Below are 89,278 nucleotides of genomic sequence, written 5' to 3'. Positions count from 1 at the left end.
ACCTGTTCCCATGCCGAACACAGAAGTTAAGCTCTTTAGCGCCGATGGTAGTCGGACTTACGTTCCGCAAGAGTAGGACGTTGCCAGGCAACTTATATGGAGGATTAGCTCAGCTGGGAGAGCATCTGCCTTACAAGCAGAGGGTCGGCGGTTCGAACCCGTCATCCTCCACCATTTATTACTTTTAATAGCCGGCCTAGCTCAACTGGTAGAGCAACTGACTTGTAATCAGTAGGTTGGGGGTTCAAGTCCTCTGGCCGGCACCATTTTAAAGAGCCATTAGCTCAGTTGGTAGAGCATCTGACTTTTAATCAGAGGGTCAGTGGTTCGAGCCCACTATGGCTCACCATTATTTTAATATCGCGGGTGTGGCGGAATTGGCAGACGCACTAGACTTAGGATCTAGCGCCTTACGGCGTGGGGGTTCGACTCCCTTCACCCGCATATGCAGAAGTAGTTCAGCGGTAGAATACGACCTTGCCAAGGTCGGGGTCGCGGGTTCGAATCCCGTCTTCTGCTCCATTATTTTTGCCGGGGTGGCGGAACTGGCAGACGCACAGGACTTAAAATCCTGCGGTGAGAGATCACCGTACCGGTTCGATTCCGGTCCTCGGCATAATCCTATAAAATTATGCGCCCATAGCTCAACTGGATAGAGTACTTGACTACGAATCAAGAGGTTATAGGTTCGACCCCTATTGGGCGCATTAATTTACGGGAAGTAGCTCAGCTTGGTAGAGCACTTGGTTTGGGACCAAGGGGTCGCAGGTTCGAATCCTGTCTTCCCGATAAACCTAAAATATATATGGGGGCTTAGCTCAGATGGGAGAGCGCCTGCTTTGCACGCAGGAGGTCAGCGGTTCGATCCCGCTAGTCTCCACCATATTTAATAATACAACATAAATACAACGGCGGTGTAGCTCAGCTGGCTAGAGCGCACGGTTCATACCCGTGAGGTCGGGGGTTCGATCCCCTCCACCGCCACTAATTATTAGTTGTAAATTATATTTAGGACCTTTAGCTCAGTTGGTCAGAGCTAACGGCTCATAACCGTTCGGTCGCAGGTTCGAATCCTGCAAGGTCCATATAATTTTGGAGGAATACCCAAGTCCGGCTGAAGGGATCGGTCTTGAAAACCGACAGGGGCTTAACGGCCCGCGGGGGTTCGAATCCCTCTTCCTCCGCCATTTTTATCATAATTGAATATAATTTAATTTTAGCTAATATTTGTGGAGGAATACCCAAGTCCGGCTGAAGGGATCGGTCTTGAAAACCGACAGGAGCTTAACGGCTCGCGGGGGTTCGAATCCCTCTTCCTCCGCCATTAATATTATTATCGCGGGATGGAGCAGTTCGGTAGCTCGTCGGGCTCATAACCCGAAGGTCGGTGGTTCAAATCCGCCTCCCGCAATTTTTAAAGGTCCCGTAGTGTAGCGGTTAACACGCCTGCCTGTCACGCAGGAGATCGTGGGTTCGAATCCCATCGGGACCGCCATTTTAATTATGGTTCAGTAGCTCAGTTGGTAGAGCAATGGATTGAAGCTCCATGTGTCGGCAGTTCGATTCTGTCCTGAACCATTTTATGCAAGCCGGCCTAGCTCAACTGGTAGAGCAACTGACTTGTAATCAGTAGGTTGGGGGTTCAAGTCCTCTGGCCGGCACCATTCTTAGGAGGGGTAGCGAAGTGGCTAAACGCGGCGGACTGTAAATCCGCTCCTTCGGGTTCGGCAGTTCGAATCTGCCCCCCTCCACCATTTATTTTTAATTTAATAGGGGCATATTTCAACGGTAGAATAAAGGTCTCCAAAACCTTTGATGTGGGTTCGATTCCTACTGCCCCTGCCATGGCGGTTGTGGCGAAGTGGTTAACGCATCGGATTGTGGTTCCGACACTCGTGGGTTCGATTCCCATCATCCGCCCTTTATATTAATGGGCTATAGCCAAGCGGTAAGGCAATGGACTTTGACTCCATCACGCGCTGGTTCGAATCCAGCTAGCCCAGTTTTTTATTGGCGGCATAGCCAAGTGGTAAGGCAGAGGTCTGCAAAACCTTTATCACCGGTTCAAATCCGGTTGCCGCCTTCATCAAAATGCGGGAGTAGTTCAACTTTCAGAATACGTTCCTTCCCGGAACGTGGTATAGGTGTAAGTCCTATCTTCCGCTCCATAATTTAATAATTAAGCGGGAGTAGTTCAACTTTCAGAATACGTTCCTTCCCGGAACGTGGTATAGGTGTAAGTCCTATCTTCCGCTCCATAATTTAGTAATTAAGCGGGGGTATTTCAACTTTCAGAATACGTTCCTTCCCGGAACGAGGTATAGGTGTAAGTCCTATCCTCCGCTCCATAATTTAATAATTAAGCGGGAGTAGTTCAACTCTCAGAACACATTCCTTCCCGGAATGAGGTATAGGTGTAAGTCCTATCTTCCGCTCCATTTATTCTTCCTTATGGGAAGTTTTTTTTTATATCTTTTTTTGTCTTAACATGTATCCCTATTTTAAATTCCAATATTTGTAGCAATTTCTATATAATATGGTAATATGAATAATCATAATAGTGTTTTGTACTATTAATTTAAGCAACATACATTATTATAAATATTTTGTGGTAGGAGACTGTATATAATGATTAGAACAATGATGAATGGAAAAATTCATAGAGCGAGAGTTACGGAATCAAATTTAAACTATGTAGGTAGTATTACTATAGATAAAGATTTATTAGAAGCAGTTGATATATTACCTAATGAAAAAGTAGCTATTGTAAATAATAATAATGGGGCAAGGTTTGAAACATATGTGATTGAAGGTGAACGAGGTAGTGGTAAGGTTTGTTTGAATGGTGCGGCCTCTAGATTAGTTGAAGTGGATGATGTGGTAATCATTATGACTTATGTTCAGCTGAAGGAAGAGGAGCTTTCTACACATGCTCCAAAAGTTGCTGTTTTGAATGAATATAATCAAATTACACAAATGATTCATGAAGTTGAGAGTGAAGCCATAACTGATTAGCATTAATATTTTACTTTGACGTTTTTAATTCCTCTATATAATTATATATAAGAAATTCATGTTTTATAGATTTTAACTTTTACTTAATTTTTAGCATTTATCTAAGTTATTATGCTTAAAGCTCTGAAGTTGAATAGTGACAAAATTTACAATTTACATTTTAAATAATTGTACTTAAACCTAGCAATTATAGGTTTATTTAATAAATCTATTGACGACAAATGTAGTTAGTAATATAATATATTTATGCCATTTAGAAGTTGTATAATATTTACAGATATAAATGATGATTAATAAATAGTCTCTTATGAGCTATTGAGCCGGCGTGGCGGAATTGGCAGACGCGCGGGACTCAAAATCCCGTTCCTTTTTGGAGTGTCGGTTCGATCCCGACCGCCGGTACTAATAAAATAACTAACACTTTAGAAACATCATTTAATGATGTTTCTTTTTTTTACTTTTTTAAGTTTAAATAGAAGTTTCTTTTGTAAATCTCTATATTTATAGAACCTTAAAAATTAATTATTACTATGCTTAAGTTAATATTGTAGTTTAATACAATGTGTAATATTATTAGTCTAATGTTATATTTGGAGGACATAATTTGATGGTTAAATATAAGAGTTCAGAATCAAGCGGAAAACAATTTTTTAGTAATATTTTACAAGCCGTTGGTGCAGGAGTAGTAATTGCTTTATTACCTAATGCATTATTAGGGGAGTTATTAAAGTTTTTTAAAGATGGTAATCAATTACTGGAATCAATATATCAACTTGTAGTATTAATTCAGTCATTTATGGCATTTATAATTGGAGTTTTAGCAGCACATCAATTTAAGTTTAATGGTGCAGGAGCTGCAATGGTTGGTGTCTCTGCTATGTTAGGTAGTGGCGCTGTGAAGATTACAGCCGGAGGATTTGTGTTAAATGGTATCGGTGATATTATAAACACCATTCTCGTCGTTATTGTTGCATGTTTTTTATATTTATTATTACGCGATAAACTAGGGTCATTAGAAATGATTATTTTACCAGTGTTAATACCTGTAATAAGTGGCGTTATTGGATTATATACGTTAAGTTACGTATCAAACGTAACTAAAGGTTTAGGACATGTTGTTAGTTCGTTTACAGAACTTAATCCAATGTTAATGTCGATATTAATTTGTATTACTTATTCATTATTAATGGTAACGCCAATATCTGTTGTAGCTATTGCAACTGCCATAGGTTTATCAGGATTAGGAAGTGGTGCAGCAAATATGGGTATAGTTGCTGCATGTGTAACATTTTTATTTGGTTCAATTAGAGTTAATAGTACAGGGGTGAATTTAGTCCTAATAATCGGTGCTGCAAAAATGATGATACCGGTTTATTTTAAACATTTAATTATTGCAATTCCATTAACTATAAACGGTATAATCGGCGGTTTAATTGCTTATTTCATCGGTATACATGGCACACCTATGTCTGCAGGATTTGGATACACAGGCCTTGTAGGGCCAATAAACGCATTTAATCGTATGGATGGAGATCCAATGACCAACATTATTCTACTTGTTTTTGCTTACTTTATCATACCTTTTGTATCAGCGTTTTTTGTACATGAATTATGTAAAAAATTCATTGGTAAATATTCTGATGAAATTTATAGATTCGAAATTCCGAGACAATAGGCGTAACAAACGTTACAAACTAAAACCAACAAACAATTTAAATTTTGCATATATCAAAATAAAGATAAGTATATGCTATATCACTTTTTGAAGTGCTTAATAGGGCGGTTTTAGAAATCATTACTAAAATTTTGATTTCTAGCCGCTTTTTTATTCATAATTTTTGCATAATAATTTATTTTTATTAAGGGAAATGCGATAAAACAATAAATTTAAATTTCTTCATTGAATAATATTACGGTATTGTGTATAATGATTGATATTATAGAGAGGGGATACGAAAATGAAACACATATTAAAAAGCTTTATGGCATTTATAATTATTTTTAGTGCCATAATAAGTTACATAAACCCTACAGCTCATGCACAAGCACAAGATGATCAATGGGAAAAAATAAAAGAGCGGGGTGAGTTAAGAGTCGGTTTGTCCGCGGATTATGCACCTTATGAATTCGAACATAATGTTAATGGTAAAACCGAATACGCGGGAATAGATATTGAATTAGCTAAAAAAGTGGCAAAGGACAATGATTTAAAACTAAAGATTGTAAATATGCAATTTGATAGTTTATTGGGAGCTATTAAAACCGGGAAAGTAGATTTGATTATTTCTGGTATGACACCTACACCAGAACGTAAAAAGGAAGTAGACTTTTCTAATCCTTATATGACGGTTCAGCAAAAAATGATTATAAAAAAATCTGATGCTGATAAATTAAAATCTATTGATGATTTTACTAATAAAAAAATAGGGGTTCAAAAACAAACGCAACAGGAAAAAATCGCCCAATCAGATATTGAAAATGCTCAAATTCAATCACTGACTAGAGTTCCAGAAGTAATCATGTCATTAAAAAGTGGAAAAGTTAGTGGCATGGTCATTGAAGGCCCAGTGGCAGAAGCCTATTTAAAACAAAATAAAGATTTAACTTTTGCTGATGGAGTGAAATTTAATGAAGGAACTAAAAGTACTGCAATTGCTGCACCAAAAAACGCCCCTAAATTAATGGAAAAATTAAATTCTAGTATTAAAGAAGTTAAGGATAAAAACTTAATTGCAGATTATAAAGATTCAGCTGCAGAAGCAATGAAGAAAGATGATGGTAACTTCTTTAGCAAGTATGGTAACTTTTTCTTAAAAGGTATTCAAAACACTATTTTAATTTCAATTGTGGGAGTGTTATTAGGGACTGTTTTTGGAGCTATTATAGCATTAATAAAACTTAGTAAGATAAAAGTACTTAGATGGATAGCTTCAGCTTATATTGAATTTTTAAGAGGTACTCCATTGTTAGTACAAGTATTTTTAGTTTATTTTGGTACCACAGCGATGCTTGGTTTAGATATTTCAGCTTTAATTTGCGGTATGATTGCGCTTGTAATTAACTGTTCTGCTTATATTGCTGAAATAATAAGAGCAGGAATTAACGCGGTAGATAAAGGACAAACGGAAGCTGCACGTAGTTTAGGGCTTACTTACGGCCAAACTATGAAAACAGTTATATTACCTCAAGCGATTAAAAAGATATTACCAGCGTTAGGTAATGAATTTGTAACTGTAATTAAAGAATCATCAATTGTTTCTGTAATAGGTGTAAGTGAAATCATGTTTAACGCTCAAGTAGTACAAGGTGCTTCATTTGATCCATTCACACCATTATTAGTGGCAGCAGTCTTATACTTTATACTTACATTCACACTATCTAGAGTGATGTATTTCTTTGAAGGGAGAATGAAAGTTAGTGATTAATATTAAAAATTTATATAAAACTTTTGGTAAAAATGAAGTTTTAAAAGGTATTGATATGTCAGTGAATCAGGGAGAAGTTGTAGCTATCATTGGACCTTCAGGTAGTGGAAAAAGTACATTGCTGCGTTGCATGAATTTATTAGAAACACCTACAAGTGGTGAGGTTATATTTAAAGATCATAGCTTAACGAGTAAAAATACAGAGTTAGAAAAATTACGTCAACAAATGGGGATGGTATTTCAAAACTTCAACTTATTCCCACATAAAAAAGTAATAGATAATATAATTTTAGCCCCAAGTTTATTAAAAAAAGACAAGCAAAGTAATTTAATGGAACAAGCTCAGGAATTACTAGATAAAGTAGGATTAAGTGATAAAGCTGATGCATATCCTTCACAATTGTCAGGTGGACAAAAACAGAGGGTTGCTATTGCTAGAGCATTAGCTATGAATCCAGAAGTTTTACTTTTTGACGAACCTACTTCAGCATTAGACCCAGAAGTGGTTGGTGATGTTTTGAAAGTTATGAAAGATCTTGCAAAAGAAGGTATGACAATGGTTGTTGTAACTCATGAAATGAATTTTGCTAGAGATGTGAGTGATAAAGTAGTATTTATGGCAGATGGTGTTATCGTTGAATCAGGTACTCCGGAAGAAATATTTGACCAGCAACAACATGAAAGAACTAAAAACTTCTTAAGTAGAGTATTATAAATTTTTGTTAAAGCCAGGTAGATTAAGTAATTATGACAATACAATTACTTATTTGCTTGGTTTTTATTTTTGATAATAAAAATTGAATTTGCGCATACTCTTAACACGAAATAATGTGTTAAACTGTAGGATGTATGTTTTTAATGTGGGGTGTAAGAATAAATGGATTTAAATCAATTAAAACAAGATGTAATTGACTATGCACATACGATAGGTATTGATAGTATCGGTTTTACCACTGCTGATCCATTTGATGAAATGAAAAAAAAATTAGTTGACTATCATGCTAAAGGTTATGCATCAGGTTTTGAAGAATCAGATATAGAGTTGAGGACTGAACCGAAATTAACATTACCAACTGCACGTTCCATTATAGCGATTGCGGTAGGTTATCCCAATAAATTAAAGGGCGCACCTAAAAGTACTAGAGGAGATAGAAGAGGTATGTTTGCTCGTGCTTCATGGGGGCAAGATTATCACTCTATTATGAGAAAACGCTTGGATAAACTAGCCGACTACTTGAGAGATAGAGTAGATGGTGTTGAAATCCAGTCAATGGTAGATACAGGAGCATTGTCAGATAGAGCTGTGGCAGAGCGTGCTGGTTTAGGCTATGTTGGTAGAAATGGCTTTGTAATCAACCCTGAGCTAGGAACTTGGACATATTTAGGAGAAATGCTTGTAAGTGTGCCTTTTCCACCAGATGACCCATTACTGGATAGTTGTGGAGATTGTACCATTTGTGTTGACCGTTGTCCGACTGGTGCACTAGTTGGAGATGGCCAGTTAAATAGTCAAAAATGTATTAGCTTTTTAACTCAAACAAAAGGATATTTAGCAGATGAATATCGTTATAAAATAGGTAATAGGCTATACGGATGTGATACTTGTCAGCAAGTGTGTCCAAGAAATAAAGGTATTAACACCCAGCATGAAGATATTGTCTTAGAACCTGAAATTTTAAAACCAAGATTAGTACCATTACTAAAAATGAGTAATAAAGAATTTAAAAATACGTATGGTCATTTAGCAGGTGCTTGGAGAGGTAAAAAGCCAATCCAACGTAATGCGATAGTAGCATTAGCACATTTTAAAGAAGAGAGTGCTATTCCAGACTTACAATATGTAGCATTAAATGATCCTCGTCCAATGATTAGAGGTACTGCGTATTGGGCAATTGGACAAATACAGGGCGAAGATGCTAGAAGTTTTATTGAACAACAATACCAAAATGAACTAGAAGAAGTTCAACAAGAAATGTTAAAAGGATTAGAAACGAGGAGAGAACAATAGCATGACAAACCATATCGTATTATTTCAACCGCAAATACCAGGCAACACCGGTAGTATTGCAAGAACTTGTGCAGGAACATATACCAATTTACATTTAATTAAACCATTAGGATTTAGTACAGATGATAAAATGTTAAAACGTGCAGGACTAGATTATTGGGAAACTGTAAACATCATGTATCATGAAAGTATAGAAGAATTTTTTGAAGCCACTGAAGGAACATATTATTTGTTAACAAAATTTGGAGAAAAAACATATTCGGACTTTGATTTTACAAATACTGAGCATGACCACTTTTTCATATTTGGTCGAGAAACAACAGGCTTACCCGACTGGGTAAAAGAGAAATATGCAGATACTGCACTTCGTATACCTATGAATGATAATATTAGATCTCTGAACCTTTCAAACACTGCTTCTTTACTAATTTATGAAGCCTTGAGACAACAGAATTTTCCAGAGTTGCATTAATACTTACCTAAATGAATGAAAATATACTAAAAGCTTTGTATAATGATAATAAGTCTTATAATGGCTATTTGGACGAATCATCACTTAGTTTAATAAAGTACTGGTTTATAGAAACATTATATAGGGTATTAATAAAAATAATGCTAGAACCGTCTTAATAGAAAAAGAGGAGTGTAATTACTATGGCAATGAACTTTAAAGTTTTAGAAAACGAAAAAGTTGTAGCTGAATATGCTGCAGATATTTTAAGAAAACAATTTAACAATAATCCAACAACTATCGCAGGTGTACATCTTGCTAGTGACAATGCTCCTGTATTGGATGAATTAAAGAAAAATGTAGATAAAAATGCAGTAGATTTCAGTCAAATAAATATATTAGATTATGATGATAAGAAATCTTATTTTGAAGCGTTAGGAGTACCAGAAGGTCAAATATATAATGTATCATTTAGTGAAGATACTGAGTCATTTATTAAAGATAAGATTAAAACTAAAGAAAACAAAGGCAAATTAGTGACACAAGTACTTTCTATTGATACAAAAGGTAATTTGGACGTAAGTATCAATCAAGGCCTTTTCTCAGCACGTGAAGTAATTTTAATCATTACTGGTAGTGAGAAAAAAGAAGTAGTTCATAAACTTTATGAAGAAAATGGTAAAACAAGTTTTGAACCTTCAGATTTAAAAGCTCACCGTATGGTTAATGTAATTTTAGATGAAGCGGCTGCAGAAGGTTTACCTGAGGATGTTAGACATTATTTCACAGCACGTTTTGCATAAACAAATGTGAGGTGATTCAAATGACAAAAAATAAGAATTCAAATGAACAACAAAACGAATTTTTAGTACCTGAGAATGAAATGGTCGACGATTACGATGATGTTGTTGAATTAGGCAAAGAGATGGAACAAATTTCAGAAGAAAATGATGAAGATAAATTAGATAAATCACATGATGCTGAAGTACGTTCTGATCTTAATGATTAATAAATAGCTGAGCCTGGGACATAAATAGATGTCTCAGGCTCTTTTTCAATTTGGCAGTAGGTGACTGAATTGAAAATACGATTATATTAAGTTTTTTTCAATTCTAGTCACCCTTGCCGGGTTGGACTACGAAATCTATATTAGAAAATTTGATTTCTGTCCCACTCCCTTTTATATGTCACATATTATTTTACAATTAAAAAATTTATAACATGTTTTAGCTAATAATAGCAATCGTACGATAATATATGTATTTATAGATGAAGAAATAGAATGAGGATGGTCAGTTCTATATTGTTGTGGACTTATTGCAAATTAGATTATAGTGCGAGTTACAAAAAGAAATGCCATGTTAAAAGTTAATATGGTATGATTAAATCATTATTGATTTAAGGAGATTTATATATGTTAAGTAAGCAATGGAAATATATCATGATAGTTGCAGTAATTGTTAACTTAGTATCAATTAAAGGTTTCCCAATGGCAATTGGTGCTATCTATTTACCTGTATTATTTAAAATTATTAAATTGCAGATAAATCTGTCACGTGGTCTTGTAGATCAGGTTAATGCTTCAACATTTGTTAAAGGTAATCAAACAGGTATTATTATCAGCGTTTTATGTTGTATGATCGTAACAGTTTTATTGTTTAAGCCGTTAGGAAATTTTTATAGTAATTTAGACGGCTTTTTAGGTTTTCTAATAACTATAAGTCCAGTAACGATGGCAATCGGGGCTATACTGTTAATTTTAACTGCTATTGGTATTATTCAAGCTGCTAAAGAACAGTTTAAAAACGTAAATATTACAAAATAACTATAATGACTAATAATTTTTAAGTAGAAAATCTCGGGAATATTCGAGGTTTTCTTTTTTATATAAAAAGAAACAATTTATTGAAGTGATAGAAAAAAGAGTCAATAAACGTTATGCTTTGGAGAAAAATAGATTTATTATGAAAACGCTATATAATACGATTGCCCGTTTAAAATGATTAATGCTATACTTAAAACGAACTAAGATTAATGAAGGGGAGATTTATAAATGTCAGTTAGAATTGAACATGATACATTCGGTGAAATAGAAGTACCATCAGACAAATACTGGGGTGCACAAACAGAAAGAAGTAAACGTAACTTCCCTGTTGGTAAAGAACGTATGCCAATTGAAGTTGTTTATGGATTTGCTCAATTAAAAAGAGGTGCCGCTTTAGCTAACCATGAATTAGGGAAATTATCGGATGCTAAGAAAGATGCAATTGTTTATGCATGTGACCGTGTATTAAATAAAGAATTAGATGATCATTTTCCTTTAGTAGTTTGGCAAACAGGTAGTGGTACGCAAAGTAATATGAATGTTAATGAAGTTGTCAGCTTTGTGGCAAATACTTACTTAAAAGAGCAAGGTAGCGATGAGTCTATTCATCCTAATGATGATGTTAATAAATCACAAAGTTCTAATGATACGTTCCCTACAGCAATGCATGTTGCATTATACAATGAAGTAGAAACGAAACTAGAGCCTGCATTAAAATCTTTAAGAGACACATTTAAACAAAAAGAAGAACAATACAACGATATTATTAAAATAGGGCGCACACATTTACAAGATGCTACCCCAATCCGTTTAGGCCAAGAAATTAGTGGTTGGCGCTATATGTTAGATAAATGTGAAACATTATTAACTGAATCAAAAGCACATATTTTAAATTTAGCAATAGGTGGAACTGCCGTTGGTACAGGTATTAATGCCCATCCTGAATTTGGTGACAAAGTCGCTAAATTCATCGCAGAAAATACAGGTTATCCATTTGTATCTTCTGAAAATAAATTCCATGCATTAACTGCACATGATGAGGTAGTACAATTACATGGTTCTTTAAAAGCGCTTGCGACAGACTTAATGAAAATTGCTAACGATGTTAGATGGTTAGCATCAGGCCCACGTGCAGGATTGGCAGAGATCTCAATACCTGAAAATGAACCAGGTTCATCGATTATGCCAGGTAAAGTAAATCCCACACAATGTGAAATGTTAACAATGGTTGCTGTCCAAGTTATGGGGAATGATACAGCAGTAGGAATTGGTAGTTCACAAGGTAACTTTGAATTAAATGTATACAAACCTGTTATATTACTAAATACACTACAATCTATTTATTTATTAGCAGATGGTATGGACACATTTAATAGTAACTGTGCTGTCGGAATAGAACCAATTCCTGAAAATATCGATAATTACTTAAATCAATCGCTTATGTTAGTTACTGCTTTAAACCCACACATTGGTTATGAGAAAGCAGCAAGTATTGCTAAAAAAGCACACAAAGAAGGCCTAACTTTAAAAGAATCTGCAATTCAATCAGGCTATGTAACAGAAGAACAGTTTGAGCAATGGATTAAACCAGAAGATATGGTTGAACCGAAGTAAATATACCGTAAAAAAAGCAACTGTTGTTATCAATTAAATAATGTCTTGTCATACATCACAAGGTATGTTCTCTACTAATAAACACACTGTCAATTTAAATGGCAGTGTGTTTTCTTTTTATGATATTAAGAATTTTGAATTTATACGTAATATAACCTATAAGAAAAATAAGTGGTGAAATAATAGTTATAACTTTGAGTAAATAGTATAAATATAGACTATAAAAAAGACACCTCAATATAAGTATAGTCTCTGTGACTTTTTATTGAAGTGTCTATATAATTTGCAGAATAGACATTAAGGTATCTTTTACACTTGTTATAGTATGAAAGCTACCATTAAGACTGTGACATGAATATTACTTAAAATTATTTCTTTGAGTAAATAGCGAAACTATGCTAATAAATTAGATTTTATCATCTAGACTGACAGAAATTTGTTCTTGTGTCAGTGGATGGATGAATTCAATTTTGTAACTATTTAATTGAAGTTGCCTCAATGTAGAGTTTCCATATAATGGGTCACCTATAACTGGATGTCCAATTTCAGCTAAATGAACACGAATTTGGTGAGTACGACCTGTATCTAACTTCAATTCTAATTCACAGACATCTTCTTTAACCATTTTTGAGTCAAGAATATGTGTGGTTGCTGATTGACCAGTTGGTGATACCCTACGCTTGTTAGAATGGAATTTATCTTTACCAATCGGCATATCAATAGTTTGGGGTTTGATTGGTAATAAACTATGAACATTAGCTTTATAGATACGATCAATTTCATTTTCTTCTAACATACGATCTAATATTTTCTTCATCAATGGATTTTTCGCTACGATTAATAAACCAACAGTTTCTTGGTCTAGGCGGTGAATTGGTTCAACGTAGTCACTTTTAACTGTATAAATAACATGATTCATTAAAGTATTGCTTTCTTTTAAATCATTTGGATGTGTTTTAACGCCTTTTGGCTTCATGACTATAGCGATATCATCATCTTCATAGTAAACTTGTGCAAAACGATAACTAGGTAAATAGTTACTTACTTCATCTGGAGTAGGAATAAAGACTTTATCACCTGTGTTAACCCTTGTCATTAATGAAGCGGTTGCGCCGTTAATTGTAATTGCTTTGGACATGTTTAAATTATGCAAATCTTTTTTAGGTAAATGCAATTGTTGGAAAATTTCTCTTAACGTTAAATTATTGTATTTAATAGGGATTTCAAATTTCATAATATCCTCCTTGATAATCAACTATTATCATACCACAAACATAGATTTAAAAATATTAGATAAATACTTTCAGTAGATTAAAAATTACATTTGTAATTAAAACATACATTCAAACAAAAAATCAGGATTTTTAAATTATTACCTGAGAAGGTATAATAAATATAAAGTTGTAAAGAAATGGACTGGTTAAATGGAAAAACCAACGAGACTTGCATTGTTAAAAGAAATAGCTGAATTTTTAAATGAAGAGACAGAAACATATAATATGATTCAAGGTGCACTGGAATATTTAATTGAGGGCACTACATTTACTACGGGTTGGATATTTTTTATAGATGATGCAGGACAACATGAATTAGTTGCACATTATGATTTACCTGGTGCATTATCAAAGCAAAATTGTAAATATATGTGTGAAGGTACCTGCTGGTGTGTGCAAGCATATCAAAATAAAAAACTGACAAAAGCATCAAATATTATAAATTGTTCGCGTATTAATCTTGCAAATCGTGCATTTCAAGAGGAAACAGAAGGCATTACACATCATGCCACGGTGCCGCTGCGCTCAGGAGATGAGTTGTTTGGTCTTTTAAATGTAGCAACGCCATACAAGACAAGTTATAGTGAAGAGGATTTAGAATTATTAGAGTCTGTTGCTTTTCAGATAGGGTCTGCAATAAAACGAATTGTATTAACAGATCAAGAAAAAGAAGCAGCACGTATAAGTGAAAGGAATCGGCTTGCGCGTGATTTACATGATTCAGTAAATCAATTACTTTTTTCTGTAAAATTAACCGCGCATGCTGCACAAGGCATTTCTAACGAAGAAGTATCACGTAAAGCCTTTAATATAATTGAAGAAACGAGTCAACAAGCAGTAAATGAAATGCGTGCATTAATTTGGCAACTAAAACCAGTTGGATTAGAACGAGGTTTAGTTAAGGCTATTCAAAATTATAGCGACGTATTACAATTAAATTTATCAGTTAGTGTAGAAGGTTTAATTAGTTTACCAAGTATTATTGAAGAAAATATCTATAGAATTATTCAGGAAGCTATGAATAATACTAAAAAACATGCTCAAGATACAGAAACTACTTTAAAATTAGCGCAAAATCAAAACTATTTTTATGTAGAAATTAAAGATTACGGTATTGGTTTTAATATGCGACAATCAAACTATAATAATTCTCATGGCATTAATAATATGAAACAACGAGCAAAAACGATTAATGCTAATATAGACATAACATCTGAAGAAAATAAAGGAACTCAAATTTATATAAAAGTGCCGTTATAATATGATGGAAGGAAGGTTAAAATGAATCGAATTGTGCTTGTTGATGATCATCACATTGTAAGGCAAGGATTAGAATTTTTATTGTCTACAGTAGATGATTTAGAAGTCATTGGAGGATTTTCAGATGGTAAATCATTTTTAGCATACTTAACAACTAATGATTTACCAGATATTGTATTACTAGACTTAGTAATGCCAGAAATGAACGGCATTGAAATTACAAAGATATTAAAAAATAATTATCCTCAAATAAAAATATTGGTCTTAACGAGTTATGTTGATGATGAACACGTGATATCTGCTATTGACCAAGGGGCAGATGGATATGAAATGAAAGATGTTGAACCAGAGCAATTAATTAAAACAATAAAAAACGTGTTAAATGGGGAAAAAATTATTCATCCACAGGCTCAAAGTGTTATGGAAGCTGTTAGTAAAAAGCCACATTTTACAAATAAATTATCTAAACGTGAGGCAGAGGTTTTAGCTGAAATGGCCAAAGGTAAGACTAATAAAGAAATTGCAGAAACATTGTTTGTGTCTGAAAAGACGATTAAAACACACGTGAGCCACATTTTTAATAAATTGCAAGTAACGGATCGTACACAAGCAGCTATCTACGCGATGCAGAACAACTTAATATAAAATCTGAATTTTATTTAAATATATACTATGAAGTGGCAATTTTTTCAGTATTTTGAAAAATTACTTTAAAATATATAAAAATACTATATAATATAAGATAATAATCAAAAGGGGATGTTGCTATGAAAACAAAAAATCTTTCGTTGAAGATTGTCATAGCATTAATACTAGGTATTGCAATCGGTTCTATATTTAATATTTTTGCGGGCTCAGCTTTTGTCGAGAACGTTGATAAATACCTATTTAATGTTATCGGACAAATTTTCTTGAATTTAATCTTTATGCTTGTAGTACCTGTAGTATTTGTATCCATTGTTTTAGGAGTAGTCGGTGTAGGGGATCCGAAATTATTGGGAGGAATTGGACTAAAGACGATTTCTTTCTTTTTAACTACGACAGCAATTGCAATTATTATTGGAATTACTTTGGCATTAGTATTACAACCTGGGGCAGGTAAATCAGAACTTTTAAATAGTGATGATGTATCAAGTTATCAGCAAACACTAAACAAAGAAAATAGTGCTCAAGATTCGGCAGCAAAACAAACTTTTGATCAGACGCTTATTAATTTGTTTCCTAAAAATCCATTACAAGCTATGACTGAAGAAAATATGTTGCAAATCATTACATTTGCGATATTTATTGGCGTTGGTATTATTATGGTCGGTTCAAAAGCACAGATGGTACATAAATTTTTAGAACAAACCAATGAAGTATTAATGTATATCGTGACTATGATAATGAGCGTGTTCGCTCCAATAGGAACATTTGGATTGGTGGCACATGCATTTACAGGAGCAGGATTTGGGGCAATCCAGCAACTGGGGATGTACTTCTTTATTGTATTGTTAGCCTTGGCAATCCATTTCTTTGTAGTTTATGGTACTGCTGTCAAGGTTATGGGAAGAACGAGTCCATTGAAATTCTTTAAAGACTTTATTCCTGCTATTACATTAGGTTTTAGTGCCTCAAGCTCGACAGCCACTTTACCAGTTTCTTTGGAATGTACGAAAAAAATGGGAGTTAGACGTGAAATTGCTTCATTCGTACAACCACTAGGGGCGACTATTAATATGGATGGTACGGCAATAATGCAAGGTGTTGCGACTATATTTATTGCACAAATTTCAGGTGTTACGCTATCTTTTGCCCAAATTATAACGGTAGTGGTAATTGCCGTAGTAGCTTCAATTGGTACTGCTGGTGTTCCAGGAGTCGGTTTAATTATGTTAGCCATGGTGTTAAACGCGGTAGGCTTAGATCCAGCTGCAATCGGTATAATCTTAGGTATAGATAGATTGCTAGATATGACAAGAACTTCAGTGAATATAACTGGTGATGCAGCATGTGCATTAATTATTTCTAGAGCTGAAGAGAGAAAATTAGCCGCAAAGAATGAATAATTTTAAATAGTTTAGAATGATAATTTAAGAGGACGAAACATTATTATAATGTTCTGTCCTCTTTTTTTAATTAAAATCAATAGTTGTAAAAGTAAATATGTTATTGGTTAACTGTTTTTATAAATTATTCTATAAAAACAAATTATATGTTTTAAGTTGTCGTTAAAAATATTTTTAAAATTAAAAATAAGACTTTAGGACTACCTAAAAAATATTGCCATAACAGTACCTTTGTGCAACAATTGTAAACATAGTATTAAGAAAGGGTAAAGGTAATGTTAAATATATTGAGAAGCTTTAAAAAGCGATTAAAACATTTAGATATTGGTATTATAATTAGTTTTATAATTCTAAGCGTCATCGGTGTCATAATGGTATACAGCGCAAGTATGGTTCCGGCTTCTAAAGGGAGTTTAACAAATGGAACCCCCATAGAAGCTAATTATTTCATGAAAAGACAATTTATCTTTTTCATTTTAAGCGTTTGTATAATCTTATTTATTAGTATGTACTTTAATATTAAAATTCTAAGAAATGTCAGCACTCAAAAATTTCTAATAGTAGGGACATTTGCATTATTAATCCTGACATTACTGATTGGTAAAGATGTAAATGGTTCTAGAAACTGGATTAATCTTGGATTGTTTAGTTTACAATCCTCTGAGTTTTTAAAATTAGTTGCTATTTTTTATCTTTCATTTATTTTAGATAAAAAATTAACTAACAATAAAGATTATAAGTTGAAGAATATTGTTCCACCATTAGGCATATTAGGTGTGGGATTAGTTCTAGTTCTAATGCAAGGAGATCTCGGAGGCACATTATTAACAGTTGCAATTATTGTAGCTATCTTAATGTATTCGGATATCAAAAATAAAATAAAAATCCAAATTTTAACAATTACTTCAATTCCTGTAGTACTATATATCTTTTATACTTTAGTTTTTGATTCGAAAAATCTATACAGAATGAAGCGAATTAAAGTAGTATTGAATCCATTTAAATATGAAAATAGTGATGGATATCAACTGACAAATGCATTAGTTTCAATAAGTAACGGTGGGGTGTTCGGTCGTGGTCTAGGTAATGGTATCTTGAAATTAGGCTATTTACCAGAACCACATACAGACTTTATATTTACTGTTATTTCAGAAGAATTAGGACTCATAGGTGTATTACTTATACTACTAATGTATGGCTTTATTATTTTAAAAGGATTTATTTATGCAAACAAAACTCGTAACCACTTTTATAAATTAATTTGCGTAGGTGTAGTGAGCTATTTATTTATGCAAGTATTTGTAAATATAGGCGGTGTATCTGGCTTGATACCATTAACTGGTGTAACACTTCCATTGTTAAGCTATGGTGGGTCATCCATGTTAAGTATCAGCATAGCATTGGGTATTTTATTGGCAGTTATCCGAGAAATTAAAAAAGAGACAAAAGTATATGAATAATACATAAAAAAACAATTGAATAACAAGTGGAAAGGAAAAAGTAATTTGAAATTATCGAAAAGAGGCAAAATTGTAGCGATTATTTTACTGTTAATACTTATAATAATCGGATTTTTTGCATATAAGTTATTTCATTTGAATCAAGCAATACATGATTCAAACGGAACAGATGAAGCAACGAAAGCAACACAAGAAAAAATAAAAAACAATAAACCAATATCTATCGCAATATTTGGGGTGGATTCAGATGTGAAACGCGCTGAGGAAAATATGGGACAACGTACAGATACACTATTAATTGCATCAATAAATCCCGAAAAGAATAAAACAAAACTCATTTCTATACCTCGTGATATGAATAGTAATATCCCTGATGTCGCTGGCAATCAAAAGATTGCACATGCTTACGCATATGGTGGTCCAAAGACAGCAATGGAGACACTTAGACAAAATTTAGATGTACCGGTAGATGCTTATGTTACTTTAGACATGGATGGTTTCAAAAAGATGATCGACATTTTTGATGGTGTAACTGTAACAAGCAATGCTACATTTAGTTATAATGGTTCTAATTTTAAAGAAGGACAAAAAGTAAAATTAGATGGTGATAAAGCACTAAATTATGTGCGTAGTCGTAAAGAAGAAGGTGCAGGTGGTGACGAAGGTCGTACTGAAAGACAACGTCAAGTAATTGATGCACTATCTAAAAAAGCAAATGGATCTTCCAATTTATTTAAGTTAAACAAAATACTTAAAGTTAGTGAAGAAAATGTTAAAACTGACCTGAATGTTGGAGATTTAAAATCTTTATATTCAAATTATAAGGATGCTACAGAATCTATTGATAAAGAATCTATCGATGGTGAAAATTTAATAGAATCTGATGGAGTTTGGTATTTTGAACCAAATGAAGAAGATAAAAATGTTAAAATAAACGAATATAAGAATAATTTAAAATAGAATATAGGGTTTGAATGTTGAGAGGTGTAAAGCAATGACAATTATTATATTGCTTATAATAGGACTCGTTTCTTCTATTATAGGTTCTTTGATCGGTGTTGGTGGGGGTATTATTATTGTACCAACGCTGGTTTTTATAGGTGCAAATTTTGATTTATTAAGTGGTATTACAACGCAAACTGCAATTGGTATTTCATCTGTGACGCTTGTTTTTACAGGTTTATTTTCAATAATTGCTTACCGAGGTAAAGGTAAAGATACAATTGATTTTAGAAATGGTATTTTATTTTCTATTGGTATTATTCCGGGATCGTTATTAGGTGCTTACCTAAGTCAATTTCTGAATGATATATACTTTAATATTATATTTGGTATATTTTTATTTTTAATTTCAATTTTACTTTTTGTAAAAGACTACTTAGCATCTAAAAAGGACAGTACTACAGAAAAAAATGTGAATTTAACATTAGGAATTATTTTTGCATTTTTTGTAGGTATCAGTGCTGGTTTGTTTGGAATTGGTGGCGGTGTGTTAATGACACCATTAATGATTATTGTTTTCAACTTTACGCCGCATGTAGCTGTGGCAACAAGTATGATTATTATTTTTACTTCAAGTTTAGCAAGTTCAGTAGGACATGTGATTCAGGGACATGTTATTTGGGGTTATGGATTGATATTAATCATTGCCAGTTATGTAGGCACAAAATGTGGTGTGAAAATAAATAGATCAATTAATTCTGCAAAGTTATCAAACTTACTTAAATTCGTTTTGATTTGTTTGAGTATATATTTGATTATCAAAGGATTTATTGAATTATAAATTTAAAAGTATGAGTAAAAAAATGTGGATAATTAAGAATTATCGCTTGCTTATTACATAGTTGACTAGAATTGAAAAAGTATTTTTTAAGCGCTTTTTGAATTCTAGCCAGCTTTTAACAACTTAATAGAAAAGAAAAAATTGGTAAGTGTATTTTTAATATGCTTAAAACACTATTATAATTTTTACAGAATATAAGCCTAAGACATGTTAATGTTTTAGGCTTGTTTTTTAAACAGTAAACATTAGTAAAATGATTAATTCATATTGGCTCTTTGCGCTAAATTTTTAAACTATTGAACTTCATTATAAAGTTCTATAAATTGTTTGCCTTTTTTACGATTTATAGAATTAAAAATCCATAGTTCGCCGTCTGTGTCAATAATAACTATCCTATAACCGGTTAATGTTAAACCCATTTTTATGTTTTTAATGTCTGAAAATAGTAATTCATCTTTAAAATTTGGTGGTTTTGCACCATCACTAGTTCTAAAATATATGCGATCGCTGAGCAAAATCAAATCTCCAGCAATTGATTGTGAAAGTGAATATTTCAATGTAGCTTGAATAGTACATACCGAATTATTAATATCTATATTTATAACTTATTCCTCCAAGTATTAATTACTGAGTTAAAAATAATGAGAGTTTCACATAAGATCTAACCATTTATTTAATATTACCATTAATATTGAGCGCTATAAAATATTTATAGAACTAACAACCCGCTTTATTGCATCATGAATGATATAAAGTGGGTTTAGTATATATTCAAATTTGATGAAAGTGATTTTACATAAAATCAGCAAAATGGTCTCTATAACGCATATGCAATATAGAACCAACAATAAATAAAATAACTAGTAGTGCAAGGTTATATAGCGTTAAGTGCCAGTGTTCAATAAAATACCATTCATGGTGAAGAACAGATGCTCTATAGCCCTCCGCTAGGAAATAGATTGGATTTAATTTCATCACTGTCATTACAATTTCATTTTTAGGAGTATACAAAATAGAAGATACAAAAAATATGATTCTCATCAGCGATTGAACTACCATCTGTGTATCACGGATGAGTACACCTAATGTTGAAGTTAATAGTGAAATAACTATAGTAAGTATAAGTGCATAAGGCACATAAATTAATAATTGTAATGAGTATATGGAAGGATAATAACCTCCAAAGAAACATAATATTAACACAATCATAAGTAAACCAAGATGACCGTAAAACCTACTAAAAACAATATAACTAGGTATGATAGATAATGGGAACTTCATTTTAGCTACTTGATTATACTTTGAAGTGATTGATTTTGTACCTTCTAATACACCTTGGTTAACGAAAAACCACATACTAATACCGACAATTAACCAATAAATAAATGGAATACCATCATGCGATGTATTATTTCGTAACCCTAAACCAAAGACAAACCAGTAAACTGCAATTTGCATGGCTGGGTTTATAATCTCCCAAGCGATTCCTAAATAGTTATTGTGATTTGAAATACGTAGTTGAAAGTCTGCTAATCTTTTAATTAAATATAAATTTTTTAATTGCTCTTTCAAAACAAAATATATCGCATTCATTTAAATATATCACTCTTTCATGCTGACTTTTAAAAACTGACAAATAAAATTATACATTATTTTTTAAAATATAAGCAAATATAAATATAATACTGTTACACTTTAAAGTATAACTATAAAAAGATGGGATTCATCATCATTAAATACTTTATTTAATTTAAAACGAACCTCCCAAATTAGCGAAACGGGAGGCTCGTTAAAACATTATATAGAATGGTTATATTTTCAAAGGGATGTTGCCTTTAAAATCTACAAATTGATAAGCTAATTTAACGTCGTTATCTGTAGGTGGTTGAACATCGTTTAACGGATAGCTCAAGTTCATTGCTTCCCATTTGTGAACACCAAGTTGATGATAGGGTAATAGTTCAAATCTTTCCACATTATCCAATGTATTTATAAATGCTCCTAATTGTATTAAATCTTCTTTGGAATCAGTATATCCGGGAACTAGCACGTGCCTAATCCAAACAGGATGTTTAAGACCTGATAACTTTTTAGCAATGTTTAATATTTGTGTGTTAGGTTTTTTAGTTAATGCTATGTGTTTTTCGTTATCAATATGTTTAATATCTAATAGTATTAAATCTGTATATTTTAATAATTCATCGAAGTGACGTTGAAATGCTACTGTATCATTTGCACAGCCTGCAGAAGTATCGATGCATGTGTGAATTCCATTTTCCTTTAATGCTTTAAATAAAGCTATGATAAAGGGCATTTGTAATAACGGTTCACCACCACTTATAGTTACTCCTCCTCCAGATGCTTCAAAATAAGATTTGAAAGATGTGATTTCATCAATCATTTCATCAACTGTTACTTCTCTAGAAAATGAATTGACTTTCCATGTATCTGGATTATGACAATATAAACATCTCAATAAACAGCCTTGCATAAAAAGTATATATCTAATACCTGGACCGTCGACAGTGCCCATACTTTCGACAGAGTGCAAGTGTCCTTTAAGCATTTTGCTCCCACCTTTTATTTACATTCTTTCATGGAACGTACGAGAAATAACATCTAATTGTTGTTCTCGTGTTAATTTAATGAAATTAACTGCATAGCCAGAAACACGTATAGTTAGTTGTGGATATTCTTCGGGATGATCCATTGCATCTAACAATGTGTCTCGATTAAAGACGTTTATGTTTAAATGATGGCCGTGTTGCATAGCATATCCATCAAGCATACTTGTAAGATTTCTATTTTGTTCCTCTGGTAATTTTCCTAATGATTTAGGAATGATACTGAATGTATTTGAAATACCGTCCTTACAACAATCATATGGAATTTTTGCAACAGAGCTGAGTGATGATAATGCTCCTTTTTGATCTCGTCCGTGCATTGGATTGGCACCCGGGGCAAACGGTTCACCAGCTTTTCGTCCATCAGGTGTATTACCGGTCTTTTTACCATAAACGACATTTGAAGTGATTGTAAGTACACTCATTGTATGTTCAGAATTACGATATGTTTTATGACTTCTTAATTTAGCCATAAAGCGTTCTACTAAATCTACGGCAATATCATCTACACGAGTATCATTGTTACCATATTTAGGGAAATCTCCATTTATTTCAAAATCAATTACTAAACCATTGTCATCACGTATTGGTGTAACTTGAGCATATTTAATTGCTGACAATGAATCCGCAGCAACTGATAATCCTGCAATACCTGTTGCCATTGTACGTATAATATTAGTATCATGTAACGCCATCTCGATACGCTCGTAACTGTATTTATCATGCATATAATGAATAACATTTAAAGAATTGATGTAAATGCCTGCTAGCCAATCCATCATCTTATCAAATTTTTCAAACACTTCATCGTAATTTAATACTTGTGAATTGATAGCTTCATATGACGGTCCCACTTGCATACCAGATTTTTCATCTTTTCCACCATTAATTGCGTATAATAAAGTTTTAGCTAAGTTTGCACGAGCACCAAAGAATTGCATTTGTTTACCAATTTTCATTGCAGATACACAACACGCAATACCATAGTCATCACCGTACGATTCACGCATTAAATCATCATTTTCATATTGTATTGAACTTGTTTTTATACTCATTTTTGCACAGTAGTTTTTAAAGTGGGATGGCAATTGTACCGACCAAAGTACAGTTAAATTTGGTTCTGGTGCAGGTCCTAAGTTGTCTAATGAGTGCAAGAAACGGAATGAGTTTTTAGTTACAAGTGGTTTACCATTAATCCCTATACCACCAATTGATTCAGTAACCCAAGTAGGGTCCCCAGAGAATAATTCATTATAATCTGGTGTACGGGCGAATTTCACAATACGTAATTTCATAATAAAATGGTCAATTATTTCTTGAATTTCACGTTCTGTTATCGTGCCGTTTTTTAAATCTCGTTCAGCATAAATATCTAAGAATGTAGACGTGCGTCCTAAACTCATAGCAGCACCATTTTGTTCTTTAATAGCAGCTAAATATGCTAAATAAAGCCATTGTACAGCTTCTTTAAAATTATTAGCGGGACGACCAAGGTCAAAACCGTATGTTTTACCTAATATTTTCAATTCTTTAAGTGAGCGATATTGTTCTGATAATTCTTCGCGCAAGCGAATAACATCTTCTGACATTTCAGTAGACATAGTATTAAAGTCATGCATTTTTTCTGCCATCAAAAAGTCAATGCCATATAGCGCAACACGGCGATAGTCACCAATGATTCTCCCACGACCGTAAGCGTCAGGAAGACCTGTTATAATACCAGCTTTTCTACAATTAAGCATTTCCTTAGAGTAGGCATCAAACACGCCTTGATTATGTGTTTTACGATAATCTGTAAATATTTTTTCAGTTTCTGAATCTAACTCATAACCATATGCTTCGCAGGCAGCTTTAGCCATACGAATGCCTCCAAATGGTTGCATAGATCGTTTAAATGGTTTCTCAGTTTGGACACCGACAATAGTTTCTAAATCTTGATTTAAATAACCAGCTTCATGTGAAGTGATTGTAGAAGGCACTTTTGTATCCATATCCCACATGCCACCACGTTCACGTTCTTCTTTGGATAAAGCCATCACTTGATCCCACAGCTTCGTTGTTGCCTCAGTCGGTCCTTCTAAAAATTGATCATCACCTTCATATAGTGAGTAGTTTAGTTGGATAAACTCACGAACATCAACATGGCGATTCCAACGTCCACTTTTGAATCCTTGCCAAGCAGTTTCGTGTAATTTTTCTTTTTCTAACATTTTTACTCCTCCATTCATTTTGTTAATAATTTCACAAATATTGTAACATTATCATTGTTAATTTTTTCACAATATTTGTGAAAGTTTTTAATACAAACTGTGAACGATTTGAGAAACTGTAAGAAGTTATATGACAGTTTTATAATATTGTGTATCTGTTATATAACAGGAGATTATTGGAGTATTATTAATAAGCAAAGATAAGAATTGGGCGAAGAAGAGTATAAAAAATAAGAAACACAAAGCAGGCCACTTTTATCCTTATTAATTAGAGGATAAAAGTGGCCTAATAAATCGTGCATATATAATAGAAGGTTTTAGAAATTAAATTGTGTATAAATTTATATTAATAACTATGATAACAGTAATTAGTACACTTATTATACACAATATTAATTAAAAACAATTGTTTTATTGCCATCATTTACGATGACTTTATGTTGAACATGATATTCAACTGCTTGAGCTAAAACAGAAGATTCAACATGACGTCCAATTTTACGTAAATCTTGTACGTTATAACGATGATTAATACGTGTGACATCTTGGTCTATAATCGGTCCTTCATCTAAATCAGAAGTTACGTAATGACTTGTTGCACCGACTAATTTAACGCCGCGCTCCCAAGCTTGTTTGTATGGATTCGCTCCAATGAATGAAGGTAAGAAAGAATGGTGGATATTAATAATTTGATTTGGATAATGACTTACAAAATTATCAGTAAGTATTTGCATATACTTAGCTAAAACTATTAATTCTACTTCGTGTTTTGCGCAAATATCTAATATGTTTTGTTCAGCAACAGCCTTATCATTGTTACTTGGTACATAGTAAAAAGGGATATTAAAAGATTCAGCAAAATGCCTATTGTTTTCATGATTACTGACAACACAAGTGATTTCAGCTGGGATTTCTTTACGCTGAACTCTTAATAATACTTCATTAAAAGCATGGTCTTCTTTTGATACAAATAATGCGATTTTTGTTTTATCACTTGTATCAAAAATATCAAAATTAATATCATTTTGACTTAAAGTGTTTTCTAGAGCTTCTTTCAATTGTGTTACTTTTTCAAACTCAAATCTTAAAAATAATTTTCCTTCGGTATCTTGTGCATGATCGTATTCAGTAAAGTGATCAAGATGTAAAATATTAGAGCCGTATTCTGCAATAATATTTGTAATTAATGACGTTATACCAACTTTGTCATTGCATGTTGCGAGTAATATGTATTTATCTTCCATTTAAGCACCTCAAAATTTAAAAAGTACTTAAAATTATAGGGAATATTCTGAACAATGTAAATAAATAAAATGTTTTTCAATAAAAATAGAACAATTTATACTTTTAACTATACTATTATAGTAGAAATAGGCTATAATAATGAATAGTGTTTTTATCTTTTATGAGTAATAAGTAATGATAGATAATGACACTTTTTACGAAAATAATACGCTTACAAACAAAGTGATTTTTGTTTTTAACTAAATTATAAGATATAAGATTGATTATTTTGATAATTGCGCCAATGATAAAAAACGATGAAAATTTGATTTCACTCTTTTATTTTCTTAAAAATTGTATTAAGATGTAATTTGTGTTTCAAGAAGCGTGTATTATTGCAATTTCTTGTGTCCGGATAAAATATTCTTTAGATGAAAGGTAGATTAAAGTAATGGATAGACAGAATTTCACAGATTTAATTCAAACAAAATTTAAAATGGTACGTATTGAAGCAGGTTATACGCAAGATACGATGGCCCAAACTATTGGTCTTTCAAAAAAGACTTTAGTACAAATAGAAAAAGAAAGAGTACTACCTAACTGGACAACATGTGTCTCAATTTGTGCATTATTTAGAGATTCAGATGTTTTAAATAGTACATTTGGTTGTGATCCTCTAGAAATGGTACAAACTATTTCTCGTAACCACTGTGCATATCCTAACCATTCAACAACAAGTGACATCTACTGGAACACTGTTGATAGCCGTAATGGTTTCATCTTACAAAGCAATAAAGTAAGTGATATTTATCGCGTACTTAACCAAGAAACACAACCAATATTTGGTACTTCTAAATTAAGAGAAGCAGAAACGTATTTTGGTAGAATTTCTAAAGAAGAGTTAATGCACGTATAATATTAATTCAATTTGTGATAGAAGAATCATTATTTATATAATTTGGTGACATAGGACTTTAAATTGTATATGAATGATTTAGTCACTATACACTACTTGACCTAAACAAAAGATTTAGGTCTTTTTTTATTTTTAATTGTTTTTTAAAATGAATAAGTGTATTCTTCTACACAATTAAACTATATGTATTGTACAATGTTTAAGAATGAATTTTTATATAGTAGTACGTTACCAAGTAAAATAAAAAGGAGAAACTTTTATGCATGCATTTTTAATAATTATATTTATGATGATAATTGGTGCATTAATTGGTGGAATTACGAACGTTATTGCGGTGAAAATGCTATTCCATCCATTCAAAACATATTATATTTTTAACAAACGCGTGCCATTCACGCCAGGTTTAATACCCAAACGAAGAGCAGAAATTGCTGATAAAATTGGGCAAGTTATTGAAGAACATTTACTTACTGAAAGTATGATTCAGTCCAAATTAAATGCAACAGCGACGAGGACTGCAATTGAAGAAGTAGTACAAAAACAAATTGAGAAGTTAAAGGAAGATCGTACATCTTTTGATTATTTAGCAAATAAAATGGATATAGATATTGGCCAATTAGCAAATGGGAAATTAGAAACGGTCATGTCAGAAAAATTAGAACTGTTTTATTATGATCATAGGAATACTTCAATTGCACAATTAATTCCTGAAGATATTGAAAAAAGTTTAGATAGTAAGGTTGAAGCAGTACCAGAACTATTATTTGATAGAGCACGTGTCTATTTGAAATCTGAAAAAGGCGCATCAGACATCGCATCAATGTTAGACACATTCTTCAATGAAAAAGGGAAAATTGTTGGGTTATTACAAATGTTTATGACGAAAGAAAGTATTGCTGATCGTATCCAACATGAATTAATCAGATTGACTAATCATCCCAAGGCGAAAGTTATCGCAAATCAAATTATCGAGAATGAGTACACAACCTTTAAATCCAAACAGTTAAGTGAAGTGCTAAATGAACAACAATTTCAATCTTTTAAAACATCAGTAACTGATTTAGCAATAGGTTATATGGATATTAATAATATGGCAACGAAGCCACTAAATACCCTTATGCCAAACTTTATACAATTTTTAGAAAATAAAGTGTCGCAAAAGCTAACAAATGTGATTATTGAAAATGCATCAAAACATATCTCGCCAATTATGAAGAAAGTTAATTTACGTCAAATGGTCGAACAGCAGATTAATACGTTTGATTTAGCATATATTGAAAAACTTATTATAGATATAGCGAATAAAGAGTTAAAATTAATTATGTTATTAGGTTTCTTATTAGGTGGTATTATTGGTTTATTACAAGGGGTAATTGCAATTTTTGTATAACATATTAAATTATGTTATTGTAATATCGATGTGGTTTTCACACATATACAAAAAAGGAGTGAAGCATAGTGGCAGTAAATTTATACGATCATGCAAATCAATTAGAACAAGCATTAAGAGAAAGTGATGAATATCAAGCTATTCAAAATGCTTATGCAAAAGTTAAAGAAAATCAAGAATCAAAAGATTTATTTGATGAATTCCGTGAAACACAATTAAATTTCCAACAAAAACAAATGCAAGGTGAAGAAATCGGTGAAGAAGAGCTACAAAAAGCACAAGAACAAGCTCAAAAAATCGAAAATGATTCTAACATTTCTGAATTAATGGCTGCTGAACAAAATATGAGCCAAGTATTCCAAGAAATTAACCAAATCATTGTAAAACCTTTAGATGAAATTTACGCTGACTAATTTTTGTTAGTGTAACGTGTGAAGACTATGATACAAACAAATATTGTGTTGTAGTTTAAATGGAGTGCACAGAAAACTAATTATTTTATAACTAAGATTTTGTCATCCATCATGGTAGTAGAGACTATAATTGCAATAGCTTAATTTAAACGCAATTCCAATTAGTAGTAACTACCAATACAATATTTGAGGCTGAGACATATAATTATGTGTCAGCCTCATTTTTTTGTGAGTCTTTTTAAAGATTCTGTTTTAATTAAAAAGCGGTAGAAATGGATAAACGCTAAGTCATTTAATAATAATTTGAAATGATATCGTCTTAAATTGAGCATCTTTTGTTTTATCGACTGTCTAATAGGCAATGTGGTAAAATATACTAATACAAGGTATTTGTATGCATAAATTTTAGTGTTAGTTGAAGCGTGTAATCTGTTACTGAAATATTAAATATGCATCAGTTTAAATAAACCTTTCAATAAAGGAGAAAGATACTGTATGGTGAAATTTATTCATTGTGCTGATTTACACTTAGATAGTCCTTTTAAGTCAAGAGATTATCTCAGTCAGCCTATTTTCGAAGATATTCAAAAAAGTGCTTATGAAAGTTTTAAAAAAATAGTGGATTTAGCATTAGCCGAAGAAATCGATTTTATGATTATTTCAGGTGATTTATTTGATCAACAAAACCGCACATTACGTGCAGAAGTGTTTTTAAAGGAACAATTCGAACGTTTAGAAAGAGAACAGATTTTTATCTATTTATGTCACGGTAACCATGATCCTTTATCATCGAATATTGGTACTGTATGGCCAGATAATGTATCAGTTTTCTCTGAAAATGTAGAAACATATCAAACAATAACTAAAAACGGTGAAGAAATTTATCTTCATGGTTTTAGCTACCAAAATGATGCGAGTTATGAGAATAAGCTTGATGCATATCCAACTAGCCAAGGTTATAAAGGTATTCATATAGGCATTTTGCATGGCACATATAGTAAAACTAGTACAAATGACCGTTACACAGAGTTTAGATTAGAAGACTTAAATAATAAATTGTATCATTATTGGGCCTTAGGACATATACACGAACGTCAACAATTGAGCGATATGCCACAGATACATTATCCTGGCAATATACAAGGAAGACATTTTAAAGAGCTTGGTGAAAAAGGATGTTTACTCGTTGAAGGTGACAACTTAAATCTCGATGCTAAATTTGTGCCAACGCAATTTATACGATTTGAGAAAGCTGTTCTGGAAACAAAACAAACGTCTAAACAAGGTCTTTTTGATGATATACAAGCATTTAAAACTCAAATTAGAAAAAACGGTAAAGCAATCTATCAGCTCAAAGTAATAGTAGATTCGGATCATTGGATACCGGAACAAGACATTTTACAAATTCATGAAATGATAAGTGATTATGAGACTAATGAACATAACTTTGTATTTATTGAAGATTTAACAATCAAGAATAAGTATGATGATCAAAATACATTAGTTAAAGAATTTTCTCCTGAGTTAATCGAGGACAATACCGTATATGATCAAGCGATGAATGACTTATATTTAAATCCTAAAGCATCTAAGTATTTAGAAAAGTATAGCGATTTTGATAGACGAGAACTTATTGAACATGCTGAAGAACTCTTGAAGTCAGATATGAGGGGAGAATAAAATGAAAATTAAATCATTAGAGATTTATGGATACGGTAAATTTATACAAAGAAAGATTGAATTTGATGAATCATTTACTGAAATATATGGAGAAAATGAATCAGGTAAATCAACTATCCAAGCATTTATTCATTCCATACTTTTCGGCTTCCCAACTAAGAAAGAAAATGAGCCACGTTTAGAGCCTCGATTAGGAAACCAATACGGTGGAAAATTAACTTTAATTCAAGATGATGGGTCGTTAGTAGAGGTTGAACGTATTAAAGGCAGTGCAACAGGTGACTTAAAAGTATACTTACCTAACGGAACTATTAAAGATGAAACTTGGTTGAATAAAGAACTGAATTTTATTTCTAAGCGTACATATCAAGGTATTTTTTCTTTTGACGTACTTGGGCTTCAAGATATTCATAAAAAAATGGATGAAACGCAATTACAAAATTATCTGTTACAAGCAGGTGCATTAGGTTCAACAGAATTTACAAGTATGCGCGAAATATTAAGCAATAAAAAAGAAATGTTATATAAGAAAAATGGTCGTAATCCTATCATAAATCAACAATTAGAACAGTTGAAAGAACTTGAAGGACAAATTAGAGAAGAAGAAGCAAAGTTAACTTCATATAAAAGGTTAGTTGATGATAAAGATAAAGCTGAACGTAGGTTAAGTAATTTAAAGCAAAATTTAACACAACTATCTAAAATGCATGAGCAAAAACAAAAAGAGATTGCATTACATGAACAGACTCAAGAATGGAAACAACTAGAAACCCAATTAAATATTGAACCAATAGTGTTTCCAGAACAAGGTATTGATCGTTATGAATCTGCAAAAATACAAACACAAAATTTAAAACGAGATATTGGTTTACGTGAGGAACGATTAGCACATCTAAAAGCAGAAAATGAAAAAGTAAATGTACCAAAACAAAGTGACATAGATGCGTTTAATCATTTACATCAACAAGAAAACGAAATTAAACAAAAAGAATATGAACTAAAGGCTGTAGAAAAAGAAATTCAAGATAAAACACGTGAAAAATCAGGGCTAAGTTCAAATATTGGTTGGCAAGATGTTCATCATCAAGTAGACGATTCTGAAGCAATGAAAAGTCACGTAAGTAATCAAATTAAAAACAAGCAAGAACAAACTGCATATATACAACAACTTGAACGTAACATTGAAGAAAATAAAATTGATAAAGACACAAACAACGTAGAAATAAAATCATTAGAAGCGGACATTGTTCCAGAAGAAAATTTTGAAAAGAAAAAGCAATATAATAAAAGAGTATTTGAATTACAAGAAAAAAATAACCTCTATCAAAAAATGAAAGAGGCATTTGATACTGAGCAACGTGAAAATGAGAAAAAACAAAATTTATTACGTATAGGTCTAATGATATTAGCAGTAATAGGAATTGGGTTAACAATCTTCTCATTTGTATCTGCAAATATTATTTTCGGTGTCGTATTCACAATTTTATCTCTTATCTTTATCGTAGGTATATTCTTTGTAAAATCAAAAGAAATTGGACATAGCGAAACATTTTCAAAAGAGATTGATGATTTGCAGCATCAAGTGAATCATTTAGAGGAAAATTATGACCTTGATTTTGATTTGGATGATCAGTATAGAGTGCGTGAACAGTATCAAACTGCAATTAAAACAAAAGAAGCAATCGATAAAAAAGCAGCTTATTTAGAAGACACATTAGAGAAAGCCAAACAATATTATCAAACTGCTCAGAACAATATTAATGACGTTAAATCAGATTTATTCTTATCGAACAAAATGTCTGACGAATTAATTATTGATAGCATTAATACAATGAATAAAATTAAAGAACATGATGTTCATATTACTGAACTTCATAAAAAAGCACATGAATTACAACAACAATTAGATGAATTTTATGCTCATGCGCAAGAAATCACAAAAAAGCAATTTTCATATTTTAATGAATTGTCATTATTCCACGATATAAGACAATGGCTAAAAGAAGAAACAAGTAATTTAGATAAGTGGAATAGAAACAATGAACAAATTAAGTTGATTGAAAGTGAGGTTTCACAACTTCATAATAGATTAAACGAAAATAGTAATGTAATTTCACAATTATTTAATTTTGTTAATGTTAATGATGAAGAGTCTTATTACCAACATCATGTTCAACATCAAAATTACCATCAACAGATGGCACGTTTTAATGATTTATCAAAATACCTAGAAAATCAAAATTACAATTATGATACTAGTTCTAGATTGAGTGAGAAAACTGCTGCGCAATTAACTAATGAAGATGAAGTACTCGCACGACAAGTAGATGATTATAATGACCAATATTTAGAACTACAGTCACAAGTAAGTGATTTAAATGCTAAAATTACAGATATGGAAACAGATAAAACTTTAGCTGATTTAAGACATAGATTCCATATACTTAAAAACAAAGTAAATGATGAAGCTAAAGATTGGGCTAGTCTTAGTTATCTACAAGCTTTAGTAGAAGGGCATATTAAGCAAATTAAAGATAAACGTTTGCCACAAGTAATAAACGAAGCAACAAATATCTTTTCGCATTTAACAAATGGTCATTATGTGCAAGTCACATATGCTAATGACGATTTAATGGTAAAACAAGCAAATGGACAGATGTATGAGCCTGTAGAGTTAAGTCAGTCTACGAAAGAAATTTTATATATTGCATTACGTTTGAGTTTAATTCAAACTTTAAAACCGTATTATCCATTCCCAATTATTATTGATGACGCTTTTGTGCATTTTGATAAATATAGAAAAGATATCATGATGAATTATTTAAGACAAATGCCAAGCAGTTATCAAATTTTGTATTTTACATGTGTGAAAGATACGAGTGTGCCTTCAAAACAAATTATTACTTTAAATAAAATCGAGGAAGGCGGTAAATAATGAGAAATGTTGAAAATTTAAATCCTGGAGATTCAGTGGATCATTTTTTCTTGATTCATAAAGCTACACAAGGTGTAACTGCTCAAGGTAAAGATTATATGACGCTTCATTTACAAGATAAAAGTGGTGATATTGAAGCGAAACTTTGGACTGTAAGTAAAGAAGATATGAAAGTATTAGAGCCTGAAAAGATTGTACACGTTACAGGTGATATCATAAATTATCGTGGCCGTAAACAAATGAAAATTAATAAGATAAAATTGGCTACACCTGAAGATAATATGAAAACGCAAGATTTTGTAGATGGTGCACCTATGACACCTGATGAAATTCAAGAAGAGATTTCACATTATATGTTAGAAATTGAAAATGCGACTTTACAACGTATTACGCGTCATTTAATACGTAAACATCAAGAAGCGTTCTTTACATTTCCGGCTGCAAGTACGCACCATCACAACTTCTCAAGTGGTTTAAGTTACCATGTGTTAACAATGTTGCAAGTAGCTAAATCAATATGCGATATTTATCCATTATTGAATCGCAGCTTATTATATAGTGCCATTATTTTACATGATTTAGGTAAAGTAAGAGAATTAAGTGGACCAGTAGCTACATCTTATACGGTTGAAGGAAACTTATTGGGGCACATTTCGATTGCAAGTGATGAAGTAGCTGAAGCTGCTAGAGAATTAAGCATTGATGGTGAAGAGGTATTGTTATTACGTCATATGATTTTAGCACATCATGGTAAAATGGAATTTGGATCACCTAAATTACCACACATGAAAGAAGCTGAAATATTGTTCTTTATTGATAATATAGATGCGAAAATGAATATGTTTGAAAAAGCATTTAAGAAAACAAATAAAGGACAATTTACGGAACGTATCTTTGGGTTAGATGGTAGACAATTTTACAATCCGACATCTTTAGATTAATAGTTAAAGCTAGAATATTTCTTGAAATAGCTTGATAAAAGAAGTTTTTAAATTAAATATTGAGAGTGGGGCTGCAATTACATTTAAAAATGGGTGCGTCGTCCTACTCTCATTTTTATGTATTGCTTTTATTTATAATATATAAAAAGAGGTTAGGAATTTTCCTAACCTCTTTTTAAAATTACTATTGTCCTGTAGACATGCCAGCACCACTTTGTTGCATCATTTGTTGCTGTTGTTGTTGTTGCTGTTGTTGTTTAATTTTCTCAGGATCCAAGATTGAATCTTCGATTGCTTTTTTGATATCTCTATCTTTGTAATCTACTTTGTATTCATCCAATAGTTCTTTATATGCATCTGTTAATAATTTAGGTTCTTTTTGAACTTTAGATTGAATTAATTGTGCTTTAAGTTTACCTTTTTCTTTATCAAAATCATCTTGCTTATCTGCTTTAATGATGTGATAGCCGTAATCAGTTTTGACTACATCAGAAATGTCACCTTCTTTAAGCTTGAAGAGTGCCTTTTCAAATTTATCTTCCATTTGACCTTTGGTAACATAACCTAAGCTTCCATCTTTTTTAGCTGAGGATTTATCCATTGATTCTTTTTTAGCAATTTCGCCAAATTTATCTGGATTTTTCTCAACTTGTTTTTGAATTTTTTCTGCTTTAGCTTTAGCATCTTTATCCGATAAGCCTTCTTTATCATCTTTGTTTTCTTTAACTTTAATTAAGATGTGAGAGCCTTTTTTAGTATCTTCTTTTATTTCTTTATCTGAGATATCTACTTTGTCATTAAGCAATTCTTTTTGATAAGCTTGTAATTTTTTCTGTTCTTTGTAATCGCCTAGAGACATTTTTTGTTGTTTTAACATACTTTCAAATTGGTCTTTACCACCATATTGTTTTTGCTCTTTTTCAACTTCTTTATCAATATCTTTAGTGTTAACTTCATCTTTATATTTATCAGCCAGTAGTTTATTTAATAAAATAGAGAAAGAACTGTTAGCAATTTGTTCATCGCCAATTTTATTCATAACATCTTCTACTTTAACGTCACCAGCTTTGGAAGAAATGATTGTATCTTCTTTTGAGTCTGTTGCACTGTTACCACACGCACCCAATAATAAAGCACTTGCAGTAACAGGAAGTATAACTTTTTTCAATGTTTTCATGGTTGGAAACTCCTTTTGTAAGAATAACAACGTAAATATAACATATTATTGTGTAATCACCAATTAGAAACACAATTTCTAAGACTATAGTATTAGGCTGTTAATAAAAAAGACAACAAAATCAAATTCCAAAAATAAGATTTTGTTGTCCCATTAGACAAAAATAATTTAAATTGTAAAAACTCGTTAAAAAAAGCTTTTGAAATAACAAGTTATTATTGTGATAGCAATTATTTTGAAACATTAATATTATATGTTTCAAAATAATAGTTATATATGACGTTCATGTTTTGATTCAACTTTATTTAATATATTGATGCCTGTTTGATGTTCTTCAATGTAAGTTCCTTCGTTTGAAAATATAATAATCTTTAAATATAGAAAATCCATTACTGAATAGCCCATGTTTAAGGCAATAAGAAACATTAGATAATGTCCATACTGCGGGAATAAAGTACTTAAATAAGCGCAAACACAAGTGATTATAATAACTGGTGTTATCAAATCAAAACAAAAATAATACTTGTTTACAGGCGTGTTAACGTACGTGTTATAAAATGGGATGTTTTTTTGTTTTAATAACTTATACTTTTTAAATGATTTATAGTACGGAAACAAAAAGAATAAATGAATTGCTTTATGAATAGGGTATAAAACTAATACGAGTAACAAAAAAACTAAAAAATATTTATCTGTTAACTTTGTATTTGAAAAGAAGTATAAAATTTCATAAGCAATGAGAAATGTAATGATTGTTGTGACTAAACTAAGAAAAGCAATCCTAGGTAAACCAAAACGCGCATTAATATCTATTTGCCGTGTACAAAGATACATTATTTGGTCATACTCCTTTATATTATAATTCGCATGCTATATACTTTCGTATTATCTATCTTAATAGAAAAAACGTCAAGATAAATTTGTTTCTAGTAATACACTTAAATTTAAGTACTATATTACGCTTTAAGTCTGAATAGCTAAAAATTAAAAAAGAACTGCAACTCACACAAATAAAGGGTGAATTGCAGTTCAGAAATGTTAGTAACAGAGTTTAAACCGAGTCATGATAAACTTAATTATCTTTTTCGAACGCTTTAGTAATTTCTTCTCCGCGGTTTTGAAGGTTTTCTATATGAGATTGTAGTTTTTCGATATTAGGGTCTATATCTGATTTGAAATCACCAATCATTGTTTTAACTTCATCACCTATTGAACTACCAAATTCAGTACCTTCAGACTTTATTTGAGCAATATAGTTAGTGATGTCGTTTATACTTTGTTTAATTGTATTGATTTCTCTATCAAACTCAGACTCAGCACCCACCGGTTTTTTTGCGTGTTCAATATATTCATTAGAATCTTTTTTATCACGATTCATCAACGCTACGCCTAGACCAGTAGCAACTCCAGCACCTAGACCTAATAATATTTGAGCTGTTTTCATAAAAATTCTCCTCATTTCTAAATAATATCTCAACGGTTAATAATTTTTATATACCCCATATGTTATAAGGTAAGCATTTTTAATCGAAGTGAGCAGTTATCTCTTCTGCGATTTTTGCCTTTTGTTCATCATCGATACTTTCTGCATGTGTTTCCCATTTATAACCGAATCCATCCACATCGTTTTCATATCTTGGTAATAAATGGAAATGAAGATGGAAAACAGATTGATCGGCAAATTCGCCATTATTTTGTATAATATTTAATCCATCAGGGTTAAAAGCTGATTTAATAGCATTTGCTACTTTTGGTAAAGCAACACCGATATGTGTCATAGTTTCACTATCAGTTTCAAAAATATTTGCAGATGCTTTCTTTGGTACTAATAATGTGTGACCTTTTGTAACTTGTGAAATGTCTAAGAATGCATATACGTATTCATCTTCATATACTTTATAACTCGGAATTTCACCATCAATAATTTTACTGAACACTGTTTCTGACATAAAAGCTTCACTCCTTGTAAGATTGTTACTGCCTATTATAGCATTACTATATTATTCACGTCAGTTTTCGCAATAAATTTATACCTAAAGCTTAATTTTTGATACAATATAAATTGTGGAGGTGCCATATGACAGTAAAAGTAGAACATTTAACAGGTGGATATGGTAAACGACCTGTAATTAAAAATATAAATTTTGAACTCAATCAAGGAGAAATTGTTGGTCTTATTGGGTTGAACGGTGCAGGAAAGAGTACAACAATTAAACATATGTTAGGATTACTGACCCCAATGGAAGGTAGTCTAACTATTTCAGATATCAACATTAATCAAGATGTCGAGACTTATAGAAGGAAATTATCATATATTCCTGAATCGCCAGTCATATACGAAGAACTAACATTACAAGAACACATTTATATGACGGCTATGGCTTACAATATTAGTAGGGAAGAAGCAATGGAACGAGCACGCCCATTACTTAAGACTTTTAGATTAGAAGATGAGTTAGATATCTTCCCAAGTCATTTTTCTAAAGGAATGAAACAAAAAGTAATGATAATATGTGCTTTTATAGTAGATCCTGAACTATACATTATTGATGAACCATTTTTAGGTTTAGATCCTTTAGGAATTCAATCAATGTTAGATTTAATGGTTGAGAAAAAGAATGAAAATCGAACAGTTTTAATGAGCACACACATTTTAGCAACTGCGGAAAGATATTGTGATCGATTTTTAATCATGGATGAAGGAGAAATAGTTGCTTTCGGAAATTTGGAAGAACTTCGAAAGCAGACAGGCTTAGAAGGTAAAACACTAGATGAGATATACATCCATGTAACACAAGGTGGCAATAATTCATGACGCAGGATGCTAAGCAATTATTTTCTAGTAGAAAAAAAGAAATCAGTAAAGAAAAGCAATTTTATAATAAATTTATTTTCAATGGCCATTTTTCAGTATTCCTTGTAATTTTATTAGGTGCATTTATATTAGGGTATGGTGATTGGTTAAAGTCTATTCCGAAACATATTAATTATGCTTTGATTGCGAGTGTTATTGTGGCTATTACCTCAATGTTTCCATTAAGGACTTTACTGAAAGATGCGGATAGGTTGTTTTTATTACCCTTCGAAAAAAATATGGAAATATACATGACACAATCGCTAGTTTATAGTTATTTTTCCCGAATAGGACTTCAGCTTGTAATTTTAATCGTACTTTTTCCACTGTTTTTCGTAATAAATAACCGATCATTTGAATTTTATATACTGTTTGCTGTGTTAATGCTAGTTATGCCTTATTTAGGATTATTAGTGAAATGGCAATGGTACAAGTATAAATTAGAAAGTTGGTCTCTCCATCTTGTATTGTTTATCGTTTATGCTTCGGGATACTATGTTGCGTTAGATGCAAAAAATTTATCTAGCTTAACCTCTATGTTCGTATTAATTGGATTAGCCATTTTGCTTAAATATCAAAATAAAAATCAATTATTCCCTTGGGAAAGAATGATTAAATCAGAACAACAACATCATATGAATTATTATAAATTTGTGAATATGTTTACCGATGTTAAGCATTTAAAGGAAACGGCAGTACGTAGGAGTTATCTTGATCCATTGTTAATTACGCCGAAAAATAAGAAATTTAATGAAAACTATATGTATCTTTATTTATTTATTAGAAGTTTTGCAAGAGGAAAAGATGCGTTTAACATAATATTAAGATTAGTTGTATTAGCGATGATTTTAATGTTTTGGTTAGCTCAACCGTTAATTACTCTAATCATAGGTAGTCTTTTTATGTATATAGTTTTATTACAAATGGCTCAGTTTTATACGCAGCAAGCTTATGGATTGTGGCCACAAGTTTGGCCGAGTCCGGATACTAAAGTAATAAAAGGTTATGAACAATTTCTATATAGACTCATGTTTATTGTTGGGGTATTGTTTGTAATCGTTTATGCAATCACATTACCGATGTATAGCTATTATGGCTTGTTATTCTTTTTAGTAGGGTGGTTAACCATCAGAAATGTAGTCAAAAAACTTAAATATCAAGAATCATTATTAAAAGATTAAAAAAGTGGTCGTTACTCAATACATCATTAAATGAAATGAGCAACGACCATTTTATTTTGATTATTATCTTTACGAAAAATTAGTTATCATCGATTGGGAAGAGATATCTTTCGAAATAACTTGAATGTTGACCACTAGAGCCAAAGAATTGACTAAGCGCAAGTTTATCAAAATTATCTTTGAAAACAGAGGAAGCTTTAAAGTCTTCATAAGCTGTCCTGCTTTCAAAACCAAAGTAAATTTTATAAGTTAACCCATTCTCTGGTTTTAAGAAACGGTAGCATCTATAACCTGCAAATTGTTTGAAATCAGTAGTTAAATTTTCTAATCTTTTTTCTAGTTGATAGGCATGATCTTCTGATGTCGGTACAAAGATTACAGAATAAAAATGGTTTGCGTTTAAGTCTCCCTCAGACTCAAGGATGTCATAAATTAAAGGCTGTTTTAATACTGATTTTTCATCTGTTTCTTCCAAAATCACTGAAGAATCTGATGCAGAAAATTGTAATAAGTTATGGTCAGGATTATTTAGTCTAATTTGATTTAAATAACCAAACGTCCCATAAGATGCAAAAATTTTCATAAAGATTTTCCCCCTTGCTTTGTTTATGAAAGTATAGTTAACTACTATACCTTACTATAGATATATCTAATTTTTCAAATAGATATAAAATAAGCTTTGATAACATTATAATTGATTTCTATTATAAAACAATAGTCAAATGATTAAATCGTGAAAAGCTAACAGTTTGTCTTTTTTATGACATTTAAGCACAATGAAATACGAGTAATAATGCAGTATGGTATTATAGATAAGAATGATTACAATGTAGGAGGATTACAAGGTGCATAATAAAAATAATACAATCCTAAATATGATTAATGGTGAAGCTGTGTCGCACACTCCAGTATGGTTTATGCGACAAGCAGGGAGGTCACAACCTGAATATAGAAAATTAAAAGAAAAGTATTCATTATTTGAAATTACGCACCAACCAGAATTGTGTGCATATGTAACACATTTACCTGTAGATAATTATAATACAGATGCAGCAGTACTTTATAAAGATATTATGACGCCACTACAACCAATTGGTGTAGACGTTGAAATAAAATCAGGCATTGGTCCTGTTATTCATAATCCAATAAAAAATATTCAAGATGTTGAGAAACTAGGCACTATAAATCCAAAACGAGACGTACCTTATGTTTTAGATACAATAAAATTATTAACTGAAGAAAAGTTAAATGTACCTTTAATAGGTTTTACTGGCGCACCATTCACTTTAGCAAGTTATATGATTGAAGGCGGACCTTCAAAAAATTATAATTTTACAAAGGCAATGATGTATAGTGACGAAGCAACATGGTTCGCTTTAATGGATCATCTTGTTGACATGTCTATCACTTATACTGCCGCTCAAGTAGAAGCGGGTGCCCAAATCATTCAAGTATTTGATTCTTGGGTGGGAGCACTAAATGTTCAAGATTATTGTTATTATATAAAACCAGCTATGAATAAGTTGATTAGTGGTATAAAAGCAAAATATAATGTGCCAGTTATTTTGTTTGGAGTTGGCGCGAGTCATTTAGCCGATGAATGGAATTCTTTACCAATCGATGTTCTAGGTTTAGATTGGCGTTTATCTATTAAAGAGGCAAATGAGATGAATATTAATAAAACGTTACAGGGTAATTTAGATCCATCTCTGTTATTAGCACCTTGGGACGTTATAGAAGAAAGACTAAAAGTGATTTTAGATCAAGGTATGGAGCACGGGAAACATATTTTCAATTTAGGCCATGGTGTCTTTCCAGAGGTGAAACCTGAAACTTTAAAACGAGTGACTACGTTTGTACATGAATATACACAAAGATAGTACGACATAAACATTGGCTACCAAGATTTACAAATACTTATGTCATATACATCTAAAATTTATTATACAAGAGGATGATTTTAAAATGACAAAAACGATAGGCTTATTAGTAATGGCTTACGGTACACCATATAAAGAGAGTGATATTGAACCATATTACACTGATATTAGACATGGTAAAAAGCCGACTGATGCAGAATTACAAGATTTAAAAGATAGATACCAATTTATAGGAGGACTGTCTCCTTTAGCAGGTACAACAAATAGACAAGCTGAAGCTTTACGAGACGCGCTCAATGAAGCATATGATAAAGTGCAATTTAAACTTTATATAGGCTTGAAGCACATCTCTCCATTTATAGAAGATGCAGTACAATCAATGCATGAAGATGGTATAGATGAAGCAGTTACGGTTGTATTAGCGCCACACTATTCAAGTTTTTCAGTGGGATCTTATAATACACGTGCCCAAAAAGAAGCAGATAAATTCGGTATTCAATTTAAACATGTAGCGCATTATTATCAACAGCCTAAATTTATACAATACTGGACTGAAAAAATTAATGAAACACTAACAAGAATCCCTCGTGAAGAGCACGATGAAACCGTCTTAGTAGTATCGGCTCATAGCTTGCCTAAAGGATTGATTGAGAAAAATAATGATCCTTATCCGAATGAATTGCATCATACTGCACAATTATTAGAGGAACAATCTGATATCATTCATGTGGCAGAAGGATGGCAATCTGAAGGTAATACGGGCACGCCATGGTTAGGACCAGATGTTCAAGTTTTGACGAAATCTTTGTATGAAACACATGGATACAAGCATTTCATATATACACCAGTAGGATTTGTTTGCGAACATTTAGAAGTATTATTTGATAACGATTATGAATGTAAAGTGGTTTGTGATGAACTAGGAGTAAATTATTACAGACCTTCAATGCCTAATACAGATCCATTGTTCATCGGTGCAATCGTTGACGAAGTAAAAAATGTTTATTAAAGGAAGCGTGAATTAATTTGGGTAAAAGTATCGCAATAATTGGTGCTGGTATTACAGGATTATCTAGTGCTTATTTTATAAAAAAATTACGTCCCGATGTAGACGTAACTATATACGAATCTTCTAATAGAACTGGTGGAAAAATCCAAACATATAGAAAAGATGGTTATACTATTGAGTTAGGCCCAGAATCTTATTTAGGTCGCAAACAAATTATGACTAATATCGCTCAAGAGATTGGTTTAGAAAATGATTTGGTTACCAATCAAACTGGACAGTCTTATATCTATGCAAAGAATAAATTATTTCCAATACCTGGTGGGTCTATACTAGGCGTACCAACAGATATAAAACCATTTTTAAAGACAAAGTTAATATCTCCCAAAGGAAAAATACGTGCTGGATTAGATTTATTTAAAAAGCCAACAAAAATGGATGAAGATATTTCTGTTGGCGCATTTTTCCGAGAACGTTTGGGTGATGAGGTACTAGAAAATCTAATTGAGCCCTTAATGGGTGGTATTTATGGTACAAATATCGATGATTTAAGTTTAATGAGTACTTTTCCCGAGTTTAAGCAGAGGGAAGAACAATTTGGTAGTTTGATTAAAGGCATGAGACATGAAAAAATACAGCGCCAAAAGCAGCGTCAATTATACCCAGGTGCACCTAAAGGACAATTTAAACAGTTTAAACATGGACTTAGTTCATTTATAGAATATTTGACTGAATATGTTATCAATCAAGGTGTTGAAATTAAATATCAAACGCCAATTAAAGATATCATAACTACACAAAATAATTATGAAGTTATCATTGGAGAAAATAAAGACACTTACGATAGTGTGTTAGTGACCACACCACATCAAACATTTATGCAATGGTTTGGAAATGATCCTGCATTTGATTATTTTAAATCTATGGATTGTACAACAGTGGCCACTGTTGTATTGGCCTTTGATGAAAAAAATATTGAAAACACATACGACGGTACTGGCTTTGTCATTGCACGTACAAGTGAAACCGACATAACAGCTTGTACATGGACAAGTAAGAAATGGCCATTTACGACACCTGAAGGCAAAGTACTTATACGTGCTTATGTAGGTAAGCCTAATGATACAGTTGTAGATGATCACACAGATGAAGAATTAGTTAATATTGTTAAAAAAGATTTAAACCAGATGATGACATTTAAAGGTGCTCCAGACTTTAGTATTGTAAACAGATTACCTAAAAGTATGCCACAGTACCACATTGGTCATATCAATAAAATTAGATCAATACAAACACATATTAAACAAAATTATCCAAAACTACGTATTACAGGTGCATCATTCGAAGCGGTAGGTTTACCTGATTGTATTCAACAAGGTAAAAATGCTGTAGAAGAGTTATTAGCAGAATTATAATAATTAAATCACAACAATTAACCGTAGCATCTATTTATCGAATAGTTATATAGATGCTACGGTTTTTTAATTATGGATATATAATTATTTATAATTCAAATTAATATATGAGATAATGAAATAGTTGTAAAATTAGTATATTAGATAGCTAATGTGATTCAGATAAAGTGGGGGATATTTATGACTGATATCGTAATAGTACATTCAAAATATGGCGATGCATCAAATCATTGGTATGATTGGCTAGCAAATAATCTTAGATTAGAAGGCTATAATGTAACATTATTTAATTTACCATATGAGAAAGATAGCAAAATCGAAAAATGGGTAAGTGAAATGAAGCAACAAATTCAAATTAATAAATATGAAACTTATTTTGTTACGCATGGCTTTGGTACTTTAGCATCATTAAAATTTATTGAAGAAGTGGATGCAAATTATATAGAAGGTTTGTTTAGTATTTCAGGATTTATGGAAGATGTTCAAATACCGGATGAATTAGCTTACACAGAAAAACTTCAAATCGATTATGAACAAGTTAAAGAAAGAGTGGAATCTTTTTATGGTTTATGCGCTAGGGACGATAAATGCGTATCATATGAAGAAACTAAAAGGTTAATGGATACATTAGGTGGAAAATGTAAAGTAACTGAATATGGCGGGCATTTTATGGAAGATGATGGATTTACAACATTTACAAGATTGCAAAGTAAAATACAAGGTATTATGAGTCAATAAATACAATCTTAAATAGAGTTATTTAGGTGGAAGGTCTATATCTATTGAACTACTGTTACGCTTTTTGATTGATATAATGTCTAAAAACTATAAAAAAATTGACGAAGTTACTAGTTTTTTATATAAAAAAGGAACTAAAATTAAAATAATATTATTAAAAACCATTTTTACACAAATTAGTTTTTAAAATCCATTGACTAAACCATGAAATCTTTATATACTGAGTTAGTCTTATTTGATAGGTGATGTGCAAACAGCCACTATCATACTTAGTTTTAAAACTTATTAAGCCAATGTAAATTATTTTAAAAAAACGTTGACATTAAGTTGACATTTATGGTATATTTAATTGGTAGTCGTCATTAATAATATTAACGCGGGATGGAGCAGTTCGGTAGCTCGTCGGGCTCATAACCCGAAGGTCGGTGGTTCAAATCCGCCTCCCGCAATTTTCAAAAGGTCCCGTAGTGTAGCGGTTAACACGCCTGCCTGTCACGCAGGAGATCGTGGGTTCGAATCCCATCGGGACCGTCATTTTTAATTATGGTTCAGTAGCTCAGTTGGTAGAGCAATGGATTGAAGCTCCATGTGTCGGCAGTTCGACTCTGTCCTGAACCATTCTTTAATTTTTACTTTGGCGGTTGTGGCGAAGTGGTTAACGCATCGGATTGTGGTTCCGACACTCGTGGGTTCGATTCCCATCATCCGCCCCATAATCGTTAAAATGCGGGTGTAGTTTAATGGCAAAACCTCAGCCTTCCAAGCTGATGTTGTGGGTTCGATTCCCATCACCCGCTCCATTATAATTATTCCACAGTAGCTCAGTGGTAGAGCTATCGGCTGTTAACCGATCGGTCGTAGGTTCGAGTCCTACCTGTGGAGCCATGGCCCCGTGGTCAAGCGGTTAAGACACCGCCCTTTCACGGCGGTAACACGGGTTCGAGTCCCGTCGGGGTCATACAAACAGAAGTGAAATATCGCTTCTGTTTTTTTATATGGAGAGTTGTCCGAGTTGGCCGAAGGAGCACGCCTGGAAAGTGTGTAGGCGCCACAAGCGTCTCGAGGGTTCGAATCCCTCACTCTCCGTACATAAAGCTTGGTATAATAGGCTTTAATAAGAGCAAGTGTCAAATATGTGTCAAGAGAATAATTCTCTGACACGTTGGCCTTGCTCTTTTTTATGTTCTTCTAACAAGTGAGAGTACGTATCTAAAGTTATTGATATGCTGGCATGTCCTAAACGTTTACTAATATATTCGATAGGTAAGCCCTTAGAAAGTAAATAAGATGTGTGAGTGTGTCTAAGTGAGTAGGGGGTTACATTATCATCATCTAATCCAATAACTTTTTTCGCGTGCTTAAAAGATTTATTTACTGCAGTATGACTTAAAGCAAATAACTTTCCATCAATTCTACGAGGTAAGTTAGATAACTTAGAATTGATTAACATTATATCTTTCTGATTTACTTCAACATCTCTTTTTGAATTTTTAGTTTTTGTCCCAGGTAAATGTATAACACCATTTCCTTTATTTAGGTCATCGTAATTCATGTTAATTGCATCACTATACCTTGCTCCAGTGATTGCTAATAAGTATAAGAAAATATAACTTTGTTCATTTTTGCTTTTGAAAAATTCCATCATATCTAAATAATTTTTAATGCTCATATACTTAAAATGTTCCTCTTTAGCTTCTACAGTACCTTTTACAGTTACATTGAAGGTGGGGTCTTTTTTTATATAACCATCATATACTGCTTCTCGTAAACACGGACCAATACAACCATTTACTTTCCTTACTGTTTCATCTGCATGTCCTTTACCATAATTATTTAAGAATTTCTGATATTCAGTACGTTTTATATTTTTTAATAATATTTTCTCTCCAAAATATTCATTAAATAATTTAAGTGACCGTTCATACCAATAATATTGACGAGGGGACAAGTCTTTTTTATTTTTAATTTCTAACCAGTCATTATAATAAGTTTCGAACGTTTTATTATCTTCAATTTTATTACCATCTTCTAAATCTCTAATTAATTGTTGTGCTGCGTTAGTAGCTTCTGCTTTCGTTTTGAATCCAGACTTACGCTTTTTACCAGATTTAAAACTAGCGTCTTTCACATCATATTGCCATGAGGTAGATGTTTTATTTTTTCGTTTTGTTATTGTAAATGTTGCCATATTAGTTGATTCCTCCTAAAAAAGATAAAAATATATAGGGCATAGTTAAATGCCCTTATAATTATTAATTTAATCCCAAACTTGGTCAGATAACTCTCTTCTTTCTTCATCAGAAATGTCATCTCTCATATTGATTTCTAATTGTTCATCCCATCGTGGGTCATCTTCGTCAGCATCAGCCATATTATCTGTGTGTCTTTTAAGTTTATCTTGTTCCGATTGAGGTAAATTATCATAAAATTCTGCGTCTCTGTTTATATAATTTTCATCAACTTCTGAATAATATTCTGGATCACTTTCTCTTAAAAAGGCTTGCTGTTCTTCTGAGGCACCAGCGTCATTACCACCTTGTATTTCTTGCGTAGGTTGCTGTGAATTTTGCTGTCCTTGTTGCTGTTGCTCTTGTGATTGTTCAACTTGTGCTTGTTGGTTTTGTTTTTCATTGTTACTAGCTACTTCTTCAGATTCATCTTTTTTATCATCTGATTTACGTTCATCATTAGATTTTTTATCTTTTTTATTTTCAGACTTTTTCTCATTGTCCTTCTTAGCATCTTTATCTGATGACTTAGTTTCCTTTTTGTCTTCAGATTTACTTTCTTCTTGTCCACACGCTGCTAAAACTAAAAAACTAGTTAGTAATAAAAATAAAAACTTTTTCATTCTACATTCTCCTTAATAATAAATTTTAAAAATATCCAAGATAGAGTTAAATAATCGTTTAATTATTTTTCTTCACCTAACATGTCGTAAAATTGTTGTGGTATTTCATCTTGGTTTCTTGTTTTAGCCACATCGTTGTTATTGATGTAAGCGTGAAATACTATACCATCTGCAACATCATATAATGATTCGGGATTTTTAGGCCAATTTTTGTAGTTTATTTCGTTTATTGATTCTTTTGAAACATAAACAATTGAAGCTACCATTTTAGTTTCATTACCTTTTTCATCTTCAAATTTCATAATATCTTTAAAAATTGCACCTTGCTCAATATTTTGGTGATCTTCTTTCAGTTTATTGCTCATTTCCATTGAGAAATGTTTTACAGATGAATTTTCACTGAGCGGCATGCCAGCATCTCTCTCATAAACGTCATAGCCATCTTGTTTTATATGTGTGATGTCTTTATCTTTTTTATCTTGAGATTTTCCTTTTGATTCCTGTTCTTTTTTATTATCGTTTGTATTAGATGTGTTTTTTGTATTCTCTTTGCTTGTAGTTTCTTTTTTAGGTTCTTCTGATTCTGTATTTTCGGAATCAGTAAAAATACTTCCAATGCCACCGATAAGTAACAATATTATAATACCACTCCAAATTTTGTGTTTCTTAATCCAATTAAAGATTTTATTACCATCATTGTTGGATTGTTCAAATTTTTGCGGGTTAAATTCATGGATGATTTTTCTTTTTTCTTCCACTGATTTTTTCTTGTACTCTTTTTTCTGTTCTTTCGTTAGAGTTCTTAAATAATCTCCTTCCACCATAGTTTCCTTAAAGGTAAGTGTGTCTTGCTTTCCCATTATGCATTCTCCTTAATAATAAAATTAATCTATATTGAACAACCTACATTAGTATACACGTGTATGACGTGCGAGGGCAGGTTAGTTACTCCCAATTCTCATGTTTAAATACTTGTAAAGGTTCGAATTTAATTACATAACCCTTGTAATATACATCTAAACCATATTTCATTCTATAATGATTTAATGCATTTAATACATATTCCTCTGAAACGTTAAAATATTCTGACATCTCAAATAAGTTATGTACTCCGTGATAGAAAGCATCAATAATTCCATCAAGCGAAATAGCTAATTCAGAACCTAAACGTCTTGCTTTTAATTCAAATTTTCGATTTAACATTTTGGATTGATCTCGAATATCTCCATATGTAACTAAATGATGTCCAATTTCCTCATACAAAGTTTCGAGTTTATTTACAGAATTCATGCGTTTTTCAATAAGGATGACTTCACCTAAATATAAACCAGCAAGACCCTTCTTCAAATTGGTTTCCTCAATAATGATTTCGTCATCATACTCTGCCAATAAATTTTCATAATTTCTCATGGAAACACTCCTTATTTTTTACGCTTGCTTTTAACGAATTCTGCATAATCCAATATCTCTTGCCATTCTTCTTCTGTTAAATCACCATCTAAATGAGCAGCGATGGTTTCAAAAGCATTTTTAGGTTTTGATTCTTTAGAAGAAGATAAGTCTTCTCCCATTAAATCATCTATATTGACGTTGAATATAGATGCTATTTCAACTAATGTTTGCATTTTAGGAGTATATTTGCCTTTTTCCCATTCGCTAATACTAGATGCGCTTTTTCTTCCTAGTTTGTGTGCTAGATCAATTTGTTCCATATTATGTTTATTTCTTAAGTATTTTAAATTTTGGCTAAACATTTATGTTACCTCCTAAAAATAGTTTGTACCTATATTATACATTATTGTCAGATATTTACAACAGGAAATCCGAAATATTTTTTCGGTAAAAATGAAATATAATGCTTGACTTCGGAAAAACCGTAATGGTACAATGTGGTTAACCTTTTCGAAAGGGGTGAAAAAAATGAATGAAAATACCGTTCTAACTTTAAAAGAATGGCGCGGTCTTAAAGGTTACACTAAAGTTGCTTTAGCTGCAAAGTCTGGCGTTAACGAAAGAACAATATATTTATTCGAAAAAGATGTTAACAATATACAAAATGCTAACTTTAAGACAGTAAAAAAATTAGCGGACGCTTTAGACATTAAAGTCGCTAATATTTTTTTAGAATTCGATTCGGAAAAACCGAAATAAATTATAGGAGGAAAATAAATGCAAGAATTACAAATTGTAAAACAAAACAACGAATTATATGTAGACAGTAGAGAAGTAGCAGAAATGGTAGGAAAGCAACACAAGAATTTAATTAGGGATATAGAGAATTACGAAAGTGTAATTTTGCAAAGCTCAAAATTGAGCCTTGATGATTATTTTATTCAATCAACTTATTTAGGTGGAAACAATCAAAATTACAAACACTACCTATTAACTAAAAAAGGTTGTGACATGGTAGCTAACAAAATGACTGGAGAAAAAGGGATATTGTTCACTGCAACATATGTTAATGCGTTTCATGAAATGCAAAATCACATTAAAGAACAATCACAACTCAATGCACCTACTAGCCAATTAGAAGCTATTAAGATGTTCGTGCAAATACAAGAAGAACAACAAGAGTTTAACAAACGTATTGAAACGGAAGTTACAGGTATTCGCAATATAGTAGGCCTTGAAACTAAGAATTGGAGAAACGACACAAACAAAATTTTAGGTGCAATTGCTCAACACTTAGGTGGAGGAGATAAACATAAAACAGTTCGTACAGAAGCGTACAAGTTATTAGAAGAAAAGGGACGCTGTAAGTTAGATCAAAGGTTGAATAACCGTAGAGCAAAAATGTTAGCAAAAGGTGCTACTAAATCTCAGATAAATAAAGTTTCTAAATTAGATGTGATTAATGATGAGCCAAGATTAATTGAGATTTACATTTCAGTTATTAAAAGCATGGCAATCAAGTATGGCCTAGATATTAGCCAATTCGAAATATAGGGGGATTAAATAATGACACAAGAACAAAAAGAATTGCTTACGTATATACATTACATCTTAGAAATGAATATCAACGATAAATCTGAAACGTTTGAACATTCTATTGAAGAAGGTGGAGTGGTTAAAACACTCGAGATTAGCAGAGAGAGGCATTTAGAAGAAGTTATGTATTGGGCAGTACAGGAAATTGAAAAACATTTTGAAATAACAATTGAACAATAGGAGGAAACAGAATGGAATTTATCGGATTTGCAGACGCAAAAGAATTTATAAAAGTTAGTGGTATTTCAAAAAATGATTTAGAAAAACACGTTTATTCAAACGCAGAGTTTCAAAAAGAGTGTATGTATCGTTTTGGCAAAGGTAACAAACGTTACGTGAAGATTAGACCAGCAATTGATTTTATAGAATCAAACATTTTTGTGAAAGAAACGAATTTATAAGGAGGTAAGTTTATGAACGGTATTTTATCAGTTTTAACATCAATTTTTGTAATGTCACTTTCATTCATATTTACAAGTGATTTTATTTATCTAACAGTAATCTACTTTGCAACATTCTTCATAGCATACTGTTGGTTTTGGCCAGAGTTTTTCAAGGCAATAAAAAAGACCGCTAAGCACGGCAATGCTTAACAGTCCAAATATTTTTAAAATATATAACTTAAATATACATGGAATAGAGGTGTTTCGTCAAATGGCGAAGGAAACAATAACTTATATCATTCGACACAGAGAAATACCAATTTATATAACAAACAAGCCTAGTGATACTAATCCAGAGACTAGTTATTCCACGAACAGAAATAGAGCGAGAGAGTTTAACGGTATGGAAGAAGCAAGTATCAATATGGATTATCACATAGCGATAAAAAAGACAGTCATAGAAACAACTGAATATGAGGAGGTACAAGATGACTGAACAAACATTATTTAACCAACTTAACTCAATGGATGTAAACGATCATGTAGAGAAAAAACAAGGTTTGTCATACCTAGCATGGTCATATGCACACCAAGAGTTAATGAAGATTGACCCTAACTATGAAATGAAGATACATGAATATCCACATCCTGATGTGACAAATGAACAATATTTCGTTCCATACCTAGCAAGTCCAGAAGGATATAGCGTAACAGTATCAATCACATTAAAGGGTTTAACTAAGACAGAAACGTTGCCAGTATTAGATTTTAAAAACAAATCAGTACCATTCAAACAAGCAGATATGTTCCAAATAAATAAAACATATAAACGCGCTTTTGTTAAAGCAGCAGCATTACATGGCATAGGACTTTATCTATATCACGGAGAAGAAGCGCCAGAAGCAAACAAAACAGATATCACTGAATTAAAAGATAAAATAAATCAATTTGTATCTATATCACAAGAAAACGGTAGAGATGCGACATTAGATAAAACAATGCGTTGGTTAGGTATTCAAGCGATTAATAAAGTTTCACAAAAAGAAATTGCAAATGCACATTCGAAATTAGACGCAGGATTAAAACAATTAGACAAGGAGAATGAATAATGAATCAATTTAATGGAGTAGGTAATTTAGTAGCAGATCCAGAATTAAAGGGACAAAACAACAATGTAGTTAATTTTAGAGTAGCGATACAACGAGCGTTTAAGAACAAGCAAACAGGAGAGTATGAGTCAGATTTTATAACTTGCGTAGCATTTGGTAAAACTGCCGAAATCATTGCTAACAACTTTAGTAAAGGTCAGAAAATAGGTATCACTGGTTCGGTACAAACTGGAAGCTATGAGAACAAAGAAGGAAATCGAGTATTCACAACAGATATTGCAGTTAACCAAGTAACTTTTGTAGAACGAAAACAACAAAGTAAGCAGTCCCAAACACAGAAACCGACAAATGATAATCCTTTTGCCAACGCAAACGGTCCAGTTGATATCCAAGATGACGATTTACCATTTTAACTGCATGAAATATAAATAAGGTGATGTAATGCCAATTATTAAAAACTACATCCAGCAAGATGATGGCACAATAACTGCTGTCATCGAGGGTGTAACTTTAGAAAATAAAGACTTCTTACTTTTAGATAACGGACTAGAAGTAGAGTGCGATGTAATTGTGAGTGATCCATACAAGATAACAGATAAACAACGGAAAAAGGTTTTCGCAATGGTACGAGATATATTCAATCACTACGGACAGCCAATGGATTACTTAAGGTATATGTTTCAAAAACAATTAGAGTTTCTCAAAGGCTATCAGCCTATTTCGTTAAGTGACTGTAGCAGGAGACAAGCAAGTGAATTAATCGAGTTAATACTTGATTTTATATTCACTCACAACGTACCTATGAATAAGACTACTAGCGACCTTATGAGCAACGATAAGTATTTCCTATATAAATCTACCATTAGCAAAACTTGTGTTATATGTGGCGTTCCAAATAGCGATTTAGCGCATTATCAAGCAGTAGGTAGAGGACGAAACAGAAACAAGATTAATCATTACGGAAACAAAGTATTAGCACTATGTAGAAAACATCACAACCAACAGCATGACATGGGTATGAGTAGTTTTAATAAACTACATCATTTAGAAAACGCTTGGGTGGATGTGGATGAAAAGTTAAACAGCATGTTAAGAGGTGAGAAAGTTGGCAACATTTAGAACAATTAAACAAGATGGTGATTTCGTACTAGTCCACAAAGGCTTTATATACGATGATAAATTATCTGCTAGAGCTAAAGGAGTTTTACTTTACTTATTAAGTCGTCCTAATGATTGGCAAATATATACAAGTGAAGTTCAAAAACACATGAAAGATGGCGTTAAATCTGTTAATTCAGCTGTAAACGAATTAATAAATGTAGGATATATAAAACGTACTTTAAAGAGAAGTGACAAAGGTACATTTAAAGGTTATGAATATCTAGTTTATGAAACTCCAACCGAAATGCCTTTCGCGGAAAACGGACAAACGGAAAACGGTTTGGCGGAAAACGGGCAAACGGAAAACCGTCAAGGGCATACTACTAATAATAATAGAACTAATAATGATTTAACTAATAATAACAATACTAATAATGATAGTAATACTATGTCGAGTTCCTCGACTGTGTATCCATATGAATCGATTATAGTATACCTTAATCAATTAACAGGCAAGCATTATAAAGCTACAACTAGGAAGACTAAAGACTTAATCAAAGCTAGATTTAAAGATGGTTTTGACGAACAGGCATTCCAAACTGTAATTAACAATAAAGTTAGTGAATGGAAAGGTACTGAGATGGAAAAGTTTTTACGACCAGAAACATTATTCGGTACTAAATTTGAAGGCTATCTTAATCAAGAAATAAAAACTACAGGACAAGACCAACTAGAACGTATGAAGTATGACCCTAGTTATTGGGATTAGGAGTGATTAAATGAAACGTATGTTAAGCCCTAGAATAACGGCAACACTTAAACAATATGAAGCTAACAATGTAGAAAAAGGGCTGTATTGTGAGAAGTGTGGTAACAAGTATGATTTGCACACATTTAGTAGTGGCTATGAATATCGTGATGGTTGTGAGTGTAACATGATTGCAGCAGGCAAAGAAGCAGAGAAAAAACGTAAGCAGAAAGCAATCAATAATATATTTAATCAATCTAATGTTAACTACTCATTACAAGAAGTTACAGTGAACAATTATCAACCGCAAAACCAATCACAAACAGATGCTAAACAAACTGCTATAGAGTACGTTAAAACATTTTCTATAGATAAGCCTAAGTCATTAATCATGCAAGGGTCATATGGAACAGGCAAATCACACCTAGCGTATGCAATTGCTAAAGCAGTTAAAACACAAGGATATTCCGTAGCATTTATGCACATACCAATGTTAATGGATCGTATCAAAGCTACTTACAATAAAAATGCAGTTGAAACTACAGACGAGTTAGTCAAATTACTTAGCAGTATCGACTTGCTTGTACTAGACGATATAGGTGTAGAAAACACAGAACATACATTAAATAAACTATTTAGCATAGTCGATAACAGAGTAGGTAAAAATAACATTTTCACTACCAACTTTAGTGATAAAGAACTAAATCAAAATATGAATTGGCAACGAATCAATTCACGTATGAAACATAATTCACGCCAAGTGAGAGTGCTTGGTGATGACTATAGGGAGAGAGACGCATGGTAACTAAACAATTTATCAAACAAAATCTTAAGTGCTCAGATATATACGTACAGAAATTAATTAACTACGCTCACGGAGACGAGAAAGTATTGTATGAACTATTTATCCAAAAATTAAACGAAAGAGGTACACGTCAAGCTATTTGCGAGGTGGGATAGATGGGATTAAGTCAGAGATACACGTTAAAAGATAAAAATTCAAAAGTTGTAGCGACAGTGATTCCACTAGATAGAAACAGAAATAGTATCGCTGGATTGAATAAGTCGTTAGGACTTGATGAAAACATTGTTACTGATGAAAGGTTAGACGAAATCAAACGCATATATAACCTAAATGACAAAGAGCAAACGAGCATATTTGATTATCTATAGGAGTGAATAAATGAAACGTATAGAGCTAATAGTAGATGCACCTATGGCATCACCTAGGCCAAGGTTTAGAAATGTAGGCAAATACGTTCAAACTTATATGCCTGCTAAGTATACAAACCATAAGAGAATGTTAAGACAACAGATGCCTTACATGATGATAGATAAACCAATCCGATTAACAATTGAGTTTCATTTTCCATTGCTTAAGTCATGGAGTAAGAAGAAACATGTAGCGATGGTAGGTCAATACAAGAGAACCAAACCAGATATAGATAATCTAATTAAAACTGTATTAGACGCTGCAAATGGTCGTGTATGGCAAGATGATAACCAAATAGTGGAGATTAGAAGTTTTAAGAAGTATGCAGAAACTCCGAAAGTGATTATGGAATTAGAGTACTGGAGTGATTTAAGTGAATGATGAAGCAACAATCACGCTAAAAATCAAAGTGGAAGTCGAACAAGAGGTAACTGTACCTGTTACAGCTAATTATGATTTAGAAAGTATTAAGGAACGTGAAGCAGATAAAGCATATGACAAGTATGTAAATAACCCAGAACGACTAGGGTTTGAAGATATTAAATTCAAGGACGTATCAGACGTACAAGTTAAAGATTATTAGGAGGACAAGAAAATGGTTAAAGAATATGATTTATATAATGCAAAGCAAGTAATGTCTGTGAAAGTGAAACGCATCAACATTCATTCATATAATATCAAAGGCTATCCGAATACAGAATTTGCTAATGTTTACAAACGTGTATCTGTTGAAGAACTAAACAATTTTAAAAAGAGATTTAATTTGTATACAAGCGATGAAATTAAAAAGAGAAAAGAGAAGTTCAGACGACCTAATACTACAGTGATGGACTTATTAGTTAAAGCAAACTTCAATATCAATATTAATACAGGTGACTTTGAAGAAGATAACAAATCAGAAATGTTAGGTAAATATCAATTAAAACAAGTGATGGACTTGTTGAGTAATGGTAAAGACTTATCAGACGTTGCAAAGGTGGCTGAATAGATGCGAATAGATCAATTAGATATTGGTTACACAGTTTGGTTTATTAAACCTGGTGGGCAACTTTCGGAATATGGAATAGTAAAAGAACTAATTTTCAATGACGGCCAACCAATAGCAGTTATTGAAATGGGAGAATACACAAAAGAAATTGACGATACTTACGATATAGCGATTGGAGAGATAGGTAATGCAAAATACATTAGGTGATTTAAACAATCATTTATTCGCACAACTAGAAAGATTAAATGATGAAGAGATTAAAGGCGATGACTTAAAAGAAGAAATAGAACGTTCAAAAGCAGTATCAAATATTGCTAAAGGGATTATAGATAACGGTAACCTTGTACTACAAGCACAGAAGTTCGCTGATGATCAATTAGATGCAAATGGTGAAATGCCTAAACTATTATATGGTGGTGCTTAATATGCCTCATATTTGGACAGAAGATGAAAAAAAGTTTCTTAGAGATAATGTGCAAGGGACTCCAATTCACGATTTAACTAAGATGTTCAATGAATATTTTGATTGCAATATGACATACACGCAGGTAAGAGCTACAGTGAAACGCTTGAAATTAAAATGTGGTGTTTCAGCACAGTTCACTAAAGGTCATGTTACATGGAACAAAGGCATACCAATATATAACAAGAAATGTGAAAAGACACAATTCAAAAAAGGTAATAAACCTAAAACTACTTTACCTATAGGTGCTGAACGTATCAATAGTTATGGATATGTAGTAGTGAAAGTATCTAATGAAGGTGGATATAACCATAGATGGAAACTGAAACACAAAGTAATTTGGGAAGAGAAGTACGGTAAAGTGCCACCTAAACATAATTTAATATTCTTAGACGGAGATAAAACTAATAACGACTTGTCTAACATAGCACTAATAAAAAGAAGTGAGTTAGCAAGATTGAACCATCAGAACTTGATATACAGTGACGCAGAACTAACTCGTACAAGTATTAATATAGTTAAGATACAAAATAAGATTGCTGAGCGTAACAAATGATCCTATCCAACACTATAAATATACGATACAAATATAACACTGGTGGGATGAACACAGTGGAAATGGCACAGTTGCTAAAGTATTACGGATTTCGTGGATTCTTAAAGGCGATTAATAAACGTAGCTTTATCGTAGCAGTGTTGCCTGAGGATAAAGCACATAATAGGAAAGTTTTAAATAAACTAAAAGGAGTGATGGCAAGTGAGTCCAGAAGAAGAAACGGTAATTAATAGAAATATTATGAAGCTGCAAGAACATTTATATAAAGCGCTAAAACAACGCGACCAATACAAAGCAGAACGCGACACACTAATCGATGATATAGCAGTGTTGAAAGCTAATATTAGTAGGTTGGAACTGGAGAATGTGAAACAACTGAAGTTACTCAAAGACTTTAGCAAATTCATTAATTATAAGTTGTATGTTAGTCCTGCTAACGATATCTATAAACATTTTAGACGTGAGTTAGATAAGTTGGGGGTTAAGTAGATGGCAGGTGATATTGAACTAACAGTAACCAAACCACTGACTGAATTACAGCTAACAAAAGATAGCAGTATACAACCAATACCACTTAGCAATGATGCTTATGAGAAAGCATTGAAGGGAGAGCGTGATTAGATGATGGAACTAGGTTACAGTGAGTTCAATTTGTCAAACGCCATTGACAAGAATGGGCCTAAATACATTAGGAACATTAAAATTACGAGAATTGCTATAAGAAAATTACTAGGTTCTTTATTCATGATGAATCACCTCTTACCTATAAAAAATCAATGAGAATACTTTAACAAATAGTAAATGAGAAATCAAAATAACAAAACTGGAGGATACAAAATGAATATACAAGATGCAACTAAGTTAGCGACCAAACATTTAGTTACTATGACAAGAAGTGAATGGGAAACAAGTCATCGAGCAGAAATTTTGCCTACAAATGATAGCTTTTTACAATGTATCGTTACCGGAAGTAACGGAAAAAATATCAAGAGGTATTGGGAACCTTCTGCTGATGACTTAATGGCTGACGATTGGAAAGTTATAAACCAGGAATGATACTTGCTATTTTAGAAATGCTATCTATTAAATTTTTCATATCATTTTTGAACTTATTTTCGAAATAAACAATAGTTTTGTCTTCCATCGTTATATTAAAAATAGTGTTGTCTGCATATACACCATGTAAAAAATTTTGTTTTTTAAGTTTTTTTAAATCATATTCTACATCTTCAAAATGAAGCTCAGAAAAATAATTTTTATGTAGTGATTTGGCATCATTAAAATCATTACATTTTAACTTAACTGAACCAGATTTAACGCATTCAAGATATTTTTTATACATCACTGACAAAATATACTGTTGATCTTTTGTAAGTTCTTCAAATTCGATATTTTCCATAATTTCCACCCCTTTACACATAGATAAATAAATTATACCAGAATAGGAGCTAATTAATATGAACGAATTAGTAAAACAAGTAGAACAGTGGTCAATAGATAAAAACTTACACAATGGTAATCCAGATAGACAGGCATTGAAATTTTATGAAGAAGCTGGCGAAATTGGTGCAGCCTTATCACGTAACAAATTAGACGATTTAAAAGACGGTATAGGCGATACAGTCGTTACATTAATTATATTGGCACAACAACATGGAATGACATTAGAGGAGTGTTTACAGTACGCATATGACGAAATCAAAGGAAGAAAAGGAAAGACAATCAATGGAACATTCATCAAAGAATCAGACTTGTAAGAAAGACATAGTACAGAGGGTTAAGGAAGTGTTGAGGAAATAAAAAAGCCCCTGAAAAGGGACTGTTAATATAAATTATCTTTCAATAAAACTTTGATACCACAGTATAAATTATATATTACGTAATAAATTGCGCCTATAAAGGCAATTACAGCAATAACAATTAAAGTTATTCCTAATGCGTTGTTAGAATTAGATTCACTTAAACCAATTAAACCTACACCTACAAAAATTAGGATATAAGGCAAGATGTGATAAGCTAAAGACTTTTTAGCGTGAGTAGAAACAGGTTTGTTGGCTAATATCCATACAATAATAGGGAATAGGATTGGCGCAAAAAACACACTAAAATATGATAATGCAGCTAGTATTTTTTCTGATTGTGTTGATTGATTGCTCATATAAATGTCTCCTTGTTAGTTATTAATAAGAACAATATCAAATAAATGTATTTTCGTAAATATTAATTAAATAATATAACAATTTTGTTATAAAGACGGTGATACCATTTAATACTTAATACGTACTCTAACCGATTCAACCGGCACACCTTTCACTCACGTTACCAAAACTAGAGAGAACGAAAATTTTACTGTGGTTGAGGCAGAGAGCAAGGAAGAGGCAGAGGAGATAGTGGATGATAAAATACAATGCCCAAGATGTGAAAGTTTGAATACGGATAATCAGTTTGTGTATGACAATAACAAACCTATTTTTACTTATTTTATTTGTTATAACTGTGATGCTACTTATGCAGAATATATGGAAAAGGACAGTGAGTGAATATGGATATCAATAAAGCGTTAAAACAAGCAGAACGTGAAGTCTTAGTATTGCAAATGGAAAAGGCTGTTAAAACAGAAGATTTAAAAGGACCTTATAAAAAGCTAAGAGAAAACTATAGTCATAAAGAAACTATAAATATATTAGCAGACTTTGCAGAAGGTAGTGGAGTTAGTAACAGAATTTATTAAGGAGGGTGAATAGATGTTATACATGATAGCCGCAACAGATACAACATATTTTAGATGCGAACTAAGGAAAACATTTGGAGTCTGGGGGAGTAAATGGTCGGGTGTAGTATTTATGGACGTAAATATTACTACCAATCCAAGAAGAGCCACACTTTTTGATGATGTTAAAGTCGTAAAAGAATTTGTTAAGAAATACGGTGGCATGGTCATACCTATAGATATTAACAATAAGATAAGGGTGAATTGATATGGAAATACTTAAAACACTGATGATCATAGCACTATATGAATTAAGTAAATACGTTACAAATCAAATACTAATTAGAAAACAGGCGAATGATGATATAGATCAGCCGAAAGATTATGAGGAGCAGCAGTAATGGTAGGAGGAATTATCATAGCAACCACTTTCTTGGTAGTTATATCATTTATTTTATGTGTATTGATATATATGGTACTTGAATGCTTTAGAGAAAAGGATTACCTCAATATGAGTTTTTTTATATTAATGTTAATAGCGATTACTGGATTTGGAGCAGGTCTAACTTTAATAAATTTAGGTATATAAAGGAGGATAAGTAATATGTTTTGGATTATAGCAACTATTCTTCTAGGCGCAATCGCAATCATTTCACTTATATACAACGCAGTTAAGGATACTAAGATAGATGCACTAGAATATGAGGTAGCATACTTATTAGATATTATATTCAATGATCATGGAGATGTTGTATTGAGGTTGAAAGAAAACGAATTAACGGATGATGATATTAGAGAGATAAAAGATGCGTGGGATAAACGTATTAAATAACTGGAGGTATTAGATGAAACTTGGCAGAGCTGATTTACCTAAGTTAGAAGAATATTGGATTAACTACGAAGATTTAAAAGGGCAGTTAGCATATAGAAGATATGAACTGTTATATCAACCTAGAGATACTAACATAGGTGGTGGCAAATCAAACATTGTTAATAGTCCAGTTGAGAATGAAGTTATCAAGCTACATAAAGATAACAAGTATCGTAATTTACAAGCAACATTACAAGCAGTAAAAGATGTATATAATAGAGCGACTGATGAACAGAAGGCTGTTATTGAATACAGATACTGGGAGAAGGACTTAGCTATATATGAATGGCCAGATATAGCACATGAGTTAACAAAGCGTAGAGCCGATGACAAGATTATAAGTAGGGATGCAGTATTAAGAATGCGTAATAAGATTATGCGAGATACAGCTGAACGTATTGGTTGGATTAACTTTGAATAAACCGCACTTCTAATAGTGTGGAAGTGCGCAGTGTCAACAGCCTATTATGATAACATAGGGTATTTCAGTTAAGGCGTTATAAATAAAGATACTATATTATATTTAGGCACACCTATTCCGCAGGTGTGTCTTTTTGTATGCAGCTATTTAATCGACCCACCTAATAAGGACACATATATTAAAGGACACTATTTATTAAGGTGAGGGAGTTAAGGTGTCATACACTTTGAATACCCTTTAATAATGATATGCACAGTAAAGTCATTGTGTGTAGTTTTATAGACAATATTCATTTGATTATATTAAAAGGTTTAATCAGTTTAAGAGATTGATTGAAACATTGAATAATAAAAACTAATTGATGATTGTTGTTTAACAATTGAATATCAAAAGAAATGTTTTGTTGATCATAAACTTTATTAGATTAATTTGCATTTGATAAATGAAACAATTTCTAAACTCAAAGATAAAATGATTTCAAATTGATTTCGTTTTATCTTTTCTTATTAACAAAACAAAATTAAATATTAATTATAAATATAAAATTCAAATGAAAGAAGTTGATTCATTTGTTTGTTCAACCAAAGGTTCGACTTGGTAATAAGTCATATACTCAAACCGAGTTGCAAGACTATAGGAAAGCCAATACACAAAGGTATAACCAACAGGTTAGACATGACTCACGTAACAAGGAGTATACAACGTTCTACAATAGTACACAGTGGCGTAAATTACGTTTACAGGTACTAAATAGAGATAATTACTTATGTCAACATTGTTTAGCTCAAGGTGTAGTGAATGACAAAGATTTAATTGTCCATCACAAGATTGAATTAAAACAGGATTGGTCGAAAAGACTGGATATGGAAAATTTAGAGGCGGTATGTATTTCATGCCATAACAAAATTCATGAGAAATAATTTCGGGATAATTTTTGAAAAAATAAATTTAAAAATATTTTTGGGGCGAAGTAAAACCCCCGTCACTTCTGAGACGAGTGAACAACGAGCCGACCTTTTTTGCGACCAAATTCTAGAAATGAAAACTTTTTCACAAGCCATATATCGTTAGGAGGTGCTGGAATGGCAGGAAGAAAGCCTAAATTAAACGCTACAAAGACAGGAAATCATAATAAAGACGTATTAGAACAATCAGAGTTGAGGGAAAATGGTCTTAAAGAATTCAAGAAAATAAATGTTGATTCTGTACCAGAAGGATTAACCGAAAATGCAGCGAAAGAGTGGTTGAGAGTTGTACCATTACTTGAACAATTACCGATAGCTGATTTAGATTACTCACTTATCAAGAAATATTGCGAAGTGTTAGATCGAAACGACACGCTATATCGTGCAATAAGTCAGAAACATGGTATTGAAGGTATGGTTGACCCAGAAACTAATCGTAAAACTGGCGCTTTCATGGCGTATATGGAGTCATTGAAAGAGTTGCGTTCTATCTGTGGACAATTAGGAATGACTATTGATTCACGTATGCGATTGGTTGTACCAACAGAGAGTGAAGTTAAACAATCTGTGTATGATGAGTTTGGTGTTGATGACGATGACTAACGTTACGATACCAAAAGCATATGAAAAACTACTAGATATACCGAATGAATTCCGTGACGATGCTTATAAATACTGCGTTATGGTATTGTCTGGTGCTTACATTACATGTAAAGATACTAGATTAGCTTGTATTCGCCATTTAAAGGACATACAACGGTCAATCAATGATGATAGTTGGAATTATACCTACAAGCCTAAGCGTGCTAAAAAGGTTATTAAATTCGTTGAAGCACTACCCGATACTAAAGGCAATATCAACAAACTTGGATTGTTCCAAAAATTCATAATTGCAAGTGTTCGTGGTTGGTTTACTAAAGATACAGATATGTTGAGATTTAAAAAAGCGTTTATATCAATGGCTAGGAAGCAAGGTAAGTCAATATTAGTTTCCGGTTTGGTGTTATACGCTTTTCTTTTTGATAGAGAGCCAAAAGAAGGTAGACAGATGTTTACTGCTGCAAACGATAAGTCGCAAGCAAGTATTGTCTTTAACATGGTATCTAAACAACTTATGTATTTTATTTCTAAAGTACCAGAATTAAAAAAAGACGTTAAGAAAGTAAGAGAATTACTTACACATACAAAAGACGGTTCGTACATTAGACCTTTGTCACGTGATACTGGAGCAGTTGATGGTTTCGAGCCATTCTTAGCAGTAATAGATGAGTATCATGCAGCGAAGACTAATGAAATGTTGGAGCTTATTCAATCAGGACAAGGTAACTTACTGCAATCATTAATATTCATCATTTCTACAGCTGGTTTTGATCTAAACGCACCAATGTATACAGATGAATGGCCGTATGCTAAAGACATATTGTCAGAAGTATATACAGATGATGAATACTTTGCAGTCATATTCGAGCAAGATACAGAAGATGAATGGCAAGACAGTACAATGTGGGCAAAATCTAATCCACTTATAAACGAAACAGATGAACTAAAAGAACAAATTGATGATTTCCTTGAAAAGCGTGTTGCAGAAGCTACTAAGAAAGGCTCTATGTTTAGAGTTTTAGTGAAAAACTTTAACTATTGGATGCAAGCAAGTGCAGAGTCTTACTTAGATTTTAATGATTGGAAAAAGAATGAATCTGAATACGATATAAATAATTCAAAAGTATACATTGGGCTTGATTTATCACGTGCAGATGATTTAACAGCAGTTTCCTTTATACATTTGGATGAAGAAAACAAACAATATTATATTACTTCACATTCGTTTGTAGGCACAAAGGGTGGGTTACAAGGCAAGATAGAACGTGACCTTATAGACTACAGGCAATTATCAGAAGAAGGCTATTGCACTGTTACAAATCTATCTAGTGGCATTATAAATACTAACCAAGTATTAGATTACATTGAAACGTATGTAAATAGGTACAACCTAGATGTACAAGCCATTTGTTATGACCCGTATTCAATACACGGTGTATTAGCAGAGATAGAACGCAGGGAATGGTTCTATGACTTATATGAAATTAGACAAGGCCCACAAACACTTTCGAATCCCAACTTAGATTTCAGATTAAATGTGATAAATGGTGATGTTAAGCATCATAAAAACCCTTTACTTGATACAGCAGTTAAAAACGCAATTGCTAAAAATGTTAATGATTCAATAATGATTGAAAAGAAAATGAACAGACATAAGATTGACCCACTCATGGCTACAATATTCGCTTATGTAATTGCAAGCGAACATGAATGGGACACAGAAACATTTATGCCATTGTTCTTATAGGAGGTGTGGCTATGAACAAAATTCTTTATGCGTTATTAATACTTTTATTATTTGTCGTAGGTATAGCAGGCATATTTTATGGATTATATATTTTTTGGAAACCGTTAGCGTATATCGTTGGTGGTTTTATTTTTATTGGTATGTCAGGAATACTTAACCAAGCATATGATAATACCTCGAATGGTAAAGGAGGTGAAAATTAATGCCATTACTAGATTTAGGGTTTAGCAATAAAGAAGAAAGAATGAGTAAGGATCTAGAACGTTTATTGTACTTTCAAGAACATGGTACACATGCAAGTTACACGGGGATAAATGCTTTGAAAAATAGTGATGTATTCACTGCTACGCGAATTATATCTGCAGACATTGCAAGTACTAAGTTGAAAGTTAAAGGTCACGAAACTAACACAGTGATGAATCAAATATTAAATCTATTTAATAATAATCCACATTCAGATTTACCAGGTTGGCACTTTAAATTCATAATCATCGCAAACATGTTACTTAATGGTCAATCGTTTGTTGAAATCATAAGAGATAAAAACGATTTTCCTACAGGCTTTAATTTCTTACATAACGACTTAGTAGGAATTGAAGAAAAAGACGGAGAAATTATTTACAACGTTAGTGAAGATTATGAAGGAAATGCAGTTAAGATAACCAGTGAAGATATATTGCATTTTAGATATATCACGTTAGATGGTTATGTGGGTTACAGTCCATTGTATGCATTGGCTCATGAGATAGGGATTTCTCAAGGTTCAAAAGGGTTTTTACGGAACTTCTTTGATAACGGTGGAACATCCACATCAGTATTGAAGTATAAAAAAGGTTCTATTAATGGTGGTCAATTAAGAGATATGAAAGAAGATTTTGCTAATAGTCAGCTGAAGAACAACGGTGGATTAGTTGCTATCGATGACACGATGGAATTTAACAGATTACAAATTCCAGTTGAAGTTTTGAACTTCTTAAACAGTTATAAATTCAGTACTTCACAAGTTGCTAAAGCGTTTGGATTACCAGTATCTAAATTAGGGATTGAAACTGTTAACACTTCAATAACACAAGCCAATCTTGAGTATTTACAAAGTACATTAGATCCAATATTCAAAATGATGATTGCTGAACTTGAAACTAAAATATTTAAATTCGTTGATTCTGGGTACGAGTTAGAGTTTGATTCTTCTCGATTAATTGATATTGACCCAGAATTACAATTGCAACGTATCACAGAGTTGCACGGTAAAGGGGTTATATCTACAGATGAAGCACGAAGTGTATTTGGATATCAACCAATTAGTGACGGAGAGGAACCACTTGTTGACCTTAACAGGGCGCCTTTGTCAACGTTGAAAAACTATCAAGCTTCTAAAATAGATAAGGAAGTTGAAAAGAACACCCTTAAAGGGGGTGATGATTATGACTAACAGTAACGTTGACACTACACAGGACATGGTTATTGAAGGGTATGCTTTAATATTTAATTCTTTGAGTAACGATGTAGGTGGATTTAAAGAAAGGGTGTTAGCAAATGCACTAGATGATGTAGATATTAGCGACGTTAAATGCTTAATAAACCACGAAGACAGATACGTTATAGGTAGAACAAAAGCAGAAACGCTAGAACTAACACTTGATAGTAAAGGTTTGAAGTTCAAGTGTAAGTTGCCTAATACTTCGTATGCTAAAGATATATACGAAAACATAGACGTTGGAAATGTTAACGAGTGTAGTTTCCATGCATGGTTTCCAAAAGATAGCAACGGTAAAGATACAGGGTATTTTTGGACCGTTGAACAAGGAGAATATGTTAGGAACGTAGAACAATTCGATAAGTTACTAGATGTAAGTGTGGTTACTACACCAGCATATAAAGACACTGGCGTGTTAGTTGCTCAACGTTCGCAAGATCTCACCGAAGTTAGAGAACTAGAAAAATTAAAAATAGCAATTGAACTGGAAGGCCTTCGTTTTAAAACGTAAGGCTATTTTTTATACCCAAATTTAAGAAGGATGATTATAAATGGCTAATTTAGATGACCGTAAAAAAGAATTATCAAGTTTGGTTACTAAAGCGCAAGAAGCGATTGACAAGGGCGACCTTGAAACAGCTCGTAATTTAAAAGCTGATATCGATGCGCAGAAAAAAGAGTACGAGGAACTCGAACAACTTTCACAAGAAATTGAATCATCAGCACCCAAGCAAGAAGAAATACCACAAAAAGATGAAGGCGCGGAAGTAGTCGATAACAAATCAGAGGATAAACCAACCGATGATAAGACAGAAGAAAAAGAAGATAAGCCAGAAACAGGTGATGACAAACCATCTTCTGACGTTAAAGAGAAAGAAGAAACTCCAGTTGTTGAGAAGGTAACTGAGCCTACAGAAGAAGAACTGGAAGAAGAAAAAGACAAAAAGAAAAAAGAGGGAGCGAAACGTTCTATGGCGAAATTAAATCAAAATCAAGAAGTAAATGAAGAAGTATTAGGTTTCGAACAATACATGAAATCTAAAGGGGCTAAACGAGACAATGTTAAATCTGATGATGCAGGCGTAACAATTCCGCATGATATTAAATATATTCCAGAAAAAGAAGTTAACACAGTACAAGACTTATCGCAGTTAGTACAAAAAGAAAAGGTTTCTGGACCTAGTGGAGAGTATCCTATTCTAAAACGAGCTAATGCTAAATTCAGTACAGTTGCAGAATTAGAAGCAAACCCAGAGTTAGCTAAACCAGAATTCAAATCAATTGAATGGAAAGTACAAACTTATCGTGGGTCTATTCCAATCTCACAAGAAGCATTAGACGATTCAGTTGCTAACTTAACAGCTATTGTCTCTGAAAATATCAACGAGCAAAAAATAAATACTTTAAATGAAAGAATTGGAACTGTATTAAAATCTTTTAATCCAACAACAGTTTCAAATGTTGATGACTTAAAATCAATTATTAACATCAAATTAGACCCAGGATACGACCGTCAAATCATCTGTACACAAAGTTTCTATCAAAAATTAGACACTTTGAAAGATGGTAACGGTCGTTATTTATTACAAGATAGCATTATTAATACAGCTGGTAATACTGTGTTAGGTATGAATGTGACAGTTGTTCGTGATGATTTACTTGGTGCCAATGGTGATGCAAAAGCGTTTATTGGAGATATCAAGCGTGGCGTATTCTTCGCAGACCGTACTGACGTATCAGTTCAATGGATTGAAAACCAAATCTACGGTAAATACTTGATGGGCGCTTTCCGTTTCGATGTTAAACAAGCTGATGAAAATGCTGGTTTCTTCGTGACATTTGAAGATGCTGCACAAGAGCCAGAAGGCGAACTAGGAGCATAAGAAAAGTAGGTGAATTCAATGTTTAAATTAGATAGCGTTGAATCAGTTAAAAAGGCGATACGTGTAGATCATGATTTTGATGACGACTTAATTATGGAAGTTTATTTACCTGGTGCGATAAAAGAAGTTAAAACAGCAGTTTCACTGAATATGGAGGATGAACCTTTTTATAAGGATAATCCTCTTTTTAATTTAGCAGTTTTAAATATAGTTGCGCACCATAATGATAATCGTTCAATAACAACGAATGAACAAAGTTTTGAAGTCCCAGCATCATCTATGGCTCTAATACAAACGTTAAGAAGTGGTTTAACTAAATGGCGTTCAGATAACTTAGAGGTGATAGCTGATGAATCTTAATCAATTAGATTTTAGAGTTTCTTTTTATGAAATTATGAATGATGGACCAGAAGCTGGAATGAATGAGCCAGTAGAAGTTTATAGCTGTTTCGGAGGATTGTATGAACCTACACAAAAAGATGTTCAATTAGGAAACTTAGAGCTTAGTAAAAGGTCAGTCACATTAAATATTAGAAATCCACAACCTCAATTTATACCTAATGTTAATCAAACATTTGAAATTAAAAACGGTATTTATAAAGGGTTGTTTTTTAATATAAAAAATGTGGCTCTTGCTAAGACTCCTAACTACATCAAGGTGGTTGGTGAAGAAGAATGACAATATCTGTTAAAGGTGATAAAGAAATCATAGCTTATTTGGAAAAGAAGTTTGGTAAATCTGCAACTAAACGTATAACTGATTTCGCTTTAACTAAAGGTGGGCAAAAGGTTGTACAGATTATAAAAAGAGATATGGGTTCATTTAAAGATACTGGTGAATCAGTGTCTGAAACTTCTTTATCTAAACCAATGACTATTGGTGGTGTGCGTACAGTTAAGATTCATTGGCGCGGTCCTAAGCAACGTTACAGAATAATTCACCTTAATGAATTTGGTCATTACGACCGTTCAGGAAAGTGGGTTAATACTGCTGGTAAAGGCGTAATTGAACGAGCTATGCGTGAAGGTAGAGAAACTTATTTTAGAACAGTAAAAGAAGAAATCAGAAGGAGGGTGTAAGAGTGGAAGACATCATGATGAAGATATACAAAGCGATTACAGATAATCAAGAAATCATGAACAACGTTAATAAAAACGATATTAAATTTTACGATTATCCAAACGCACAAGAAATCAAGACGACATGTATTGTCATAGATCCAATAGACACACCTAAGCCCTCTGATTTTGCAGATGACGACAATATGACATACGAATACCTATTTCAAATAGATATCTTCGTAAAACAAAATACAGGCATTAACGGACGAGTCCTATCAGATAGGCTCGTTTTTTTATTGCAAAGAATTATGTGGGAGCAATTGGGGTTCGGTGAAACTTCATCAATTAAACCCGAGTATATCAAGGATTTTAAATTGTACCACCAAGCAAAAAGATTCGAAGGCAAACAATATTACAAAATTTAGGAGTGTTTCAATATGGCAGAGAAAAATTACCGTTCATTTACAGGTTTAACTGAATTTTATTACAAAGTACATGGTGAAGATGTGCAACAAGTTACTGATCCAGAACGCATTAAATATTTACAAGAAATTTCAGTGTCTAAAGACCAAGATATAGAAAAAGCTTATGGTGATAACCAAGTAGCGGAAATGGCAGTAGCTAACGGAACTATTGAAGTAGAAGCTGGTTTCCATAAATTACCATTAGAAGATAGAGTAGCTTTATTCGGCTTAGAAAAATCCGAATCAGGCATTGTATCAGTTGGTAATGATACGCCACCGTACGTAGCAGTTATGTTCGCTAAGACTATGGAAGATGGTTCGCGTGAATATGTTGGGTTACCTAAAGGTTTATTTACATTCCCAGAAGTTGAAGGAAATACTAAAGAAGATGGCGTTGAGTTCAGTTCTGATTCTACTACTGCAGAATTTATGCAAGCACCAGTTAAAGGGTTTGAAGAAGAAAAAGCTATGTTAATGGGGCATGATGCTAAAGGGTCATCAGTTATGAAGGACGCTATTTGGGAAGCAGTGTTTGGTCAATCTTCTGAAAGTAGTAACGAAGATACAGGCTCAAACACTCCAGAAGAAGAATTAGGCGCATAACATACAGGAGGTTTGATTATGTCTAAGAAAAGATATGAAGTCTTACACAAGTTCATTGATTTAGAAGATAAAAACAAGGTCTACAATGTTGGCGACACTTATCCAAAACCAGTAAACAAAAAAGTGTCACACGACCGTTTGTTAGACCTTACAACAAGTGATAATAAACGAGGCAAGGTATTAATTAAAGAAATAGAAAAATAGAAGAATAACAATTATTGAGGGCTTAAAGCCCTCTTTTTATTTGCAAATAAAAACTAAAAAACAGATATAAGGGAGAAATCAAACTATGGCTAAACGTAATTTTATTAAATTAATTCAAATCGACAAAAAAGGTAACGCAGTAACAGATACAGAAGGTAACGCAAAATTCGACACATATATTACACCTACTCAAATTCCATTCCGAAAAATTTATGATGCAGCAGATTTAATGGATGGGACGGAAGACGAAAATGCATCAGCGCAATCAAATATCGACCAAATGTTAGATATGGTGGTTGATATTTATAACAAACAATTTACAAAAGATGATTTATTAGACAGATTACATGCGCCAGACGCAGTAGAAGAATTACAACAACAAATTCAATTTATTGCTCAAGGGCAAATGGACGAAGAAAGAAAAAAGGAACTAGCGAGAATAATCTAAAAACAATTTCTTATAAAGAGCATAAAGAAAACATGAAAAAAATAATGATGCAAATGATGAAAGAAGGGGGCAAAGATATTAACGACATCTTGGATATGCCCTTTTCTTTTTTTATGGAATTAGTAAATGAATCTAATAAGAAGAATGTTAAGAAATCAGAATCAATGATTGATGCATTCATGTAATACATCTCAAAAGAAGGAGGTGGAGTAATGGCAGAAAGAATAAAAGGATTACAAATTGACTTATCCATGAAAGATATGGGAGTTAGTAAAACATTAGCTGGAATAAAACGTGAGTTTAGATCTTTAGATTCAAGTTTAAAATTATCTAGTAATAATTTTAAATATGGCGAAAAAAGTGCGTCATCTTATAAATCAAGAATGAACGATTTAGACGGGGCGATTAAATCTGGTACTACAAACTTAAATGAGTTAGAAAAACAATATAATGAAGTGTCACAAGCTCAAGGTTCTAATAGTGCTAAGGCTGTTAGACTTCAAACTGAATATAACAAGCAAGCAAACTCTATAAACGCAATGCGTGATGAATACAGTCGTTTAAATCAGTATTACAAAGAAAACTTTTCGCTAAGTGGAAGACTAGCCAATAGTTTTAGTAGTGTTGGTGAAAGTATGAGTGGTGTCGGACAAAAGGCGCAAGACATGGGAAGTTCACTAACAAGTAGTATAACTAAACCAGCGTTGATTGCTGGTACTGCAATGGCTGGTATTACAGCTAAATTAGGCTTCGATAGACTTGTTGGTCTGGATAGTGCGAAAGCTAAATTAGAAGGTTTAGGTTATTCAACTAAAGAAGTTGGATCTATAACTGACCAAGTTGCAAAAGCTATTCAAGGCGGTATGACAACAATGGCCGAAGGTACTGACGTTGCGGCAGGTGCGCTTGCAGCAGGAGTTAAAGAAGGTAAAGAGCTACAGAAATACATCAAATTAGTTGGCGATGCTGCTGTTGGTTCTAATAGACCAGTATCTGAAATGGCAATGATATTTAACCGTGTTCAAGGTCAAGGTAAGTTGATGACAGAAGAATTGAATATGGTAGAAGAAGGTATGCCTGGATTTAGTAACGCAATGGCAAAACATTTAGGTGTGTCTTATGATGCATTTAGAAAAATGGTTACAGAAGGAGAAGTAAGTTCGAAAGATTTCCTTACTGTAATGGATGACTTTGCTGGTGGAATGGCTGGTGCATATTCTAAATCATGGTCAGGTATGGTTCAGAATACAAAAGCTTATATCGGTCAAATTGGCGAAAGTTTACTAGGTGGTGTGTTTGAACAAGCTAAAGGATCGTTGCATGAATTTGAAAGCCTTCTTAAATCACCTGGTGCGCAACAATGGGCGAAAGAAACAGGAGAAAAAATAGGTAGTGCTTTCAGTAAATTGTCTAGTGGTATTTCAAGTGTTATTAAATGGTGGCAAAGTTTAGATGGAGGCACTCAAAAAACACTTGGTGGAATAGTAAAATGGCTAGGTATCACGTTAGTAACCATGGGCCCAGTACTAACCATATTTGGTAAATTCACTAGTATGATTGGTGGAATGTTTAGCGGTCTTTCGGGATTGATAAAATTCTTTGCAAGACATAATGCAGCAGCTAAAATATCTACTGCTTCTCAAGCATTGTGGAATGGAGTTACTGCTACTGCTAGAGGTATAGCAAGTGGTTATAGATATGCTATTGCAGCTTTAACTACTTCTCAAACAGCACAAGCAATTAAATCAAAAGTAGCTGCAGCAGCAACTGTGGTATGGACAGGCGTTACAAAAGCAGCAACAGTTGCGACTAAAGGTTTAGGATTAGCAATAAGGTTTATGACTGGACCAGTTGGTATAGTCATAACTGCTATAACTGCATTAGTTGGCGGGATTATATATCTATGGAAAACTAACAGCACATTTAGGAATGCGGTTATTTCAGCTTGGAACGCTATTAAGAATACAGCGATCTCTGTATTTGGTTTCATAAAACCATACATCATAAATATATGGAATACTATTAAGAATTCATCAATAGCAGTTTGGAATACGCTCAAAAAGGTTGCTACTACTACATGGAATGGGATTAAATACGCAGTTCAAAATCCTATAAAGGCATTGAAAAATGTATTGTCTACTTTATGGAACGGAATGAAAGTAGCAGCAATTAAAATTTGGACATTGTTAAAAAATGGTGTAGTTGCAATTATTAAAGCTTATGTCAATCAAGTTAGAGCTAATTTCAACTTAGTCAAACGTATTGTAGTAACTATATTTAATGCTATAAAGTCATTTGCTATCAAAGTATGGAACGCTATAAAAAATGGGATTATAAACATTGTAAAAGTGTTAAAAGCTAGAATAATAAATACATTTAATACTTTAAAAAATGGCATTGTATCGATATTTAATGCAGTGAAAAATTTCTCTTTAAAATTATGGACAAATATTAAAAATGGCGTTGTTTCAAGAGCGAAATCTTTATGGAATGGCGTAAAAATTATGTTTACTAATTTGAGAAATAGCGTTAACTCAATCACAAGTAAAATTAGAAACTTCTTATTTAGTGTATGGAATGCAATAAAAAATAAAGTTGTATCTCTTGCCAAAGCGCTATGGAACGGTGTTAAAGATAAATTTAATGCCTTATCTTCAGGTACACGTAAGATATTTAATGCAGTTCGTAACTATTTAGTTGATAAATGGACGAATATTAAAGATAAAGTGGTTGGAATGGCTACTGGCATTAAGGATAAAGTAACAGGTGCTTTCGGAGTAATGAGAGATAGTTTGAAGAAAATTATTGGTAAGATCACTGGATTTTTTGATGACATGATGGGTGGTGTTGAAAAAGGTCTGAATAGTTTGATTAAAGGTATTAATAAAGTTGGCTCGATGCTAGGCATGGGGAAAGAAATGATTAAACCAGTTAAACTATCAACCGGTACAGAAAGCGCATCGAGTAATGTAGTTTCAAATGGTGCTATAAGCAGCCCTACATTAGCTACAGTAAATGATAGTGGACCAGGTAACGCTCAAGGTGTTGGAGGATATCAAGAGCTAATTCAGAAGAGTAACGGTTCATTACTTGCACCACAAGGAAAAGACGCTACAGTAATGTTAGATAAAGGCGATAGAGTAATTAACGGTCGTACTACTGCTAAGTTACAAAAAACAGGACAAATCCCTAAATTCTCTAAAGGTACAGGTAAGAATAAGAAGAAAGATAAGAACTTGTTAGAGCAAGGTTGGGATGCAGTAAATGGCACTTACGACTCTGCCAAACATGGTATATCTAAAGGTATGCAGAAGACTGGCGAAGCTTTAACTAGTGCTGGTAAATTCTCAAAAGACTGGATTACTAAAAATATTGGAGATGTGATGGACTGGATTAAAAAACCAGGTAAATTACTTAATAAAATATTAGATGGTATGGGCGTCGGAATGAGTTCGTTTGGTATCAAAAAAGGAAATGTTCCTTATGATCTAATGGGTGGTATGTTCAAGAAACTTAAATCAGCAGCTACTGACTTAATCAAATCTTGGTTTGAAGAAGCAGAAGGTGGCGAAGGTGATGCTGGATGGTTGTTAAAACATGATATTTGGCAGAAGTTTGGTAATTATACTGGTGGTTTAGGATTTAATGGCGGTAAACACTATGGTATTGACTTCGGTATGACACCAGGTACAAACGTTAAAGCTGTTGCTGGAGGTAAGGTATCAAAAGTATGGAATGACTATGGCGGCGGTAAATCTATTGAAGTTGATATAGGTAAAGGCTTAACTAACTGGTATATGCACCTAAGCAAACAATTAGTTAGTAAAGGCCAAAAAGTCGGTGTTGGAGACTTAATCGCCAAATCTGGTAACACTGGTGCATTTACGGCAGGTTCAGGACACCTTCACTTCCAACTTAATAAAAATGGCAAACCACAATCTAATGTACTTGAATGGCTTAAGGGTCTTGGGAGCAGTGGTTCTAAATCTGCATCAAAATGGAAAGGCGATATTAAACGAGCTGCTAAAGCGACAGGGACTAAACTGTCAGGTAGTAAATTAAACGATATCGTTAAACTTATTCAAACAGAATCTAATGGAGACCCTAAAGTTACTCAACACGGTTACACAGATGTTAACAGTGGGGGTAATGAAGCGCGTGGTTTACTTCAATATACTCCTGGAACATTTGCAGGATACAAAACTAAAGGTGGAGGAAATATTCTAAACGGCTTCCACCAACTTAAAGCCTTTTTCAATAACAGTAATTGGAGTAGCGACCTTGCATCATGGAAATCAAGAATGGCAAGAGGTTTAACTGGTTGGGGTCCTACTGGGTCAAGACGTGGCTATGCTACTGGTGGTTTGATTAATTCATCTGGTTTATACAATTTAGCAGAAGAAGGACACCCAGAATTTGTAATACCTACAGACCCAAGCAGACAATCTGACGCAATGAAGTTACTTGCTATAGCCAGACAAAGAATAGAAGGTAATAAGAAAAACAAACGACCTAATCAAATGCGTACACCATCTAGTAGTGGTAATGACAATCAAATGCTTAATTACATGGCACGTCAACTTGAAGCTACTCAAAAACAAGTGGAATTACTTACTCAACTTGTTGCAAGTAACCAACGTATCGAACAAAAACCAACCGGTGTAAGTGAAAATGAAATGAGTAGAGCGCAGGGTAAACGAGCGCAAATGATGGCATACAACATGGGAGGTGCTTTCTAATTTGAAAAAGGAAGTAAAGTTATTTAATGACGATATCAATATAAAACTAACCGACATACCTAACTTGAAGTTTCTTGATTTCATTGAGGAAGGTGTCGAAGTAAAAGCCAACACCACTGAAGTAAATGGAACAGATGGAGTGCTAATGGGACCAAGTTCGTTTGGTCCTTTTAATTTGATATTAAACTTTTCATTTAAAGGTCAAGATACTAAAGATTTAAGGTTGATTAAACAAAAATTAAGAGGTTTATTATTCAGACGTGAACCATATTTCGTTTGGCATTCAGATTTACCTGGTAAAAAATATGCGGTTTATTGTACGGAGGATGGTAACGAAAGTTTAACAAATTCATTCGCTACATTCGCAGTTACTTTTGTAGTATTTAAAGGTTATTCCGAATCACTTAAAGAAACTGACCAATTTAGTTTATCTAGTGGAGAATGGCAGTTGGAAGGTGGCGTGTTAGCTTATGAAGATATTAAGTACAAGCATGATACGACAAGTTTCAATATTTACAATGGTTCCTCTGATGTAATCAATCCATTGCTAAGACATAAGTTCAAATTGTTAATTAATATAGATGCGCCAAAAGGTTTCAAGATAATAAATAAAACAACGGGTGACGTATTCGAGTATAAGAAACCTATTAAAAGTAATCAAAGGTTAACTATAAATGGTGTGCATCCTTTTATAAATAACAAACGTGTCGGAATTGATACTAATTGGCAATGGCTCACATTAGATAAAGGTTTTAACGAAATTGAAATAATAGGTGAGAATATCGGTAATGTTCAAACACATTGGGTGTTCCCTTTCGTATATAGGTAGGTGAATGAATTGAGAGACATGGTTTTAAAAAATAAAAAGGGTACGTTTGGAGAAATACTTGTAGATTATGATTTCGGTTCCTGGAAACTTAATTATGAAAAGAATAATGAACGCTCAATTGATTTTACTATTTATAAAACCTATATAAATTCCGATTTATTCGATGCTTTACTCAATGAAATGTTGATAGTTTGGAAAGGTCAAGAATATGTTATTAAATCGACCACTGTTAAATATGATGGCGCAGTTATATCTAACGATGTGACTGCTAAACATATTTTTATGGAGTTTCAAAATCATTATATTCAAAAAGATTTAGAAAATGAGGAAATGAATGGCGATGAAACTACAGATGAGTATAAGAAACCCACGATGACACTTGAACAATACCTTGAATTTGGTTTTAAAGGTAACAAACTTGGATTCACTTATGAAATAAGAGGTAAATTCACTAATCGTGTTGCGATTGATGAATTAGGTAATAAAAATGGTATGGAATTTCTAACCGAAGGCGCAGAATTATTCAATTATATTTATTTTGCCGACAATAAGAAAATATACATCTATGATGAAGAAACATTTTATCAAATGGCAGATATACCATTGATCTACAAATATAATTCAAGTGAAGTACAAGCTACAGTTACTACTACGGATGTTAAAACTTATATTCAAGGTTATGGTAAAAAGAAAACAAAAGCTGAAACAAAGAACTACAATCCAGTTAAACCCAAAGACATAAGCTATTCAGGTACTTTCATTAAAGATGGCACTTGGAGAACAGAAGTAGTTGGAGCTAGTTATTCAAAAGAAATTAATTGTAAGTGGGGCAATGAAATTCTCGAGTGGACGTTGAAGAAAATGGCTAAAGGTGGTTTGCTTGATGTTTATTTAGACGATGAATTGGTTGGACGATATGAATGCTATAGTAAAACAGCTACAAGTGAGAAAATAATTATCGCAAGAAATTTATCAAAAGGTAAACACACTTTTAAAGCAGTATTCAGGGGTGCTAAACCAGGCATTGATTATAAAAAGTCAAAACCTTGTATGTATGTTGGTACAGAGAAATCAACAGTGTTAAACATTACTGCAGTATTGAAAGGCACTGACATTTATCATGCTTATGCTGAACATAAATCACCAAATATGGACGCGTTTGGTTTTGCAGAAGCGCCAACAGTGTTTGATGATAATGCGTTAGACAAAGATGAATTATTGAAGAAAATAAAAGGTGAGCTCAACGATCAACCAACTGTTGAGGTATCAACTAACTACTTAGGTTCTGTTGAAGAAAAACATTATATTGGTCATGATGATATCAAAGAAAACAACACAATAAGGTTTATACACCAACCACTAGGTTATAACTTAGATTTAAAAGTTGTTAAACTCACTGCTTCACATCCATTAGTAAACGAACCAGTAGAAGTCGATTTCAGTAACTCACCAACCGATATTATAAAAATACAACAGGGCATAAGTAGAAACATTAAAAAAGTAAATAGTTTAGTCAAAGGCGGTTCACTTGGTGGGTCGTCTTTTACTATACCTGAAAACTATTCGGATATTGTGGGGGTGACGTTAACAGATGGCTGAAATTAATCATAGATATTTGAAAGATAATGAAGGTGAAATTTATTACCCAGTTACCCATATAGATGCACTTCAAGGTGATATTTCAATAGCAGATATAAATGAAAAAATTAAGGAAATGAATGCATTAATTGATACTATCAACACAAAGGTTTCAGACATGGTGGGCGACACAGGGTGGATAGACATATCAATTCCACCCGATAATAAAAACACCGCCGTTGCAACAGGATTTAAAAGCGCCATAAGAGAGGTAAGGGCTGGGAACTCGTTAATTGGCAAAAGTTTTGTTGTTCGTTCAATAAGATTAAACGTTGGCAATATTACTGGTTCATCGATGCAAATTGCACAATTGCCAACTGGTTTTGTGACTGACAATCAATCATTTCCAGCTAGACAAAATGGTTATAGAAATCCGATAACTATTGAGTGTTTAAAGGATGGTAAAGTTATGGCATTTGTACATCCAGACGACCAAGCTAAAGTAAATTGGGTGTATCAAGAATTTACTTGGTTAGAATAAAAAAGGAGCTAAACATATGAGATTACTTTTAGATTTTCCTATTGAAATAGGTCAACAGTGGAGATATAAAACGATTCATAATTTCAAAAACATACTAGATAGTTTTTACACGTTTGAAAAGAATTTCGAACATCATAAATCAGATGAAAAGCATGCCCACAATTCTAAACAGATTGATTACAAGCTCTCGAATGTTCATGATGAATTAACTTATCAGGATGGACGTATTGAGGGCTTAGTTGTTGGTCATAATGGTGATGGCATAGAAGAAATTAAAGACAGTAGAACAGCTTTAGATGGCACTAACCAACCTTTACTGTCTAAGCGTTTGAAGTATGACTTTGAAATCATTAAAAACAAGATGGAAGAAAACTTTAATTATCTTAACAAGAAAATTGAACGTATTGTAAACGTCAATGATTATGGCGCAGATCCAACAGGTGAACAAGACTCTACACAAGCATTCAAAGATGCTTTAAGAGGTGGTAATGCCCATGTTCATATGACTGCTGGGACATATAAAGTTACTGGGATTAAATTGCCAAATAATACAGTGTTGTCAGGTGAAGGCAAAGATATTACGACTATTATATTCGCAGATGAAACACCAGCCGAAAATATCGTAATTACTAACGAAGATATGACAGGTAATGCAAATAACATTGGTATTAAAGATTTTACGGTTAATGGTAATAAGTGGAGACAAGATAAAGCATTTAAAGCTGCTGGTGGCTCATTATCTTCTAACGTTAGATTCGCAGGTGTAAAACATGGATTTGCAAGTAATATAAAATCAATAGATGCATTACTACATGGTTTTGATGTCACTTACGCTAGTGATACTTATTTCTATGAAGGTGACGGCGTAAGAGTAAATGAGGATTTAGAAAGTAGATATATTCACATTGATAACTGTGAAGCAAGTGGTTTTGGTGATGATGGTATTACAACACATCATTCAAGATACTTAGTTATTACAAACAATTATTGTCATCACGCAACTGGTGGGGGTAATAATAACGGCATTGAAATTGATGACGGTTCACAACATATCATGTTAGATAATAATATGACTGAAATGAACTATGGTGGTATAGAGGTTAAAGCGCATGCCCCTACATCAGCACCTAATAATGTGCTAATTAGTAATCATATGTCTATTCATGATTCACGTGCTTATAATTTAAGACATATCGGACATCACAGAGCAGGAGACCCTAAATCTAAAACAGCGCATAGTTTACTGTTAAGTAACTGTACAGCTGTAGAACCATATGATAATAAAGTTTATCCAAACACTACACCACGTGCTTTAATTATCTCAGCGTATAGAAATGTACAAGTTAACAACTTTAGTGCCGTTGGTGATGGAAAATTCACATCTGGTCAACCAGCTATTGCAATACAATTCATGAGTGAAAACATCATGTTAAATGGTATTAATGTTACTGGATTTAAGAACTCACAAGCAGATATAAAAATATTTGGCGGAGGTAACAGAGGTAAGAAGATTACTTTAAGTAATATCAACATCTGGAACTCTTCTCAAAATATTGGTATCGCTGGTGGTGGGAAGATTTATGATTTTCGAATTGTGAACGCTAACTTGCAAGGACAAGGAACAGGTAATGGTATTGAATTGTATAACAACACTGCAGAGATTATTGGTGTAAATGCAGAGAGTTATAAAAACGCCGCATACATTACAGAAAAAGCATACAAAGTTGTTCCTACTGTAGTTAAAGGTGGTTTCAGTGGTGGTTCAACAGGTTCGGGTGCAATTGCAGAACGCTCAGCAGTGATTGCTTCTACAGGTAACTCATACGCTTTCAGTGATAGAAGTTGGATAGCAGGAGCTGGTGCAGGATCTAAAGCGTACGGTTCAAGAAGTGCAGTTCTTAACTCACTAGAATCTGAAACTTCTAATGGTAATCATACCCAGACAATACTCAATTCTCGAGGAGTAAAAACAGAAGGTAATTATTATTTTGTAATGGGTTACGGTACAAATGGACCACACAGAGAAAACACAAGTATTGAAATGCGTAGTATTAGTGGCAACATTAATACAAAAGGTACTGTATCATCTGGGCAAAACTTTGGTGACTATGCCGAATATTTTGAATCTCAATCAGGTCAAGAAATTCCTAATGGTTATATTGTTACTTTAGATGGTAGATACATTCGCAAAGCTAACTCAAATGATAAACCTATAGGCATTATCTCTGGTACAGCTGGTGTCATTTTAGGTGACCAAATGTTTCATCATAAAGATAAGTTTTTAAAAGATGAATTTGGTGTTACACAAACGGAATGGACGACTAAAGAATGGCAAGACGATGAAGGGAATACTTATTCTGAAGAAGTAGAAGTGCCAATTCCTAATCCAGATTTTATTGAAAATGAAGGATACGAAGATCGTTCTAAACGTCCAGAATGGAACGTAGTTGGATTAATGGGTCAAATATTTACACGAGTTGATTCCACAGTTTCAGTTAACGACTATATTAAACCTAATAAAGGCATTGGAACTAAAGATAACAACAACGGTTTCTATAAAGTTTTAGAAATAACTACACCATATGAATCTGAAAAAGGTTATGGAGTTGCAGTTGTATTAGTAAAATAAGGAGTGATTATGTGAGTAACGGAATAGATAAGAAAGCACTATTTAAATTAAAATCTGAACCGTATTTAAAACCAATCTCTGATTTAGGGGTTGGTTTTTATAATTTAGATGAAAATACAGCAATACTAAGATTTCAGTTAAGTAACTCAAAAGGACCGTTGTTGATTCATGAAAATAATTTAACAGCTTATGCTTACTTTGAATCTAGTAATGGTAGTGTGTCAGATGTGATTGAGTTAGAAATAGAAGATTCTAATAAAGGCATTGTAACAATTACGTTAGATAGCGAATTCTTACACGCTAGCACATCAACGAGTGTTAAGGGGCAAGTTTATATCGGAGTTAACAATGTCGATGGTAAAACTGAATATAACGAGGTTGCGTTGTTTAGAGAGTTCACGTTTGAAGTTGCAGACGCACTTATTAATAAAATTTCTTCATTCACTAAGATTGAATACATTCGCATGTTTAGCCAATTAAAAATGAAGATTGAGCAACAAGTCAGAGATATTGAAGAAGCTATAGCAAACGGTGCGGATTATGTAGCAGAAATGAAATCAGTATTACAACAAGGTATAGAAACATTAAATGCTATTGTTACTAGTGGTAAATCAGATATTCAAGCTTATATTGCTCAAGCTAAGAGTGATTTAACTAAAGTTAAAGATGAGGTTACAGAAGATATAACAACGGTATCTAACAATGCTAAAACGAGTGTTCAAGATACAGCATCAATTGCAGTGAATAATATTAACACGATTTCTACAGACGCTACAGAACATGTAGACGCTAAAGTAACCGAATTCAATCAAACAGTTGAGGATAACGGATTTTTATCACCTCAAATATTAGATGAAGAATTAGGTAAGTTAAAGTGGCAAAAATATAAATTAACTAATGATGATGGAACATATCCTACTACAGATCTTGCTAGCAGTTTAGATAATTTATACGCTCTCGAACCAGGTAACTACTACACAACATCCACACCGATTACAGGAGCAAGTTCTACAGCAGGGTTTACGAGAATTGAGTTAAGAGAGGGAACAGTCAAACACATCACATTTAGACCTTATAACTCAACTCAAATTTGGTTAAAACGTTTTTATAATAATTGGTCAGAGTGGGAACGTGTAGATAATGCACAAACCGACACTGGTTGGATACCATTTAATTTAATTAATGGCGCAACAACAAATACAGCGTTTAAAGGCGCTGGAGATAATGGTTTTGATTGTGCATATCGAATTATAACAAGTGGTAGTGTTACAGAGAAAACGATTAGGTTTAATGGAAAGAATTTAACACAAAGCCAAGTGATTGCTCAATTACCTAGTAATCTATTCAAAAACGCGCATTCATTCCCTATAAGAGTTCCTACATCAACAAGCTATTCAGGTGGTTATATAACAGCTAGACCTAGTGGTGAGGTGAGATTTTATATAAATGGTGATTCATCAACATGGAATGAAACCGCATATATCTATGGAGAATATTCTTGGAAAGAATAGGAGGAATATAAATGGATTTTAAACAAGTATACCTTTACGACGGTACACCATTTCTTGCATTTGAAAATGAAGATGGAGAATACGAATATCCAAAAGACGAATGGACTGAGACACTCCCTCCAGAAGGGATTTACAGTCCGTTCTATTTTAATGGTAATGAATGGGTTGGATCTACTAAAGAGGAATATGAAGAAAGTTTACCTGAAAAAGAACCAGATATACCTAGTTCAAATGATTTTTTAAATGCTCAGCTTTTAGCTAATGACTTAGAACACAATTCTAAAATTGAAGGTTTACAACAAGATATTGCAAATTTAACAGCAGAGTTATTAAAAGTACAGGGAGGTATGTCTGATGTTCACGACTCTTAAACGTTTGTATGATTTAGAACTATTTGATAAACAAAAGATTTTTGAGAGTGTTAAATGCAATTGGATAACTAAAGAAGAATACGAAGCAATAACTGGGTTAGATTATCCAGAACAACTACAGGCTTAGGCTTGTGGTTTTATTTTATAGAAAGTGGGTGGCATGTTGAGTGTGGATGGAACAAAAGATATTGAACGACGGGTTGGTATCTTAGAGGACAAAGACAGATATAACGATAAACGGTTTAGAAATATAGAAACAACAATAAAAGAAGATAGAAAAGAAGTTTATAATTCTATTGAAAAACTTCACAACTCACTAAGGGAAATCGAAAGAGGTCAACACACCCAAGAATTAACAAATCAGAAAATGGATTTCACTTTAGACTCCATAAATAAAGAGAGGGAATCTGAAAGACTTCATAAAGAAGAAAGTCGTAAAGAATTCAAGCAACTTAAATGGTTAATAATAGGGACAATTTTCACGTTATTTAGTTCTTTAATTATTGCATTAGTTAGAAGTTGGTTAGGTATTTAAAGGAGGTGAAAAGCATGTTCAAATTTATATTAGGTGGTAGCTTTTGGCAATGTTTTTGGTTTGGAGATTGTAAATAATATTTAAATTAAGTCGGCACATATGTGTCGGCTTTTTATTATGCACAAAGATAGGTAAATACATTTCTCAATACAACACAGGGCGTTTCTCAGCGTCTTGTTTTTATTATATATAAGCAATTTTAAAAATATGGAGGTTTTTATATGAAAACGACATTAGGAGCATCGGTAAGATTTATCGTATTAATTTTAGCTTTAATTAATCAATGGTTAGCAACTAAAAACATTAGTCCTATTCCAGTAGATGAAGATAGTATCAGTTCAATTTTAACAACGTTTGTAGCTTTATATATGTTTTATAAAGATAACCCAATAACTAAAGAAGGTAAACAAGCTAACGATAAATTGAAACAACTGAAATATGAAAAGAAACAACCAACTAACGGTAAGGCACCTAGTGATTTTGACGCAAATAAGGACGGACAAATATAGGAGTGATTAAATGACTGTTAATAAAACTAAAGCGCAAGCACATGCATATTTGGGGAAACTTAAAGGTTATTGGTGGGACTTTGACGGAGCATTTGGAGCGCAGTGTTTTGACTTAGCTAACATGTATTGGAATCATTTAACAGGTGGAAGGTTGGCAGGTTTTTACGCAAAGGATATACCGACAGCAAACAACTTTAATGGACTTGCAACGGTATATAAAAACACTCCGAATTTCTTACCGCAAAAGGGAGATATCGTTGTATTCCATGGTGGATATGGTGGAGGTGCAGGACATGTAGCAATTGTTTGGTCTGCAAATATTAATAGTTTCGTTTCACTAGATCAAAATTGGTACGGTGGAGCAAGAAACAATCCACCAGAAGTTGCTCAATTAATTACTCATTATTATGACAATCCCATGTTTTTTATCAGACCATTGTATAAAGCTAAAACTACAGTGGTAGATAAAGTTAAAGATAAAGTAACAAGTGTGGCTAAACCCACGTCAAAAGGTAAGAAAATACTAATCGCCGCAGGACATGGATACAATGACCCTGGTGCAGTTGGTAATGGTACAAACGAACGTGATTTCATTCGTAAATACATTGCTCCAAATGTACAAAAATATCTTAAACAAGCTGGTCACACTGTAGACCTATACGGTGGAAGTAAACAAGACCAAAATTTATTTGTCGATACACAATACGGTGAACGTCTTGGAGATACTAAAAACTACGGCATGTATTGGGTAAAACAACAGAAATATGATGTGGTAGTTGAATTACATCTTGATGCAGCTAGTGCAAGTGCAACAGGTGGCCATGTGATTATTTCCAACCAGTGGCCAGCAGATAAGATTGATAAAGATATAAATAATTGCTTGAAAGCTACCGTAGGAACAATAAGAGGTATTGACCCACGTAACGATTTATTGAACGCAAATGTGTCAGGTCGCTTGAATATAAATTACAGATTAGTTGAAATGGGATTCATTACAAATAAAAAAGATATGAATTATCTTAAAAAGAACTATGACAAGTTTAGTAAAGAACTTGCAGGGGCTATCAATGGCAAACCAATAAGTGGCACAAGTGGAGGAAGTAAAAAAATCACTTGGAACTGGAAAGGACGTTTCTATCCTAATGCAGGTAAAACAGGTATTAAGGTAAGACGTAAACCAGGATTACAAGGTGCCATTGTTGATAAAGGTTCATGGTTATTTACTAAAGATGACTGGGTAGACTTTGTAAGTGTAACTAAGAAAGATGGTTACTGGTGGATTAAATTTAAGTATCCAACTAATCCAAGCGCTGGCTATTTCTATTTAGCTGTATGTAAGATTACTGATAAGAATGAAAAAATCAAAAATGAAAAATATTGGGGTAGTATTGATTGGAAATAGAATAATTTGAAAGTTAAATTTATAGTGATAAAATAAGAGTATGGTTGGAACATTCGTTTTAACTTAACCTTTTATTTGTGACGGGCACCTCTTTACAGGGGTGTCTTTTTTTGATACATTGGCGAATAACTATTGAATAGAGACATAGTTTCAATGGGGAAATATTATTTTTACATGACTGCCACCCTTTGGGGTGGTATTTTATATATCATTTAAAAAATATAGAATATTCTGATAATATAGCATTTATCCTTTCATTGTATATATAAATTTCTATTAAGTATGAAATTATTTTAGTAATTACTTTAGCTCAAGGCAGGCACTTATGTGTCTGTCTTTTTATGTTATAGGTTTTAATAGCGCTAAAAACAATAACTATATTTACAAATAATTACTTTTTGAAATAGCTTTATTATGTTATATTCTATATAGATAATTTCTTATTATCTTTCCAATTAAATTTTCGGGCCACCCTTAGGGGTGGTTTTTATTTATCGTATTAAGTTGTAAATATATACGATTATTAGCTATGTTGTATGGAGGTTACAAATCTCACTGTTGAATTAAGCTTAATCTTCTTGCATACATTTTATTTATGTGCTAAATTAATGATAATAACCAATAGGTTATAAAATATATATAATATATAGTACAGCCACCTTTATAGGTGGCCATTTTTTATTTATATGATATACTTTTGTTAGTTTCTGATTATAGAAACTTCCTTTAAAATTTAGGCAGTCGTTAATTCTGCTGTCTTTTTTTGTTTATGAAAATTTTAAGTGGGTATTTAATTAATAGAATTTCCAAAGTAAAATATATTTTTCGTTTCAACTCTGCTAATGATTGATGCCATCCAGCTTCCTACTGGATGGCTGTTTTTATTTATCTATTGTAATTTTAATTGAGAACTGTTATCATTCAGTAACTAGCTAAATGAAAGGTAGTTTAGTTAGTTAAGAGTAAAACAATTGAATATCTCTCCACATTATTGTAGTTAAAATAAATCCGAAAAGGCACCTCTTTACAAGGGTGTCTTTTTTTGATATAAATTATTTAAGCAATGTATTATTGCTAACCATTCAAATATACCTTACTAAAAGAAGTAGATACGTTGTTCCGTGTCTGCTTTTTTGTTATAACAAATTTATCACGTGATCATATTAAGGGTAGGCACTTATGTGCTTGCCCTATTTTTTTATTTAATAAAAAACGAAGCAATATATAATCAATATTTTTATGTAAAAAATAAAAATATTATGAAAAATAATGTTTTTAAAATTTAATTATGGGTAAAAAATATATAAAATGAATGATATTAGGAGTTGGTGAAAATTATTGTTACAAATAAAATCCCTGAAATAGAGGCTAATTTTGATGGTGATATAAATCCTTACGCTAAAGAAATTCAGCAATCTATGGTCGAATGGGCAAATGAAATTGGTATATTGGATAGTAATAATATCAATAAATATAAAAGCCAAAAAATAGCATATTTAGCGTCTCATTCCCAACCTTATGATAGTTCAGAAAATGTTAGATTAACGTCTGATTACCTTTTATTATTTTGTATGCTAGATGATTATAGTGAAAATGTAAAAGACCCTATTCAATTTAAAGAATATTCAAACAGAATCATTGACGTGCTTAGAGGGAATGTTATTTATATAGAGGACCAATTTCTTAATGGATGGAAGGATTGGTGGCAACGTGTACAAGCAGTAACACCTATAGAATTCCATTATTTATTAATAAAAAATATTAAAGATTGTTTTGAAGCTATGGCATGGGAAATAAATAACCAAATAAAAAATGAAATTCCTACAGTAGAAGATTATAACGAAAAACGTCTTTATAATGGCAGTTCTTTCATTGCTTTTAACTTGATAGAAATAGGTGGAGGAAAATTACTTCCAACAAAGGTACGTTATTATTTACTTAATGAATTGATTATTTCAGCAAATAATCTCGTCAATTGGACTAACGATATTCTTTCTTTAAAGAAGGAAATTGAAAACAATGAAATACATAACCTAGTAATTTCTATGCAAAAACAAAATGGCAATACTTTAGAAGAGGCATTAAGAGATGTGAAAAATATAGTGGACTCAGAAATTAATAAATTTAATGAACTTAAAACTGAAGTCTACGAATTAAATCAACCTTTTGATAGTAATATCGTAAAATATATTGCTCGTCTAGAAAACGTGATTCGTGGGCACTATGAGTGGAGTTTAAAATCAAAACGTTTTATATATTCTAATATATAGAATATATAAAATTGTTCTGTACCTGTTTTTTTTAATTTGCTTCTTAAAATATAGAATATTCTGATATTATATAAATAGCTTGATATTGATACCTTTCAGCGAAAACAAAATTTCATGATGATAGGGTGCTACTTCGGTGGTATTTTTTTGTTTATTAGATATAGTGATGTGGTAATGTAAGATTACAATTGTTTTTAGACATATTGTCGCTTCTCAATAATATGTTTAGTAGCTACTATATGTGGCTACTTTTTTATGTTAATATGTACTTGTAAGTATAATTCTTGTCTTACGTTATTAAATATATTTTTCACAGCCATTCTACGGGGTGGCTTTTTTATTTATCGTATTAAGTTGTAAATATATATAATTATTAGCTATGTTGTATGGAGGTTACAAATCTTACTGTTGAATTAAGCTTAATCTTCTTGCATACATTTTATTTATGTGCTAAATTAATGATAATAACCAATAGGTTATAAAATATATATAATATATAGTGCAGCCACCTTTTTAGGTGGCCATTTTTATGTTGGTTAATATTAAATAAAAGTGTATAATAATAGTAGACGTATCAATCGTCTATATTAAGGAATCATCTTATGTGGCAGGCACTTACGTGTCTGTCTTTTAATTTATGTGATAGAATATATTTGTAGGTTATCCCCTTGATAATCTACATTCAAATTTACTTGTTGTAGCCACCCTTCGGGGTGGTTTTTTGTTTAGCGTTAATATTAAATATCATGAGTATATGACATTATTGTCATTTCATAGTTATGTTAAAATGGCACGTTGTCTAAAAAAAATAGATACAATTAATGAGTAATTAAACCAAAGGGAGTTATTTGAAAATGAAAAAGATATTCAATTTATCATTAATTAGTATTATTATATTGGTAATAATATTTAGTATTTTATTTGTGTTTTTAGAACGTAAAACTGAAGGTATTGAAGCATTTAAAGATAATTTTTTAACTAACAAAGATGTTAAAGCATATTATACTATTAGCAACGATGGTGAGAAAAAGGGTGATAAATATTTATATACTTTTGACGGATATGATAAAAAAGGGGACAAACAAATAATAAGAAAACTAATAGATAAAAAACTTAAAAAACAAGCATATATAAAAATTTATGCAAAAGGATCGCAAGGAAAAGGATGGATGGAAATAAAGGAAAAGGAAGTGCCTAAAGTATCATTAAAAAAAATTAAAGAGTAATTTTTATTTTTGGGTTTGATTTTTATTTTCATAAATTTAGGGGGGGTAAATTTTTTATGCTAATCTATCAATTGTGCATATATACCGTGCGCACATTCTAAAATTCTTAAAAACGGTTAGTAGTCAGTCGTTAATTCGGCTGTCTTTTTTTGTTTATTAACATTTTAAGTGGGTATTTATTTAATAGATTCTCCTTAATAGTATTCATATTGGTTGTATGATTATTTGCTAATAGTTGATGCCATCCAGCTTCCTACTGGGTGGCTGTTTCATGCCAAAAGTTAAATATTTTCACGAAAAGCTAAAAAATAAGCTAATATTCATTGCAATTTTGCAACGTTAAGTATTAATATAGAGATATAGAAAAATAAAAGAGAGAAAGATGTGAATTATATGGTAGCAAAAGAAAGAGGCTCAATAACTTTAAATAAAGAAGAAGCTGTTGTATTTGCGAACAAAACATTCAAACCTTTTCATAATAGAATCCAAAAAAACGAGAATAAAAGTAATCCATTTACGAAATTAAATAAAAATGG

The 89,278-nt window shown here is 32.5% G+C and carries 104 protein-coding genes, 34 tRNA genes, 1 rRNA gene and 1 pseudogene; 122 read left to right on the top strand and 18 right to left on the bottom strand.

The genetic code is table 11. From position 1 onward, the window contains the following. From rrf to fumC, 37 genes are all read left to right on the top strand, one after another. Positions 1-89, top strand: a 5S ribosomal RNA gene (gene rrf / locus ACSUE0_RS13815); the annotation flags it as partial. A 9-nt stretch (positions 90-98) separates the two neighbouring features. Continuing rightward, positions 99-174 (top strand) — tRNA-Val (locus ACSUE0_RS13810). A 16-nt stretch (positions 175-190) separates the two neighbouring features. Further along, a tRNA-Thr gene (locus ACSUE0_RS13805) sits at positions 191-266 on the top strand. A 7-nt stretch (positions 267-273) separates the two neighbouring features. Beyond that, positions 274-349 (top strand) — tRNA-Lys (locus tag ACSUE0_RS13800). 13 nt (positions 350-362) lie between these two features. Continuing rightward, a tRNA-Leu gene (locus tag ACSUE0_RS13795) sits at positions 363-444 on the top strand. A 3-nt stretch (positions 445-447) separates the two neighbouring features. Continuing rightward, positions 448-522: transfer RNA gene (locus tag ACSUE0_RS13790), tRNA-Gly, on the top strand. A gap of 8 nt (positions 523-530) precedes the next feature. Further along, positions 531-616: transfer RNA gene (locus ACSUE0_RS13785), tRNA-Leu, on the top strand. 17 nt (positions 617-633) lie between these two features. Then, a tRNA-Arg gene (locus tag ACSUE0_RS13780) sits at positions 634-707 on the top strand. An 8-nt stretch (positions 708-715) separates the two neighbouring features. Next, a tRNA-Pro gene (locus ACSUE0_RS13775) sits at positions 716-789 on the top strand. An 18-nt stretch (positions 790-807) separates the two neighbouring features. Continuing rightward, positions 808-883 (top strand) — tRNA-Ala (locus ACSUE0_RS13770). A gap of 27 nt (positions 884-910) precedes the next feature. Continuing rightward, positions 911-984 (top strand) — tRNA-Met (locus ACSUE0_RS13765). A 27-nt stretch (positions 985-1,011) separates the two neighbouring features. Beyond that, positions 1,012-1,085: transfer RNA gene (locus ACSUE0_RS13760), tRNA-Ile, on the top strand. A gap of 9 nt (positions 1,086-1,094) precedes the next feature. Beyond that, positions 1,095-1,187: transfer RNA gene (locus ACSUE0_RS13755), tRNA-Ser, on the top strand. A 44-nt stretch (positions 1,188-1,231) separates the two neighbouring features. Beyond that, a tRNA-Ser gene (locus ACSUE0_RS13750) sits at positions 1,232-1,324 on the top strand. Positions 1,325-1,337: 13 nt separating this feature from the next. Next, a tRNA-Met gene (locus tag ACSUE0_RS13745) sits at positions 1,338-1,411 on the top strand. An 8-nt stretch (positions 1,412-1,419) separates the two neighbouring features. Then, positions 1,420-1,495, top strand: a tRNA-Asp gene (locus tag ACSUE0_RS13740). 10 nt (positions 1,496-1,505) lie between these two features. After that, positions 1,506-1,578, top strand: a tRNA-Phe gene (locus ACSUE0_RS13735). A 10-nt stretch (positions 1,579-1,588) separates the two neighbouring features. Then, positions 1,589-1,664 (top strand) — tRNA-Thr (locus ACSUE0_RS13730). A 6-nt stretch (positions 1,665-1,670) separates the two neighbouring features. Continuing rightward, positions 1,671-1,754, top strand: a tRNA-Tyr gene (locus tag ACSUE0_RS13725). 17 nt (positions 1,755-1,771) lie between these two features. After that, positions 1,772-1,845, top strand: a tRNA-Trp gene (locus ACSUE0_RS13720). Between the two features lie 2 nt (positions 1,846-1,847). Next, positions 1,848-1,920, top strand: a tRNA-His gene (locus ACSUE0_RS13715). Between the two features lie 11 nt (positions 1,921-1,931). Next, a tRNA-Gln gene (locus ACSUE0_RS13710) sits at positions 1,932-2,003 on the top strand. Positions 2,004-2,012: 9 nt separating this feature from the next. Beyond that, positions 2,013-2,083 (top strand) — tRNA-Cys (locus tag ACSUE0_RS13705). A 10-nt stretch (positions 2,084-2,093) separates the two neighbouring features. Beyond that, positions 2,094-2,168, top strand: a tRNA-Gly gene (locus tag ACSUE0_RS13700). A 15-nt stretch (positions 2,169-2,183) separates the two neighbouring features. Then, positions 2,184-2,258 (top strand) — tRNA-Gly (locus ACSUE0_RS13695). A gap of 105 nt (positions 2,259-2,363) precedes the next feature. Then, positions 2,364-2,438 (top strand) — tRNA-Gly (locus ACSUE0_RS13690). 190 nt (positions 2,439-2,628) lie between these two features. Continuing rightward, complete coding sequence (gene panD / locus ACSUE0_RS13685) at positions 2,629-3,015, top strand: aspartate 1-decarboxylase (protein WP_436957752.1); 387 nt, start codon at positions 2,629-2,631, stop codon at positions 3,013-3,015. A gap of 319 nt (positions 3,016-3,334) precedes the next feature. Beyond that, positions 3,335-3,417 (top strand) — tRNA-Leu (locus tag ACSUE0_RS13680). A gap of 205 nt (positions 3,418-3,622) precedes the next feature. Then, the gene (locus tag ACSUE0_RS13675) at positions 3,623-4,690 is read left to right on the top strand and encodes a PTS transporter subunit IIC (protein ID WP_119614508.1); all 1,068 of its coding nucleotides are present in this window, start codon (positions 3,623-3,625) and stop codon (positions 4,688-4,690) included. A 283-nt stretch (positions 4,691-4,973) separates the two neighbouring features. Then, the gene (locus ACSUE0_RS13670; RefSeq protein ID WP_436957750.1) at positions 4,974-6,440 is read left to right on the top strand and encodes an ABC transporter substrate-binding protein/permease; all 1,467 of its coding nucleotides are present in this window, start codon (positions 4,974-4,976) and stop codon (positions 6,438-6,440) included. Then, positions 6,433-7,155, top strand: a complete 723-nt coding sequence (locus tag ACSUE0_RS13665; protein WP_119614506.1) for an amino acid ABC transporter ATP-binding protein — start codon at positions 6,433-6,435, stop codon at positions 7,153-7,155. The genes ACSUE0_RS13670 and ACSUE0_RS13665 overlap by 8 nt, the downstream gene beginning before the upstream one ends. A gap of 162 nt (positions 7,156-7,317) precedes the next feature. Then, positions 7,318-8,448, top strand: coding sequence for a tRNA epoxyqueuosine(34) reductase QueG (gene queG / locus ACSUE0_RS13660; RefSeq protein ID WP_119614505.1), 1,131 nt, complete (start codon positions 7,318-7,320; stop codon positions 8,446-8,448). Position 8,449: 1 nt separating this feature from the next. Next, positions 8,450-8,920: a tRNA (uridine(34)/cytosine(34)/5-carboxymethylaminomethyluridine(34)-2'-O)-methyltransferase TrmL gene (gene trmL, locus ACSUE0_RS13655; protein WP_029376880.1), complete on the top strand. Its 471-nt coding sequence runs from the start codon at positions 8,450-8,452 to the stop codon at positions 8,918-8,920. Positions 8,921-9,102: 182 nt separating this feature from the next. Then, the gene (locus tag ACSUE0_RS13650) at positions 9,103-9,702 is read left to right on the top strand and encodes a glucosamine-6-phosphate isomerase (RefSeq protein WP_017723187.1); all 600 of its coding nucleotides are present in this window, start codon (positions 9,103-9,105) and stop codon (positions 9,700-9,702) included. Between the two features lie 20 nt (positions 9,703-9,722). Continuing rightward, complete coding sequence (locus ACSUE0_RS13645) at positions 9,723-9,908, top strand: SAS053 family DNA gyrase inhibitor (protein ID WP_119614503.1); 186 nt, start codon at positions 9,723-9,725, stop codon at positions 9,906-9,908. Positions 9,909-10,313: 405 nt separating this feature from the next. Next, complete coding sequence (locus ACSUE0_RS13640; protein WP_119614502.1) at positions 10,314-10,724, top strand: hypothetical protein; 411 nt, start codon at positions 10,314-10,316, stop codon at positions 10,722-10,724. Between the two features lie 228 nt (positions 10,725-10,952). Then, positions 10,953-12,338 carry a class II fumarate hydratase gene (gene fumC, locus ACSUE0_RS13635; protein ID WP_119614501.1) on the top strand — a complete coding sequence of 462 codons (1,386 nt, stop codon included), beginning with the start codon at positions 10,953-10,955 and terminating at the stop codon, positions 12,336-12,338. A 406-nt stretch (positions 12,339-12,744) separates the two neighbouring features. Here the strand turns inward: fumC and ACSUE0_RS13630 are convergent, their stop codons facing one another. Then, positions 12,745-13,572 carry an RluA family pseudouridine synthase gene (locus tag ACSUE0_RS13630; protein ID WP_436957746.1) on the bottom strand — a complete coding sequence of 276 codons (828 nt, stop codon included), beginning with the start codon at positions 13,570-13,572 and terminating at the stop codon, positions 12,745-12,747. A 190-nt stretch (positions 13,573-13,762) separates the two neighbouring features. Here ACSUE0_RS13630 and ACSUE0_RS13625 point away from each other — a divergent pair, with 190 nt between their 5' ends. From ACSUE0_RS13625 to ACSUE0_RS13600, 6 genes are all read left to right on the top strand, one after another. Next, on the top strand, positions 13,763-14,872 hold the full coding sequence (locus ACSUE0_RS13625) for a GAF domain-containing sensor histidine kinase (RefSeq protein ID WP_119614499.1): 1,110 nt from the start codon (positions 13,763-13,765) through the stop codon (positions 14,870-14,872). Between the two features lie 21 nt (positions 14,873-14,893). Then, a complete protein-coding gene (locus ACSUE0_RS13620) occupies positions 14,894-15,517 on the top strand; it encodes a response regulator (protein WP_119614498.1) in 624 nt (207 codons plus the stop codon). Between the two features lie 122 nt (positions 15,518-15,639). After that, on the top strand, positions 15,640-16,920 hold the full coding sequence (locus tag ACSUE0_RS13615; RefSeq protein WP_107543210.1) for a dicarboxylate/amino acid:cation symporter: 1,281 nt from the start codon (positions 15,640-15,642) through the stop codon (positions 16,918-16,920). 275 nt (positions 16,921-17,195) lie between these two features. Then, on the top strand, positions 17,196-18,380 hold the full coding sequence (locus tag ACSUE0_RS13610; RefSeq protein WP_436957743.1) for an FtsW/RodA/SpoVE family cell cycle protein: 1,185 nt from the start codon (positions 17,196-17,198) through the stop codon (positions 18,378-18,380). Positions 18,381-18,425: 45 nt separating this feature from the next. Beyond that, a complete protein-coding gene (locus tag ACSUE0_RS13605; RefSeq protein ID WP_436957741.1) occupies positions 18,426-19,340 on the top strand; it encodes an LCP family protein in 915 nt (304 codons plus the stop codon). A gap of 34 nt (positions 19,341-19,374) precedes the next feature. Then, complete coding sequence (locus tag ACSUE0_RS13600; protein ID WP_119615218.1) at positions 19,375-20,163, top strand: sulfite exporter TauE/SafE family protein; 789 nt, start codon at positions 19,375-19,377, stop codon at positions 20,161-20,163. Between the two features lie 293 nt (positions 20,164-20,456). Here ACSUE0_RS13600 and ACSUE0_RS13595 read toward each other — a convergent pair whose 3' ends face one another. The 5 genes from ACSUE0_RS13595 to purU form a co-directional block, all read right to left on the bottom strand. After that, positions 20,457-20,678, bottom strand: coding sequence for a hypothetical protein (locus tag ACSUE0_RS13595; protein ID WP_436957739.1), 222 nt, complete (start codon positions 20,676-20,678; stop codon positions 20,457-20,459). A 277-nt stretch (positions 20,679-20,955) separates the two neighbouring features. After that, the gene (locus tag ACSUE0_RS13590) at positions 20,956-21,756 is read right to left on the bottom strand and encodes an ABC transporter permease (RefSeq protein ID WP_119614975.1); all 801 of its coding nucleotides are present in this window, start codon (positions 21,754-21,756) and stop codon (positions 20,956-20,958) included. A 217-nt stretch (positions 21,757-21,973) separates the two neighbouring features. Next, on the bottom strand, positions 21,974-22,729 hold the full coding sequence (pflA, locus tag ACSUE0_RS13585) for a pyruvate formate-lyase-activating protein (RefSeq protein WP_436957737.1): 756 nt from the start codon (positions 22,727-22,729) through the stop codon (positions 21,974-21,976). 18 nt (positions 22,730-22,747) lie between these two features. Then, a complete protein-coding gene (gene pflB / locus ACSUE0_RS13580) occupies positions 22,748-24,997 on the bottom strand; it encodes a formate C-acetyltransferase (protein ID WP_436957735.1) in 2,250 nt (749 codons plus the stop codon). 392 nt (positions 24,998-25,389) lie between these two features. Continuing rightward, positions 25,390-26,241, bottom strand: coding sequence for a formyltetrahydrofolate deformylase (gene purU / locus ACSUE0_RS13575; protein ID WP_436957734.1), 852 nt, complete (start codon positions 26,239-26,241; stop codon positions 25,390-25,392). 431 nt (positions 26,242-26,672) lie between these two features. Here purU and xdrA point away from each other — a divergent pair, with 431 nt between their 5' ends. The 6 genes from xdrA to yhaM all read left to right on the top strand — a co-directional run bounded on the left by xdrA (position 26,673) and on the right by yhaM (position 34,496). After that, positions 26,673-27,137, top strand: coding sequence for an XRE family transcriptional regulator XdrA (gene xdrA, locus ACSUE0_RS13570; RefSeq protein WP_017723171.1), 465 nt, complete (start codon positions 26,673-26,675; stop codon positions 27,135-27,137). A gap of 259 nt (positions 27,138-27,396) precedes the next feature. Next, positions 27,397-28,527, top strand: coding sequence for a DUF445 domain-containing protein (locus ACSUE0_RS13565; RefSeq protein WP_436957732.1), 1,131 nt, complete (start codon positions 27,397-27,399; stop codon positions 28,525-28,527). A 68-nt stretch (positions 28,528-28,595) separates the two neighbouring features. Further along, positions 28,596-28,940 carry a YlbF/YmcA family competence regulator gene (locus ACSUE0_RS13560; RefSeq protein WP_017723169.1) on the top strand — a complete coding sequence of 115 codons (345 nt, stop codon included), beginning with the start codon at positions 28,596-28,598 and terminating at the stop codon, positions 28,938-28,940. Between the two features lie 495 nt (positions 28,941-29,435). Continuing rightward, a complete protein-coding gene (locus ACSUE0_RS13555) occupies positions 29,436-30,620 on the top strand; it encodes a metallophosphoesterase family protein (RefSeq protein ID WP_119613219.1) in 1,185 nt (394 codons plus the stop codon). A gap of 1 nt (position 30,621) precedes the next feature. After that, positions 30,622-33,555: an AAA family ATPase gene (locus ACSUE0_RS13550; protein ID WP_119613220.1), complete on the top strand. Its 2,934-nt coding sequence runs from the start codon at positions 30,622-30,624 to the stop codon at positions 33,553-33,555. Next, positions 33,555-34,496 carry a 3'-5' exoribonuclease YhaM gene (yhaM, locus tag ACSUE0_RS13545; RefSeq protein WP_119613221.1) on the top strand — a complete coding sequence of 314 codons (942 nt, stop codon included), beginning with the start codon at positions 33,555-33,557 and terminating at the stop codon, positions 34,494-34,496. The genes ACSUE0_RS13550 and yhaM overlap by 1 nt, the downstream gene beginning before the upstream one ends. A gap of 184 nt (positions 34,497-34,680) precedes the next feature. Here yhaM and prsA read toward each other — a convergent pair whose 3' ends face one another. The 4 genes from prsA to ACSUE0_RS13525 all read right to left on the bottom strand — a co-directional run bounded on the left by prsA (position 34,681) and on the right by ACSUE0_RS13525 (position 37,622). After that, positions 34,681-35,673, bottom strand: a complete 993-nt coding sequence (gene prsA / locus ACSUE0_RS13540; RefSeq protein ID WP_119613222.1) for a peptidylprolyl isomerase PrsA — start codon at positions 35,671-35,673, stop codon at positions 34,681-34,683. A gap of 270 nt (positions 35,674-35,943) precedes the next feature. After that, a complete protein-coding gene (locus ACSUE0_RS13535) occupies positions 35,944-36,507 on the bottom strand; it encodes a DUF3267 domain-containing protein (RefSeq protein ID WP_017723164.1) in 564 nt (187 codons plus the stop codon). Between the two features lie 238 nt (positions 36,508-36,745). Beyond that, positions 36,746-37,117 carry a YtxH domain-containing protein gene (locus tag ACSUE0_RS13530; protein WP_119613223.1) on the bottom strand — a complete coding sequence of 124 codons (372 nt, stop codon included), beginning with the start codon at positions 37,115-37,117 and terminating at the stop codon, positions 36,746-36,748. Positions 37,118-37,196: 79 nt separating this feature from the next. Then, positions 37,197-37,622, bottom strand: a complete 426-nt coding sequence (locus ACSUE0_RS13525; RefSeq protein ID WP_119613224.1) for an HIT family protein — start codon at positions 37,620-37,622, stop codon at positions 37,197-37,199. 128 nt (positions 37,623-37,750) lie between these two features. Here ACSUE0_RS13525 and ecsA point away from each other — a divergent pair, with 128 nt between their 5' ends. Beyond that, entirely contained in the window at positions 37,751-38,488 is a 738-nt protein-coding gene (gene ecsA / locus ACSUE0_RS13520) for an ABC transporter ATP-binding protein EcsA (RefSeq protein WP_017723161.1), read from the top strand. Next, positions 38,485-39,708, top strand: coding sequence for an ABC transporter permease EcsB (gene ecsB / locus ACSUE0_RS13515; protein WP_436957728.1), 1,224 nt, complete (start codon positions 38,485-38,487; stop codon positions 39,706-39,708). The genes ecsA and ecsB overlap by 4 nt, the downstream gene beginning before the upstream one ends. A 79-nt stretch (positions 39,709-39,787) precedes the next feature. Here ecsB and ACSUE0_RS13510 read toward each other — a convergent pair whose 3' ends face one another. After that, the gene (locus ACSUE0_RS13510) at positions 39,788-40,291 is read right to left on the bottom strand and encodes a signal transduction protein TRAP (protein WP_119613226.1); all 504 of its coding nucleotides are present in this window, start codon (positions 40,289-40,291) and stop codon (positions 39,788-39,790) included. 262 nt (positions 40,292-40,553) lie between these two features. Between ACSUE0_RS13510 and hemE the strand changes: the two genes are divergently transcribed. The 12 genes from hemE to ACSUE0_RS13450 all read left to right on the top strand — a co-directional run bounded on the left by hemE (position 40,554) and on the right by ACSUE0_RS13450 (position 45,833). Continuing rightward, positions 40,554-41,588: a uroporphyrinogen decarboxylase gene (hemE, locus tag ACSUE0_RS13505; protein WP_436957726.1), complete on the top strand. Its 1,035-nt coding sequence runs from the start codon at positions 40,554-40,556 to the stop codon at positions 41,586-41,588. Between the two features lie 85 nt (positions 41,589-41,673). Then, positions 41,674-42,597 (top strand): ferrochelatase, encoded by a 924-nt coding sequence (gene hemH, locus ACSUE0_RS13500; RefSeq protein ID WP_119613228.1) that lies wholly within the window; start codon positions 41,674-41,676, stop codon positions 42,595-42,597. Between the two features lie 17 nt (positions 42,598-42,614). Beyond that, positions 42,615-44,009: a protoporphyrinogen oxidase gene (gene hemY, locus ACSUE0_RS13495; RefSeq protein WP_436957724.1), complete on the top strand. Its 1,395-nt coding sequence runs from the start codon at positions 42,615-42,617 to the stop codon at positions 44,007-44,009. A 180-nt stretch (positions 44,010-44,189) separates the two neighbouring features. Continuing rightward, on the top strand, positions 44,190-44,747 hold the full coding sequence (locus ACSUE0_RS13490; RefSeq protein WP_436957722.1) for an RBBP9/YdeN family alpha/beta hydrolase: 558 nt from the start codon (positions 44,190-44,192) through the stop codon (positions 44,745-44,747). Positions 44,748-45,122: 375 nt separating this feature from the next. Then, a tRNA-Met gene (locus ACSUE0_RS13485) sits at positions 45,123-45,196 on the top strand. Positions 45,197-45,205: 9 nt separating this feature from the next. Next, positions 45,206-45,278: transfer RNA gene (locus ACSUE0_RS13480), tRNA-Asp, on the top strand. Positions 45,279-45,292: 14 nt separating this feature from the next. Continuing rightward, positions 45,293-45,365, top strand: a tRNA-Phe gene (locus ACSUE0_RS13475). A 19-nt stretch (positions 45,366-45,384) separates the two neighbouring features. After that, positions 45,385-45,460: transfer RNA gene (locus ACSUE0_RS13470), tRNA-His, on the top strand. A 13-nt stretch (positions 45,461-45,473) separates the two neighbouring features. Next, positions 45,474-45,547: transfer RNA gene (locus tag ACSUE0_RS13465), tRNA-Gly, on the top strand. A 10-nt stretch (positions 45,548-45,557) separates the two neighbouring features. After that, positions 45,558-45,632: transfer RNA gene (locus ACSUE0_RS13460), tRNA-Asn, on the top strand. 1 nt (position 45,633) lies between these two features. Then, positions 45,634-45,705, top strand: a tRNA-Glu gene (locus tag ACSUE0_RS13455). A gap of 39 nt (positions 45,706-45,744) precedes the next feature. Beyond that, positions 45,745-45,833, top strand: a tRNA-Ser gene (locus ACSUE0_RS13450). A 52-nt stretch (positions 45,834-45,885) separates the two neighbouring features. Here the strand turns inward: ACSUE0_RS13450 and ACSUE0_RS13445 are convergent. The 5 genes from ACSUE0_RS13445 to ACSUE0_RS13425 form a co-directional block, all read right to left on the bottom strand. Continuing rightward, positions 45,886-46,935 (bottom strand): tyrosine-type recombinase/integrase, encoded by a 1,050-nt coding sequence (locus tag ACSUE0_RS13445; protein ID WP_119613231.1) that lies wholly within the window; start codon positions 46,933-46,935, stop codon positions 45,886-45,888. A gap of 69 nt (positions 46,936-47,004) precedes the next feature. After that, on the bottom strand, positions 47,005-47,598 hold the full coding sequence (locus ACSUE0_RS13440; RefSeq protein ID WP_182475122.1) for a hypothetical protein: 594 nt from the start codon (positions 47,596-47,598) through the stop codon (positions 47,005-47,007). A 62-nt stretch (positions 47,599-47,660) separates the two neighbouring features. Continuing rightward, positions 47,661-48,458: a hypothetical protein gene (locus ACSUE0_RS13435; RefSeq protein WP_119613232.1), complete on the bottom strand. Its 798-nt coding sequence runs from the start codon at positions 48,456-48,458 to the stop codon at positions 47,661-47,663. 85 nt (positions 48,459-48,543) lie between these two features. Continuing rightward, positions 48,544-49,008, bottom strand: a complete 465-nt coding sequence (locus ACSUE0_RS13430; RefSeq protein ID WP_119613233.1) for an ImmA/IrrE family metallo-endopeptidase — start codon at positions 49,006-49,008, stop codon at positions 48,544-48,546. Between the two features lie 11 nt (positions 49,009-49,019). After that, positions 49,020-49,352, bottom strand: a complete 333-nt coding sequence (locus tag ACSUE0_RS13425; protein ID WP_119613234.1) for a helix-turn-helix transcriptional regulator — start codon at positions 49,350-49,352, stop codon at positions 49,020-49,022. Between the two features lie 166 nt (positions 49,353-49,518). On the opposite strand from ACSUE0_RS13425, the gene ACSUE0_RS13420 reads away from it, so the two are divergent. The 23 genes from ACSUE0_RS13420 (at position 49,519) to ACSUE0_RS13310 (ending at position 58,203) form a co-directional block, all read left to right on the top strand. Next, positions 49,519-49,749 (top strand): helix-turn-helix transcriptional regulator, encoded by a 231-nt coding sequence (locus ACSUE0_RS13420; protein WP_107549498.1) that lies wholly within the window; start codon positions 49,519-49,521, stop codon positions 49,747-49,749. An 18-nt stretch (positions 49,750-49,767) separates the two neighbouring features. Next, positions 49,768-50,544 (top strand): Rha family transcriptional regulator, encoded by a 777-nt coding sequence (locus ACSUE0_RS13415; protein ID WP_119613235.1) that lies wholly within the window; start codon positions 49,768-49,770, stop codon positions 50,542-50,544. A 12-nt stretch (positions 50,545-50,556) separates the two neighbouring features. Beyond that, complete coding sequence (gene tscA / locus ACSUE0_RS13410) at positions 50,557-50,766, top strand: type II toxin-antitoxin system antitoxin TscA (RefSeq protein WP_107549500.1); 210 nt, start codon at positions 50,557-50,559, stop codon at positions 50,764-50,766. 11 nt (positions 50,767-50,777) lie between these two features. Continuing rightward, positions 50,778-50,987, top strand: a complete 210-nt coding sequence (locus tag ACSUE0_RS13405; RefSeq protein WP_047172554.1) for a hypothetical protein — start codon at positions 50,778-50,780, stop codon at positions 50,985-50,987. Positions 50,988-50,999: 12 nt separating this feature from the next. Beyond that, positions 51,000-51,179, top strand: a complete 180-nt coding sequence (locus ACSUE0_RS13400) for a hypothetical protein (protein ID WP_119613236.1) — start codon at positions 51,000-51,002, stop codon at positions 51,177-51,179. 61 nt (positions 51,180-51,240) lie between these two features. Further along, complete coding sequence (locus ACSUE0_RS13395; RefSeq protein ID WP_119613237.1) at positions 51,241-51,465, top strand: DUF2483 family protein; 225 nt, start codon at positions 51,241-51,243, stop codon at positions 51,463-51,465. Next, complete coding sequence (locus tag ACSUE0_RS13390) at positions 51,458-52,078, top strand: DUF1071 domain-containing protein (RefSeq protein WP_119613238.1); 621 nt, start codon at positions 51,458-51,460, stop codon at positions 52,076-52,078. Before ACSUE0_RS13395 ends, ACSUE0_RS13390 begins: the two co-directional genes overlap by 8 nt. After that, positions 52,078-52,491, top strand: coding sequence for a single-stranded DNA-binding protein (locus tag ACSUE0_RS13385; RefSeq protein WP_119613239.1), 414 nt, complete (start codon positions 52,078-52,080; stop codon positions 52,489-52,491). Before ACSUE0_RS13390 ends, ACSUE0_RS13385 begins: the two co-directional genes overlap by 1 nt. Positions 52,492-52,519: 28 nt before the next feature. Beyond that, positions 52,520-53,197, top strand: coding sequence for a putative HNHc nuclease (locus tag ACSUE0_RS13380; protein WP_119613240.1), 678 nt, complete (start codon positions 52,520-52,522; stop codon positions 53,195-53,197). Then, a complete protein-coding gene (locus ACSUE0_RS13375) occupies positions 53,184-53,948 on the top strand; it encodes a conserved phage C-terminal domain-containing protein (RefSeq protein ID WP_119613241.1) in 765 nt (254 codons plus the stop codon). Before ACSUE0_RS13380 ends, ACSUE0_RS13375 begins: the two co-directional genes overlap by 14 nt. 10 nt (positions 53,949-53,958) lie before the next feature. After that, positions 53,959-54,732, top strand: coding sequence for an ATP-binding protein (locus tag ACSUE0_RS13370; RefSeq protein ID WP_119613242.1), 774 nt, complete (start codon positions 53,959-53,961; stop codon positions 54,730-54,732). Continuing rightward, positions 54,726-54,887, top strand: a complete 162-nt coding sequence (locus ACSUE0_RS13365; protein WP_182475123.1) for a hypothetical protein — start codon at positions 54,726-54,728, stop codon at positions 54,885-54,887. Before ACSUE0_RS13370 ends, ACSUE0_RS13365 begins: the two co-directional genes overlap by 7 nt. After that, on the top strand, positions 54,888-55,100 hold the full coding sequence (locus ACSUE0_RS13360; protein WP_119613243.1) for a hypothetical protein: 213 nt from the start codon (positions 54,888-54,890) through the stop codon (positions 55,098-55,100). It abuts the gene before it with no gap. 10 nt (positions 55,101-55,110) lie between these two features. After that, the gene (locus ACSUE0_RS13355) at positions 55,111-55,521 is read left to right on the top strand and encodes a RusA family crossover junction endodeoxyribonuclease (RefSeq protein WP_119613244.1); all 411 of its coding nucleotides are present in this window, start codon (positions 55,111-55,113) and stop codon (positions 55,519-55,521) included. After that, complete coding sequence (locus ACSUE0_RS13350) at positions 55,514-55,723, top strand: hypothetical protein (protein ID WP_119613245.1); 210 nt, start codon at positions 55,514-55,516, stop codon at positions 55,721-55,723. Before ACSUE0_RS13355 ends, ACSUE0_RS13350 begins: the two co-directional genes overlap by 8 nt. 12 nt (positions 55,724-55,735) lie before the next feature. Beyond that, complete coding sequence (locus ACSUE0_RS13345; protein WP_107549513.1) at positions 55,736-56,128, top strand: hypothetical protein; 393 nt, start codon at positions 55,736-55,738, stop codon at positions 56,126-56,128. Further along, complete coding sequence (locus tag ACSUE0_RS13340; RefSeq protein WP_119609830.1) at positions 56,129-56,335, top strand: hypothetical protein; 207 nt, start codon at positions 56,129-56,131, stop codon at positions 56,333-56,335. Next, positions 56,316-56,552: a hypothetical protein gene (locus ACSUE0_RS13335; protein ID WP_119613246.1), complete on the top strand. Its 237-nt coding sequence runs from the start codon at positions 56,316-56,318 to the stop codon at positions 56,550-56,552. The genes ACSUE0_RS13340 and ACSUE0_RS13335 overlap by 20 nt, the downstream gene beginning before the upstream one ends. Before the next feature lies 1 nt (position 56,553). Continuing rightward, positions 56,554-57,147: an HNH endonuclease signature motif containing protein gene (locus ACSUE0_RS13330; RefSeq protein ID WP_182475124.1), complete on the top strand. Its 594-nt coding sequence runs from the start codon at positions 56,554-56,556 to the stop codon at positions 57,145-57,147. Positions 57,148-57,194: 47 nt separating this feature from the next. Then, positions 57,195-57,377, top strand: coding sequence for a hypothetical protein (locus ACSUE0_RS13325; protein ID WP_142920619.1), 183 nt, complete (start codon positions 57,195-57,197; stop codon positions 57,375-57,377). Continuing rightward, a complete protein-coding gene (locus ACSUE0_RS13320; protein WP_119613248.1) occupies positions 57,349-57,636 on the top strand; it encodes a hypothetical protein in 288 nt (95 codons plus the stop codon). The genes ACSUE0_RS13325 and ACSUE0_RS13320 overlap by 29 nt, the downstream gene beginning before the upstream one ends. Beyond that, entirely contained in the window at positions 57,637-57,768 is a 132-nt protein-coding gene (locus tag ACSUE0_RS13315) for a hypothetical protein (protein ID WP_259338007.1), read from the top strand. A gap of 216 nt (positions 57,769-57,984) precedes the next feature. Continuing rightward, positions 57,985-58,203, top strand: a complete 219-nt coding sequence (locus ACSUE0_RS13310) for a Thoeris anti-defense Tad2 family protein (RefSeq protein WP_119613249.1) — start codon at positions 57,985-57,987, stop codon at positions 58,201-58,203. On the opposite strand, the gene ACSUE0_RS13305 is transcribed toward ACSUE0_RS13310, so the two are convergent. Further along, entirely contained in the window at positions 58,187-58,546 is a 360-nt protein-coding gene (locus ACSUE0_RS13305; RefSeq protein ID WP_119613250.1) for a hypothetical protein, read from the bottom strand. The two genes, ACSUE0_RS13310 and ACSUE0_RS13305, sit on opposite strands and share 17 nt — an antisense overlap. 58 nt (positions 58,547-58,604) lie before the next feature. Here ACSUE0_RS13305 and ACSUE0_RS13300 point away from each other — a divergent pair, with 58 nt between their 5' ends. Then, the gene (locus ACSUE0_RS13300) at positions 58,605-58,904 is read left to right on the top strand and encodes a MazG-like family protein (RefSeq protein ID WP_119613251.1); all 300 of its coding nucleotides are present in this window, start codon (positions 58,605-58,607) and stop codon (positions 58,902-58,904) included. A gap of 65 nt (positions 58,905-58,969) precedes the next feature. Here the strand turns inward: ACSUE0_RS13300 and ACSUE0_RS13295 are convergent, their stop codons facing one another. Further along, a complete protein-coding gene (locus ACSUE0_RS13295; RefSeq protein ID WP_107549518.1) occupies positions 58,970-59,305 on the bottom strand; it encodes a DUF4870 domain-containing protein in 336 nt (111 codons plus the stop codon). 118 nt (positions 59,306-59,423) lie between these two features. Here ACSUE0_RS13295 and ACSUE0_RS13290 point away from each other — a divergent pair. The 35 genes and pseudogenes from ACSUE0_RS13290 to ACSUE0_RS13120 all read left to right on the top strand — a co-directional run. Next, positions 59,424-59,555 (top strand): annotated as a pseudogene (locus ACSUE0_RS13290) (DUF1381 domain-containing protein); the annotation flags it as partial. Between the two features lie 134 nt (positions 59,556-59,689). Then, on the top strand, positions 59,690-59,878 hold the full coding sequence (locus ACSUE0_RS13285) for a hypothetical protein (RefSeq protein ID WP_119613253.1): 189 nt from the start codon (positions 59,690-59,692) through the stop codon (positions 59,876-59,878). A gap of 13 nt (positions 59,879-59,891) precedes the next feature. Next, complete coding sequence (locus tag ACSUE0_RS13280; protein ID WP_119613254.1) at positions 59,892-60,125, top strand: hypothetical protein; 234 nt, start codon at positions 59,892-59,894, stop codon at positions 60,123-60,125. Position 60,126: 1 nt separating this feature from the next. Next, complete coding sequence (rinB, locus tag ACSUE0_RS13275) at positions 60,127-60,258, top strand: transcriptional activator RinB (RefSeq protein WP_119613255.1); 132 nt, start codon at positions 60,127-60,129, stop codon at positions 60,256-60,258. Next, positions 60,258-60,446, top strand: coding sequence for a hypothetical protein (locus ACSUE0_RS13270; RefSeq protein WP_119613256.1), 189 nt, complete (start codon positions 60,258-60,260; stop codon positions 60,444-60,446). Before rinB ends, ACSUE0_RS13270 begins: the two co-directional genes overlap by 1 nt. Positions 60,447-60,461: 15 nt before the next feature. Continuing rightward, positions 60,462-60,689, top strand: coding sequence for a DUF1514 family protein (locus ACSUE0_RS13265; protein ID WP_119613257.1), 228 nt, complete (start codon positions 60,462-60,464; stop codon positions 60,687-60,689). A gap of 13 nt (positions 60,690-60,702) precedes the next feature. Further along, on the top strand, positions 60,703-61,149 hold the full coding sequence (locus ACSUE0_RS13260) for a transcriptional regulator (protein WP_119613258.1): 447 nt from the start codon (positions 60,703-60,705) through the stop codon (positions 61,147-61,149). Between the two features lie 569 nt (positions 61,150-61,718). Further along, a complete protein-coding gene (locus tag ACSUE0_RS13255; RefSeq protein WP_119613259.1) occupies positions 61,719-62,069 on the top strand; it encodes an HNH endonuclease in 351 nt (116 codons plus the stop codon). A gap of 162 nt (positions 62,070-62,231) precedes the next feature. After that, positions 62,232-62,717, top strand: a complete 486-nt coding sequence (locus tag ACSUE0_RS13250) for a phage terminase small subunit P27 family (RefSeq protein ID WP_119613260.1) — start codon at positions 62,232-62,234, stop codon at positions 62,715-62,717. Further along, entirely contained in the window at positions 62,710-64,461 is a 1,752-nt protein-coding gene (locus tag ACSUE0_RS13245) for a terminase large subunit (RefSeq protein WP_119613261.1), read from the top strand. Before ACSUE0_RS13250 ends, ACSUE0_RS13245 begins: the two co-directional genes overlap by 8 nt. A gap of 11 nt (positions 64,462-64,472) precedes the next feature. Continuing rightward, positions 64,473-64,664, top strand: a complete 192-nt coding sequence (locus ACSUE0_RS13240) for a hypothetical protein (RefSeq protein ID WP_119603805.1) — start codon at positions 64,473-64,475, stop codon at positions 64,662-64,664. After that, entirely contained in the window at positions 64,664-65,893 is a 1,230-nt protein-coding gene (locus tag ACSUE0_RS13235) for a phage portal protein (RefSeq protein WP_119613262.1), read from the top strand. The genes ACSUE0_RS13240 and ACSUE0_RS13235 overlap by 1 nt, the downstream gene beginning before the upstream one ends. Next, positions 65,886-66,449, top strand: a complete 564-nt coding sequence (locus ACSUE0_RS13230; protein ID WP_119613263.1) for an HK97 family phage prohead protease — start codon at positions 65,886-65,888, stop codon at positions 66,447-66,449. The genes ACSUE0_RS13235 and ACSUE0_RS13230 overlap by 8 nt, the downstream gene beginning before the upstream one ends. A 40-nt stretch (positions 66,450-66,489) precedes the next feature. Then, positions 66,490-67,821 (top strand): phage major capsid protein, encoded by a 1,332-nt coding sequence (locus ACSUE0_RS13225; RefSeq protein WP_119613264.1) that lies wholly within the window; start codon positions 66,490-66,492, stop codon positions 67,819-67,821. Between the two features lie 18 nt (positions 67,822-67,839). After that, the gene (locus ACSUE0_RS13220) at positions 67,840-68,181 is read left to right on the top strand and encodes a head-tail connector protein (protein ID WP_119613265.1); all 342 of its coding nucleotides are present in this window, start codon (positions 67,840-67,842) and stop codon (positions 68,179-68,181) included. Next, positions 68,171-68,500, top strand: a complete 330-nt coding sequence (locus ACSUE0_RS13215) for a hypothetical protein (RefSeq protein ID WP_029376952.1) — start codon at positions 68,171-68,173, stop codon at positions 68,498-68,500. The genes ACSUE0_RS13220 and ACSUE0_RS13215 overlap by 11 nt, the downstream gene beginning before the upstream one ends. Then, the gene (locus ACSUE0_RS13210) at positions 68,497-68,901 is read left to right on the top strand and encodes a hypothetical protein (RefSeq protein WP_119603799.1); all 405 of its coding nucleotides are present in this window, start codon (positions 68,497-68,499) and stop codon (positions 68,899-68,901) included. The genes ACSUE0_RS13215 and ACSUE0_RS13210 overlap by 4 nt, the downstream gene beginning before the upstream one ends. A 2-nt stretch (positions 68,902-68,903) precedes the next feature. Then, positions 68,904-69,308 (top strand): hypothetical protein, encoded by a 405-nt coding sequence (locus ACSUE0_RS13205; protein ID WP_029376954.1) that lies wholly within the window; start codon positions 68,904-68,906, stop codon positions 69,306-69,308. 12 nt (positions 69,309-69,320) lie between these two features. Then, a complete protein-coding gene (locus tag ACSUE0_RS13200) occupies positions 69,321-69,950 on the top strand; it encodes a major tail protein (protein ID WP_119603798.1) in 630 nt (209 codons plus the stop codon). Positions 69,951-69,968: 18 nt separating this feature from the next. Beyond that, entirely contained in the window at positions 69,969-70,154 is a 186-nt protein-coding gene (locus ACSUE0_RS13195; protein ID WP_119613266.1) for a hypothetical protein, read from the top strand. 85 nt (positions 70,155-70,239) lie between these two features. After that, positions 70,240-70,602: a phage tail assembly chaperone G gene (gene gpG, locus ACSUE0_RS13190; RefSeq protein ID WP_119613267.1), complete on the top strand. Its 363-nt coding sequence runs from the start codon at positions 70,240-70,242 to the stop codon at positions 70,600-70,602. A 53-nt stretch (positions 70,603-70,655) separates the two neighbouring features. Beyond that, a complete protein-coding gene (gene gpGT, locus ACSUE0_RS13185) occupies positions 70,656-70,787 on the top strand; it encodes a phage tail assembly chaperone GT (RefSeq protein WP_259338008.1) in 132 nt (43 codons plus the stop codon). Between the two features lie 27 nt (positions 70,788-70,814). After that, the gene (locus tag ACSUE0_RS13180) at positions 70,815-75,341 is read left to right on the top strand and encodes a peptidoglycan DD-metalloendopeptidase family protein (protein ID WP_119613268.1); all 4,527 of its coding nucleotides are present in this window, start codon (positions 70,815-70,817) and stop codon (positions 75,339-75,341) included. A 1-nt stretch (position 75,342) separates the two neighbouring features. After that, positions 75,343-76,170 (top strand): phage tail domain-containing protein, encoded by an 828-nt coding sequence (locus tag ACSUE0_RS13175; RefSeq protein WP_119613269.1) that lies wholly within the window; start codon positions 75,343-75,345, stop codon positions 76,168-76,170. An 18-nt stretch (positions 76,171-76,188) separates the two neighbouring features. Next, entirely contained in the window at positions 76,189-77,769 is a 1,581-nt protein-coding gene (locus ACSUE0_RS13170) for a prophage endopeptidase tail family protein (RefSeq protein WP_259338009.1), read from the top strand. Next, positions 77,762-78,289 carry a hypothetical protein gene (locus ACSUE0_RS13165; RefSeq protein WP_119613271.1) on the top strand — a complete coding sequence of 176 codons (528 nt, stop codon included), beginning with the start codon at positions 77,762-77,764 and terminating at the stop codon, positions 78,287-78,289. Before ACSUE0_RS13170 ends, ACSUE0_RS13165 begins: the two co-directional genes overlap by 8 nt. A gap of 16 nt (positions 78,290-78,305) precedes the next feature. Beyond that, positions 78,306-80,918: a peptidase G2 autoproteolytic cleavage domain-containing protein gene (locus ACSUE0_RS13160; protein WP_119613272.1), complete on the top strand. Its 2,613-nt coding sequence runs from the start codon at positions 78,306-78,308 to the stop codon at positions 80,916-80,918. 11 nt (positions 80,919-80,929) lie between these two features. Then, positions 80,930-82,429 (top strand): BppU family phage baseplate upper protein, encoded by a 1,500-nt coding sequence (locus ACSUE0_RS13155; RefSeq protein ID WP_182475125.1) that lies wholly within the window; start codon positions 80,930-80,932, stop codon positions 82,427-82,429. An 11-nt stretch (positions 82,430-82,440) separates the two neighbouring features. Continuing rightward, positions 82,441-82,800, top strand: coding sequence for a hypothetical protein (locus ACSUE0_RS13150; protein WP_119613274.1), 360 nt, complete (start codon positions 82,441-82,443; stop codon positions 82,798-82,800). Continuing rightward, positions 82,784-82,927, top strand: coding sequence for an XkdX family protein (locus tag ACSUE0_RS13145; RefSeq protein WP_119613275.1), 144 nt, complete (start codon positions 82,784-82,786; stop codon positions 82,925-82,927). The genes ACSUE0_RS13150 and ACSUE0_RS13145 overlap by 17 nt, the downstream gene beginning before the upstream one ends. Positions 82,928-82,969: 42 nt before the next feature. Continuing rightward, a complete protein-coding gene (locus ACSUE0_RS13140; RefSeq protein WP_259338010.1) occupies positions 82,970-83,335 on the top strand; it encodes a DUF2951 family protein in 366 nt (121 codons plus the stop codon). A gap of 221 nt (positions 83,336-83,556) precedes the next feature. Continuing rightward, positions 83,557-83,844 carry a phage holin gene (locus ACSUE0_RS13135; protein ID WP_119613277.1) on the top strand — a complete coding sequence of 96 codons (288 nt, stop codon included), beginning with the start codon at positions 83,557-83,559 and terminating at the stop codon, positions 83,842-83,844. 10 nt (positions 83,845-83,854) lie between these two features. After that, the gene (locus ACSUE0_RS13130) at positions 83,855-85,246 is read left to right on the top strand and encodes an N-acetylmuramoyl-L-alanine amidase (RefSeq protein WP_119613278.1); all 1,392 of its coding nucleotides are present in this window, start codon (positions 83,855-83,857) and stop codon (positions 85,244-85,246) included. A gap of 1,328 nt (positions 85,247-86,574) precedes the next feature. Continuing rightward, positions 86,575-87,516 (top strand): terpene synthase family protein, encoded by a 942-nt coding sequence (locus ACSUE0_RS13125; RefSeq protein ID WP_119615068.1) that lies wholly within the window; start codon positions 86,575-86,577, stop codon positions 87,514-87,516. Between the two features lie 854 nt (positions 87,517-88,370). Beyond that, positions 88,371-88,742, top strand: a complete 372-nt coding sequence (locus ACSUE0_RS13120) for a YxeA family protein (RefSeq protein ID WP_119615069.1) — start codon at positions 88,371-88,373, stop codon at positions 88,740-88,742. Positions 88,743-89,278 lie beyond the last annotated feature (536 nt).

Origin of the sequence: Staphylococcus sp. AS1337, from assembly GCF_051408735.1 — a bacterium.
GTDB lineage: Bacteria > Bacillota > Bacilli > Staphylococcales > Staphylococcaceae > Staphylococcus > Staphylococcus xylosus_B.
This window is presented reverse-complemented; position numbering and strand designations above follow the sequence as displayed.

Excerpts from the sequence above, each read along its gene's own strand:
- panD (WP_436957752.1), top strand. The coding sequence starts at position 2,629 with ATGATTAGAACAATGATGAATGGAAAAATTCATAGAGCGAGAGTTACG.
- ACSUE0_RS13675 (WP_119614508.1), top strand. The coding sequence starts at position 3,623 with ATGGTTAAATATAAGAGTTCAGAATCAAGCGGAAAACAATTTTTTAGT.
- ACSUE0_RS13670 (WP_436957750.1), top strand. The coding sequence starts at position 4,974 with ATGAAACACATATTAAAAAGCTTTATGGCATTTATAATTATTTTTAGT.
- queG (WP_119614505.1), top strand. The coding sequence starts at position 7,318 with ATGGATTTAAATCAATTAAAACAAGATGTAATTGACTATGCACATACG.
- trmL (WP_029376880.1), top strand. The coding sequence starts at position 8,450 with ATGACAAACCATATCGTATTATTTCAACCGCAAATACCAGGCAACACC.
- ACSUE0_RS13650 (WP_017723187.1), top strand. The coding sequence starts at position 9,103 with ATGGCAATGAACTTTAAAGTTTTAGAAAACGAAAAAGTTGTAGCTGAA.
- ACSUE0_RS13645 (WP_119614503.1), top strand. The coding sequence starts at position 9,723 with ATGACAAAAAATAAGAATTCAAATGAACAACAAAACGAATTTTTAGTA.
- ACSUE0_RS13640 (WP_119614502.1), top strand. The coding sequence starts at position 10,314 with ATGTTAAGTAAGCAATGGAAATATATCATGATAGTTGCAGTAATTGTT.
- fumC (WP_119614501.1), top strand. The coding sequence starts at position 10,953 with ATGTCAGTTAGAATTGAACATGATACATTCGGTGAAATAGAAGTACCA.
- ACSUE0_RS13630 (WP_436957746.1), bottom strand. The coding sequence starts at position 13,572 with ATGAAATTTGAAATCCCTATTAAATACAATAATTTAACGTTAAGAGAA.
- ACSUE0_RS13625 (WP_119614499.1), top strand. The coding sequence starts at position 13,763 with ATGGAAAAACCAACGAGACTTGCATTGTTAAAAGAAATAGCTGAATTT.
- ACSUE0_RS13620 (WP_119614498.1), top strand. The coding sequence starts at position 14,894 with ATGAATCGAATTGTGCTTGTTGATGATCATCACATTGTAAGGCAAGGA.
- ACSUE0_RS13615 (WP_107543210.1), top strand. The coding sequence starts at position 15,640 with ATGAAAACAAAAAATCTTTCGTTGAAGATTGTCATAGCATTAATACTA.
- ACSUE0_RS13610 (WP_436957743.1), top strand. The coding sequence starts at position 17,196 with ATGTTAAATATATTGAGAAGCTTTAAAAAGCGATTAAAACATTTAGAT.
- ACSUE0_RS13600 (WP_119615218.1), top strand. The coding sequence starts at position 19,375 with ATGACAATTATTATATTGCTTATAATAGGACTCGTTTCTTCTATTATA.
- ACSUE0_RS13590 (WP_119614975.1), bottom strand. The coding sequence starts at position 21,756 with ATGAATGCGATATATTTTGTTTTGAAAGAGCAATTAAAAAATTTATAT.
- pflA (WP_436957737.1), bottom strand. The coding sequence starts at position 22,729 with ATGCTTAAAGGACACTTGCACTCTGTCGAAAGTATGGGCACTGTCGAC.
- pflB (WP_436957735.1), bottom strand. The coding sequence starts at position 24,997 with ATGTTAGAAAAAGAAAAATTACACGAAACTGCTTGGCAAGGATTCAAA.
- purU (WP_436957734.1), bottom strand. The coding sequence starts at position 26,241 with ATGGAAGATAAATACATATTACTCGCAACATGCAATGACAAAGTTGGT.
- xdrA (WP_017723171.1), top strand. The coding sequence starts at position 26,673 with ATGGATAGACAGAATTTCACAGATTTAATTCAAACAAAATTTAAAATG.
- ACSUE0_RS13565 (WP_436957732.1), top strand. The coding sequence starts at position 27,397 with ATGCATGCATTTTTAATAATTATATTTATGATGATAATTGGTGCATTA.
- ACSUE0_RS13555 (WP_119613219.1), top strand. The coding sequence starts at position 29,436 with ATGGTGAAATTTATTCATTGTGCTGATTTACACTTAGATAGTCCTTTT.
- ACSUE0_RS13550 (WP_119613220.1), top strand. The coding sequence starts at position 30,622 with ATGAAAATTAAATCATTAGAGATTTATGGATACGGTAAATTTATACAA.
- yhaM (WP_119613221.1), top strand. The coding sequence starts at position 33,555 with ATGAGAAATGTTGAAAATTTAAATCCTGGAGATTCAGTGGATCATTTT.
- prsA (WP_119613222.1), bottom strand. The coding sequence starts at position 35,673 with ATGAAAACATTGAAAAAAGTTATACTTCCTGTTACTGCAAGTGCTTTA.
- ACSUE0_RS13535 (WP_017723164.1), bottom strand. The coding sequence starts at position 36,507 with ATGTATCTTTGTACACGGCAAATAGATATTAATGCGCGTTTTGGTTTA.
- ACSUE0_RS13530 (WP_119613223.1), bottom strand. The coding sequence starts at position 37,117 with ATGAAAACAGCTCAAATATTATTAGGTCTAGGTGCTGGAGTTGCTACT.
- ACSUE0_RS13525 (WP_119613224.1), bottom strand. The coding sequence starts at position 37,622 with ATGTCAGAAACAGTGTTCAGTAAAATTATTGATGGTGAAATTCCGAGT.
- ecsA (WP_017723161.1), top strand. The coding sequence starts at position 37,751 with ATGACAGTAAAAGTAGAACATTTAACAGGTGGATATGGTAAACGACCT.
- ecsB (WP_436957728.1), top strand. The coding sequence starts at position 38,485 with ATGACGCAGGATGCTAAGCAATTATTTTCTAGTAGAAAAAAAGAAATC.
- ACSUE0_RS13510 (WP_119613226.1), bottom strand. The coding sequence starts at position 40,291 with ATGAAAATTTTTGCATCTTATGGGACGTTTGGTTATTTAAATCAAATT.
- hemH (WP_119613228.1), top strand. The coding sequence starts at position 41,674 with ATGACAAAAACGATAGGCTTATTAGTAATGGCTTACGGTACACCATAT.
- ACSUE0_RS13490 (WP_436957722.1), top strand. The coding sequence starts at position 44,190 with ATGACTGATATCGTAATAGTACATTCAAAATATGGCGATGCATCAAAT.
- ACSUE0_RS13445 (WP_119613231.1), bottom strand. The coding sequence starts at position 46,935 with ATGGCAACATTTACAATAACAAAACGAAAAAATAAAACATCTACCTCA.
- ACSUE0_RS13440 (WP_182475122.1), bottom strand. The coding sequence starts at position 47,598 with ATGAAAAAGTTTTTATTTTTATTACTAACTAGTTTTTTAGTTTTAGCA.
- ACSUE0_RS13435 (WP_119613232.1), bottom strand. The coding sequence starts at position 48,458 with ATGGGAAAGCAAGACACACTTACCTTTAAGGAAACTATGGTGGAAGGA.
- ACSUE0_RS13430 (WP_119613233.1), bottom strand. The coding sequence starts at position 49,008 with ATGAGAAATTATGAAAATTTATTGGCAGAGTATGATGACGAAATCATT.
- ACSUE0_RS13425 (WP_119613234.1), bottom strand. The coding sequence starts at position 49,352 with ATGTTTAGCCAAAATTTAAAATACTTAAGAAATAAACATAATATGGAA.
- ACSUE0_RS13420 (WP_107549498.1), top strand. The coding sequence starts at position 49,519 with ATGAATGAAAATACCGTTCTAACTTTAAAAGAATGGCGCGGTCTTAAA.
- ACSUE0_RS13415 (WP_119613235.1), top strand. The coding sequence starts at position 49,768 with ATGCAAGAATTACAAATTGTAAAACAAAACAACGAATTATATGTAGAC.
- tscA (WP_107549500.1), top strand. The coding sequence starts at position 50,557 with ATGACACAAGAACAAAAAGAATTGCTTACGTATATACATTACATCTTA.
- ACSUE0_RS13405 (WP_047172554.1), top strand. The coding sequence starts at position 50,778 with ATGGAATTTATCGGATTTGCAGACGCAAAAGAATTTATAAAAGTTAGT.
- ACSUE0_RS13400 (WP_119613236.1), top strand. The coding sequence starts at position 51,000 with ATGAACGGTATTTTATCAGTTTTAACATCAATTTTTGTAATGTCACTT.
- ACSUE0_RS13395 (WP_119613237.1), top strand. The coding sequence starts at position 51,241 with ATGGCGAAGGAAACAATAACTTATATCATTCGACACAGAGAAATACCA.
- ACSUE0_RS13390 (WP_119613238.1), top strand. The coding sequence starts at position 51,458 with ATGACTGAACAAACATTATTTAACCAACTTAACTCAATGGATGTAAAC.
- ACSUE0_RS13385 (WP_119613239.1), top strand. The coding sequence starts at position 52,078 with ATGAATCAATTTAATGGAGTAGGTAATTTAGTAGCAGATCCAGAATTA.
- ACSUE0_RS13380 (WP_119613240.1), top strand. The coding sequence starts at position 52,520 with ATGCCAATTATTAAAAACTACATCCAGCAAGATGATGGCACAATAACT.
- ACSUE0_RS13370 (WP_119613242.1), top strand. The coding sequence starts at position 53,959 with ATGAAACGTATGTTAAGCCCTAGAATAACGGCAACACTTAAACAATAT.
- ACSUE0_RS13365 (WP_182475123.1), top strand. The coding sequence starts at position 54,726 with ATGGTAACTAAACAATTTATCAAACAAAATCTTAAGTGCTCAGATATA.
- ACSUE0_RS13360 (WP_119613243.1), top strand. The coding sequence starts at position 54,888 with ATGGGATTAAGTCAGAGATACACGTTAAAAGATAAAAATTCAAAAGTT.
- ACSUE0_RS13355 (WP_119613244.1), top strand. The coding sequence starts at position 55,111 with ATGAAACGTATAGAGCTAATAGTAGATGCACCTATGGCATCACCTAGG.
- ACSUE0_RS13345 (WP_107549513.1), top strand. The coding sequence starts at position 55,736 with ATGGTTAAAGAATATGATTTATATAATGCAAAGCAAGTAATGTCTGTG.
- ACSUE0_RS13340 (WP_119609830.1), top strand. The coding sequence starts at position 56,129 with ATGCGAATAGATCAATTAGATATTGGTTACACAGTTTGGTTTATTAAA.
- ACSUE0_RS13335 (WP_119613246.1), top strand. The coding sequence starts at position 56,316 with ATGCAAAATACATTAGGTGATTTAAACAATCATTTATTCGCACAACTA.
- ACSUE0_RS13330 (WP_182475124.1), top strand. The coding sequence starts at position 56,554 with ATGCCTCATATTTGGACAGAAGATGAAAAAAAGTTTCTTAGAGATAAT.
- ACSUE0_RS13325 (WP_142920619.1), top strand. The coding sequence starts at position 57,195 with ATGAACACAGTGGAAATGGCACAGTTGCTAAAGTATTACGGATTTCGT.
- ACSUE0_RS13315 (WP_259338007.1), top strand. The coding sequence starts at position 57,637 with ATGGCAGGTGATATTGAACTAACAGTAACCAAACCACTGACTGAATTA.
- ACSUE0_RS13310 (WP_119613249.1), top strand. The coding sequence starts at position 57,985 with ATGAATATACAAGATGCAACTAAGTTAGCGACCAAACATTTAGTTACT.
- ACSUE0_RS13305 (WP_119613250.1), bottom strand. The coding sequence starts at position 58,546 with ATGGAAAATATCGAATTTGAAGAACTTACAAAAGATCAACAGTATATT.
- ACSUE0_RS13300 (WP_119613251.1), top strand. The coding sequence starts at position 58,605 with ATGAACGAATTAGTAAAACAAGTAGAACAGTGGTCAATAGATAAAAAC.
- ACSUE0_RS13295 (WP_107549518.1), bottom strand. The coding sequence starts at position 59,305 with ATGAGCAATCAATCAACACAATCAGAAAAAATACTAGCTGCATTATCA.
- ACSUE0_RS13285 (WP_119613253.1), top strand. The coding sequence starts at position 59,690 with ATGGATATCAATAAAGCGTTAAAACAAGCAGAACGTGAAGTCTTAGTA.
- ACSUE0_RS13280 (WP_119613254.1), top strand. The coding sequence starts at position 59,892 with ATGTTATACATGATAGCCGCAACAGATACAACATATTTTAGATGCGAA.
- rinB (WP_119613255.1), top strand. The coding sequence starts at position 60,127 with ATGGAAATACTTAAAACACTGATGATCATAGCACTATATGAATTAAGT.
- ACSUE0_RS13270 (WP_119613256.1), top strand. The coding sequence starts at position 60,258 with ATGGTAGGAGGAATTATCATAGCAACCACTTTCTTGGTAGTTATATCA.
- ACSUE0_RS13265 (WP_119613257.1), top strand. The coding sequence starts at position 60,462 with ATGTTTTGGATTATAGCAACTATTCTTCTAGGCGCAATCGCAATCATT.
- ACSUE0_RS13260 (WP_119613258.1), top strand. The coding sequence starts at position 60,703 with ATGAAACTTGGCAGAGCTGATTTACCTAAGTTAGAAGAATATTGGATT.
- ACSUE0_RS13250 (WP_119613260.1), top strand. The coding sequence starts at position 62,232 with ATGGCAGGAAGAAAGCCTAAATTAAACGCTACAAAGACAGGAAATCAT.
- ACSUE0_RS13245 (WP_119613261.1), top strand. The coding sequence starts at position 62,710 with ATGACTAACGTTACGATACCAAAAGCATATGAAAAACTACTAGATATA.
- ACSUE0_RS13240 (WP_119603805.1), top strand. The coding sequence starts at position 64,473 with ATGAACAAAATTCTTTATGCGTTATTAATACTTTTATTATTTGTCGTA.
- ACSUE0_RS13235 (WP_119613262.1), top strand. The coding sequence starts at position 64,664 with ATGCCATTACTAGATTTAGGGTTTAGCAATAAAGAAGAAAGAATGAGT.
- ACSUE0_RS13230 (WP_119613263.1), top strand. The coding sequence starts at position 65,886 with ATGACTAACAGTAACGTTGACACTACACAGGACATGGTTATTGAAGGG.
- ACSUE0_RS13225 (WP_119613264.1), top strand. The coding sequence starts at position 66,490 with ATGGCTAATTTAGATGACCGTAAAAAAGAATTATCAAGTTTGGTTACT.
- ACSUE0_RS13220 (WP_119613265.1), top strand. The coding sequence starts at position 67,840 with ATGTTTAAATTAGATAGCGTTGAATCAGTTAAAAAGGCGATACGTGTA.
- ACSUE0_RS13215 (WP_029376952.1), top strand. The coding sequence starts at position 68,171 with ATGAATCTTAATCAATTAGATTTTAGAGTTTCTTTTTATGAAATTATG.
- ACSUE0_RS13210 (WP_119603799.1), top strand. The coding sequence starts at position 68,497 with ATGACAATATCTGTTAAAGGTGATAAAGAAATCATAGCTTATTTGGAA.
- ACSUE0_RS13200 (WP_119603798.1), top strand. The coding sequence starts at position 69,321 with ATGGCAGAGAAAAATTACCGTTCATTTACAGGTTTAACTGAATTTTAT.
- ACSUE0_RS13195 (WP_119613266.1), top strand. The coding sequence starts at position 69,969 with ATGTCTAAGAAAAGATATGAAGTCTTACACAAGTTCATTGATTTAGAA.
- gpG (WP_119613267.1), top strand. The coding sequence starts at position 70,240 with ATGGCTAAACGTAATTTTATTAAATTAATTCAAATCGACAAAAAAGGT.
- gpGT (WP_259338008.1), top strand. The coding sequence starts at position 70,656 with ATGATGAAAGAAGGGGGCAAAGATATTAACGACATCTTGGATATGCCC.
- ACSUE0_RS13180 (WP_119613268.1), top strand. The coding sequence starts at position 70,815 with ATGGCAGAAAGAATAAAAGGATTACAAATTGACTTATCCATGAAAGAT.
- ACSUE0_RS13170 (WP_259338009.1), top strand. The coding sequence starts at position 76,189 with ATGGTTTTAAAAAATAAAAAGGGTACGTTTGGAGAAATACTTGTAGAT.
- ACSUE0_RS13165 (WP_119613271.1), top strand. The coding sequence starts at position 77,762 with ATGGCTGAAATTAATCATAGATATTTGAAAGATAATGAAGGTGAAATT.
- ACSUE0_RS13160 (WP_119613272.1), top strand. The coding sequence starts at position 78,306 with ATGAGATTACTTTTAGATTTTCCTATTGAAATAGGTCAACAGTGGAGA.
- ACSUE0_RS13150 (WP_119613274.1), top strand. The coding sequence starts at position 82,441 with ATGGATTTTAAACAAGTATACCTTTACGACGGTACACCATTTCTTGCA.
- ACSUE0_RS13145 (WP_119613275.1), top strand. The coding sequence starts at position 82,784 with ATGTTCACGACTCTTAAACGTTTGTATGATTTAGAACTATTTGATAAA.
- ACSUE0_RS13135 (WP_119613277.1), top strand. The coding sequence starts at position 83,557 with ATGAAAACGACATTAGGAGCATCGGTAAGATTTATCGTATTAATTTTA.
- ACSUE0_RS13130 (WP_119613278.1), top strand. The coding sequence starts at position 83,855 with ATGACTGTTAATAAAACTAAAGCGCAAGCACATGCATATTTGGGGAAA.
- ACSUE0_RS13120 (WP_119615069.1), top strand. The coding sequence starts at position 88,371 with ATGAAAAAGATATTCAATTTATCATTAATTAGTATTATTATATTGGTA.